Source organism: Paenibacillus sp. J45TS6 (assembly GCF_018403285.1).
Lineage (GTDB): Bacteria > Bacillota > Bacilli > Paenibacillales > Paenibacillaceae > Paenibacillus.
This window is the reverse complement of the sequence record NZ_BOSJ01000018.1, coordinates 1-91,978: the sequence shown is the minus strand read 5'-3', so window position 1 is coordinate 91,978 and position 91,978 is coordinate 1. Positions and strand designations below refer to the sequence as shown.

The 91,978-nt window shown below is 42.6% G+C and carries 86 protein-coding genes and 1 rRNA gene; 20 read left to right on the top strand and 67 right to left on the bottom strand.

Going from position 1 to position 91,978, the window contains the following annotated elements; all coding sequences use genetic code 11:
- The 9 genes from KJS58_RS20685 to KJS58_RS20645 form a co-directional block, all read right to left on the bottom strand.
- A 16S ribosomal RNA gene (locus tag KJS58_RS20685) occupies positions 1 to 63 on the bottom strand; the annotation flags it as partial.
- 821 nt (positions 64 to 884) lie between these two features.
- Positions 885 to 1,091, bottom strand: coding sequence for a hypothetical protein (locus tag KJS58_RS20680; RefSeq protein WP_213535359.1), 207 nt, complete (start codon positions 1,089 to 1,091; stop codon positions 885 to 887).
- A 529-nt stretch (positions 1,092 to 1,620) separates the two neighbouring features.
- Positions 1,621 to 1,785 (bottom strand): hypothetical protein, encoded by a 165-nt coding sequence (locus KJS58_RS20675; RefSeq protein ID WP_213535358.1) that lies wholly within the window; start codon positions 1,783 to 1,785, stop codon positions 1,621 to 1,623.
- Between the two features lie 401 nt (positions 1,786 to 2,186).
- Complete coding sequence (locus tag KJS58_RS20670) at positions 2,187 to 4,028, bottom strand: ABC transporter ATP-binding protein (protein ID WP_213535357.1); 1,842 nt, start codon at positions 4,026 to 4,028, stop codon at positions 2,187 to 2,189.
- Positions 4,021 to 5,757 carry an ABC transporter ATP-binding protein gene (locus KJS58_RS20665; protein ID WP_213535356.1) on the bottom strand — a complete coding sequence of 579 codons (1,737 nt, stop codon included), beginning with the start codon at positions 5,755 to 5,757 and terminating at the stop codon, positions 4,021 to 4,023. Before KJS58_RS20665 ends, KJS58_RS20670 begins: the two co-directional genes overlap by 8 nt.
- Positions 5,758 to 6,097: 340 nt before the next feature.
- Positions 6,098 to 7,651 carry an acetate--CoA ligase gene (locus tag KJS58_RS20660; protein ID WP_249717720.1) on the bottom strand — a complete coding sequence of 518 codons (1,554 nt, stop codon included), beginning with the start codon at positions 7,649 to 7,651 and terminating at the stop codon, positions 6,098 to 6,100.
- Between the two features lie 191 nt (positions 7,652 to 7,842).
- Positions 7,843 to 9,057, bottom strand: coding sequence for an MFS transporter (locus tag KJS58_RS20655; RefSeq protein WP_213535352.1), 1,215 nt, complete (start codon positions 9,055 to 9,057; stop codon positions 7,843 to 7,845).
- A gap of 96 nt (positions 9,058 to 9,153) precedes the next feature.
- Positions 9,154 to 9,696 carry a TetR/AcrR family transcriptional regulator gene (locus KJS58_RS20650; RefSeq protein ID WP_283771314.1) on the bottom strand — a complete coding sequence of 181 codons (543 nt, stop codon included), beginning with the start codon at positions 9,694 to 9,696 and terminating at the stop codon, positions 9,154 to 9,156.
- 239 nt (positions 9,697 to 9,935) lie between these two features.
- Complete coding sequence (locus tag KJS58_RS20645) at positions 9,936 to 10,406, bottom strand: GNAT family N-acetyltransferase (RefSeq protein WP_213535350.1); 471 nt, start codon at positions 10,404 to 10,406, stop codon at positions 9,936 to 9,938.
- Between the two features lie 409 nt (positions 10,407 to 10,815).
- On the opposite strand from KJS58_RS20645, the gene KJS58_RS20640 reads away from it, so the two are divergent.
- Complete coding sequence (locus KJS58_RS20640; protein WP_213535349.1) at positions 10,816 to 11,658, top strand: hypothetical protein; 843 nt, start codon at positions 10,816 to 10,818, stop codon at positions 11,656 to 11,658.
- A 123-nt stretch (positions 11,659 to 11,781) separates the two neighbouring features.
- Here KJS58_RS20640 and KJS58_RS20635 read toward each other — a convergent pair whose 3' ends face one another.
- Positions 11,782 to 12,174, bottom strand: coding sequence for a hypothetical protein (locus KJS58_RS20635; protein ID WP_213535348.1), 393 nt, complete (start codon positions 12,172 to 12,174; stop codon positions 11,782 to 11,784).
- 154 nt (positions 12,175 to 12,328) lie between these two features.
- On the opposite strand from KJS58_RS20635, the gene KJS58_RS20630 reads away from it, so the two are divergent.
- Positions 12,329 to 12,493, top strand: a complete 165-nt coding sequence (locus KJS58_RS20630) for a hypothetical protein (protein WP_213535347.1) — start codon at positions 12,329 to 12,331, stop codon at positions 12,491 to 12,493.
- Positions 12,494 to 12,646: 153 nt separating this feature from the next.
- Here KJS58_RS20630 and KJS58_RS20625 read toward each other — a convergent pair whose 3' ends face one another.
- On the bottom strand, positions 12,647 to 13,066 hold the full coding sequence (locus KJS58_RS20625) for an organic hydroperoxide resistance protein (protein ID WP_191803041.1): 420 nt from the start codon (positions 13,064 to 13,066) through the stop codon (positions 12,647 to 12,649).
- A 414-nt stretch (positions 13,067 to 13,480) separates the two neighbouring features.
- Here KJS58_RS20625 and KJS58_RS20620 point away from each other — a divergent pair, with 414 nt between their 5' ends.
- From KJS58_RS20620 to KJS58_RS20605, 4 genes are all read left to right on the top strand, one after another.
- Positions 13,481 to 15,616, top strand: a complete 2,136-nt coding sequence (locus tag KJS58_RS20620) for a BglG family transcription antiterminator (RefSeq protein ID WP_213535346.1) — start codon at positions 13,481 to 13,483, stop codon at positions 15,614 to 15,616.
- Complete coding sequence (locus KJS58_RS20615) at positions 15,613 to 17,580, top strand: PTS mannitol transporter subunit IICBA (RefSeq protein WP_213535344.1); 1,968 nt, start codon at positions 15,613 to 15,615, stop codon at positions 17,578 to 17,580. The genes KJS58_RS20620 and KJS58_RS20615 overlap by 4 nt, the downstream gene beginning before the upstream one ends.
- 38 nt (positions 17,581 to 17,618) lie before the next feature.
- Entirely contained in the window at positions 17,619 to 18,767 is a 1,149-nt protein-coding gene (locus KJS58_RS20610; protein WP_213535343.1) for a mannitol-1-phosphate 5-dehydrogenase, read from the top strand.
- A 437-nt stretch (positions 18,768 to 19,204) separates the two neighbouring features.
- A complete protein-coding gene (locus KJS58_RS20605; RefSeq protein WP_213535342.1) occupies positions 19,205 to 19,402 on the top strand; it encodes a hypothetical protein in 198 nt (65 codons plus the stop codon).
- A 106-nt stretch (positions 19,403 to 19,508) separates the two neighbouring features.
- Here the strand turns inward: KJS58_RS20605 and KJS58_RS20600 are convergent, their stop codons facing one another.
- From KJS58_RS20600 to KJS58_RS20565, 8 genes are all read right to left on the bottom strand, one after another.
- Positions 19,509 to 19,775 carry an excalibur calcium-binding domain-containing protein gene (locus KJS58_RS20600; protein ID WP_213535341.1) on the bottom strand — a complete coding sequence of 89 codons (267 nt, stop codon included), beginning with the start codon at positions 19,773 to 19,775 and terminating at the stop codon, positions 19,509 to 19,511.
- A gap of 57 nt (positions 19,776 to 19,832) precedes the next feature.
- Positions 19,833 to 19,997, bottom strand: a complete 165-nt coding sequence (locus KJS58_RS20595; protein ID WP_213535339.1) for a hypothetical protein — start codon at positions 19,995 to 19,997, stop codon at positions 19,833 to 19,835.
- A gap of 252 nt (positions 19,998 to 20,249) precedes the next feature.
- The gene (locus tag KJS58_RS20590) at positions 20,250 to 21,077 is read right to left on the bottom strand and encodes a carbohydrate ABC transporter permease (protein ID WP_213535374.1); all 828 of its coding nucleotides are present in this window, start codon (positions 21,075 to 21,077) and stop codon (positions 20,250 to 20,252) included.
- Between the two features lie 91 nt (positions 21,078 to 21,168).
- A complete protein-coding gene (locus tag KJS58_RS20585; protein WP_249717714.1) occupies positions 21,169 to 22,056 on the bottom strand; it encodes a carbohydrate ABC transporter permease in 888 nt (295 codons plus the stop codon).
- Positions 22,057 to 22,060: 4 nt separating this feature from the next.
- Positions 22,061 to 23,176 (bottom strand): ABC transporter ATP-binding protein, encoded by a 1,116-nt coding sequence (locus KJS58_RS20580; protein WP_213535338.1) that lies wholly within the window; start codon positions 23,174 to 23,176, stop codon positions 22,061 to 22,063.
- Positions 23,177 to 23,190: 14 nt separating this feature from the next.
- A complete protein-coding gene (locus tag KJS58_RS20575; protein WP_213535336.1) occupies positions 23,191 to 24,519 on the bottom strand; it encodes an ABC transporter substrate-binding protein in 1,329 nt (442 codons plus the stop codon).
- A gap of 275 nt (positions 24,520 to 24,794) precedes the next feature.
- Positions 24,795 to 25,451, bottom strand: coding sequence for a glycerol-3-phosphate responsive antiterminator (locus tag KJS58_RS20570; protein WP_213535335.1), 657 nt, complete (start codon positions 25,449 to 25,451; stop codon positions 24,795 to 24,797).
- The gene (locus KJS58_RS20565; protein WP_213535334.1) at positions 25,444 to 26,379 is read right to left on the bottom strand and encodes a metallophosphoesterase family protein; all 936 of its coding nucleotides are present in this window, start codon (positions 26,377 to 26,379) and stop codon (positions 25,444 to 25,446) included. Before KJS58_RS20565 ends, KJS58_RS20570 begins: the two co-directional genes overlap by 8 nt.
- Positions 26,380 to 26,909: 530 nt before the next feature.
- On the opposite strand from KJS58_RS20565, the gene KJS58_RS20560 reads away from it, so the two are divergent.
- Positions 26,910 to 27,707 carry a formate/nitrite transporter family protein gene (locus KJS58_RS20560; RefSeq protein WP_213535333.1) on the top strand — a complete coding sequence of 266 codons (798 nt, stop codon included), beginning with the start codon at positions 26,910 to 26,912 and terminating at the stop codon, positions 27,705 to 27,707.
- A 109-nt stretch (positions 27,708 to 27,816) separates the two neighbouring features.
- Here the strand turns inward: KJS58_RS20560 and KJS58_RS20555 are convergent, their stop codons facing one another.
- The 14 genes from KJS58_RS20555 to desA form a co-directional block, all read right to left on the bottom strand.
- Positions 27,817 to 28,245, bottom strand: a complete 429-nt coding sequence (locus tag KJS58_RS20555; protein WP_213535331.1) for a helix-turn-helix domain-containing protein — start codon at positions 28,243 to 28,245, stop codon at positions 27,817 to 27,819.
- A gap of 228 nt (positions 28,246 to 28,473) precedes the next feature.
- Entirely contained in the window at positions 28,474 to 28,626 is a 153-nt protein-coding gene (locus tag KJS58_RS20550) for a hypothetical protein (protein ID WP_213535330.1), read from the bottom strand.
- 210 nt (positions 28,627 to 28,836) lie between these two features.
- A complete protein-coding gene (gene melA, locus KJS58_RS20545; RefSeq protein ID WP_213535329.1) occupies positions 28,837 to 30,342 on the bottom strand; it encodes an alpha-glucosidase/alpha-galactosidase in 1,506 nt (501 codons plus the stop codon).
- Between the two features lie 178 nt (positions 30,343 to 30,520).
- A complete protein-coding gene (locus KJS58_RS20540; RefSeq protein WP_213535371.1) occupies positions 30,521 to 31,315 on the bottom strand; it encodes an energy-coupling factor transporter transmembrane component T family protein in 795 nt (264 codons plus the stop codon).
- The gene (locus tag KJS58_RS20535; RefSeq protein WP_213535328.1) at positions 31,306 to 32,799 is read right to left on the bottom strand and encodes an ABC transporter ATP-binding protein; all 1,494 of its coding nucleotides are present in this window, start codon (positions 32,797 to 32,799) and stop codon (positions 31,306 to 31,308) included. Before KJS58_RS20535 ends, KJS58_RS20540 begins: the two co-directional genes overlap by 10 nt.
- Complete coding sequence (locus KJS58_RS20530; RefSeq protein ID WP_213535327.1) at positions 32,799 to 33,410, bottom strand: ECF transporter S component; 612 nt, start codon at positions 33,408 to 33,410, stop codon at positions 32,799 to 32,801. The genes KJS58_RS20535 and KJS58_RS20530 overlap by 1 nt, the downstream gene beginning before the upstream one ends.
- Positions 33,411 to 33,766: 356 nt before the next feature.
- The gene (locus tag KJS58_RS20525; protein ID WP_213535326.1) at positions 33,767 to 34,660 is read right to left on the bottom strand and encodes an AraC family transcriptional regulator; all 894 of its coding nucleotides are present in this window, start codon (positions 34,658 to 34,660) and stop codon (positions 33,767 to 33,769) included.
- A gap of 63 nt (positions 34,661 to 34,723) precedes the next feature.
- A complete protein-coding gene (locus KJS58_RS20520) occupies positions 34,724 to 36,628 on the bottom strand; it encodes a PAS domain S-box protein (protein ID WP_213535324.1) in 1,905 nt (634 codons plus the stop codon).
- Between the two features lie 237 nt (positions 36,629 to 36,865).
- Positions 36,866 to 37,702 (bottom strand): MetQ/NlpA family ABC transporter substrate-binding protein, encoded by an 837-nt coding sequence (locus tag KJS58_RS20515; RefSeq protein ID WP_213535370.1) that lies wholly within the window; start codon positions 37,700 to 37,702, stop codon positions 36,866 to 36,868.
- A gap of 71 nt (positions 37,703 to 37,773) precedes the next feature.
- Positions 37,774 to 38,445, bottom strand: coding sequence for a methionine ABC transporter permease (locus KJS58_RS20510; protein ID WP_213535323.1), 672 nt, complete (start codon positions 38,443 to 38,445; stop codon positions 37,774 to 37,776).
- Positions 38,442 to 39,194, bottom strand: a complete 753-nt coding sequence (locus KJS58_RS20505) for a methionine ABC transporter ATP-binding protein (RefSeq protein WP_249717708.1) — start codon at positions 39,192 to 39,194, stop codon at positions 38,442 to 38,444. Before KJS58_RS20505 ends, KJS58_RS20510 begins: the two co-directional genes overlap by 4 nt.
- 222 nt (positions 39,195 to 39,416) lie before the next feature.
- Complete coding sequence (locus KJS58_RS20500) at positions 39,417 to 40,016, bottom strand: response regulator transcription factor (RefSeq protein ID WP_213535322.1); 600 nt, start codon at positions 40,014 to 40,016, stop codon at positions 39,417 to 39,419.
- A 16-nt stretch (positions 40,017 to 40,032) separates the two neighbouring features.
- On the bottom strand, positions 40,033 to 41,154 hold the full coding sequence (locus tag KJS58_RS20495; protein ID WP_213535367.1) for a sensor histidine kinase: 1,122 nt from the start codon (positions 41,152 to 41,154) through the stop codon (positions 40,033 to 40,035).
- Positions 41,155 to 41,277: 123 nt separating this feature from the next.
- Positions 41,278 to 42,345: a Delta(5) desaturase DesA gene (gene desA / locus KJS58_RS20490; RefSeq protein WP_213535321.1), complete on the bottom strand. Its 1,068-nt coding sequence runs from the start codon at positions 42,343 to 42,345 to the stop codon at positions 41,278 to 41,280.
- 222 nt (positions 42,346 to 42,567) lie between these two features.
- Here desA and KJS58_RS20485 point away from each other — a divergent pair, with 222 nt between their 5' ends.
- Positions 42,568 to 42,804, top strand: a complete 237-nt coding sequence (locus KJS58_RS20485) for a DUF896 domain-containing protein (protein WP_213535319.1) — start codon at positions 42,568 to 42,570, stop codon at positions 42,802 to 42,804.
- A 91-nt stretch (positions 42,805 to 42,895) separates the two neighbouring features.
- On the opposite strand, the gene KJS58_RS20480 is transcribed toward KJS58_RS20485, so the two are convergent.
- The 4 genes from KJS58_RS20480 to KJS58_RS20465 all read right to left on the bottom strand — a co-directional run bounded on the left by KJS58_RS20480 (position 42,896) and on the right by KJS58_RS20465 (position 48,942).
- The gene (locus KJS58_RS20480; RefSeq protein ID WP_213535318.1) at positions 42,896 to 46,213 is read right to left on the bottom strand and encodes a DEAD/DEAH box helicase; all 3,318 of its coding nucleotides are present in this window, start codon (positions 46,211 to 46,213) and stop codon (positions 42,896 to 42,898) included.
- Between the two features lie 92 nt (positions 46,214 to 46,305).
- On the bottom strand, positions 46,306 to 47,187 hold the full coding sequence (locus KJS58_RS20475) for a radical SAM/SPASM domain-containing protein (protein WP_213535317.1): 882 nt from the start codon (positions 47,185 to 47,187) through the stop codon (positions 46,306 to 46,308).
- A 171-nt stretch (positions 47,188 to 47,358) separates the two neighbouring features.
- Positions 47,359 to 48,036, bottom strand: a complete 678-nt coding sequence (locus KJS58_RS20470) for a YkyA family protein (protein ID WP_213535316.1) — start codon at positions 48,034 to 48,036, stop codon at positions 47,359 to 47,361.
- Between the two features lie 24 nt (positions 48,037 to 48,060).
- On the bottom strand, positions 48,061 to 48,942 hold the full coding sequence (locus tag KJS58_RS20465) for a polysaccharide deacetylase family protein (protein ID WP_249717705.1): 882 nt from the start codon (positions 48,940 to 48,942) through the stop codon (positions 48,061 to 48,063).
- 222 nt (positions 48,943 to 49,164) lie between these two features.
- Between KJS58_RS20465 and KJS58_RS20460 the strand changes: the two genes are divergently transcribed.
- Positions 49,165 to 50,229 (top strand): serine hydrolase domain-containing protein, encoded by a 1,065-nt coding sequence (locus KJS58_RS20460; protein WP_213535314.1) that lies wholly within the window; start codon positions 49,165 to 49,167, stop codon positions 50,227 to 50,229.
- 54 nt (positions 50,230 to 50,283) lie between these two features.
- Here the strand turns inward: KJS58_RS20460 and KJS58_RS20455 are convergent, their stop codons facing one another.
- From KJS58_RS20455 to KJS58_RS20425, 7 genes are all read right to left on the bottom strand, one after another.
- Positions 50,284 to 50,919, bottom strand: a complete 636-nt coding sequence (locus KJS58_RS20455; RefSeq protein ID WP_213535313.1) for a DUF975 family protein — start codon at positions 50,917 to 50,919, stop codon at positions 50,284 to 50,286.
- 71 nt (positions 50,920 to 50,990) lie between these two features.
- On the bottom strand, positions 50,991 to 51,539 hold the full coding sequence (locus tag KJS58_RS20450; RefSeq protein WP_249717702.1) for a hypothetical protein: 549 nt from the start codon (positions 51,537 to 51,539) through the stop codon (positions 50,991 to 50,993).
- A gap of 9 nt (positions 51,540 to 51,548) precedes the next feature.
- The gene (locus KJS58_RS20445; protein WP_213535312.1) at positions 51,549 to 52,577 is read right to left on the bottom strand and encodes a hypothetical protein; all 1,029 of its coding nucleotides are present in this window, start codon (positions 52,575 to 52,577) and stop codon (positions 51,549 to 51,551) included.
- 190 nt (positions 52,578 to 52,767) lie between these two features.
- Positions 52,768 to 54,120, bottom strand: coding sequence for a sodium-dependent transporter (locus tag KJS58_RS20440; protein ID WP_213535311.1), 1,353 nt, complete (start codon positions 54,118 to 54,120; stop codon positions 52,768 to 52,770).
- A gap of 296 nt (positions 54,121 to 54,416) precedes the next feature.
- Positions 54,417 to 55,913, bottom strand: a complete 1,497-nt coding sequence (locus KJS58_RS20435; RefSeq protein WP_213535310.1) for an extracellular solute-binding protein — start codon at positions 55,911 to 55,913, stop codon at positions 54,417 to 54,419.
- Between the two features lie 28 nt (positions 55,914 to 55,941).
- Positions 55,942 to 56,814, bottom strand: a complete 873-nt coding sequence (locus KJS58_RS20430; protein WP_213535309.1) for a carbohydrate ABC transporter permease — start codon at positions 56,812 to 56,814, stop codon at positions 55,942 to 55,944.
- Between the two features lie 18 nt (positions 56,815 to 56,832).
- Positions 56,833 to 57,741 (bottom strand): ABC transporter permease, encoded by a 909-nt coding sequence (locus tag KJS58_RS20425; protein ID WP_249717717.1) that lies wholly within the window; start codon positions 57,739 to 57,741, stop codon positions 56,833 to 56,835.
- 153 nt (positions 57,742 to 57,894) lie between these two features.
- On the opposite strand from KJS58_RS20425, the gene KJS58_RS20420 reads away from it, so the two are divergent.
- Positions 57,895 to 58,053, top strand: coding sequence for a hypothetical protein (locus KJS58_RS20420; protein ID WP_213535305.1), 159 nt, complete (start codon positions 57,895 to 57,897; stop codon positions 58,051 to 58,053).
- A 12-nt stretch (positions 58,054 to 58,065) separates the two neighbouring features.
- Here the strand turns inward: KJS58_RS20420 and KJS58_RS20415 are convergent, their stop codons facing one another.
- From KJS58_RS20415 to KJS58_RS20340, 16 genes are all read right to left on the bottom strand, one after another.
- Positions 58,066 to 60,423, bottom strand: a complete 2,358-nt coding sequence (locus KJS58_RS20415) for a helix-turn-helix domain-containing protein (protein WP_213535303.1) — start codon at positions 60,421 to 60,423, stop codon at positions 58,066 to 58,068.
- 234 nt (positions 60,424 to 60,657) lie between these two features.
- Positions 60,658 to 66,366, bottom strand: coding sequence for a pectinesterase family protein (locus KJS58_RS20410; protein ID WP_249717700.1), 5,709 nt, complete (start codon positions 66,364 to 66,366; stop codon positions 60,658 to 60,660).
- Positions 66,367 to 66,648: 282 nt separating this feature from the next.
- Positions 66,649 to 67,302, bottom strand: coding sequence for a deoxynucleoside kinase (locus KJS58_RS20405; protein ID WP_213535302.1), 654 nt, complete (start codon positions 67,300 to 67,302; stop codon positions 66,649 to 66,651).
- Complete coding sequence (locus KJS58_RS20400) at positions 67,299 to 67,922, bottom strand: deoxynucleoside kinase (RefSeq protein WP_213535301.1); 624 nt, start codon at positions 67,920 to 67,922, stop codon at positions 67,299 to 67,301. The genes KJS58_RS20405 and KJS58_RS20400 overlap by 4 nt, the downstream gene beginning before the upstream one ends.
- A gap of 196 nt (positions 67,923 to 68,118) precedes the next feature.
- A complete protein-coding gene (locus tag KJS58_RS20395) occupies positions 68,119 to 68,640 on the bottom strand; it encodes a GNAT family N-acetyltransferase (RefSeq protein WP_213535300.1) in 522 nt (173 codons plus the stop codon).
- 156 nt (positions 68,641 to 68,796) lie between these two features.
- Positions 68,797 to 68,964: a hypothetical protein gene (locus KJS58_RS20390; RefSeq protein WP_213535376.1), complete on the bottom strand. Its 168-nt coding sequence runs from the start codon at positions 68,962 to 68,964 to the stop codon at positions 68,797 to 68,799.
- A 109-nt stretch (positions 68,965 to 69,073) separates the two neighbouring features.
- Positions 69,074 to 69,613 (bottom strand): hypothetical protein, encoded by a 540-nt coding sequence (locus tag KJS58_RS20385; protein WP_213535298.1) that lies wholly within the window; start codon positions 69,611 to 69,613, stop codon positions 69,074 to 69,076.
- A gap of 69 nt (positions 69,614 to 69,682) precedes the next feature.
- Entirely contained in the window at positions 69,683 to 69,901 is a 219-nt protein-coding gene (locus KJS58_RS20380) for a hypothetical protein (RefSeq protein ID WP_213535297.1), read from the bottom strand.
- A gap of 108 nt (positions 69,902 to 70,009) precedes the next feature.
- Positions 70,010 to 70,177 carry a DUF3934 family protein gene (locus tag KJS58_RS20375; RefSeq protein ID WP_213535296.1) on the bottom strand — a complete coding sequence of 56 codons (168 nt, stop codon included), beginning with the start codon at positions 70,175 to 70,177 and terminating at the stop codon, positions 70,010 to 70,012.
- A 125-nt stretch (positions 70,178 to 70,302) separates the two neighbouring features.
- Entirely contained in the window at positions 70,303 to 71,697 is a 1,395-nt protein-coding gene (gene hemG, locus KJS58_RS20370; protein ID WP_213535294.1) for a protoporphyrinogen oxidase, read from the bottom strand.
- Between the two features lie 308 nt (positions 71,698 to 72,005).
- Positions 72,006 to 72,350, bottom strand: a complete 345-nt coding sequence (locus KJS58_RS20365) for an EamA family transporter (RefSeq protein ID WP_213535293.1) — start codon at positions 72,348 to 72,350, stop codon at positions 72,006 to 72,008.
- Position 72,351: 1 nt separating this feature from the next.
- Positions 72,352 to 72,885 (bottom strand): DUF2304 domain-containing protein, encoded by a 534-nt coding sequence (locus KJS58_RS20360; RefSeq protein WP_213535292.1) that lies wholly within the window; start codon positions 72,883 to 72,885, stop codon positions 72,352 to 72,354.
- Positions 72,875 to 73,627 carry a glycosyltransferase family 2 protein gene (locus KJS58_RS20355; RefSeq protein WP_213535291.1) on the bottom strand — a complete coding sequence of 251 codons (753 nt, stop codon included), beginning with the start codon at positions 73,625 to 73,627 and terminating at the stop codon, positions 72,875 to 72,877. Before KJS58_RS20355 ends, KJS58_RS20360 begins: the two co-directional genes overlap by 11 nt.
- On the bottom strand, positions 73,602 to 74,876 hold the full coding sequence (locus KJS58_RS20350) for an ArnT family glycosyltransferase (protein ID WP_249717697.1): 1,275 nt from the start codon (positions 74,874 to 74,876) through the stop codon (positions 73,602 to 73,604). Before KJS58_RS20350 ends, KJS58_RS20355 begins: the two co-directional genes overlap by 26 nt.
- A 170-nt stretch (positions 74,877 to 75,046) precedes the next feature.
- Positions 75,047 to 76,267 (bottom strand): sensor histidine kinase, encoded by a 1,221-nt coding sequence (locus tag KJS58_RS20345; protein WP_213535290.1) that lies wholly within the window; start codon positions 76,265 to 76,267, stop codon positions 75,047 to 75,049.
- A gap of 5 nt (positions 76,268 to 76,272) precedes the next feature.
- Complete coding sequence (locus KJS58_RS20340; RefSeq protein WP_213535288.1) at positions 76,273 to 76,980, bottom strand: response regulator transcription factor; 708 nt, start codon at positions 76,978 to 76,980, stop codon at positions 76,273 to 76,275.
- Positions 76,981 to 77,277: 297 nt separating this feature from the next.
- Between KJS58_RS20340 and KJS58_RS20335 the strand changes: the two genes are divergently transcribed.
- From KJS58_RS20335 to KJS58_RS20315, 5 genes are all read left to right on the top strand, one after another.
- The gene (locus KJS58_RS20335) at positions 77,278 to 78,252 is read left to right on the top strand and encodes an NAD(P)H-binding protein (RefSeq protein ID WP_213535287.1); all 975 of its coding nucleotides are present in this window, start codon (positions 77,278 to 77,280) and stop codon (positions 78,250 to 78,252) included.
- Between the two features lie 101 nt (positions 78,253 to 78,353).
- On the top strand, positions 78,354 to 78,509 hold the full coding sequence (locus KJS58_RS20330; RefSeq protein ID WP_213535286.1) for a hypothetical protein: 156 nt from the start codon (positions 78,354 to 78,356) through the stop codon (positions 78,507 to 78,509).
- A gap of 196 nt (positions 78,510 to 78,705) precedes the next feature.
- On the top strand, positions 78,706 to 79,347 hold the full coding sequence (locus tag KJS58_RS20325; RefSeq protein ID WP_213535285.1) for a hypothetical protein: 642 nt from the start codon (positions 78,706 to 78,708) through the stop codon (positions 79,345 to 79,347).
- Positions 79,348 to 79,480: 133 nt separating this feature from the next.
- Entirely contained in the window at positions 79,481 to 79,747 is a 267-nt protein-coding gene (locus KJS58_RS20320; RefSeq protein WP_213535283.1) for a hypothetical protein, read from the top strand.
- Positions 79,748 to 79,859: 112 nt separating this feature from the next.
- On the top strand, positions 79,860 to 80,126 hold the full coding sequence (locus KJS58_RS20315; RefSeq protein WP_249717695.1) for a hypothetical protein: 267 nt from the start codon (positions 79,860 to 79,862) through the stop codon (positions 80,124 to 80,126).
- Between the two features lie 75 nt (positions 80,127 to 80,201).
- On the opposite strand, the gene htpG is transcribed toward KJS58_RS20315, so the two are convergent.
- Positions 80,202 to 82,088: a molecular chaperone HtpG gene (gene htpG / locus KJS58_RS20310; RefSeq protein WP_213535282.1), complete on the bottom strand. Its 1,887-nt coding sequence runs from the start codon at positions 82,086 to 82,088 to the stop codon at positions 80,202 to 80,204.
- A 101-nt stretch (positions 82,089 to 82,189) separates the two neighbouring features.
- Positions 82,190 to 83,506, bottom strand: a complete 1,317-nt coding sequence (locus tag KJS58_RS20305) for an Imm26 family immunity protein (RefSeq protein ID WP_213535280.1) — start codon at positions 83,504 to 83,506, stop codon at positions 82,190 to 82,192.
- Between the two features lie 256 nt (positions 83,507 to 83,762).
- On the opposite strand from KJS58_RS20305, the gene KJS58_RS20300 reads away from it, so the two are divergent.
- A complete protein-coding gene (locus tag KJS58_RS20300) occupies positions 83,763 to 84,098 on the top strand; it encodes a nuclear transport factor 2 family protein (protein WP_213535279.1) in 336 nt (111 codons plus the stop codon).
- Positions 84,099 to 84,224: 126 nt separating this feature from the next.
- Here KJS58_RS20300 and KJS58_RS20295 read toward each other — a convergent pair whose 3' ends face one another.
- Positions 84,225 to 84,416 carry a hypothetical protein gene (locus tag KJS58_RS20295; protein ID WP_213535278.1) on the bottom strand — a complete coding sequence of 64 codons (192 nt, stop codon included), beginning with the start codon at positions 84,414 to 84,416 and terminating at the stop codon, positions 84,225 to 84,227.
- 225 nt (positions 84,417 to 84,641) lie between these two features.
- Here KJS58_RS20295 and KJS58_RS20290 point away from each other — a divergent pair, with 225 nt between their 5' ends.
- Positions 84,642 to 85,613: an aldo/keto reductase gene (locus KJS58_RS20290; protein ID WP_213535276.1), complete on the top strand. Its 972-nt coding sequence runs from the start codon at positions 84,642 to 84,644 to the stop codon at positions 85,611 to 85,613.
- A gap of 179 nt (positions 85,614 to 85,792) precedes the next feature.
- Here KJS58_RS20290 and KJS58_RS20285 read toward each other — a convergent pair whose 3' ends face one another.
- A complete protein-coding gene (locus tag KJS58_RS20285) occupies positions 85,793 to 86,359 on the bottom strand; it encodes a hypothetical protein (protein ID WP_213535275.1) in 567 nt (188 codons plus the stop codon).
- Positions 86,360 to 86,399: 40 nt separating this feature from the next.
- Here KJS58_RS20285 and KJS58_RS20280 point away from each other — a divergent pair, with 40 nt between their 5' ends.
- Positions 86,400 to 86,984, top strand: coding sequence for a GNAT family N-acetyltransferase (locus KJS58_RS20280; RefSeq protein WP_213535274.1), 585 nt, complete (start codon positions 86,400 to 86,402; stop codon positions 86,982 to 86,984).
- Positions 86,985 to 87,202: 218 nt separating this feature from the next.
- Here KJS58_RS20280 and KJS58_RS20275 read toward each other — a convergent pair whose 3' ends face one another.
- Positions 87,203 to 87,607, bottom strand: a complete 405-nt coding sequence (locus KJS58_RS20275) for a GNAT family N-acetyltransferase (RefSeq protein ID WP_249717692.1) — start codon at positions 87,605 to 87,607, stop codon at positions 87,203 to 87,205.
- Positions 87,608 to 87,652: 45 nt separating this feature from the next.
- Positions 87,653 to 88,519 (bottom strand): hypothetical protein, encoded by an 867-nt coding sequence (locus KJS58_RS20270; RefSeq protein WP_213535272.1) that lies wholly within the window; start codon positions 88,517 to 88,519, stop codon positions 87,653 to 87,655.
- A 227-nt stretch (positions 88,520 to 88,746) separates the two neighbouring features.
- On the opposite strand from KJS58_RS20270, the gene KJS58_RS20265 reads away from it, so the two are divergent.
- Complete coding sequence (locus tag KJS58_RS20265) at positions 88,747 to 89,565, top strand: DUF4097 family beta strand repeat-containing protein (protein WP_213535270.1); 819 nt, start codon at positions 88,747 to 88,749, stop codon at positions 89,563 to 89,565.
- Positions 89,566 to 89,875: 310 nt separating this feature from the next.
- A complete protein-coding gene (locus KJS58_RS20260; RefSeq protein ID WP_213535269.1) occupies positions 89,876 to 91,321 on the top strand; it encodes a methyl-accepting chemotaxis protein in 1,446 nt (481 codons plus the stop codon).
- A gap of 124 nt (positions 91,322 to 91,445) precedes the next feature.
- Here the strand turns inward: KJS58_RS20260 and KJS58_RS20255 are convergent, their stop codons facing one another.
- On the bottom strand, positions 91,446 to 91,793 hold the full coding sequence (locus KJS58_RS20255) for a hypothetical protein (protein WP_213535268.1): 348 nt from the start codon (positions 91,791 to 91,793) through the stop codon (positions 91,446 to 91,448).
- Positions 91,794 to 91,978 lie beyond the last annotated feature (185 nt).

Sequence of the window (91,978 nt, the reverse complement as noted above, 5' to 3'; positions counted from 1 at the left end):
GACTTGCATGTATTAGGCACGCCGCCAGCGTTCGTCCTGAGCCAGGATCAAACTCTCCAATAAAGTTATTGAAAAGAGCGATAAGCTCATTTAGAAAATGCTGACGAGAACTTAAAAGTTCTCTATTCAATTTGTTATGACCAACAAATTGAATTTGTATTGATTCACTCACGAGTTTCACTTACGTAAAACTCCTCGTTGTTCAGTTTTCAAAGATCAATCTCGCTAACAACTTTCGTCGTCAGCAACTTTTATATAATATCATGTCCGGTTCAGAAATGCAAGCTTTTTTTCGAAGTTTTTTAACTTCATTTATGAGGCTTGTTATTCAGTGTGTTGCTTACTGGCTAACTTCTTGGCCGGAATTAGAATATACCATGCTGATATTAATTATGCAAGTACTTTTTTCGAAAAAATTAACTCCATTTTTGAGATGCTGATAATGCAGTATACAAGTCAATCATCACAATCTATTTCTTCTATATATAAGTAATCTTGCGCTCATCGAGGTGCCGTACAACACGCGGAATTATTTTGTCATCGATCGCGTTATTAAAGTTCATAGGAGCAAATTTCTCTGCACCAATGAAAGCTATCGAATTTAGGGAGCGTGATGTCCATGATAACAAGATGAGGTTGCTGATCAAGAAACGAATGCTTGACCTCTTCAAAATCCTCGGTCTCGTCACATGAAACCCCCAAGATTCCAGCCCTGTTTTGAGCACTTCAAATAACGCATTATCATCTTCAACTACGAATATAGTAAACTCCCTATAGTGAACCTCCTTCTATTTTGAAAAATGAAAAAGCAGTCGATGATTGTATCGGCTGCCTCATTGTTTTATTCAACACGTTTAATGTAATACTAAACCGCCTGGAAAAACTCAGAAAGATCCTGCTGCTTGTTGACTACGTGGTATTACACGAATGACGGGATCATTTACATCTACTCCTTGAACTTCCCACTGTGTGGATTCATTCAACCCGTAATGAAGTGTAATTGTTTTTTTCATATCTGAAACCCACAGTTCATCGCCTACAATGGCTGTGATCTCGGCCTTCAGTTCTTCTTTTCCCTCTGTAAACTTCACTTCCCAATCATCAAAAACTAGAGGGGTTAAAGCGGTTTTTTCATCTTTCTCCGTTGTATCCCCTAATAAAATATTGGAGGCTGATATCTCAGCATCTCGTATTACCTGATCGGGTGTAGGTAACTCGGGGCTTCGTTCACTCCCACAGGCTACTAATGCAAGAAATAAAAAGAGTACTAGGCTAATAGTAGTACAGGCTTTTATTACGATGACCCCCTCGCTCTAACTTATCTATTCGTTGAATAGAAGTACACTTCTCTCCTATCTCCTTCGCTGAACACCAGAACTCCTTAACAAAGTTTACCTTTCCACCTTCGCTCAACACGGACTTATTCATGATCCTTGCACCAGTAATCACCTTTAAATAGACAATGTTGCCTCTATAAGAGAAGCAACATTCTCCACTTGCCCACTCCCCGTATCAGGGGAAGCTGTTTTTCATTACTCTACTTTGCTGATTCCAAAAGCGTGACTCCAGGGAATTAGGTGATCTCGAAATCTGAGCGACTTTTGGCTTTGGCTGGACCTCCTACTTCGAAGCAATACTTCGTCCAGTCAAAACAAGCGGAGCACAGAGCTCGTGAACATCGTTTCTCCTTCTACTTACGCTAATCACGGAGCTCATGAACACCGCCGTTCCTCCTCCACTTTCGCTGAGACAGATCTCATGAACACCGTACTTCCTTCCGCGCACCAGTAATCATCCTTCATTGGACACGTTGCTCACCTTAAAGAAGCAACGTTGTCCCCTGCCCACCCCCGTATCAGGGGGAGCTGTATTTCCTTCTCTACTTTGCTGATTCCAAAGGGCGTAACTCAGGAAATAAGGTGGTCTCGAGGTCTGAGTGACTTTTGGCTTTGGCTGGACCTCCTACTTCGAAGCAATACTTCGTCCAGACAAAACAAGTGGAGCACAGAGCTCGTGAACACCGTTTCCCCTTCTACTTACGCTAATCACGGAGCTCATGAACACCGCCGTTCCTCCTCCACTTCCGCAGAGACAGAGCTCGTGAACACCGTTCCCCCTTCTACTTACGCTAATCACAGAGCACCGTTCCCCTTCCACCTTCATAAGCAACAGTAATCTCTACTCCTTTACACCACGTTCTTTTTCAGCTGCCCATGATACAACTCACTATAAAATCCGTTCGCCCCCAGCAACTCCTCATGCGACCCTTGCTCAATCAGTTTCCCATGTTGCATCACAAGGATCTTGTCAGCTTGGCGAATAGTATTCAGCCGGTGAGCAATAACAAAGCTCGTTCGGCCCTGCATCAGGCGCTGCAATCCTTCTTGAATCTTAATCTCCGTTACCGTATCAATACTGCTGGTCGCTTCATCGAGAACAAGCATAGCAGGATTCGCGAGCATTGCCCGGGCAATAGCGAGCAGCTGCTTTTGACCCTGACTGATCCCGCTCCCATCCGCATGAAGTACTTGGTCATAACCCTTCTTCAGTCTAGTGATAAAAGAATGAGCATTAGCCATTTTTGCCGCTTGCTCTACTTCTTCATCGCTAGCATTTAGGCGACCGTAGCGGATATTTTCACGAATGGTCCCCTCAAAAAGGAATGAATCTTGCAGTACAAATGCCATATGAGAGCGCAGACTCTTCCGCTGTATGGTCGTTACATCCTGACCATCTACGGTGATCGTTCCTTGATCTGGACTATAAAACCTCGAAATCAACTGAATCAGCGTGGTTTTACCTGCCCCCGTAGGCCCAACAAGCGCAATCATTTCCCCTGGTTTAGCTTCAAAAGAAATATCCTGAAGAGTAGCTCCCTTTTCTTCATAGCCAAAGGAGACATGTTCAAACTTCACTGCACCTTCTACATGATCGAGTTTCTTAGCTCCAGCTTCATCTATTACCTCAGGGTCTTCGTCCATAATTTCAAAGACTCGCTCCGCCCCTGCAATCGCTGATAAGATCGTATTCCACTGGTTTGCCAGATCATTCAGCGGTCTTGTAAACTGCCGCGCGTACTCAGCAAAAATAATAATGACGCCGACACTAATTGAACCCGAGATCGCCATAATCCCGCCAATTCCTGCAATAATGGCAAAACTAAGATTGTTCAGCCCATTCATCAGCTTGGGGATAAATCCCGAGATCGTCTGTGCCCAAAAACCAGATAGACGAATTCGATCATTTCGCTCTTTAAATGCAGTAAGAACTCGTTCCTCCTGAGAAAAAGCTTTAATAATTCGCTGTCCGGACAAGGTTTCCTCAATATATCCGTTCAGTTCTCCCAAATTACGCTGACGCTCCTTAAACAAAGGACCGGTTCGTTTCGTAATCCAGCGCATACCAAGGGCCATCAAAGGAACGACGGTAAAAGTAAGCAACGTGAGCAGCGGACTCAGTGTCAGCATGACAATAACGACCCCTGCGAGTGTCAAAATGCTGGATGTAATCTGAATAATGGACCCATTCAAGGTTGCACTGACATTTTCAATATCGTTCGTAAGTCTGCTCATAATCTCGCCTTGCTGACGTTTACCGAAGAAAGGAATAGGCAGTCTATGAAGATGTTCAAATAAATCATGACGCATCCGGTATACTGTTTCCTGCGCAACTTCAATCATCCAAATGTTCTGCAAGAAAGCAAAGAGTGGATGAAGAAGATAGACACCGCCGAGCGCCACTAAAAAATACACCCATGTACTATCTCCCTCTCCTTCGAGATACGTATCTACCGCAGTACCAATGAGGTACGGTCCAAGTAATGCTAAGGCAGAAGTAAGAACGACCATAATGAGCACCAAAATCAGCTTGAGCCTTCTTTTTGCGAGGTAATCCCATATTCGGCGCAGCGTCCAAGACCAATTTTTCGCTTTGACTGCTTTTTTTCGGGTTCCCTGTCCAAGCTGATTCGTATCCTTCAGTGCCTCGGAACGTTCCTGGCGAAATGGTTCGGCTAGTTGTTTAAGCATGCTGCGCCTCCTGTCCGTATTGGGATTCATAGATCCGGCGATATAGAGATGATTCTATAAGCAGCTGTTCATGTGTACCGCTCGCGATCAGTCTTCCTTCATCGAGCAGTAAAATGAGATCTGCAGATAAAGTAGATGATATTTTTTGCGTAATAATAAACGTCGTACAGGATAATTCATTAAGCTCATGTAAAAGGGCAGCTTCCGTCTTCACATCAAGCGCACTTGTACTATCATCGAGAATCAAAATTTGCGGATGACGAACGAGTGCTCTAGCAATAGATAGACGCTGTTTTTGTCCACCTGACAGGTTGACACCCCGCTGTCCAAGCATGGTGTCGTAGCCATTTGGCAAGGAGAGGATCGTATCATGGATTTGTGCTTTGCGAGCGGCCTCTTCCATTTCCTCAAGACTTGCACTCTGATTGCCCCAAGCGATATTGTCACGTACGGAACCGGTAAATAGGACCGCTTCTTGCGGTACGTAACCAATCGCGTCTCGAAGTTGTTCCACCGGTATCTCTTGAATATTCTGACCCTGAATCGTAATTGTCCCCTCATTTGGCTCATATAACCTGAGAAGCAGCTGAACCAGCGAAGTTTTTCCCGATCCCGTTGCACCCATAATAGCAATCCGTTCACCAGGCTTTGCCTGAAATGTAATATCACTTAGGACATTCATCTCCCCTTCTGGATAATGGAAATGAACGCCTCTATACTCAATGGTTCCTTGTAATGTTGCCTTACTAGAAGAAATTGAACTCTCCTTGGTATCGTACACATCCGAATCCATCAGCAGCACTTCCTGAATCCGGTTTACGGAAGCATTTGCCCGGGAGAAGGTTGCTACGATCCATGACAGCATCGATAATGCCCCCATTGTACGAACGGCATAGTTGATCACGGCAACGACTTCCCCAAGGGAAGCACTGCCCGTTGCTACAATCTCTTTGCGTCCAAACCATAAGATAAACAGAACACTTGCGTTCATGAGAAGCATAATAAAAGGCATGGTTGTCTCTGCGAGACGCTGAGCTGACATCGTTGAAGTCATTAACTTATGTATCGAACGGCCAAATCGTTCTACCTCATGACCCATACGCACAAACACACGAATAAGCCGTATACCAATGAGGTTTTCCTGCGCTACTCCGTTCACTTCATCCAGCCGATTCTGTACATTCCTAAAGAGAACAGATACCTTTTTCATAATGAAGAAAATAAAAATGAGCAGGATAGGCACCGTGACAGCTAGAAACAATCCCAATCTCACATTGACGATCAGTGCCATAATGACACTGCCGATGACAACCAGCGGTAACCTTGTTGCGAAACGCAAGCTCATAAATACCGTGTCCTGAATTTGTGTAATGTCTCCAGTGAGCCGAATAATAAGTGAAGACGTAGCAAAACGGTTAAAAACCGCGTAAGAAAACGCCTGTACTTTTTCATACAAAGCTTCCCTAAGATCTGACCCAAACCCCTGACTGGCATGCGCTGCATAAAAAGAACTCGAAATCCCTGCTACAAAGGCGATTACCGCACTACCTAGCAAGAATCCGCCCCATGTCCATACAACGGTTAGGTTCTCCTGCTGAATTCCATCATCAATAATCTTCTGAATGAGATAAGGTTGAATCAGTTCTACCATAAGCTCGAGCAGCAGCATAAAGAGTGCAGCGATTGCGGCTACCCGGTATTTCCGTAAATAAGTAAACACTAGGGCCATATTCATTCCTCCGACGTTTGAAGCATATATTATTGATCTCTGTATGTCTCTACTCCGGTTTTACCCCAAATCATACACTAATATCCATATTATAGCGTATACATCCACCTCATTCTTCACTCCAGGAAAATTAAACTATATAAAATCAGGAAATTCAGATACGTTCAATTCATTTCGGTCTTTTCGGTCTTACCAAAATAAAAAAAACCGTAGGCAAAACTAGATTAAGCTAGTTTGCCTACGGTCTAAACTGCCGGGATTATCTAAGCAGCCTTTAAGCTATAATAAAGGTCATTCCGTTCCATTATAATTCGGAATCGAAATCCCTCTTTTTTATATATCATGCCTGATTTGCTCTTTGTTTCTCTAACATACGAAGTTCAATCCGGCGAATCTTGCCTGAATTTGTTTTAGGTAGCTCACTAATAAATTCAATCTTACGCGGATATTTATAAGGTGCTGTCATTTGTTTTACATGGTGCTGAAGCTCTTTGACCAGAGAATCCGATTCTTCTACTCCTTCTTGCAGCACAATAAAAGCCTTCACGATATGTCCGCGTGTCTCGTCCGGACTTGCTACGGCAGCACACTCTTTTACCGCAGGATGCTTCATCAGCGCTTCTTCCACTTCAAACGGTCCAATCGTATAACCAGAGCTGATGATAATATCATCGCCGCGGCCTTCAAACCAGAAGTACCCTTCTTCATCGATGCTTGCGCGGTCTCCTGTCAGGAAATACTCCCCTTTTATACTCTGTTGCTTCCGATTCTCATCTAAATAATAGGCACTAAAGAGGGCTGGCATTTCTCTATGAACGGCAATGTTCCCTACTTCTCCAGGAGGAACCAGCTGTCCTTCATCATCGACTACCTGAACAAGTCCTGGAGACATGGACATGCCCATCGAACCTTTACGGAAAGGCATATCTTTCAGGTTACCGATCAAGAGCGTACTTTCCGTCTGTCCATAGCCATCCCGAATCGTAATATCAAAATGGCGCTGGAAGCTGCTAATCACTTCGAGGTTCAGCGGCTCACCGGCTGACACTGCGCTGCGCAAGCTGGATAAATCATACTGACCGAGTCCATCAAGTTTTGCCATCAGTCGATATTCGGTAGGTGTACAGCAAAGCACATTTATTTTGTAATCTTGCAAGAACCGTAAATAACGTTTCGGTTCAAACGAACCACTGTATACAAATCCCGTTGCTCCATTTCCGAGTACAGAAAGGAACGGACTCCAAATCCATTTTTGCCATCCAGGGGCTGCCGTAGCCCACACCATATCTTGGGATTTGATATCAAGCCAAGACGAAGTAATGCGAAGATGAGCGTAACCCCAGCCGTGAGTATGAACAACTCCCTTAGGATTGCCCGTTGTACCTGAGGTGTACGTCAGAATTGCGATATCATCCCGGTGTGTATCCACCGCTTCGCGTACCTCTGGCTGGCCTTCCATCAGTTGATTCAGCATACGGTATCCCGCTTTTTCTTCTCCTGGTTCAGCAGATACAGCAATTCGGTATGCCAAAGAAGGGATCGTTTCTTCCATCTTATCAACTTCATCCGTCACACTGGACCATACAATGACAGCGCGAGCTTTCGAATGTACAAGCCGATAAGAAAGGTCTTTGGCTCTCAGCATCTCAGAAGAAGGAATAATAACAAGGCCAAGTTTCAAACAAGCGATATATATTGCGTATGCAATTACATTTCTAGGTACCATAACAAGTACCTTGTCACCTTTTGTTAGACCAAGATCTGCAAGGCCGCCTGCAATTTGGTTTGCTTTTTTAAGCAAATCCCCATAAGTTACTTCCTCTTCATGTTCATGCTCATCCAAGCACTTGAGTGCAACGTTTTCAGCCGGATGATGTTCCATTTCTGATGTCATATTATATTGTTCCGGTGCAATCCATTGCTCGTAATTCACGCTCATCGTCTCCTTAGGGTCAAGTAGGTATTAGGACCATTATAACATTTGTTAGTACCAGGTGCTAACAATTAGATTTCTTGGCTTACTTTTTTGCCCAGGAAAATAACTTTATCGGTCCCACTCTTACCATACCTCCAGCAGATCTAGCTTTATGGGGACTCTAATTCCTCGTCTCTAACCGCTGGGTTCTTAAATCGAATCAACAAACCTGGGAGCACACTTACGCAAATGATAGCTGCTGAAATCAGGTATACCGTAAGTAAAGATGTTGCATTCATGAGAAGACCTGTAACCGAAGATCCAATCAGAATGGCTCCCATAAATAACGGCATAATGGTTCCACCTACTCGGCCAATCATGTTTTCTTCAACCTGTGCAACCATAAACGTCGAGATGACGACATTGATAAAAGCTAAACTGATAGCACCAAAAAAGCTGATCGTAAGAGTCAAAGCAAACGCAGTAGATAAAGCTTCACCTATGGTTGTAAGTGCCATCACACATATTCCTGCAACAAGAAGAAACGTTTGATTTATTTTTTGACCTATAAAGGCGGCCATTCCGCTTCCTATAAGCAGTCCGAGACCTGATATTCCCGAAAGATAGGAAACATAAGTCGCATCGAGTTCTAATCTATCCGTAACGATAAAGATCTGTAAGGGACTGACCAATCCTTCTGCGAGACCTACAATGGCGAACACTACGGCAAGCCATTTTAGAGAAGGCGTTCTTAATATGAAGCGCCACCCTTCCAGCAGATCTTCGTATAAAGAGTTCTGTTTTTCTCTTTCCACAGTAGTTGACGGCAAAAAAGTAAGCAATACAGCGGACGAGATAAATAAGAAGAGTAAGATATAGAGGGAGGCTTGCAGTCCAAGAGTGGTATAGATGAATGTCCCAAGCAGAGGACCCACAATAATAAACAGTGAATGAAGGCTTTGTGTGAGTGCAATCGCGGTCTGAACGTGCTCTTCAGGAACGTTCCGTTTAAAGATTTTAGCGGAGGATGGCTGGGAGAACTGGCTCACGATGGCAGATACAAAAGTTGCTGCATACAGCACCTGCCAGTACCCGGCCCAGAACAAGGCAAGAATCAGAACGATGGAAAGTGTGCTTAATACATCACCCCATATCATCGTTTTTTTAGGATTCCAGCGATCTGCAAATCCCCCGCCAATGAAAGAAAAAACGAAAATGGGGACATATTCTAAAACCGTAATGAGCGAAACAGCGAAGGGGTCTCCCCCTGTACGTTCTACAATAAAATACAAGATCGCCATATTCCGTATCCAAATTGCGAGATTTTGCAATAAATCAGAACCCGTTACGATTAAAAATGACTTGTTGCGCAGCAGTTGATTCATTTTCCCTCTCCTTTTGCACACGTTTTTAGACCGACTGTTCGGTCCATTAATGTAGAAAAGAAAAACTGATCTTTCCCATCAGTTCTCTTTTGTCACCTATTCGGTAGGTGCTTCTATTCCGGTCAATAATATTTCTATTCCTTTTTTGTATAGACGCCGTATCTCTTCTAAGTCTTTCTCGAAATAAAGCGTACTCATTCCGTTTATTAGTCCATTAAGGACATACATGATGTCACTCGAACTGTCTTTCTTCAGTTCCCCGCGCTCCATACCTCGTATAATCAACTGTTCATATGCCTTATAAGGAAGCCGTGTCACCTCCAACATATCATTTAGCATATCCTCTGTAACAACTTGGCTGGACATGAATTCATTAACCGCATGAGTCAGAGGATTGTTCATATCATCTACATAGTGATCTGCGAGAGCAAAAAGTTTTTCCCGGGTGGTCACATATGCCGCTTCCTTCGCCATCCAGGCTTCCATCCATTCCTCATTATTCAGCTTGATGAGATACATAAACATCTCTTCTTTGCTCTTAAAATGATAATAGATGCTGCCCTTACTTCGGCCTGTAACTCGACAAACCTCTTCCATTGACGCAGCATTGTATCCCTTTTGTGAAAATAGATCCTTGATCTGATGAGCGATATCTTTTTTAATTTGAGTTGCATCTTTTCTGCGCTTGACCTCGATGAAAACCGTCTCCTTTCCCTAAACCGACTGTTCGGTATAATTATAATATATGGAAAAAATGGATGTCAATACGAAAAACCCTTATCTTCGCTAAGATCATATCATCTCAGCAATAATAAGGGATCATGATATTCTTAACTATACTTTAACCATACAATAAATGGTTGTATTTCAATTCACTCTTACGAGAGCATCCCTTTATACATTCCAGGAACAGAACCTTCAATCACGGTAGCACCCGTTTTTTTTTCATAAAATTGGGTCGGCCCTGCTCCTCCAATAATCGCATATCCGTAGCCTTCCTGCTTCATATAATCCAGCGCATACAGCAGCAGCATTTTTCCAATTCCGCGTCCACGCTCTTTCTCATCCACTCCGGTAGGACCAAAAAAACCTTTAACCGTAGCGTCATAACAAGCAAATCCAAGCATCTTACCGTTCTCTACCGCGACAAGACAGGTAATAGGCGACCTGGCAAAAGCAACTTCCGCTTCACTTACCCATCCCTTTCCAAAATGCTTTCCCACCCAGTCAGCAACAACGTGCTTCTCTGGTGCGATCGCACGGCGGATCGTAACCCCTGTACGCTGTTCATAACTTCTTAGTGGTTCTACTTCAGGCAAGTCATATAGTTTCACAAGCATATCGGGCATAAGGAGTACCTCCGCTGATTTTTTGCATCGATGTTGAACAAGAATAATCTTATACAGCAATCTGTTCGACATAGAGCAGGTATATTTGGGATTTATTCTATAAGTATACTCGGATGATGGTCTTAATGGCATGTTCTAATACGCTGTCTATTTGCAAAAACTTGCGATTTTATGTCTGAAACCTATACATCTATTTATATAAATTTGAATCAATTTCATAACCATTTTGATCTATATATACTTCTGATTAAAGCAACGAAAGGTATTATAAAATTGATTCAAATTAATAAAATATTATATATTTTACCTTTCTATCCGATATAACCTCTGTCCGAGGTAGTCGATCGCTCTAGTTCGGTAGACTGATAGAAGGATACTCGGGCGTAACCATTTTATAGGAGGTTATTGAATGAGATGTGAGAATTGTGGTTATGAAAACGGACAAGGTGCCTACTGCGCAGAATGCGGTGCCGCCAGTAGAAGAAGGATTACGAATCCGTCACACATAGACAGCAATGAAGAAGCAAGGTTCTCCACTCAGGATGGATACAGAGATTCCGTAATAAAAGGAGGTCAAGTTGCAGCTGAAGGAAGAGCCAAAGCCAATCCCCTGCAATCACTTGGGCAAAACGAACGGGTTCAGCAAGCTGCAGAAGTAAGCAGACAGTATCTTTCCTTTTTTGTAAAAGCACTGCTAAGACCTTACCAGACGATGCGAAATGTACAACCGGCACATGCACTACACAGCTATATTACAATGAGCTTGATTTCGATTCTTACTGCCCTCTTCTCCATGCTTGTGCTGAACAGAGTCAGCTTTGGATATGGCACCAGCTTTATGAGCGGGTTTATGAAGCCCTTACTGTTTACAGGAATTACACTGCTTGTTGGCTTAGCCATTGTTTACGGTATGACAAAGCTATACCGAACAAAAGCGGACTTTAAGCAGGTCGCAGCGGGATATGGAACCCTGCTTATTCCTTCTGTAGCATCAATTCTGCTAGCGAATCTCCTGTTTATGGTGCATCTTACAAACCTATCCCTGGTTTTAATGGGGATTGCGTTTCTCATTGCTTTTGTAGCCGTAAATATAAGTGTTTTTACATATCCAGTTTTGCAGACGAACCACCAGACAGTAGATGTCACCTATGCGCTAATCATTGCTAACCTTATCTTGTTCTATCTAATCTACAAAATTGTTAGTTCTATTGTACTGTCTGTGCTTGGCGGCATGATGGCCAGCTTTTTATAGTGTAATCGGTACCCTAAGTTAGAAAACAAAGAATCTTTAGTGACATAGAAAAAATCCCCCTGATCATCTAACAAAGTAATAACCTTGATGGAATGACAGAGGAATTTTACATTGTAATCCTAGTTATAGATTAGCGATCGTTATTATGTACGTAAATAGCTTAGCCAGATCTCTTGAGGCATTCGGTCCCAGCTGAAGAGCAGGTTTGCCAGAACTCATCATAATATCACCATAGATTATGCCCCAGTCACTTGTAAATTTCGGCTTTACTGGCTCTGGCGGTTCAAGACCGTAATCTCTTCTTAATCGCTCTTCTATTTCCTTTGATAATGGCAATCCCTTTCCCTCATCAGGGTTGTTTACCCGCTCCACCTTAGCAGATAACGTACTAAGAGTTGCCATTTGTACCTTGGTATTCGTCACTTCTTGTGCTTCTGCGGTTTCAAGTTGAAACAATAAGAGAATCGCACAAAAGAAGGCAAAAATCATTCCTTTATTCTTTTCTTTTCTCCCCATTTTAAAACATATCCCTTCGTAAACAACATAAAAATGGTATGATTAAGGTCAACTATCAAAAATTACCACATATTTGCCTTAAAAATAAAACGCTACTATAACACAGAATTATCGTTCACTCAATGGATAGAACATATATGAAGGAGGCGCAAACATGGTATTTTTGATACTTTTACTCTTAATCATTATTATTTTCTTGCTGCTTAACATTAATTCTAAAATTCCGCCGCGGGATTATGTGAAAGAGGCTCTCGATCGAGACGAGAAATGGCGTCAGGACATGGAAAAGAAAAAAGAACAGGAAAAATGGAATACGTAAGGATCACGATTCTAATTTCAATTAAAAAAATGGATACCGCTTTGGTATCCAAATCAGACTGTAGACACACTAGCTTAAACTAGTTTGCCTGCAGTCTTTTTTATTGAAATCACGTATTACTTCTAACCAGTTTCTTCTATTTAAATAGTCGGCTTATTCCAGACCTACTGTAACATTTACATTTCCTTTAATGGCTTTAGAATAAGGGCAGTAATCATGAGCTAGTTTCACATACTTCTGTGCTGTTTCCTCATCCAGTCCATCGATACGAACGTTCAGTTCGACTTCTAGTTTAACTCCGTTATCCTCAGGATCTGCTTTTAACATCACCGTCGCTGTTACTGTACTCTTCTCAATCTTTACTTGATTCTTCTTCAATTGAAACTCCAACGCAGAGTTAAAGCAAGCACTATATCCCGCAGCAAACAATTGTTCCGGGTTGGTCGCTGTCGTTTCTTTTCCTCCAAGTTCAGGCGGGGCTGCAACTTCCAGCAGGAATGTATTATCTGGAGATTGTACAAACCCTTGGCGTCCACCTGTGTTGATCACGGTTGTTTCATATAATGTTTTCATCGTTTTATTCTCCTTTGGATTACTCATGTATTCTTGTTTCGATTCATCTCTTGTTTCAATTCATCTTAATTAATTTCAACTCAATAAAATCACTAACAATTCAATTGTACACAATATATTATTGAAAGTAAATCCTTTTTTAATAATCAATGGTTTTTACTCTCTTTACTCTTTTCAGAAATTCTGAATAACGTTTTCTCCATTAACGAACACTACCTTTGTCCTTTTTAAATATGTCCCTATGTTGTAGGGGTCAAACCCCAGTATCTTTCCTTTGAATTTGTCAAGGGCTTTGATTACAATTTTTATTGACTCCAGTAAAAAACCTTATAAATTTCAAGCTGCAAGTTGATATCGTTTTCTTAATTCTGGCCAGTTTGTTTTTCGTATACTTTTTACAAGGAGCGTGGATTCATGAAGAAACCCAGTGAAAGAACAGTTCAAATGACCCGGTTTCTTCTTGCAACGCCAGGCCGCTTTGTAACCGTACGTGAGCTGTCAGATGAATTGGATGTTAGTGAAAAAACGATTAAACGCGAGCTGTCCGCTATGGAAAAATGGCTCAGCGATTACGCTCTTACGCTAAACCGTAAACCCGGGGCTGGTCTTATGCTTGAAGGAGAACCTTCTGCTTTTGAGTCCGTTCGTGACGCGATCGAAACCTTTAAAGCACCCGCCAGTTATTCCCGAGATGAACGCCGCTATTTTATTATTAGTGAGCTTTTACTGAGTTCTGAACCGATCAAACTTTTCACCTTCGCTTCAAAATTTAAAGTAACGGAAGGTACACTCAGCCACGATCTGGATCTCATCGAAGGCTGGCTGGAAGCCTTTCATATTAAGTTAATGCGTAAACCGGGATATGGTATTTACGTGGAAGGCACAGAAAAGGATTATCGGGCTGCACTCATTCATCTGCTTCATGAGAGTGTGGATGAATATGAACTCATTCGTCTGGTTCGTGACCCGCTCAATGAAAGCGGCCAAACGTTAGGACGAATTCAATATCATATTCGAAGTCGGCTTCTGAATCTTGTAGAAGATAGCACGATTGTGATTATTGAGAAGTATTTGACAGAACTCGAAGAAAGAACCGGGATGAAGCTGACAGACAGCGCCTTTATTGGGCTTGCCGTCCACCTTGCTCTTGCGATCGAGAGAATCAAAAAGGGACAGCGTATTATTATTCCCCCAAGCGTGCTTAGCGAACTGCGATTGCATCCTGATTTCAATGCAGCTCAGATGCTTGTAAAACGCTTAGAGGAAGTCCTCGGTCTAACGATTCCCGAAGATGAAGTTGGCTATATTACTATGCACCTAAAGGGTGCTGAGACAAGAATTCAAACCGAAGCCGAATCAGAAGCAGCCTATGAGAATGTCAGTTTTGAGCTCGTTCGCCTGGCTCGAAAAATTCTTAAAGAAGCGGAAGCGGAAACAGGTTTTGAATTAAAAAGTAACAGCAAGCTTTTCTATGGTTTTATTAGTCATCTTGGTCCTGCTATTGAGCGATTACGGCTTGGCCTCGATATTCGTAACCCTTTGCTCTCTCAGATTAAGGAGCAATACGCTACCACTTATAAGGTAGCCAAAAAGTGCGCCAAAGTCCTAGAAGATTATCTAGAAAAGCCTGTCCCAGAAGCAGAAATCGGTTACATCGCCCTACACATCGGAGCGATGTCAGAATATGCAGGAGTGAAGTACAGAGAACGACCTGTTCGTGTCTTAATCGTATGTGCAAGCGGAATGGGCACCTCAAGTCTTCTCCAAACCAGAGTTAGAAAAGAATTCCCTTCTCTTCAAGTTGTCGATGCCATCTCTGCTGCAGAGATCAGTGAGCTTGATGAACAAGTCGATCTTGTCATCTCCACCGTAGATCTTACAAGCAAGAGACAAGTAGTCAGAGTATCACCTCTCCTTGGAGAAGCGGATATGAAAAACGTAAGAACTGCTCTTGAACATCTTGAACCTTTACCAGAACTTCAGCCTGCTTCAAATGAAGCACCCGCTTATTTACCAGATACGCTGGAAAAGCAGAAGAATCTGATTCAAGGTATTCAAGATCTTATGAATAATCTGGTCATTGAAGATCTAGTGGAATCTAGAACGGTTAATGAGCTGATCGATAAGATTGCTAGGCAATTTACGACCGAGGAGGAAGAAGCTTCAACGCTCAGCCGCGAACTTCATGATAGGGAACGACTTGGGGAAACGATTCTTTCTACGGAGGGAATCTTTCTACTACACTGCAGATCGACCGTTATTCATCGTTTAGCTCTTGGTATTATTCGCTTTAAGGAACCACTGACCTATGGCACAGAAAATGATGCAAATCTCTATTCTGCCATCATTTTATTAGCTCCAAAACAAAGCGAACGTACGTATCTGGAAGCGGCAAGCGAAGTCAGCAAATCCCTGATAGACCGTCCTGGCTTTGCTATTCGTCTAAGTGTAGCTCGCCAAGCTGCCTTAACGAAAGAAATTCAAGGTATTTTGAAAGATCTATATTTACGAAAGATGGAACAATACACAATGGAGGTAGAACAAATATGAGTACGCTGGAAGCTACTAGCGAATCTGTCCCTAAAAAAACGGGCAACATCAAACAAGCAACTCAGAAATTTGGCCGCTTTCTAAGTGCAATGGTTATGCCGAATATCGGTGCCTTTATTGCCTGGGGGCTTCTGACTGCTCTCTTTATTGAGGCAGGTTATTTCCCGAATGCTACACTGGCATCCCTTGTGGATCCAATGATTAAATACCTTCTTCCACTGCTGATTGCATATAGCGGCGGTAAAGCCGTTCACGATCATCGAGGCGGGGTACTAGGTGCCATTGCCGCAATGGGGGTTATTGTCGGAGCAGATATTCCGATGTTTATCGGTGCCATGATCATGGGTCCGCTCGGCGGATGGGTAATCAAGCAGTTTGATAAATATGTTGGAAGCAAAACACCTTCTGGTTTTGAAATGCTTGTTAACAACTTCTCTGCCGGTATTATCGGTATGCTTCTCGCTATTGCAGGACTTTACGGTATTGGACCTGTTGTAGCCACATTCACTAACCTGTTGGCTTCTGGTGTAGATGCGATGCTGACTTGGGGAATTCTCCCGCTTGTATCCATCTTTATCGAGCCAGCAAAAATCTTGTTCTTGAACAATGCAATTAACCATGGAATTCTAAGTCCAATTGGTATTCAACAAGCAGAAACCACGGGTCAATCCATCATGTTCTTGCTTGAAGCAAACCCAGGGCCAGGTCTTGGTGTACTGCTTGCTTACTGCTTCTTCGGAAAAGGTTCCATTAAAGGATCCGCACCGGGCGCAGCAATCATTCATTTCTTTGGTGGTATTCATGAGGTTTACTTCCCATATGTCTTGATGAAACCAATTATGTTTGTATCTGTCATCGTGTCTGGTATGGCTGGTGTATTCACATTTAACATGCTTGATGCAGGTCTCATTGCTGCATCTTCTCCAGGAAGTATCATTGCGATCTTGGCGATGTCAGCAAAAGGTTCTTATCTTCCTATTCTTGCTGGTGTTCTCGTATCTGTTGTTGTATCTTTCTTGCTCTCTTCTTTATTCTTGCGCAGATCTTCTGCAGATGAACAAGACCTAGAAAAAGCAAAAGAAGCAGTAGCAGGTATGAAAAAGAGCAGCAAAGGGATCACTGATGCTCCTGCAGCAAACTTGAATGACAAAGCAGAAATCAAGAAAATCATCTTTGCATGTGATGCTGGTATGGGTTCAAGTGCGATGGGCGCTACTTCTTTCCGTAAAAAAGTAAAAGCAGCTGGCCTGCCGATTGACGTAACAAACACAGCAATTGAGAATATTCCAGGTGATGCAGATCTTGTTGTTACACAGCAGAATCTGACTCCACGAGCAAAAGGAAAAGCTCCGAATGCAATTCACGTCTCGATTGATAACTTTGTAAATAATCCGATTTATGACAAGTTAATTGCCGACTTAAAAGCAAAACATGAACAAAGTGCATCTCCTGTACCTGAAAACGCAAAAGAAGATGTATCGGGTGCAGTAGAAAAAGCCGTTCCTGAAGAAGTGAAAGAAACTTCGGAAGAAACAAAAGGCGGCGACGTACTACGTAAAGAAAACATTGTACTCCAGCTTCCATCCGTAAGTAAGGAAGATGCGATCCGCCGTGCAGGTGAATCCCTTGTTGCAGCAGGATATGTAAAACCACATTATGTGGATGCCATGATTGAACGCGAAGGGGTAGCAACGACTTACATCGGTAACGGTGTAGCGATTCCTCACGGAGTTGGCGATGCGAAAAAAGAAATTAAAACAAGCGGTATCGTTGTTCATCAATATCCAGAAGGTGTTGAATTCGAAGGCGGCCGTGCATATCTCGTAATCGGGATCGCCGGAGCTGGCAGAGAACACTTACAGATTCTTACGAAAATTGCAGAAGCCATTGAAGATGAATCTACTGTAACCAGACTGGCACAATCCAAAGATCCTAATGAAATCTACAGCATTTTCGGAGAATAAAGAATACCAAATCTTTAAAACGAAAGCGGGTTTTTCATATGAAAAAAGCAATTCAATTTGGAGCAGGAAATATCGGGCGCGGCTTTATCGGCGCCCTTCTCTCCCAAGCTTCTTACCATGTCGTATTTGCAGATATTAATGAAGAAATGATTAATGAACTGAACGAGAAAAAAAGCTACCAAATCCATATTCTTGATCTGGAGCAAAGACAAGAAACCATCACGAATGTTTCTGGTGTACTCTCAAATGGTCCAGATATCGTAAACGAAGTGGCTGAGGCTGACATCGTAACGACTGCAGTAGGTCCGAATGTTCTGAAAATTATTGCTTCTACGATTGCTAAAGGTATTGAAGCTCGCAGAGAAGCAGGCAGAGGTGTTCTGAATATCATCGCTTGTGAGAACATGGTCGGCGGAAGCAAACACCTAGAAGAACAGGTGTACACTCACTTGTCCGAGGCAGGTAAAGCATATGCTGAGAAGAATGTAGGTTTTGCTAACTGTTCAGTAGACCGGATCGTTCCTCCTTACCAAGGTGAGAACATGCTTGATGTCGGTGTTGAGTCTTTCTACGAATGGATCGTAGAAGAGCCTTCCCTCAAAGGAGAAGTACCTCAAATTCCAGGCATGAAACTGACAGATAACCTGCTTGCTTATGTTCAGCGTAAACTGTTCACATTGAACACAGGTCATGCGATTACTGCTTACCTTGGTTACCTGGCTGGTATGGAAACCATTGAAGAAGCAATCAATAATGATGAGATTCGCGCAGTGGTACGTCAGGCAATGGAAGAAAGCGGCGATGCACTGATCAAGAAACATGGTTTTGATAAAGAAGAACACTATAAATACATTGATAAGATCGAAAAACGCTTTAAAAACCCATATATTCGCGATGAAGTTATTCGTGTAGGTCGTGAACCGCTTCGTAAGCTCGGTCCTGCTGATCGTCTAGTAGGTCCTGCTAATATGGCGATTCAATATGGACTTGGACATGATGCTCTTCTGAAAGGTATTGCAGCTGCATTCCATTATGATAACCCGCAAGATCCGCAATCCAAAGAGTTACAAGAGCAAATTGCCAAAAATGGCATCGAAGCTGCTGTATCCTCTGTTACTGGATTTACGGAAGGCAGTGAAGATCACCGCATCATCTGTGAAGAATATGCGAAGACTTCCAAAGCTTAATAAATCTGATGTGAAGCTGAATATGCTCAACCGTCATCCTCTAAGGATGACGGTTTTTTTGTATTTTTAGTGCAGTTTTCTCCGCTAAAATGGTTCTTTTTTAAATCAATTTCATAATACCTTCAGTTGCTTTAATCAAGATTATATATAGATCAAAATGGTTCTATTTGTCTATATATAGTTACAAATTTATCGTTTTAATGAATTATGAAATTGATTTTTGTATATAAGGTTTTTCACAAATATGTTAATTCTTTTGTCCAAATGGGTATTCTATAAGTATATAAAATAATAAACAGGACTATTTACACCTTGTTTTCGCTCAGGAAATTCATTTATATTTAAAGAAAGCGATTACAAAAATATGTCTTCACTTTTTTCTTCCTGCTACCGACATAGTTATTATGAACTAATCAAAAGCGAACGGAGGAATTTCTATGATGAAAGAACTACAAATTGCTGAGCAAAAAGGTTATTCTGTACATCTTTCTTTAATCGATGGATCTGTCTATTCTGGGGTCGTAAGCCTTCAGCTTCCTTATAAGAAGCTTCGTCTAAAACATACACAAGGTATTGTCAGTATTCCTTTTCAGGAAATTAGACATTGCTCTACCCTCATTCCTGTCCCATTTTGAATTCTAGCCCCCTATCCTATATTATTTTTTACTTGATCAGCCGATGTCCACTCTTTTGATAAGGAGCGAATATCGGCTTTTGTTATGGATTCTACCCCCTATTCTCCTATTTCTCGCAAGCAATCCCATCCTTATCCCGATCTTTTGATTTATTAGCTTCATACAGCGATGCAGAAACATGCGGTTTATATTTCGTTTTGCCTCCCTTATTTTTAATGGAAGAAGACTTGGCGACTCCGCCTTTATACACTTTGTTCAGCTCAGTACAGTTCTTATACTTCTTTGCGCCTTCCGCATGGATCTCACCCATTACCCCAAATGATATGGAAACAAAAACCATAGTTACCAACAACACTTTTAGGAATTTTCTCATTTACACGCTACCTCCGATACGATATGTATACAAGATCATTATTTATTTTAAACTAACCTAAAAGGAAATTAAATGAAATAAATAAAAAAAGCCCTTTAAAAGGGCTTTTTCGTCTCTTTTTTCTGTCTCTTTTTTTCTTCTTTGTTGCTCACTTATTGTCCCAACATAAACAAACTTACGGCACCTAATGCCAAAATCACGATGGAAAGCACCTGAATCCACGATCGAAGCTCCCAATACCGAATGGCATAGACCACAGACATACTGAGGAAAAACCAACCTAGAGAGATACCCGAATTCACTAGCGAAATAATCAATAAAATTAGGGCGAGGGCGGTAACAACTGCCTCCGCTATAACAAACTTAGGATTGCGTTTTTTCTTACCCGGGTTCAGGATAAAAATCACCTCCGGATACCATTTAACCATAGGTTCTAGTCACTTGAAAACAGCTTGTCTTCATATACATATGTCCTTATTTCACACCATTATATACGAATGCTTTAATAATGGAGCGCTGTGCAAAGAAGAAAATAATTAGAATTGGGACAACAAGTATCAAATTGCCTGCCATAAGAACATTCCAGGTGGTCAATCCTTCTGTTTCTCGAATCTTGGCTATCCCGAGCGGAAGGGTCCGCGCCGTTTCGTTCGTAGTCATCACCAGCGGCCAGAAATAATCATTCCAGTGACTAATAAAACTGAACAATCCGAAGGTAATAAGTGCAGGACGAGCCATAGGAATCATGAGCTTCAGCATAATCTTCCACTCTTTTGCTTTATCTAAGCGAGCTGCCTCGATCAGTTCATTCGGTACTTGCTTGAACGATTGGCGCAAAAGAAAGATACCAAATGCACTGGATGCAAAGGGTAGAATCAGCCCAAGATGCGTGTTAAGCAGATTCCAGGAACTAAGTTCAAGATACACGGGCAAGAAGATTAACTGAGAAGGAATCATCAGTGTTACCATGACAAGTCCAAACAGAATACCCGATCCCTTAAACTCAAACCTCGCAAATGCATAGGCAGCGGGAATAATTGTAAGCATCTGCAGCAGCAGAATGCCTGCGGAGATCATCACGCTGTTCATAAAATAGTGAAGAAACGGTCCCGAGTTCCAGGCTTGAATAAAGTTTTGCCACTGCGGGGTTTCTGGAATCCACTCGGGCGGAAAGATCATCGTTTCCGGCAGTGTTTTAAGTGATGTGGACACCATCCAAACAAAGGGTAAAGCAAAGATAAGAACAAGCACCCCCATTAACATTACGTTAACAACTTTCAGGAGACGGTTTATCACCTTCATGCTGCTTACTTCCTCTTTCACTTTGCCTCGGGATGCGCGTTCTGCTCTTGCTGCTGGTTCAAGTACATTCATAAGTAGCCTCCTCTCCCTTTTACCGATAATGCACCTTTTTGGATAATAGACGGAAATAGATAAGGGTTAGGATCCCGACAATCACAAGCAAGATTACCCCAGCCGCTGAAGCATAGCCAATCTTAAAGAAACGGAAACCATATTGATAGATGTAATAGACCAAGGTGTTTGTGGAATTCACCGGCCCGCCCTGCGTCATAATGGCAATCGTCTCAAACACCTGAAAGGAACCAATCATACTCATAATCGCTAGGAAAAACAGCGTTGGAGATAACATGGGCAGCGTTAAACGCATAAACGTACGCCATGGTTTGGAACGATCCAGTGCAGCCGCTTCATATATACTTTGCGGAATGCTTTGCAATCCGGCAATAAAGACAAGGGTGTTAAATCCGATCCCTTTCCACACAGCAACCAGAATGAGTGACATGAGGGAAGTATCCGGATGAGATAACCACTCTAATGGTCCAAATCCCAAAAGGCCGATAACCCAGTTCAATAGCCCATACTCTGGGTCCATCAGCCAGCTCCATAGCAGTGAAATGGATACCAAAGAAATAATATGCGGACTGAATATGGCCCCTTGGACAAATCCATAGAACGCTCCGGAACGATTTAACCAAAGAGCCAGCAGTAAAGAAATACTAAGGGTGAGAAGCACGGTAGAAACGGTGTATATTGTCGTATTTAGTATGACCTGACGAAACTCAGCATCCGACAATAATGCCGAAAAATTTTGCAAACCGACATAATCCTTTGTAGGGCTGACAAAATTCCAGTCAAATACACTGAGATACATCATATAAAAAATAGGATAAATGAAGAATACACCAAAAACGGCTAGTGCCGGCGTTACCATTCCATAGGGTCTAAGCTTATGCCATATGCTTGATGTCGAACTCATCATGCCTCTAGCCTCCTCCGCTCACCGAAATGAGTTCAAGAGATTTCGTCGTTCCATTTTCACTTCCAGCGGCTCTATATTCTGCTTGTCTTACCCTAAGTCCCCTAGAGTCAAAATAGTACAACTGCTCATATGGAACGGTAACGGTAACCATGTTATTCATAATAAGAGGAGCAAGGAAAGTCTTAACGGAAAACATACCGAAGCTCGACTGGATCTGGTATATACTCTCTGCCCCGAGGCTTTCCCTGGTCATGATTTCTCCACTGATTCTAAGGCCCTCTCCTTTTAACTCATGCCCGGTATGCAGCTGCGCGTGCTCAGGACGAAATCCGAAATGGCGAATCTCTTCCTTGCTTTTTGCCGATAAAGAGGGAAAATGGATCCCTTTATAGGGAAGAATGTTCATCGCAGGTGTTCCAATAAACTGAGCAGCAAACATGTTTGCTGGATTGTGATACAGTTCAATTGGGGAAGCCGCTTGCTGAATGACTCCTTTATTCATAATGACAATCTCATCGCCCATAGACATGGCCTCTACCTGATCATGGGTTACATACACAAATGTCGTCCCCAGCCTTTTATGCAGCTGAATAAGCTCTGCCCGCATCTGATGGCGGAGCTTCGCATCCAGGTTACTGAGCGGCTCATCGAGAATAAAGACCTCGGGTTTCTTAACCATAGCGCGAGCAAGAGCTACACGCTGGCGCTGTCCGCCGGAGAGCATCTCCGGCTTCTTTTTCATATAATCGCTGAGGCCTACAATTTCGGAGATATCAGCAATCAGCGTATCGCGTTCCTTCTTCGGTATCTTCCGGTTAATCAGTCCAAATTCAATATTGTCATGGACATTCATCGTCGGATAGAGTGCGTAGTTTTGGAAAACCATCGCCACATCACGCATTCCCGGGGGAACTCCATTCACTCGCTTGCCATCAATAAAAATATCTCCGCTGGACTGGTCATCAAGCCCCGCAATCATGCGGAGCGTTGTTGATTTACCACAGCCAGATGGACCGACAAGCACCGTAAATGAACCATCTTTTATCGTAAGGTCAAGGTCCTTGATTACCTCTTCCTGCTTAAAAAACTTGCTGATTCCTTTTAGCTCAATTTGGCCCATCTTCTCCACTCCTTTTATTTACTTAACAGTGTATTTGCTTTCTCATTGGCTTCGTTCATCGCATCCTGGGCAGAGACTTTGGGATCAAGTAATGTTTTCTCAATGGCATTCTTTACGATTTTCGCAACTTCAGGATATGCCGTCTCCATCGGACGAGGTCTGGCATAAGCCAGCTGATCTACAGCTACTTTATATTGCGGGTATTCCTTATAGAGCGACTGTAACTCTTCACTTTCAAGTGCTGAGATTCGCGTAGGTAAATATCCCGTGTGTTTGCTTTGATACGTTGTACTCTCAGCCGTTGTCATGAAGGTAAGGAATTCCCAAGCTGCCGCTGTTTCTTCTTCACTAAGTTTTGATGTAATCACGAGCTGACAACCGCCTGTAGGAACTCCATATGATTTATTCGCCGGCATAAAGGCCGTGTTAAATTCAAAGTTATTTCCTTGTGAGATTTCAATAGCACCGGCAACTCCTGCGGTTGAACCAAATCGAAACGCAGATGTCTGGTTAGCCCAGTCTTTTTCCGCCGTTGCTCCGGCTTCATCTCCCACTGGAATTTTAATGATTCCTTCGCCGGCTAATTTCTTCCAGAACTCTACAGGAGCAACACCTTCAGGAGAGTTAAATAAAGCAGACTTCCCATCATCCGCTAATACCTGACCACCAGACTGTGCTACAAGTCCCTCGTAGAACCAGATATCTGTAGGCATTGTCATTGCTGTTTTCCCTTTTGCTTTCAGCACTTTGCCGTACTCTTCGAATTCGTCCCATGTCTTCGGTCCAGCGGGATCAAGCCCGGCCTCTTCTAGAATGCTGACATTCATGTACATAATCGGTGTACTGCGCATAAACGGCAACCCGTATAGCTTGCCATCCACATAGGCATTCCCCATCAGTCCTGGGTTGAAATCGTCAATTTGCAGTTTTTCTTTATCCTGCTCTGCTAAAGCAGTAAGGTCAGTGATCATTCCGTACCTGGCAAAGGTCCCTGTTGAGGAAATCTCTAGATCTGATACGGCAGGCGCATTGTTTGCAGCAAATGCAGCTTGTACTTTGGCATGTAAATCATCATAGTTGCCTTGATACTCAGCAACGACTTCGATTCTGTCCTGAGATTCATTAAAACGTTTTACTAATTCTTGTTTTGCCTCTTCAATCTTTTCTCCATAGGCATACCAGTATTTAATCTGTATCTTCTCTTCCGTATTTCCGCTGTTCCCAGAGGCAGCACCTGCAGCACTTGTTGCATTGCTTCCTCCTGAATCCGTACCGCAAGCAGCAAGTAAAACGCTCATTCCTAGTACCAGTGTTAATAAATTCCGTCTCTTTCCTCTTCTCATCCTTTGTATCCTCCTTAGAATGAACATCATGAACCTAAGCCCAGCTACCTGATATAACAAAAAGAAACCTCGATCAGACCAAGAACAGCCAGTTACAGGCTCTCTCTTGATCCGATTAGGTTTCTCCATCACTCCAACCCGGGTACTTATTTACTTGTCAGGAAATACGTTAGTTCTCTTATCTCTTCTCATCTTAAGACGTTACTGTTAACCGAATTGAAGATTCGTGTTAAGTAAGGATAAACTTTATAGATTAGATTTTGAAGGAATCGCTCCTAGAATGATTTTTCCCACATCTGCTGACTAGATGAAGAAATGGCCGTTGCCCCCTCCAATATACATGCTTCCGCATGCTCTCGTTTTCGTAGAAGTCCTCCGGAGATGACGGGAATGTCTGTCATTTCTCTCACCTTGTGAAGCACCTCAGGAATGCGTGCCGGCATGATCTCGATAACATCGGGTTCTACCTGAGCGAGACTTTGCGTAATATTGGCCAGTCCTTCCGAATCAACAAGAAAGAATCGCTGGATGGTAGTAAGACCTAATTTCTGTGCTTTCTTGACGACTTGAATCTTGGTTGTAATAATCCCGTCCGGCCGTATTGCATTCGCTACATATTCAAGCCCTTGCTGGTCATAAGAAAGCCCCCCGATCTTCTCTACATGCACGAATACCGGAATATGATGTTTTTGAAATAATTCCACATAACTTTTAATCACACCAATACTTCCGGTAAGAAGGAACACCGCACTGAGCTGATCTCGGTAAGAAAGGGCGGTTTCAAGGTAACGTACATCCCGAATGGAAGCTACATTACGATACTCGGATAGACGTTTTAGCAGATCATCCACAGCATGCTGCTGTTTTGTTTTTCTAGTGGATAGTTTGGTGTTTTCCGCTCCTAGAGCCAGCTGAGATACACGGTTAGACATGCGCTTTATCTCCTCCGTGTCTGGTGTCTGCACTGATTTGCAGGTCCTCTTCATTCAGCTCCGCTTCTAATGCTTCGAATAAATCTGCTTCGTTCAACCGCTCGCCCAGCAGCTGCACACAGCACTCTCGCTCTTGCTGTTTTCCACGAGCATGCGGAGTCGCCCTAAAATGATTCATATAAGTAAAAATTTCAGGTAACTGGTCAGTGAGCGTGGAATCTATAATATCTACAGCCTGAACTCGGACTTCTTCCCCCGTAATTTCGGCGATACGATAGGCATGCTGATCCAGGCAGGCAGACAGCTGAATAAAGGTCCATCCATCCTGTTCCATAATTGAATCCACGTGCGTATGTCCGTTAAAATAAATCCCTGTTCCTTTTTTCTGGCGGAGAATACGCCACATATCAATGGAAGGATCGATTGATCCTTTTTCACGATCTGAACCTGTCGTTGTTACATGGACCGGGTGATGTGCAAAGACCAGCATCGGCTTTGTTCCTGACATTTGGACCACTTCCTCAAACCAGTTCAACTGCTCTTCGCCAAGCCAGCCTCCCCAGTTTTTTACATCCATCTCTCTTGTCGTATCTAGAAATACAAGAATGAAATCTTCCATAGTTATAGAGTAATAACAGGCTTGTCCTGTTTGTTTTTGAATTTCTTTTTTAGGCTGAGTATACGTATCGTGATTACCCAGAACATGATGAAACCTGCGTTCATAGGAATGTATGATCTCGTAAACTTCTTGCAATTCGCGCTTTGTTCCGAGATTGGTCAGATCCCCAAGGGATATATACAAGTCGGCTTCAGAACTTAAAAAATGATGCAGCATATTTTTATAAAACGCATCTCTTGCTTCTACCCAGTTACCTAGTGTTTGATCTGCCTCATGATAATGTAAGTCACCTATCAATGCGATCCTCATGGTCTTGTACACTCTCCTTTGAGTTGATCTGTAATGAAGTATAGAGGGAGAATGTTATCTGAGATCTTTATCCAGTCGCGTTTTTTGTAAATGTGTATCTTTAGCAAACCTGTATTTACATTTAAATCAAATTGTGTTAAAAATAATAAATTAAAGTTTCTGCTTAGAAATCTTATGAACAGGATAAATTCTCACGTAATCTATTGGAAGAACTTTGCATAAATACGCAATATAGTGTGTCATCTGCTATTATGGTGGTATATATAAGGAAGAAGGGCTCGAATACTCACTCGCGCCCTTTTGTTATTTACATCTTTGAATCAATTTCATAACTCAAATGTGAAATAACTTATAGGATTACATTTTACGATCGCTTATTTTAATTTAGGTTGAGGTCGGATATTACTTCTTTTCTTACCTTAGTATTACTGGAAATACATACACTGACTTGAACCTGGACATAATCTTGTAAAGACTCTGGAAATCATAATCGATTTATTATTTGTTTCGCAGAATACGGAGGGATCCATTTGGAAGCAGAAGGTTTACGACAAGTTGAGAAATATGCACTAAGAAAGCAAAGAGTCTACCAAAAAGATTGGAAAATGTACATTCTGCGAGCGATGCTTGCCAGTATGTTCATTGGATTCGGGGTTATTGTTGCTTTTAAGACAGGTAACTATTTTTACATAGCGGATTCACCGGCAGCTTATCCCATGGCCGCACTTACATTTGGAGCAGCGATCATCCTGATTGCTTATGGGGGAGCGGACCTGTTTACTGGAAACACCTTTTACTTTACTTATGCAGCCCTTAAGAAAAAAATGGAATGGAAAACCGTCTACAAGCTATGGGGACTCACGTATGCCGGCAACCTGCTTGGTGCACTGGTATTCGCGTTTCTCATTGATGTAACGAATCTCTATGCTTCTCCTAGTGTTAACTCGTTCCTGATTAATGTAGTGGAGCATAAGCTGGATGCTACCGTAGTGGAGTTGTTTTTCCGTGCTATACTATGTAACTGGCTCGTATGTCTCGCTTTTTTTGTACCGATGTTTATGAAGGAAAATGGCGCGAAGCTGTTTGCAATGGTCCTCTTTGTCTTCTGCTTTTTTATATCAGGTTATGAACATAGTATTGCTAACATGTGTACCTTTGCGATCGCACTAGTGCTGGATCATTCGGAAACGATTACGATTGGTGCCATACTCCACAACTTAATTCCAGTTACCATTGGTAATATGGTCGGCGGCGTATTTATGATGGGGTATTTTTATTACTATATCAATAAGCCGTTTGAGGATGATGAAGAAGAAATAAAACACTAACCTACGCTTAACGAGAAACAGGGTGCGGGAACGACTAATGTTCCTACACCCTGTTTTTGCATTCATTCTATACAAGGGGCAGTCCGTACTCAGTCCCCTATTCCCTTAGTTACACTGCAGCCGTTTCGATATGAATCGTTGTTTTTAAACCAAGCGCATTCATCACACTTTGTATCTTCTCTGTCGTTGCCCCTTCATATTCATTCCGTTCATCTCTTGATACCTGAGCTTCAGATACCCCCAGTCTTTTCGCAAGCTCGGCTTGAGATAAGTTCATATAGATCCGATGAGCAATTAAATTTTTACCGACTTCCATAATTGTCTCAATCGGGAGGAAGACTCCTTGTTTAATCATCTCATAATGTTGAATATCTTGTTCAAGCTCCCCTTTAAAAGCAAGCAGCGGCTGAACAGCGTGCGAAATTTGGTCTTTACTAAGACCCATACTTTCTAAACGAAGTTTCTCATTTGCGATATAGGCTTTGTGGTCTTTCAGCTTTTCTTTTGCTCTGCGGTAAGCGGTTTCAGTCTTAATCATTTCGAATTACCCTTCCTTTACTCTTTAGCATAATATTGAATGTTCATGTTGTTCTTATTTCCTTATGTAATGCAATCTATACCTAAAATATTCCTTAAAAATGAATCTATTCGTAAACTTAACAGCTATGTTAATATTATAGACCTGAATCATCTAGTGGTCAATTCATTCCTTAGTTTACAAAAAAAGACTGATTTCATGAATAGAAATACAGTCTCTTCTGTCATTCTATGTATCACTCTTATGGTTATTACTACTTCTTCCCTTTGATGCTGTATCCGTCTTCGTTCCAAATTGAGTTGGAATTTCTTTTACTAGTACACCGAACAGGAGGATACACAAGTAACCAAACATAATAACCATATCTATACGTCGACTCATCTTATTTCCTCCTATAACTTCTTTTTTATTAATTTAACAGCACACCAACCATTTGTATATATTTTCCTCTATTTCCTTTGAGTAAATCAATTTCACCCTCTTCCTTTTTTATCGAACAAAGAAGCTCATTTCTGTAGAGAATGCTCATCAAAAATAAAAAGCACCTGCCATGGTAATGACAGATGCCTATGAAAAGCATACTTTGTTTTTTTAGTTTCCTACCTTTTCCCGATCCTTCCCTTTATCCGACTCACCTGCATTTCTAGACGCCGCTTCGCGATCCTGCTGCATTTCCTCAACCGTCTTCACTTTCATCCGTGCCGCACCTTCATAATCTTTAACCGGAATCCAGCTTTCGGAAGCCATTCTTTGTTTTGCCTCGGCGATCGCATGACTGTACTGCGGAAGCCACCTTTCCTGTGCAACGAGCATCTCATCAACCATCTGCCAGATCTCATTCGGGTTACATACAGCACCTACGAGCGGGTCCATCATAAAAGCCTGACGAAGCAGCTGATCGTCTCCCTGAATGGCCGCCTCTACGGCAAGGCGCTGTACGGAAATACTCACATTACATACGGCAGCCGGTCCAAGGGGAAGCGGACCCACATGCGGCATAGAGATGCCGTTACGATCTACATACCCTGGAGCTTCGATGACGGCATCATCCGGCAGATTCGAGATAACTCCGTTATTTACTACGTTAAAATGTCCACGGTAGACTCTTCCAGTCTCAAGACTCTCGATAATATAAGATCCGTGTTCCTGCCCTCGCTGATCTGCTGTGAAACGATTGGGCTCATCCTTCATCCAGTTTGGAAAATCCGTCTCAAACCAGTTACGACCTTCTGTACACACACGCAGATATCCGCCTGTTTCGCCGTTAATCCAGCTGCCGAGGTCAATCCATTCCTTAATCTCCTCAGGACGTTTCCGGTACCATGGAACATATTCACTCAGATGTCCATTGGATTCGGTACTGTAGTATCCGAATCTGCGAAGCATATCAATCCTTACTTTTTCGGTACGGCTATACTCTGGATGTTTCAGGAAGGCTTCAAGCAGCCCCGCGGTCAGATCTTTACCTTCATGACTTGCTTTAATATACCAAGTCTGATGATTAATTCCTGCACATACGATGTCCACTTCTTTCATCTCAAGTCCATACACTTCGGCAATTTGATGATGTCCATGCTGTACACCATGACACAAACCGATGGTGCGGACACCGCCATATTGATTACATGCCCAGGTAAGCATCGCCATTGGGTTAGAGTAGTTCAGCAGCAGTACATCTTCCGCACACACCTCACGAATGTCTTTACAAATCTCCATCATTTCCGCAATGCCACGCTGACCATACATGATTCCGCCCGCACAAAGCGTGTCCCCTACACACTGATCGACACCATATTTTAGTGGAATATCGACATCGCTCGCAAAAGCTTCCAGACCGCCGACACGAATCGTACAAATGACATATTTTGCGTCTTTCAAAGCCTCGCGTCGATCGGTTGTCGAATGAATCTGTATGCCAAGCCCATTTTCCATAATATCTCTTTGACACAACTCTGTTACCATATCGAGATTATGTTTACTAATATCATGAAATGAAATCTCGAGGTTACTGAACTCGGGTACGGTTAATAAGTCACGCAGTAATCCGCGTGTAAATCCAATACTTCCAGCGCCAATAAAAGCGATTTTACATGACATATAAGATGCTCCACCTTCCATTATTGAAATCTTCCCCCTCAAAAAAAGGGTTCGATTTGTATACGATTATTGTAGCAATCGCAAGATAGGAAGCGTTACCAATATCATGACTTCTTTTCGCTAACTTCGTATAAAATCCTCACTTTTATTCTTGTATGAATCTATATCACTGCTCTGCCTATCTCACATCCACAGCATGCTCTACAAGAGGAACAGAGAGGCCAAGTCCGTAAGCTGATGCAACTGCCCCTATAAAATAAACAATGAACCAAATGTCACTGTTTGAGTATCCAATACGATAGTAGTAAGTCCGTTTGTTCTCACTTTGAAACCCCTTTGCCTCCATCGCCACGGCAATCCGCTGCGCTCTTCGAATACTTTGTGCCAGCAGCGGAATCGCATATGATTTTATTAGCGCATATATATTCCACTTAGGTGTTTGGTTCCCTCCTCCTCGGATCATTAAAGCATGCCGAAGGGTCTGAAATTCATAGACTAGAATCGGGATCAGATTCATCGCAGCCAGGAAACTATACGCATATTTCGGCGGAAGTCTCCACTGTTGCATCAGAGAGTAGAACAAGCGCACAGGTCTCGTTGTCAGCCCAAATAATAAGCCAATTGCAGCCATCGATAACGCCCTGCAGCCTAGATGTACGCCGCGTAAAAAACTCTCTTCTGTTATATGTATAATGCCGTATTTCCACCAAGTCGTTTCTCCTTTCCCGAAAAATATCATTCCCGTCGATGTCGATATAAACACCAGAATAAATGGGGAAGCATACAGGAGTAAACGAAGCGGAGGATGACCGGAACCGATTAAGAGAAGGAGCATAGCGATTGATAAATAGATCATCATATTGAGATTATGAATTAGGATGACCACAAGAAACATCAAAGCAAACGTAATCAGCTTAAACCCGGGGTTAACCCGGTGCAGCCAAGTTTCATGGTATGGGATATTTAGTGGCAAGTGGTGATTCTCCCCTCTGCTGCCTGCCATACAGAAGTACAGTACCGGGCCACAATTTCTTCATCATGAGTCACCATGATCATGGCTGTTCCTTCACTTCGCAGACGTTCTAGTTCATCCAGCATCGCAAAGGTATTTCTTGCATCCTGCCCGAATGTAGGCTCATCAAGCAGCAATACACGGGGATTACGAACGACTGCGGAAGCTACACTCAGTCTCCTCTTTTGCCCAAGGGACAGCTCGTAGGGATGCCTGTTCTCTAGTCCACTTAGATGGAACCTTCGCAGCAGTTCTTCCACCCGCACTCGGCGTTCTTCCATCGATATGGGCTCAAACAGCAGTGAATATTCAACTTCATTCCATACGGAATGCGTAACAAACTGCAATTCTGGATTCTGAAATACATAGGCGATATGCTGTGCTGCCTGTTTGGTATTTTTCAGCTCTATACCGTTCACTAAATACGTTCCGGTGATAGGGAGAAGCTTCATTAATCCAAGCAAAAATGAACTCTTCCCTGCACCATTGGGTCCTGTAATTCCAATAAAATCACCAGGCAGCACCTGCAGCTCCCCTGCTCGAATAACAGGCTTGCTGCTGCGATGAATTACACATTCTCGTAGTTGTAGAAGCGGTTCTGCTCCCTTCTCATTAGCTGTGACATTTTCCTGTCTAAGAGGTCTAGGACGATTCTTCCAAATCCCCGGATGCCAGATTCCATAATCCGTTATCGTCTGCTGATGCTGACTGAAGATCTCTTCGGCCCCGCCATCTGCCATGATCTCTCCTTCGGAAGACAAGACAATAATACGATCTACATAATCAAGGATATAATCAATTTTATGTTCTACTATAATCACAGTGCGATCTTCAGCAATGCCTCGTATCGTCTCCCATACTTCAAGCGTCCCTTCTTTATCGAGCAGTGCTGTCGGTTCATCTAGAAAAAGGACACTCGGTTCTACTCCAAGTACCGAAGCAATGGCCAGACGCTGCTTCATACCTTGGGAGAGAGCTTGCACCGGTGTATGTACATCAGGTAATTCCAGTCCAACAAGACTTAGAAGTTCTCTTATCTTCGCTTGCATTTCATCCCGGGGAACCTCACGATTCTCCAGCACAAAAGCTAGTTCCTCATCTACATAAGGCATACAAAACTGAGTATCTGGATCTTGAAAAACAATCCCTGGATGATCAGGAATACGTATATGATCTACCTTCATCGGCACATCAACCGAATGAGGAATAAGTCCGCTCAGTACTTGAAGCAGTGTTGACTTCCCGCTGCCACTGGCACCAAGCAGTAATACTTTCTCCCCTTGATTTATGGTTAAAGATAATTTATTGAACCAAATTTGAGATTCTCCGGGAAACTTCAGACGCAGACCGTCAATAGCTACTGCTACTGGCGGCTGAGTAACGTGTGCTTTCTCCTCTGTCTGCAGAACTTTGTCCTCCACGGGGCCTGTTATAGAAGGGCGCATTAATGCAGAGCCTCCATATCTTCTTTCGTCGTCTTTCTCAGGGATTTCGTTACCCCTGTTATTTCCAAAGCCTTATACAGTGAGTAAGCAACCATTCCAGCTAGCGCAATACTTCCAGCTAATCGTAGTCCAATGAGCAGCGCATAACTCCACGTTTGCAGCGAATCGATATAACCATACCCAAAATCGAGGATCAGGGAGCCGGCCGCTGAGCCGATGGCAGCAAGGCACATAATCCATACATTCACTTTCCGGTATAGAAATAGAGCGAAGATAAGTTCAGCTCCGAGTCCCTGTACCGCGCCATAGATCAGTGTAGATATCCCCCACTCACTTCCTAGAAATGCACTTACGGTCGAAGCCGCAATCTCTGCTAGAAGAGCCACACCTGGTTTACGAATGACGAGAAAAGCAAAGGTGCCTGCCATAAACCACATACCGTAAATCAACTGTTCCGCATGGAGTCCGAACGGTTTGACTAGATCATAAGTAGGTCCCCATATTTTATAGATGATTCCAAATACAACTGCAAGCACAATGGTAACTAGAATATCGGTTAATGTAAGCCCTTTGCGCCTTGACTTTGAACTATCGCCTTTTGTCTGCAACATGTACAAATTCCTCCTTAGAATATAAAAAAAGCCTCCCCAATTCGGGCAGGCCAGGTAAGGACGCATCTGTATTCGCATCTAAAAGACAAAGGATACACTTGCATCGGCAGCGATTAGCTTGGAGGGTTACCTCACATCATATCGTTCAGCTGGCTGCTTCTACATTCATGCATCACATTTGTTCCTACATACGATTCGCGATATTCGTTCTCTACGCTGGCATTACCCAGATCAGATCTACGGTCAGCGGCATAAGGCCACTCTCTCAGCCTGACTTGATCAAGCTCCCGTTCATGCTTTTTAAGTTAGTTACAATGTACATGAAATATGCTGTATTGGCAATTATTTCTATAAATTTACCAGGATCTGCGCTCCATCTGTTCTCGATAGGTGCTAGGGGTTAGCCCCGTATGTTTTTTAAATAAAGTATGAAAATACTGACTGCTGCTGATCCCTACATAATCACATAGTTCGTAAATAGGTATGTCCGTCTGATGGAGCAGCATTTTAGCTTTTTCCATTCGAATTCCGGTTAGGTACTCTGTCATCGTTTGGGATGTGCTTGTTTTAAATATTCGCTGTAAGTAACCTGGATGAAGACGGACTTCCGCAGCTAAATCTTTAATTTGAATGTTGCGGTCGTAATTTTGATGCATATAAAGGATACAGCGTTTGACATACCCTTCTGCACTCGGCTCTCTTGTCATTACCACGTCTTCGCGGAGCCTTGCAATACGTACAAACAATTGTAGAAACAACAGATCCGTCATGGTGTTTTTCTGTCCTACTGGCTGCCGGTCAAGCTCCAGCACGAGACTTTTGAGAACATAATATACCTCTTCCGGATCGGAGAGAACCAGGTACTCAAAGGGAGAGCTCACAAAGTCGGATAATGCTTTTTCTTCCGCCAATAACGATTTCATTGATGAATCAAATAAAGTTTCTCCTTCTTCAAAACCAAACTCCACATTAAGCATCCGGCAGGCAACCTCGGGCCCAACAATGAGTCTATGCGAAACATCGGCGTCCAGAATAATAAACTCGCTTTTACGCAGTGTGATCAATTCACGATGTCCATTCTTGCACTTCACATCAATGGTACATCCCCCTTGAATCACATACATAATTTCAGTCCAGCGATGTTCATGGTAGGCCATTTCATAGTCTTTCCATTGCTTATAATAGTAGGCATAGAAGTACGGGTTCCACGAGCCTTCTGACGGATGCATGCAGAAGAAACTGCCTGACATGTTAAAGTCCCCCCTGTATTTCGAATCAGCAAACGATTCAGAAGATGAAGTACCTAGGGGGCCTTACGTCAGTCGCTGGGCTTGAAACTTCTCGATGACTTCAGATAATGAATTCATACTTAACGGCTTGCTTATATATTCATCCATGCCCAGTGACATGTATTTTTCCCGATCGCCCTTTATCGCATGTGCCGTTACAGCCACAATATAAGGGCTATCATCCGCTAGTTGTTCATGAATAAGCCGCGTAGATTCCACTCCATCCATAATCGGCATTTGGATATCCATAAACACAATATCATAGGAATCTTCCAAGCAAGCTTTCAGTGCTTCTTTTCCATTCGGAACAACAACAGCCTTATAGCCTAACTTATTCATCATTTTAACAAGAACGATCTGATTGACTTCGTTATCTTCTACGACAAGAATACGCAGCCCATTATCTATTTCATCACCGTATTTTTGAGCATGTCTATCCTCTATCAATTCAAGGTTTGTTTGCAGGGAGAAATAAGCAGTAAATACAAAACGTGAACCAGTTTGGTCCCTTCTAGGCTCATAGCTTATTTCCCCGCCCATCAGTTCTACCATCTTCTTGCTGATCGCAAGACCAAGTCCCGTTCCTTCGATTTGTCTTGTCATATAATGATCCACTTGGTAAAAAGGTTCAAACAGTCTGTCTGCCTTATCCTCCGGGATCCCAATACCCGTATCCAAAACTTCGAACTCAAGACACACTTCATCATCGTCTTGGTCGATTTTCTTCGCGGATAAAGAAATGGTTCCCTTCTGCGTAAACTTAATCGCATTACTAAGCAGATTAATCAGAACCTGCCTAAGCTTATTACCATCGCCCATCAGCTTATCGGGAATACTCTCATCGACCGATATTTCTACATGTAAATCTTTATTGTTAGCTCTTGGCAAATTGAGATAATAGACATCCGAAAGTAATGAATTTAATTCCATCGGTTCAATAGATAACTCCATTCTTCCAGATTCAACCTTAGAGAAATCAAGAATATCGTTAATGATGGTAAGGAGTGCTTCCCCGCTCTGCTTAATGATGGATGCATACTGCATTTGTTCATCACATAGCTCCGTATCCAAAAGCAAGTCGGTCATCCCAATCACACCATTCATCGGAGTACGAATTTCATGGCTCATCATGGCTAAAAATTCACTTTTCGCTTTGTTCGTTCTTTCTGCTGCTTCTTTCTCAATAATAAGCCGTTTCTGTTCTGTCATATCCTTGGCAATAAGATAAAAACCGACTTTGTGATCATGAATAATAATAGGAGCGAGCGTGGCGAGTATTTCCACCACATTTCCATCTTTATGGCGAACCACGTTAATATCCCGCTCAATTGCCGTATATTCCTGATCTACAAAAGCCAGATTGGCAATGGCTTCTTCACCAACAATACGCGAAATCCGTGTACCAATTAACTCAGAAATTGTGTATCCCGTAAGATGTTCTGCCATTTGGTTCCCATTAATGATAATTCCGTCCAGCCCAAAAGAAATAATCGCATCATGATTATACTTTTTGAGCGATGTATACCTTTCCACGCTCTCTAATAGTTTCAGTTCTGCCACCTTGCTGCTTGTGATATCTATCATATGAACAATGTAATAGGCAGGTTCTCCCGTTTGTTGATCACAATATAAAGATATATAGACACAAGCCCAGACCACATTACCGTTTCTATGTAGATATTGTTTTTCATTCTCGAAACCAGAAGATATCTTCGATGCAAGCTCAGTTGGCGGTATAGCTTCTGTTAGTATATAGTCAAGTGCAGGAAGCGTAATAAGCTCTTCTCTGCTAAACCCTATGATTTGGCATGCTGCAGGATTCACATCGATCCATTTACCGTCTAGTGATACTAATGCAACCCCAACAGGCGCTTGAGTAAAAATGTGCTCTACTAAATTTATATTTTCTAATCGTTCCAGGTCACTCATCTCAGCACCTCCTCACATGGACTATTATACAACTAGGAAGAGGTCTTGTGGACGGGTTGTTTTATGAAAAACTGCCATATTGATCAATATTTTTGTAAAAAACGGTTAAAATACTCATTTTATAAAAAGTAAAGCTGAATTCTGCCTTTTTCCTCTCCTTTTCCCCATCAATCCTCACAAAAAAAAGAGATAACATATGTGCCATACAAGGCATGTCATCTCTCTCTTTATCATGATTTAAAATGCAGGAATCATCGTATCCTTATGATTTTCTTCAATAAATTTTCTAGCTTCGTCACTTGTCAGTGCAGCTGCCAGTTTTTGAATGGCTTCGGAGTCTTTGTTGTCTTCACGTGCAACCAGCGATATGGCAAATTCCTCATCCAGCGTTTCGGTGACGATCGCATCCTCAGGTGTTAAACCCAGCGGTGAAGCATAGGCAGGATAGAGAGTAACCATATCCACGTCATCATAAGCACGGCCAAGCATGAGAAGATCTACTTCTTTGAACTTATAGTTCTTAGGATTGTCGATAATATCCGACTGAAGGGCGTTAATACCCACACCATCCTTCAGTGTAATCATTCCGTTCTCAGCAAACATCGCAAGGGAACGTCCAATATTGGCTGGGTCATTCGGAATTCCAATCGTTGCACCCTCTGGTAACTCCTCAATGCTGTTGTATTTCTTAGAGTAACCACCGTAGATAATGTGATAAATAGGAGTAACCATGACGAGGTTTCCATCATTATTTTCGTTATATTGCTCCATGAACACTTTATGCTGGAAGAAGTTCGCATCCACTTCTTTATTGTTCAAAGCTTCATTAGGCTGAATATTATCGGATACACTCACAATTTCAAGCTGAATTCCGTCTTTTTCAAGCACCGGTTTTATCGCTTCCATCATATCGACCATTGCAGACAGACTGCTGGCTACTTTTATCTGCTGCATCTCACCTTCTTGAGAAGCAGTTGAGTCCCCTTGAACGCCCCCGTCACTGCTCTCTGAACTACAAGCTGCTAGAGCTAACATAAGTACCGCCAACATAGCAAGTCCAAGCCATTGTTTCATGCCATTCTTTTTTGTCTTCATCATCTGATATTCCTCTCTTCCTCATATTCAAAAGCAAAACATTACACTTATTAACGCTTATCCAGAATACGTGCCAAAAGATTCCCCAAATACTGAATAAGCTGCACGAATACAATCATAATGACGATCGTGAATACCATAAGTTCTGTTTCATACCGCTGATATCCGTACCTAATAGCAAAATCGCCGATTCCTCCGCCGCCCACGACACCGACAACCGTGGAGTAGGAAATAAAGCTGACCGTGGACAAGGTTAAACCTCGTACCAGGCCAGATCTTGCCTCAACATACAAAAATTTATAAATAAACTGAAACAGATTCGCTCCCATCGAGGACGCAGCCTCAACCACACCTTTCGGCACTTCAAGCAGCGACTGCTCAGCGAGCCTGGAGTAACTTGCGATGGCTACAACAGCAAGCGGAATAGATGCAGCGGTTGTACCAAGAGCGGTTCCTACAATCATTCGTGTCAATGGAATCATAAAAACAACGAGCAACAAGAATGGAAAAGAACGAATGATATTTACGATAACGTCAAGTATGGTGAATAATACAATATTCTCATATTTCTGGCCTTTTCGCGTTAAGTAGAGCAGTGTTCCCAGCGGAAGTCCGATTAGGATCGCAGCCGCCAGCGAGACGCCAACCATGAAAAAGGTTTGTCCGATGGCTTCCCACATCTCACTCTCATACTTCGCTATATATGTCTCATAAAAATTCATCTCTCGATATCACCTGCTTCCTGCTCCTCATACCAGGCGAGCATATCAGGTGGTAATGCCCCTTCCTTAATTGGCAGTGTCCGTACAATCTTTCCTGCATCCATAAAGGATACCGCCGTACACAGCCGTTCAACAACCGGAACTTCATGCGTCACAATGACGATCGTAATCTTCAATGCTTCATTAACATGTCTAAGTACCTCGAGCACACCCGAAGTAGTCTTCGGATCAAGCGCAGAGGTGGGCTCATCACAAAGCAGCACCTGAGGTTCGTTGGCAAGTGCTCTAGCAATGGCCACACGCTGTTTTTGTCCCCCGCTAAGCTGCGCAGGATACTGCTTCGCCTTGTCCTCAAGCCCCACAAACCGTAAATATTCGTGTACCCGGGCTATACGTTCCGCCTTTTTCACACCTGCAAGCTCAAGAGGAATGGCTACATTCCCCTCTACGGTCCGATTTTCAATCAGGTTAAAGTGCTGAAAAATCATTCCGATCTTTCTTCTTGCTTCTCTCAGCTCCCTTTCCCTCATCTGCGTAAGCTCTTGTCCACCTATATAAACCTGACCCTCTTCTGGTCTCTCCAACAAATTCATGGTGCGAAGCAGTGTTGATTTCCCGGCGCCGCTTGCCCCGATAATGCCATGAATACTGCCCTGTTCGATATGTAGCGAAACATTATCTACTACCGTCAGTCGCTCTCCATGCTTCTTAGGACCAAAACTCTTGCTGACATGGTCTAGCGATATCAAGCTTATTCCTCCTTCAATATTGACATAAAGAAAACTCGCGCAAGACATCCGTCTCGTGCGAGCAGGTATTTTGATCATCGTACTTCTCAAAAATGCTAAAATCCAGTTTGTCAATTTCATTTCGCACTTTCAAATCATACCATATCGATAGGGATTTGACTCTAATTTTTCTTAACAAATTCTGAGAAATACGGCTTCCAATTTAATGAAAGATCTATTTTCTTATTTAAACCAGCCTTTTTCTTTAAAATGCTTAATGGCTTCAATCCGGTTGCCCACCCCGAGCTTGTCTAAAATGACGGACACATAATTTCTTACCGTTCCTGTGGTGATGTATAGTTCATTTGAAATTTCTCTCGTGTTTTTGCCATCTGCGATTAGTTCCAGTACAGCTTTCTCTCGTTCCGTAAGCGGGTTCTTCTCCCCGTATCCTTCGTCAACAAGTTCCGCTGCATAGATTCTTCTTCCCGACATAACGCTTCGAATCGTCTGTGCTAGTTCTTCAATTGGACTGTCTTTTAGCAAATATCCACTGACGCCCGCCTTTAGTGCCCGTTCAAAATAGCCGCTGCGAGCAAACGTGGTCAGGATAATGATTTTTACATCTTGGTCCTTCATTTCTTCCGCTGCATCAAGTCCGCTTTTGATTGGCATTTCAATATCCATAATACAGATGTCCGGCCCATGTTCTTTGACAAGGTTAACCACATCTTCTCCATTATTTGCCCGGCCAATGACTTCCATATCTTCTTCTAAATCAAGTAAGGAGGCGAGAGCTCCAAGCAGCATCCGCTGATCCTCAGCAATTACAATACGAATCATATCACTCAAACTCCTCTCACATTTGACGCTGAACGGCCCGAGGCACTGCAATCCGCACCTTGGTCCCTTCTACCGAAGTAATCGCAAGACTGCCGTTAACAAACTCCAAACGTTCTCTCATTCCCCGAAGTCCATTACCTCGAATTCGTTCAGGCGCGTCTTTCATCCCTTTTCCATTATCTCTTACGGTAATAACAAGTTCGGTATGATCCGGTTCAATCATAATCTCACATATACTCGCTTCACTATGTTTAATGACATTCGTAACGGCCTCTTTCAGGCACATACCCAGCACATTCTCTGCCATAAGGGAGACGCCTGTCAGATTATCTTCTCCTTCGATCAGCAGCTCGATGTCCGCAACCTTCAGTATCTGTCTGATACGGAACAATTCATCTTCAAACCTTGTGCCTCTCATCTGGGTGACCATCTCCCGTACTTCCTTAAGTGCCGTTCTTGCTGTTAGTGTCACATCTTTCATCTCTTCCTGAGCTCGAGCTGGATTACGTGTTATCATCTTACTGGCAAGTTCACTCTTCAGACCGATAAGCGAAAGCTTTTGTCCCAGTGTATCATGTAAATCTCTTGCAATCCGCTGTCTTTCTTCCTGTTTGACCAGTTCCGATATCCGTTTATTCGCATCTTCGAGCTGTCCCTGAAGCGCGTCTTGTTTATTCTTGTTATATGTACTGACGGGCAATAGAATAACAGCGATCATACTAATCAGTACAAAAGGCAGCTGTTTGATCACGACAAGATTAGCGGACGCCAGCAAATAATTGATAGTGGCAAAGGTGCTGACTAAATGAATTGTATATAACGTAATAAAGCCGGCTTTATTTTGAATCGTACCAATAAAAAAAGCGAGAAATAAAGAGAAATAAACAAATCCAAAAATAACTGCCATTAAAATGGAGATGGCGATCTGCAGCCCATACCAGATATATACCGGCCACCCCTTCATCACAAGACCCAGCAAATTAGATGCAAAAAACAACATAATCGCCAGGATACCAAATACGACATATCCTTTGGAGGAGGAGCCGATGATAAAGTAGAACGGGAGGATGAAACATACTAACCATACATACGGATTTAGACCTGTATTTTTGCGAAAAACGTCCTGCCAACGATGCATCATACTCACGAACTCACACCTGCTTCTATTCAGAAATATCAAGAAAAAATGACTATAGATTCCAAGCATCTATAGTCATTTCTCTCATTTTAGCTTATTAAATATTGTATCATATCCTGTGCTTTAACTGACAGGCGCTGAAGTAGATACCTTATCTTTGCGAATCTCATTATGGGCTAGCTCCAGCTTCTGCTCGTGAAGTACTTTCTTATATTCTCTAAATGTTACAAAACGTTTGCTTTTCTCATCCCAAAGCCGGAAGCGCATGGCCTTTAGACTGGTTGCCACGGTGATTGTCGTCGCTTTATGCAGAGGAGGCGTTGCATTATGTGCTTCCTCCAAATGATAATTCGGCACTCGTGGACTTAGGTGATGCACATGGTGGAAACCAATGTTCCCCGTAATCCACTGCAATACTTTAGGAAGTTTATAGTATGAGCTGCCTTCTACGGCTGCCTGAACATAAGACCAATCTTCTTCATTTTCGAAATAGGAATCTTCAAATGTATGTTGTACATAAAAGAGCCATATGCCCAGCATACTTGCAAAATAGAAAATAGGGATTTGAATCAGTAAGAAGGCTTCCCAGCCTACTGTAAGGCACAGAGCAGCGTAAACCGCTACAATCAGCAGATTGGTCAAATACGTATTCATACGCTCCTTACGCTTTGCATTTTTCCGATTAAAACGATATTGAAGCAAAAATACAGCGATCGGGCCAACCCCGAACAAAACAATGGGATTACGATACAGTCGGTAATACAATTTCGTCATCCATTTAGATGACTGATATTCTTCGGTTGTCATCATCCAGATGTCGCCTGTTCCTCGCTTATCCAGATTACCGCTGGTTGCATGGTGCATCGAATGACTATACTTCCACTGCATATAAGGAGTAAGGGAAATGACACCAAGAAGTGTTCCTACGATATCGTTTGCCTTGCGGCTCTTAAAGAAAGACCCATGACAGCAATCATGAAAAATAATAAACGCTCGAATGACAAATCCGGCAGCAATCAGACATAGAGGCAATGTTATGAAATAGGAAACACTCAGACTTTCAAAGGCCAGATACCAGAGTAAAAAAAGAGGTACCAATGTATTAATCATTTGTATGATACTGGATTTCAGTTCTGTTTTCTCATAAGGGGCTACTTCTTTTTTCAATTGAGTTTTAAAGGATGCAGACATGGCATGTTCTCCTTCACGCGTAAGCTCTACGCATATAATATCTTAATTATATTGGGAGACTGTCATGTGGGTAAGTCATAAACGTCAGTGATAAAGTATGATATATGTCATACTCCATTGACAAAAGGAACACGCCCATTTTATAATCTTCAGGTTGCATATTACTTATACTTAAAGTAAACTGTCATATACAACTGTTACATGAAAGGAAGGTAGATAAGAATGATCATCCCTTCAATTAATAGAATTAACGAACTGAGCCGCAAGCAAAAAACAGAAGGCTTAACTGAGGAAGAGCTTGCTGAACAGCAAGTCCTGCGTAAAGAATATCTGCAAGCCATTCGCGGACAAGTAATGTCCACCATTTCTGGGCTTACCATTGTTGATCCCAATGGTGAAGATGTTACACCGGAAAAGCTTAAAATTGAGCAACAACAAAATAAATCGAAGCTTAACTAAAGCTTAAGACGGATATATTTCGGTTATAGATCAAAAAGGATAGGAACAAGGCAATTATGCCCTGTCCCTATCCTTTTTTTTTGATTAAATACTATATCGAAAGAATCTCACGAATTTCATGCTCACTGAGCGGTGAAACTGCTTCTTGCCCAGGCTGAATAATTTCTTCGATCAGATTCTTTTTGCGTTGCTGAAGTTCATACATTTTATCTTCTACCGTTCCTTGGGTCACTAAGCGTATTACCTGAACTACATTTTTCTGCCCCATACGGTGTGCTCTGCTTGCTGCTTGATCTTCAACCGCGGGATTCCACCATAAATCATACAAAATTACGGTATCGGCCCCCGTCAGATTAAGCCCTGTCCCGCCTGCTTTTAGTGAGATCAGGAAAAGATCGCTTTCCCCTTGATTAAAACGCTCGCAGAGTTCAACTCTTTCTTGGCCTGGTGTTTGGCCATCCAGATAGAAGAATGGAATTCCTTGAAGTCCAAGTTCTCTGCCAATGATTCCGAGCATCTCCGTAAACTGAGAGAATAACAAGATTCGTTTTCCTGCACTGCGGCTCTCTTCAATCAATTCCATCAGCTGCTCAAACTTCGCAGAACTTCCTTTATATCCTTCCACAAACAAGGCGGGATGACAGCAAAGCTGTCTCAGTCTTGTTAACCCCGCTAAAATTCGAATACGGTTCTTCTGAAATCCTTCTTCATTTAAATGCTTTACCGTCTCCTGCCGCAGCTTGGCTAGATAAGCGATGTACAGTTTTTTCTGCTCTGGCAAAAGCTCGGAAGCTTGCAGGGATTCGATTTTATCAGGCAGTTCCTGCAGTACATCCGATTTTACCCGGCGCAGCAGAAATGGACGAATTCGTTTTGCAATCGATTCTCTAGGCAACTCCTGAAAAGCTTTTCTTCCGGAGAATAATTCGGGAAAAACAGCGTCATAAATGGACCAAAGTTCTTCTTGGCTGTTCTCGATCGGAGTACCGGTGAGTGCAAATCGATGTTTTGCCGAGAGCTGTTTGACCGATTGTGCCGTCTGTGTCGAATGATTCTTGAAAGCCTGCGCTTCGTCCAGAATAAGGATATGGAACTGCTGCTTCGCATAAAGATCTCCGTCTCTTCGAAGCAGTGGATACGAGGTAATGACCACATCCACCTCACCCATCTGACGGATGGCTTCTCCCCGTTCTCCTTTGCTTCCATCTGCAATAACTGTTCGAAGATCAGGAGCAAATTTTCTAAGTTCATTATGCCAGTTATATACAAGCGAAGCGGGACACACGATCAGTGCCGGCATGTTGTGTTCACGCATGGCGTCTATCTCCGACAGAATAAACGTGATGCTTTGCAGGGTTTTTCCAAGTCCCATGTCATCAGCCAAAATTCCGCCGAAACTATAGGAAGCCAGCATTTTCATCCATCTGTAGCCTGTCTTCTGATAATCACGAAGTTCCGCGTTCAGAGAGGAAGGTACCGGATCATTCATTTTCTCAGGATGGGCGAGATTCACAAGGAACTGCTGAAGGGTTTCACTCATTTCAATCTGCTCCGATTGCTTATCCATCAGTGATAAACCATGGTACGCAGGAAGTCTGGCTTCTCCTCTGCTTAGATCTCCCTTACGGAACCCCATCTCATTCATGAGCCTCACCATCTCCTGAAACTCAGGAGTTGTCAGCGGCTGCAAAGCTCCATTTCTGAGCCGGTGGTATTTGCGTTTTGCCTCCACACTCGTTAATACTTCTTTGATCTCGTCATCCGGTATTCCCTTGATATCAAATTTGAATTCAAGCCAGTCCGTTCTTTCATCCAAATGAGCACGAATGAGAGGAACCACCGGTGAGGTGACAACTCGAACTTTTACCGCCGAGGTGGCAAGCACCTCAACAAGCTGCTCAAGCTGAGGCATGGTGTAATACAGAAAATCAAACTCTGCATCTTCATCTTCCAAATAATATCCTGCTTCCGTTCTTGCAAAACTGCTGGTTTCCATGAGCCGCAGGATTTGTTCCTCCTGCACTTTGTCACGAATCAGGATACGGCCTGCCGGGGTACGCTCTTTCTCCTCCAGCGGATTAATCACGACATCTCCATACTGGAATTCAAGCCCTGCCAGCAGTTTCTCTCTCACTCGGTCTAAATACAGCCGGGCTTTAAGCGGGACTTTCACCATCTGACTCGAAATTTCTTCCCCTACATGTACACGCCCAAGGCGCATGAGTCCAGGTACAACTTTCTCCATATATGGCCCCATCTGCTGCTCGGGAATACGGAGTACAGGAGATTTTTTAGATGCTAATTTATCCCTAAGTCCTGCTAAATGATGAGCGGATTGCTCTGGAATCTTATAAAAAACACCGCGATGCAGTACCATAGAATAATCTCTTAGAATGATCATCTGAAGAAGTCCCGGTATTTCCAACTGAAATCCGCTGTGATCTAAAGCTTTTGAAAATTCAAAATCAAGAGGCAGCGTCTGGTCAGGCAGCGAAAAACTGCTAAACAGTTCCTCTCCCTGCTGTACATAAACATCCCCGGCTTTCGATAGTAACGGAGCGATTTTCTCCCAAGCCAGTGGCGGGATCAGCAACATTCGATCTTGGCTTCTCGCTTTACCTATTCCCGGATATCCGCCTAGTGACTCCAGATACATTTCTTCTTGACGCTCCAGATGAATGAGTTCAGCCAGGACCGCGTAATCTTGAGGCAAAAAGCAATGAACTCCAGGATCATACGTGAAATGTTTCGAAAACACATGAGATTCCTTGCGCGCTAGACGACTTAAAAATTGTTTCACCTGCTGCACGATATATAATCGTTTAGGACCAAGTTTCATCTCAAGACCAAGCATTTGCTTATGAAATCCATAAGGAACTGTTTTAATTATAAACTGAACCGACAGTCGCTCTCTTGTATCCAAAATCGTATTTGCAGCCGCGACCGAAATGTGTGAACCGCTGCTAAACAAAGAAAGGATATCTTCTGCTCGCTGATTTTCTGCCTGTTCAGAGGTATCTGCACGCTGAATCCTTGGCGTTAAGTAACCCTCCGGCAGTTCAAGATCAGGTTTATGCAGCAAAGATGGATAAGCGCTGACTTTGGCAGTACCTTCCTCCTGTAAATAACTAATCTGAATGAGTACAGCCGCAATATGGTTGCAGTAGTAATCGTGTACAGGAAATGTTGGACATGAACAACTGGCCAGTACATCTCCATTCCGATCTAAGTTCACTTCAACATCGTATCTATTCTTGGTCCCGTCTTTGACTACAGCTCGGAACTGTCCTTTGTCTGCATCAGATAAGGTAATTCCTACACTGCCTGAATCATACGTGTATTCTCCTTGCTCATAGAAGCGGGGACCGCAAAGCAGTTTTATTTTTCGTCGATTCAGCATGATATTCATTCGATATACTTTCCTTTCCGTATCCTCAGTCTATGAGAAAAAGCGCCCCTAAGGACGCCTTTCTTAACATGATGACCAGGCTATCATAAGTTTTATGCACCGGCACCAAAACGTTTGCGATAACCGCATTTACGGCATAATTCTTCCACTGCCTCCCGGCGGGAAAAACCATAAAATAAATCATTCGCACGTTTACTCTCCACGATTTCAGAGAATGGCGTTGCATTGATATTCCCCAGGTTAATTACCCCTTCTCCATCGAGACAACATGGAATAACCGTTCCATCTACGAGCACACCTGCCTGCGAACGCAGTCCGTGGCAGAAGCCTTTTCCATCATCTTCTTCCGCAGCAAGGCTCGGCCACTCAAATTCATGGTCTTGATTTAAATAAATATTCTTGGCAATTTTCACACCACTACCTGGTGTTACTTTCTCTTCAATCTTAAAATCAAGTCCAAATTCCTGTTCCAATATATCTAATGTTTCCCGGTTCCGTTGTTTTTGCAGGTTTGTCATATTGTCCTCGGTTAGATTCCAAAGCCGGAACGAAACGATAATATCTTGATTGACCGCTTCTCGTACAAAGTCAATGATACGGTAGAGATATCCTTCGCGATCCTCACTTCCCTCATGACCATCAAAACTATGGAGAGAAAAGTTCATTTGTCTCACTGCAGGTTTCCCAAGAATACGATGTCTCGCCTTTTCAATTAACGTTCCATTCGTCGTCATATTAACTTTGAAGCCTTTCGCATCAGCTGCATCAAGGAGCTGATCAAGCTTCGGATGAAGCAAAGGTTCACCTTTAACATGCAAATAAATATGTTGGGTATGTGGTTTAATTTGATCAAGTATGTTATTAAATGTATTCAAATCCATGAACTTTGCTTGTCGCTTCGTCTGTGGGCAGAAGCTGCAAGCTAAATTGCAGATACTTGTAATCTCAACATAAACTTTCTTGAATGTTTTCAAGCCCATGTACTCCAATCTGTTATCTATTATATCTTACATTATAAAGAAGCCCGCTCCATACGACCAGTAGAAGTTCCATTTCGAGCCGTTTCACGAAGGACGCCAGCATGTAAATGAAGACCGCCCATAAAAAAGACAGCCACAACGATGTGCGGACTGCCCTTGACCTGTCTATTTTTTATTTTTGGATAAGTGTTGCTGCATTTCTGCTACAAAACTTTCATGCTCTTTATTAAAAACAGACGTTTCCTGATTGAATTGCTGTTTCAATTTATTCGCCTTCGCAAAAGCTTTATTACGTTCGCTCACTTTGCTTTTCAGCTTGGATAATGAAATGGCTTCATCTTGTTCTTCCAGCAGGACGTACAACTCTTTATCTTTTGCCAGGCTCTTATTGTACTGCTCATAAAACTCACCGAATGTCGCCTGACGAGCTTCATAATCATTCCATAGCTGGTCTGCCTTTTGGTACATTTCCTGCTCTTTCGCATCATTATTATAGATATCCAAAGCCGATCTCCATGATTTACTTTTCACTTTAGCCGCATCCATAATCTGTTTGGCTGATTCCAGGTGCTCCTTGCGATCATCTACATGCTTCAGGGCATCTTCTAGCAAATCATCCAGCTTCGCATCCGCCTCTTTACCTTGTTCCATAATCAGATCATATAATTCTAGATCTTGTCCTTCTAAATTCGCAATCTGCTGTAAATGCTCCTGCATCTGATTCTCAGTGTTCACCGTATCTTCCATGGTTTTCATCGTATTAAGCGCATCCTCTTTACTGCAGGCTGCAAGGAGTACCATGCATACCATCAGCAGAGCACCCAGCTTCCCTTTTGACCACATATAATAAAATCCTCCTGTATCTATTTATAAACGTAAATCATTTTTGAAATTCATAACAAGATGATTCTCCGGGTTATAGACTTCAATCTTATACCCCTTCTTTTTCAGATGCTTGATAATCTCAGGAAGTGCCTCCACCGTCTGCTCTTTTTCGTGGAATAAAATAACTTCTACATCCTTGCGCACATCTCGTTTTACATTAGCAATGACTTGTTTCGGTTTACCCGGCAAATCCCAATCCAGAGAATCTGTGGTCCAATCCCACAGCTTAAACTGTGCTTTCGCAATATCGCCTCGGAACTTTTCGCCGATCTGCGGAGCACTGCCAAAGGGTGCACGAACCAAAAACGGTTTATATCCTGTCAAATCTTGAATGATCTTTTGTTCCTGCTTCACTTCTTTTATAAAATTGGCTGAACTTCCGCTCTTGTAAAGAGTCTGATATTCATGAGTCATGGTATGCATACCCGGATAGCTGCCCTCTTCTACCATTCGTTTCACTGCATCTGGGTACTTATGTATTTCCGTACCTACCATAAAAAAGGTGCCTTGTACTTTATTTTCTTTAAGTACATCAAGAATATCATTCGTATATTTACTTGGACCATCATCAAAAGTGAGGTATGCAACTTTTTGAACTTTACCCTTAAACCGAACAGGCTCTTTTTTCGCCATCGGTACAACGGTAAATCCCCCTAGCATACTAGGTTGTTGTACTACCACCGAAGATTCTGCTACTTGCGGGAATCGATCTAGAGCAAAACTTCCAATCTTCCATATAAGAAAAACCGAGAGTGCCAAAATAAACGCGGCGATCAATACTCGATCATAACGAATTCTTCTTCTTGCTTGTCTTCCCCGAAATACGGGGCGTTTTTGTTTCCGTTGTCTTCTCAAGGTTGTCACTTCTTTCTATAATGTAATAGATTCTTTTACGCCATGATCCTCTAAATCTGCTGTCGATTCCACTTGACGTAAAAGGGGAATTGTCATAATTTGTGGTTATTTCTTAGCCCCAGATATAAGATTAAAGGAATTCCCTATCTGTTGAATGACAACGAGGTTACAATTCAGATAAAATAAACGTAATAACTACATACAACTTTTTTCCAAAGGAGCAAAACGATCGTGAGTCCGTATTTGTCACAAATCATCCAAAGTATGGTTAATCGGAATCTCGAAACCTATTATAACAAACATAAAGAGTCCGTACTTGTCATTGGAACCGTGTACGGAAATGAAAGACGAGTCTATGGAATAGGTGATATCCATCCTTATACTACGACGAACTACAGTGAACTTATCTATGAAATCGGGTCTATTACAAAACTATTTACGACCACATTACTAGCACATTTACATCATGACCGTTTCCTCGATATCAATGATTCATTAGGTCAATATATCCCGCTTCTCCCTCCGGACTCACCGGTTACATTTCGTCATCTGGCGACGCATACCTCCGGTCTTCCGGAAAAGCAAATCTGGAGAAAAGTCCGTAACTTATTTGATTCCGAGAAAAGCCGTGACTCCTGTTCCACTTTCAGTTTGTCTGAAGCGGCTTTCTACTTACGGCGCGCTTCCGCTGAAAGTGTAGGAAAGACCTACCGTTACTCCAATGCCGGGATCGGTCTGCTTGGGCATATTCTTGCTACAGAGATGCAGACTTCTTATGAACATGCTGTACAAGACATGATTACCATTCCCTTGGAAATGCCAGACACTTCAATTCATCTCACAAACGAAGGGATGACAAGACTCGTTCCTGGATACAGAGGACACCGGGCAGCTCCACCAATAGAGTTGAATGATTTTCCAGGTACGGGTGCACTCCGTTCAACTGCTAGTGATTTGCTTACTTTTCTTGCCGCCCATATGGGTGTACATCCAAATAGGGAAATTTTTGATATTTATTCTATTACCCAAAAAAACTATTTCCAAAAAAACAATCAGTTCAGAATCGGGTTAGGCTGGCATCAGAATGCACAAGAAGGAATCCTCTATCACAGCGCTGGCACTCATGGATATCAAAGTTTCATTGGTTTTCGTCCTGATCTGCCGTTTGGTGTGGTGATCTTATCAAATATTCGCGATCACAGCCATCCAAACCCAACTACCATGGGGATGGAACTTCTGCTTGCCGCAAAGCAAGGGACTAAAAAAGCTGATGCTTTAGGAACTTCAGTTTCCTAAGGCGTCAGCTTTTTCATTTCTAAAAAGTCTTAGGGTGAGATGTACGCAAGTTATCTATTGCTCTTTAAGTTCATCATAGAATACAGCTTGTGCTGCTGAGAAATAAGGCCCTACAAAGAACCAAGCAAGTCCAAAGGTTACGGCTGTTAACAAAAACCATCCAATAAAGCTAAGAAGGAACAGAACATATTTCCACTTGTATCCGTCCATAAGTCTTCTGCTCTCCGTGATCGCTTGGGTTGCTGAATATTCAGGATGATCCCTTAATATGTACAACGTCTGCGAATAAGAAATACTTTTAATAATTCCTGGAACAATGAGCAGCAGAGTCCATAACAGTATAAAGAAGATCATTACAATATACGTCCATATTAACTTTAAGGTTAATCTACCGTCTTGGTATATTTTAAAAATATTGCGAATTTGCGCTTTTTCTTTCCTAACAAGACTGATGTAGAACCATGATACGCCGACATAAAACGGCATCAATACGATCTCATATACAAAACTAAAAAGAGAACCAGGTGCCTCCTCGTTAACCCAGGGTTCAACCCCTCCACTTCTTTGTATATCCATCGCTGTTGGGATAAGCACGGTGATTATGGAGATAAGGACCGTCAGTAAGATGGCTTTTCCCCAGTTTCCTTTCAGCGCATCGAGTGAGCGGCGTTTCATTTTCATAATGCCCATTATTTATTCATTCCTCCTGTCAAAACTCGATTATAGCACGGTTATTCAGCTCAGGGAACCTTGCTTAAAGATTACTTTATTTGGTCTCTCAGCTCCTGAACTGTTTGCACTGCATACAGTGCTAGTTCTGGAATATCATTCATTTGTTCTTCGTTAATTTTTCGAGGAAATAATATTTCGGTTGTACTGAGCATCGGCGATATCTTCCTTGGATCGTATACGTAACTGATCGTCTGCGTCAGCGTCTGATCCGGCCAAATCCTCTCTATCACCTGCTGAATCTGCGGACAGTTTTTATCGGGGTTTGAAATTGGCATTCTGTATCTGATGGTCAGTACACAGCCTGGCTCCGCGCCTTTCTGTTCCAAAATTTCGGAGGCCAGCTCTTGCAGTGATGCCGCAAGTTCGATTTCACCCGTAATCAGGTTATCATCCGTTAATTGAAACTGTATCCGAAATAATCGTGACATCACAGCAAGTTCCATCCGGTCTACTCTGCCAGTTATGCGTACACGCTGATCTAAATTGTCCATATCATACAGCTCATTCTCGAGTGCTACTTTTAAGTTATCAAAAACAGTTGGGTCAAACATAATAGCTCCTTTCCACATATCGATCATGATTCCAGCCTATAGAAATGAAAGTGACATGTACTGAACCTTCTTCTCTTTCATATACAGATGTAGATAATGCTCTTCATCCACCTGGTAGCTCCATTTGCTCCTGGTCATTTTACTCGGCTCTCCGAGCCGGCTTACCACATCATACGTACTGCTACCAATGGATATTTCGTCAGCAGTCTCTACCTCGTTCTTTGTAAAAAAAACACTTAAACCTGTAAATAAAACACCATTTTGTTCATCTACAAGAATTGTCTTTATTTTATCATCCCGAATCGAATAAAAACGCATCTGCTGTTTGTAATTAGGATCTCCCTTGATGTGATCATACCATTCAGCAAAGTTCTGATTTTGCACCTTGAGTGCACTCGTCTTGTACTGATCGCTTTGATTAACAACATATTTTGAGACATCTTCCGTCTCCATGTCAGTCATCCTCATTTCACCGAGCGTAGCTAAGATTGTGCCCGGCCGGCAAAATAAATTCATATATCCTATCGTATTATATGTAGCATAATACCTTTGTCCACCTAGAAGATACGTATTGCTATTCAAATCATATGCAACCGAGTACACTACATCTTCTGCATGAAAACGAATGTAAACAATCCCATCATCCGATGGTTCTGGAATGTCGGCTTTTGCGCTGGATAGATTAATGCCGCCGAATGCTTCAAGTATCATACTGTTATTTTGAGGTGGTGTGCTAAACGTTCTTTCACCCTCATTCGTGTGGATCAAAATGCTAGTTTTTCGAATCGAATGTATCGCAAAAGAATGCTGATCCTTAATTCTGCCTTGATCAGACGTCAGCGGCACAGCAAGATCATTAGGAAAATAGGGATTAACCGGTTCTCCACTTTCTTCTAGGGAGGTATTCTGCTTGGTCTCATAGGATTCGGTGATTATCTCCGGACTACTGTGATCTATTGGGGTACGCTCTTTACCCTGGATATAAAACAAAATTATTATAATCAAAGTCAATACGATCATAAGCAGACTTATGATCAATAACTCCATTCTTCTCAAACTTTTCATTGTAGAAACTCCCCTCTAAGGAACAGTTTCACCCTATCTTTCAAAGATGTATTTTCAATATAGCAGATGCACGCAGAGATAATTGTCGAAATTTGTTGTTTGTTGCTATCCATCTTCATAAGAAAATAAAAAGAGGCTCCCCTGTAAAAAAGGGAAGCCTTAGATTTCATTATATTTTTTTGTTCCTGCTTTATTCTAATTTTAGAATTCCAGTTGAATGTAAAAATACGAATATCATCAGAATCGGCGCTACATAACGAAGCATGAACAGCCAGATGCGGAACCATTTTGTCGTAAGGCCTGCTTCTTTTGCAGCGGTCTTCCAAAAGTATCCCGCAAATAGAGTAACAATGAGTCCGCCAATGGGAAGCAGCCAGTTTGAAGCAAAGAAATCTACATAATCAAAGAAATTACGTTCCCCAATATTAATCTTCATCAGACCCATGGAAAGAGCTGACGGAATACTCACCAAGAAGATCAGCAGGGAAATAATCCACACTGCATTGTTACGACTCCAGTTCCATTTTTCCATCGCATGCGTAACCGGTACTTGAAGCAAGGATACAAGAGAGGTCAGCGCGGCAATTGCCAGCAAGATAAAGAACAGACCTCCGAACAACCAGCCAAGCGGCATTGCTGAGAAAGCAGCCGGCAAAGCTACAAATACAAGCCCTGGACCGGAACTCGGATCAATCCCAAAAGCAAATGTCGTCGGGAAGATAATTAGACCGGCTATGAAAGCATAGATCAAATCACCTACACCTACAGCAAGAGTAGCTGATCCTAGCGATTGTTTCCGATCCACGAATGCTCCGTACGTTATCATCGTTCCCATTCCTAAAGATAAGGAGAAAAAAGCGTGTCCGAGTGCAACAAGTCCGGCCTCTGGAGAAAGCTTCGAGAAATCAGGAGCTAAGAAGAAATTTACACCTTCCATCGCACCTGGCAGTGTGATAGAACGAATCATAAGAATAACAAGCAGAACAAGCATTCCAGGAATGAGAACTTTATTAAACTTCTCAATTCCGCCAGATATTCCTTTTATAACAACCAAAGCAACAATCGCCATCGCAACAAATGCCCAGATTAAAGGCAAGTAACTTCCCGTAAACTTATCAAACTGAGCATCAAAATCTACACCCGTCGTCATCTGCCCGCTAAAGGACAGGACAGCATAATGAAGAGTCCAGCCGGCTACTAAGATATAGAACGTCATGATAAGGAAAGGCGCAATAACGGAGATAAACCCTAGTTTTCCCCATATTCTCCCTCCTCCTGCTTTTACGAAGGATGAAGCTGCACTTCCCCGGCCCGCCCGGCCGATTGCAAGTTCAGCAAGCAGAACAGGAAGTCCTACTGCAACCAGACATGCAATGAATAATAGGAAGAAGGCTGCGCCTCCATTTTCCCCTGTGATGTAAGGGAATTTCCACATATTACCTAGTCCTACTGCACTGCCAATTGCGGCTAGTATAAATCCTTTTGAAGAAGAGAACCGTTCGCTGGTTCCTGTGCCTTTTTCGTTTGTCTTATTTGGTCCCATGAAGCCCTCCATCTCGGTTAAATCCGTACCTGATATTTATTGCTAACTACTAAATAAATAATAATGTATTATACAAGATAGAACTTTAAACGTATATATGTAATGTTATGTTAAATAATGAATAATTCTTTTTACCTAAATTAGAGTTTAAGAAATGCATTAACACGAAAATATTTATTCTTATTTTTTCATTATCGCAGATATATCTAATTCTTCGACTTTGTTACCTCTCATCAAAAAAAATAAAATAGAGGCGGTGTTTAACCGCCTCTATTTTATTACTGCTCGCCTGTCTCTTATTTATTTGTTTTCAAGTAAGCTTCCTTATATTCAGCCATCAATTGGTCGCCGCCTTGTTTCTTCCATTGATCTATGGCCGCCTGCCAGCCTGCTTCATCAATTTGACCCATAATGTACTTCGTCTGTGCATCAGTGACCATCAGCTCAAGTTCCTTACCTCGTTCCGCATAGATAGCCGAATCCAGGGTAAGTGCAGGGTTAGGCACGATAAATTCGTCATTTTCTTTTACAAACTTTTGGCTCTTACGGAACAAGTCCGGCTGTTTGGCTAGCTTTTCAATATTGTAGTTCTCGTTACGGTTCGGCATTGTATCACGGTATGGCTTCACTTCCTTAAGATCCGCATCACGGTCTAGTACCTCCGTTACATCGCCTGCATCCTTCCAATGTTTGTTCTCCACCCCTTTGACTAAGAGAGTCGCCATTTCTGGATCCATCAGCTGGTCAACAAATTTCAGGATGTGCTTCATTTCCTCTTCTGTTTTTACCGTCTTCTTAGGAATAGCCAGGAAACCTGCGTTACCCGTCTCTCCAGGAAGTCTGCGTCCTTCTGGTCCAGTTACCGGTACTACATCAATCACTGCTTCTGGAACGTTCTTGATAACTTTGTCCTGCCAAGACTGGGCATTCCCTCCGGAGAAGCGGATACCCGCACGTCCCGATTCATATAATTTATCAATTTCGCTCGTATCCACTACGGCAAAATCCTGATTGATCAATCTTTCATCATATAGACGCTTTACCAGCTTCATCGTATTAAAATAAGGCTCGGTCATAAATTCCGGTGTGAAATTTCCTTCTGCATCGACTTCCCATTTGTTAGGTGCACCTTGTGAAACGGCGAGACGAGTCATTGTCGAAGCAGCTTCCTGATTGTATTTTTTATCGAATACAAGACCGTACGTATCATCTTTACCATTCTTATCCGGATCATCTTTAGCAATCGCTTTCATTACGTTATACCAGTCATCTAGGGTAACAGGAGCCTGAAGTCCTAGCGTATCGAGCCAGTCTTTCCGGTAGTGTAACGTCGCACGTCCGAGGTCACGGAACAAAGGTACGCCGTATATTTTACCGTTCACGTTGATGTTATTATAGAAATCTTCGCTTTGTGCTGCGAGGTTAGGGTAATCCTTGATATAGGGTCCCACTTCCCAAAACTGTCCATTTTTGAGTGCTCCGATCGTTGTTGGATTATATCCGAGCTTGATCAACTGAGGAAGCTCTTCCGAAGCGATCATTACATTCACTTTTTCATCATAAGCAGAGGCTGGAATCCACTGGATATTAAGATCGGTGTTCGTGTACTCCATAATTGCTTTCTCGATCTCATTCCCTTTTGTCGGAATCTCTCCCACCTGATTTACAACATATTTCAGTGAATAAGGCTTACTTCCATCAATCACGGCGGCCTCTTTTGCCCCCCCACATGCGGATAATACCAGTGCAGCAGTCATAACGGAAGCGGACAATAAATGAACTTTCTTTTTCATCTTTTTTCCCCCTATATCAAATGATAAGTTAACCCTTTACTGAGCCTAGCATTGCTCCTTTAGCAAAATGTTTTTGCAGGAACGGATATACGACCAAAATAGGAATCGTTGCAAACACGATGACCGCCATTCGAATCGTCAGCGGCTGTATTTCCGCGTCATCAATATTGGTGTCGCCGATACGGCCCGATGCAAGAATAACGATCTCACGGAGTAATACTTGAATAGGCCATTTCGTATTGTCATTGATATAAAGAATCGCGTTAAAGAACTGGTTCCAGTGCCCAACCGCGTAGAACAGACCAAAGGTCGCCATCGCCGGTAAGGATAAAGGCAAGACAATCCGAATGAGAACACCTAGATCATTACATCCATCGATTTTCGCTGAATCTTCCAGTCCATCAGGGATTTGCTGAAAGAAGTTTTTTAGCACGATGAGGTTAAAAGCACTGATTGCCGTAGGAATCATTAAGGACCATAAGGTATCCGTTAAATGGAGCGCTTTTACGACAAAGTAAGTGGGGATCAGTCCGCCGCCGAACAGCATGGTGAACAGAACTCCCATCATAATCGTCCTGCGTCCGCGAAGATGTCTTTTCGCCAGTGGATAGGCCATAAGCGAAGTGAACACCAGATTAATGAACGTACCGACTACCGTAATGTAAATCGAAACCATCATACTTCGCATCAGTGTATCGGTAGAAAAAATGTAACGATACGCCGAGAGTGACCATTCCTTCGGAAATAGAATGATCCCGCCTTGGGCCACTTGAGCTGGACTCGTGAAAGAGACGGCAACCACATAAATAAATGGCAGTGAACATGCTAAGGCCACAAAAAGCAGCAGCGAGTTGTTGATGATATCAAATAACCGGTTTCCGATGGTTTTATCTTGTTTCATTGCATTTGACCCCTTCCTTTAATAAACGCCTTCTTCGCCAAACCGTTTAGCCAGCCAGTTTGCCGAGACGACAAGGACCAGTCCCACAACCGATTTGAATAATCCAACAGCTGCAGAGTAGCTATACTGCGCCTGGGTCAACCCTTTCACATAGACGTACGTATCAAATACTTCACCTACATCCCGAGTGGTTGGGTTCAGCATCAGGAAGATTTGCTCGAAACCGGAATCGAGGAAATTACCGAGCCGAAGAATGAGCAAAATAACAATGGTACTCTTAATCGCAGGCAAAGTAATATGCCACAGCTGACGCCATCTCCCCGCGCCATCCATTCTCGCTGCTTCATACAGCTGAAGGTCCACGCCAGCAAGGGCAGCAAGGAAGATAATAGTCCCCCAGCCGACTTCTTTCCATATGGATTGAGATACGATCATCGTTCGGAACCATTCCGGATCCTGAAGAAAAGCGATTTTCTTACCTGTTAATTGGAATAAAAACTCATTAATCAGTCCATTCTCCGTCGTAAAGAGCATATAGAAAATACCTACTACAACAACCCATGATACAAAATGCGGAATATACACTAAGGTTTGGACAAATCTTTTATAAAAAGAAGACCTAACCTCATTCAGCATCAATGCCAGCATAATCGGCAATGGGAAAAAGAAAATCAAGTTATACAATGCTAGGATTGCTGTATTACGGAACAACATCCAAAACTGCGGTTCACCAAAAAATCTTTCGAAATGCTTGAAACCCACCCATGGGCTGTCAAAAAAACCGAGGTAAGGTTGGTAATCCTGAAAAGACATCGTAATACCGTACATGGGAACATACTTGAAAATAATAAAGTAAGCTATGCCCGGCGCTAACATGAAATACAACCATCTATCCCGGATCAGATCACGCATGACCGCACCCTTCATCTTAGACTTAGGTACGAATGCATCTGCCTGGTCCAGATTATGTAACGTCGATTCGCTCTTCATTTGCGGTGTTTACCTCCTTTGTCGCTTGGTGACCTGATTATGACAGTCAGGAATCAGTGCAAGCTATACCTACGGGGCAACCTCCATAGCATGTTGAATCTAAGACCGCTGATTACACCTGTCATTACCGTACTTATGCGCAGCAGGCAACCAGCGATGTGCAGGGTACAACTTTATCATTTTTACTACTTATATAAAAAAGCAGCACCCCGAAAATTCCGGTATGCTGCTTCTAAAAAAAGAAAGTGAATCCATCCTTTTTCAGGCATGATCTACAGACTTTCCTTCTGTAGCCATTCGCGAACTGCTTCGCTCTTCTCTATATTGGCCAGGTGTTGATCCATACATTTTACGAAATGCCCGGATAAAGGCACTGATGTTTTTATATCTTAATTTCTCACCAATCTCCGAAATTTTCATGTTTGTCGTCTCCAGCATGTGTTTAGCCATCTTCATCCGGAACTCACTTACGTAATCGCTAAAGGTACGTCCTACCTCTTTCTTAAATACACGCCCTAGATACACCGGATGAAAATGAAGCTCTGCTGCAATCGCTTCGAGTGTGAGTTCCTGGTCATAACGTTCGTGTATAATGGACACAATTTTTTCAGCCGCGCTGACAAACTGACTCTCCTGCCGTTCTTGCAGTATACTTGCAATCGGTGTAAGCAGCCGATGCTCGAACCACGACCTAATCTCCTCGTGAGTCTGTAGTTTTAGGAACCGCTCAATTGTTTTTTCTCCTTCAATGATCTTATGGACCGGAATTCCTTGTTCTTGAACAATCTGCAGAATTCGCATCATCAGCTGCAAAAGTAGAATTCGTCTTTCTTTGACGTAGCTGTTTTTGTGCAATACAGCAGACAAATACTGATCCAGCATTCCGATAGTTTTCTCAAGATCAGCTTCCCGCAGGGAGTGTACCATCTGCTCTTCAAGCGGTTTGAGATGCCCATATACCGCCGTTTCGCCTGACGCGCGTTTGTCGATTTCTTCAACACGGACAATCATGCCGGAACCAAGGCTGGTTCTGCAGCGCAGCGCTTCCAGACTTTCCCCATAAGCGATGACCGCATCTGCTATATTTTGAAAAGGTCTGCTCACCCCGATACTGATCTGCAACTGCAGATATTCCATTGCTTTGGCTTGTATCATTTCAGCTTGCTCTGCCGCATAATTTAAAATTTCTTCTTTGCTTCCTTCCGGATTCGCAATCAATGTGATCTGAGTTCCACCAAGCAAAACGGGACTAAATCTGCGATCAGGTGGCAGCAATTCCTCTACAATATTATTTAGCGCGAATAATAAAAGTTCACGGTCCTCATCTGCGTACCTCGTATAGGAAAGGTCATCAATTTGAATGGCAAAGACGAGCAGATGCTCCCATTCTCTTGGGAAGCCATACATATCGGTGCGCTGAATCAGCTCTTCCTCCGACATTTGCCCCGTGAAGAGTTTGATCACAAAAAATTCGCGTAAATGCCGAATTTGCCCTTGCATTACGTGTTTAAGTTTACTTTTGGTAGAAGCCAATGCCTGGATGCCTTCCTGAATCAACACTAAATCGTCCTTCTGCTCCATCATGCCTGATTCTTCGTTGGCTTCTCTAGTGAGCTGTGTCAGATAACGAATCGGCTTATACATGCGCTGGCTGCCAAAGTATGAAATTGCCGCCACGAGAAGCAATATAGAAACACAAACAGCGATCGTCATTAGACCGATGGACTGGGATTCCTTGGTTACAGCAGCGATTGAGGAAACAGATACGTACACCCAGTCATTGTAACTGGAAACACGGTAGCTCACTCCAAGTTTCTGGCCGCCTGACTTCGTGCTAAAAAAGCCACTGGAAGATGATGTATCACTTATTTGTTCCCTAATAGCATGGTTAATCTCTACATACTCTCTTTTCTCCGAAGCGGGAGAGAGAAACATCTGACCCGAGGCATCCAAAATATAACTGTTTCCGAGTTCTTTACTTTTCGTCAGCACTCTTCTTATCTCATCTGACATCACGCGGACAACAATCATGCCTTCCGGTTTATCCGTTCCCGTGAGCAAAGGCAGTTTATAGATCAAACTGATTGTTTCCTCTGGAACCTCCAGCGCATCCATTGAGTTATCACTGCCTGGCTCCGTTTGAGCTGCGGGCTGAGTTTTTGCTCTTGTATTCCACATCAGTCCCTTAGATTCACTTGCATAGGCTTCAAATTCATCTAAATTCGGTAATTCCTGAAGCTTTCGGAGTGCAGCAAAATGAATGGCCCATTCTTTTTCAAATTGAATAATATACGTATCTTTAATATCAGCCGAAGACCGCAGATTCGCCATCTCATTCGTAAGCTTTCGAACAGTAATGAAGTCTTCGTTGGTAAGGGATTGATGAAAGGCTTCCTGAACCAAAGCCGTGTTTGCAAACTGCGTGACTGAATCTTCTAACGTATGCAGCATTTGCTCTACTTGCATTTCGGTCTGTTGTAACACAAGCATATTGGCTGCCTGAACTTTGTCCTTAACATCTTGAGAAGCTGTGATGTAAGAAAACAGGCCGATAAATAGGGTAGGTACCGCACCGAGTAAAAGACAGAATACCAAAAGCTTGATCCAATAGTTGCGCATGACTCACCCTCCACCTCTAACCCAAGCTTAACTATTATGGCAGCGTTTACAACATTATTTGAAATAATTATTCATTATTGGCAAATTATCCTATATATTTCATTCGACATGACTTAAATGACTCCTTTTTACTTGCATCAATTTGTTGTATACAAAAAATAGAGGCACCCTGTCTGCATGTAAGCAAACGGGGTACCTCTATCCTCATCATTTTCCTAACTTAGTGAACAAAATTTAATTTTCTTTTCCTTTTTCTTTTATCACTGTAACGGTAGTCTCGGCAAGTGTCCGGTTCCCTGCATGATCAATCGCTTCATATACGATTGTATATATACGCTCTTTCAAACCGCCTTTTACTTCAGCACGAAGCATAAATTCAAAATCAGGAGTACCAAACTCTGCTTCTTGAATATCTGCTCTTTGGTGTCCTTCATGTTTATCTTCATCACTGCTTGTAATTGACACCAGATTAATCACCGCTACTCCGGAAAGGTCATCTTCCGCAGAAGCCGTTACTTTAATCGCTTCCAGCTTGTTGCCTCTTGGGTACAATACCGGCTTATCAACGGAAAGAGTTAACTGCGGCGGTGTCTGATCGATTTGTTCCTGTGTATTAAACTGGATTGTATATTTACGTTCACTTCCATCTTGTGCAGTAACCGTAATAAGAGCCTGCCTTGAATCCGCATCCGCCTGTATAATGTCCACTTTCGCATATGCAGAACGAACCGCAGCTTCTAGTAGAGGTACATCCTCACCAGCTCCCACTGTAACTTCATAAGATAACCGGTTTACATCAAATTCTGGCAGCGGCTGGCCGCCGATGATGATCGAAGATAAAGCTGTATCACCGTCTGGAACGGCAATCATAGAGGCTGGGTTCCATCCATCATCTCCAGAAAGAATATGTTCAGGAGTGAGCAAAGATGCTTCCTCATATGTTAGCTGTGTTGACCAAGCGTATCTTGCCGATGGATTCGCGCCTGGGCCGTAACTCGCAAATTCCCCATAGCGGGCGGTGAGTTCATTCGTAGGATTTCTCCAGTTATCCCATCCCGTTGGTTCAATGTGATCACCGAGTTCACTGTTAATGACATATACATTAGAATAAGGTCTCCACGGACGTCCCAAAGGAACTGTACCTGTAAGTCCTGGTTCTGCAGTGAATCGGCTATTCAAGAATACATAACCTAGTTTGTCTTCCGGGGTTGATGCCGCTGTGACGTAACCATCATTCAGACTGTGAATAACACTGTTCTCAAAAACAACAGTTGCTCCGCCAAAGATAAAATCAACATCCCCTTCAATATAACTGTCTACAAAATACTGACGACCATCATTGGCATAGAAGGTATCTTGATAACCCTTCAGATTTACTTCCCGGAATGTCATACGATCTCCTTTAGTATATAAGGCAACCGCCTGACCGGCGTCATCTCCCGCATCATTCATAATGGTTAATCGCTCTGCTGAATAGTCGTTTGCCAGTACCTTGAATCCAGAACTATTGGAAGTTCCCATTGGCAAGCCGTCGGCTCCCGGGGTATTCGCACTGTCGCCATACACGAGAACGGTACCTTCCCTGCTCTCCCCGATCATTCGAATGTTCGGTTTCGTGGCTGGAAGGACCAATTTCTCGCGATAGGTGCCGTTCTTAATATAAATAATCATCTGGGATGTATTTTGATCTGGTACTGCATTAATTGCCTCTTGTACGGTCTGATAATCTCCGCTTCCGTCTAGTGCCACGGTAATACTGCGGGCTGGAATATCACTGACGGGAAGTGAAGCTGCGCTTTCAACTCCCCCGATGACGGCAGATACAATATAGTAATAAGACTCTCCGTTCGTAAGGCCTGTGTCAGTAAAGGAAGTCTCTGTCAAACCATCCGCGATGGTTAGATAAGAGCCGTCTTCAGACGAGCTTCTTTTCACCGAATACGTATCGGCTCCCGCTAGAGGCTCCCATTTCAGAGTAAGCCGTTCATTGCTCGGCACAATCATAACCCCCTGAGGTCCTGCCGGTGGCGATCCCTCGCTTTCTTGAGGCTTCACAACAACCACTTTCGATCCCAAACTACGCGAATCCTGATTCTTGGCAATTACCTGATAATAATATGGCTTTCCGCTAATTACATTCGTATCCGTATAGGATGTGGATTCGGCAATCCCTAGTTCCTCAAATGGTCCATCCGCGTATACAGCCCGCTGTACGGAATAGTTCTCAGCTGCATCCACAGCAGACCAAGAAATAAGGGCACCCTGAGAGATACTTTCGCCTGTTATCTCCGGTGTTCTCAGCTGTAGAACAGGTTTCACTTGAACGGGTTCACTATCGGGTCCCTCACCTGCAACACTTGAAGCAGATACCGTATAGTAATATACCTGTCCATTTACAAGACCGGAATCTCGATAGGAGGAACCGCTAATTTTACTGGCAACCATCTCGAAAGGTCCTGTCATGGTCTGACTGCGTTTCACCGTATAAGTCACCGCCTGTGTAAGCGGCTCCCAATTCAGATCTATCTGACCACTCCGGGCAGCAGCGGTAAGTCCGCTTGGAGCATCTGGTTTCACTGCACTTGCGCTTGGCAGTGCTGTGGCCTGATTGGATAGGCCGCTCTCTCCAGCGGGTCCTGTTGCTGTCACTACGTAATAATAATTGACTTCGTTCTTAACGGTTTCATCGACATAGCTAAATTCGGTCAGTCCTTTTGCTAGTATCTCATAAGGACCGCCATCTTTTTGACTGCGTTTCACCGTATAAGAAGCAGCTCCAGCAGCCGGCTGCCACTCGAGTTGAACTTTTCCATTGCCAGGCAAAGCTTTCAGTCCTTTTGGAGACGCTACAGGTTCGTTATACACTTTTAAATTGTCATAATAGATGGTACCCTTGCCGCTTCCCGGCATCTTGCCCATGATGCGGCTGATCCCACTAGCCCGTACATCCGCTTGAAGAGGTACATCATCTGCACTAAGCACATGATCAATATAGATATCCGCAGTCTGTGCAGTGATGTCCACTGCTACCTTCACATTATACCAGCGGTTATTTTCTGGACGGTCTGCAAGCTTATAGTCCGCTCCACTGCGTTTATATACGAAAGTGTCCGTTCCTTCTGCCGCTGGCTGGGTTGGTTTCCGGATTTCAATGGACAGCGGAATCTTGGTACCTGTCTCATCCTGAAGCTGAAGCAGGACGGAAGTACCCGGCCATGATTCGGACATCACGTCAGCTTCTACAACAAATGCACCTGTCTGTTTTGTAAACTGCCGAGTGAATTGGGTATTCACAGGCGCGTTATCATAAACTTTTAGACTCTTCGCCGATGAATTTCCTGTTGAACTTGCTGGAGTATTTACCACAGTTACTGTATGGTCGGCATCCTGTGGATCGGGAAGAACGACATAACCTGCAGGGGTGGCGCCGAGTTCAACCTCTTCAAAGTTATCATCTACCACATGGATCGTTCCAACCGATCCTGTCGGTATCGCGCTTACTTCGGAAGAACGGAAGCTTTCGCCGCTTGCGTTCACTGTTGTCAAAACATAATAATAAGCAAGCCCTGAAGTCAGACCCGTGTGAAGGTACGAAGAACCTGTAACAGCGGATGCGACCTGTTCATAAGGTCCGCCAGGTATCGTACTAGAATAAATATGATAACTCTCTGCCTGAGGAACTTCATTCCAAGACAGTTTCACTTGCTGATCTCCAGCCTCAGTCTTTATTCCGGTTGGTGCTACAGGGTAATCAGCTTTCAGGTCTTTGACCTCTGCTCCTGTGAACCTTGAAGTATTATATTTCAGCACCTCATCATTTGCTTTGGAGGCATCTGCTGCAAGACCGTAATATACCTTTTCATTCATCGGAAGAGTGATCGTATCAAACTGTGTCCATTCGATCCCATCCTTTGAAGTCAGTGCTGTGATTTTGTCATCCAGGCGCATAAGTTTGACCCAGTACGGTGTATTTACAAAAGCTTCTGGCTCTTTCGTAACTGCATTTTTTCCGCTGGCCGTTCTCGAAATGAGGACCGTTTTCTTTCCTTCCTTAACGTATGGAATCATCAGAGCTGCCATCTTAGAACCCGGCTCAAGGCTTTCACGAATCATCACACCTGCTTCAGCCTCATTATCTGTTCCTGTGATGTGCTCTATTTTTGCTATAATTTCACCGTTACCGACAAGTTCTTGGTAGGCAAAATGAAACGCATCGGCAGGACCACCAATATCTCCGGCACTTTTCAGTGTAACTTCTGAACTGTCCGCACCGATTTGAAGATGACCAGCAATTCCCGGATTTCCAATATCCTTTGAAACCCATGGCTCTGTATTTCCTTCTGTGTTGGCATGAATCGTCACTTTGTCTGACTGTGCAGCGGTTCCTGTATTATCGATTGCTCTGGCCGTCATATAAAACGTACCATCAGGAATGTCCTTCCATTCAAAAGAATAAGGCTCTGCTTTATCTTCCCCAAGCAGCTGATCCCCTTGATAAAATTCCACTCGGTCAATGGATCCATCTGGATCTATTGCTTCTGCCGCAATGGTAACGGAGTCTCCTGCTGTAATTATCGTATGATGTGTTGGTGAATTGATGGTAACTACAGGACTCACGGAGCCACTGCTGACAATTCCGTTTAGATATACCTCTAGGTTCGTATATCCAGACTGCTGCGTCCCATTTCGATCAGAAGGATCGTTAGGATTCAGCCCCTGCTGAGTCTCCCACACATTCGGCATTCCGTCCCTGTCATCATCCGCTAGATCAGACTTCACAGACGCAAATTCCGGGTACCCTCCAACCTCTTTCTGAGAATTAATATGTTCCCCGGTCCGTTCCGCTGTATCTCTGATGATCCTTGCGTCAACCGAGTCTCTTCGCGGAAGCACAGCACCCGCTCCTTCGAGCACGCTCTCATAAGCATCCGTCGCGGTTTCCGGTGCCGATGGGTTTGGCATTACGATCGGTGTATTCAGCTTGGAAGCTGGGTTACGAACAATCGGTACCCCTTTCCAGTTATCACTTGTCACTTCTTCTGATCCATCTACATAGTTGCCGCCAATATATATTTTCGAGCCTTCATGAACTTCCTGAAAAATATTGTCGCGGACCGTACGATAAGTATTTGGCCCATATTTATAGTAATTGTCTCGAATGTTGTACTGCCCGACTTCCCCTCCATAAGTGGAGAAAAATCCCCAGTTATAGATGACATTATTATAAAAATCTACGTTATCTTCTGGAGATTTACCTGGAAGCCGAGGATTTCTGCTGGCATTATGGGCAATCAGGTTATGATGGAAGCTTGCATTCTTTCCTCCCCATATCCCGCCATATCCATGTCTGCCTTTAAAATGTGTGGTCATCAGCATACTTTCAGAAACGATGGACCACTGAATCGTTGTATTTTCGTTATCATAGACGCTGAGCACCTCATCAACTGACCAGCTGAATGAACAGTGATCAATGATAATGTTCTTGTGGTAACGACCACCAAAAGCATCATCTTCATTTACATAACGATCTCCCAGACGAAATCTTAAATAACGGATGATCAGATTATCACCTGCAAAAGAAGTGGTGTAATCCGATATCGTTATGCCTTCTCCCGGTGCGGTTTGTCCTGCAATCGTCAAGTTAGAGCCTGTAATTTTGAGCGGGGATTCAAGATGGATCGTCCCTCCCACTTCAAAAACGATGGTTGCATTACTTTTAGCTACTGCCTCTCTTAGTGAACCCGGTCCGCTGTCTTTTAATGTAGTGACATATACCGTCTCACCGCCACGTCCGCCAGTCGTATACATGCCCCCGCCCTCTGCTCCAGGAAATGCCGGCAGAGCGGGTGCTTCTGACGAAACATCAGACGTTGCCGCAGCAGCTGGCTGCATAGATGCAATAAGCGATAGAACAAGCAGCAGCACACCGAGTTTTTTCATCATTAAACAATCCCTCCTCAAATGAATAGCTTCCTTGCTTTACATCCTCCTTACCTCCCTGATCTGAACTTTCCATGATTTTTGTCTCAGAGATTATCCTCATTATCAGTCAGGGCAACACTTACAAGCTATATATCTGAAGCAACCTCCCGATTAGATTAAGAATTCTTATGTAAGCGTTATCAATAAAGTTGTTTACTGCATACTTCTTGCTCATTTCTGCACATCACTATAATAGGACAAAAAAAGACCCCTCTCATATGCCAAGAGGAGCCTTTTCCTTATTTACTTATTATTTCGATGCTTAGTGATCGTCTTTCCAACTTCCGTGAGTATGCTGTCCAAGGAAGCTGGATCATGCACATCATACTCATCAATGTTTAATTTGAGCACAGGGCAAGCGTTGAATTCTCCGATCCATTTCGCATAACGTCCATGCATCTCTTCCCAATAGGCCGGATCGGTCTGGATTTCCATCTCGCGGCCGCGTTCTTTGATCCGGTTCAAGATCGATGGAAGGCTTCCTTCGAGATAGATAAGTACATCTGGATGAGGGAAATAAGGAGTCATTACCATTGCTTCAAATAAGCTTGTGTAAGTCTCAAAATCCGTTACACTCATCGTGCCTTTGTCTGCATGCATTTGAGCAAAAATCCCGGTATCTTCATAGATCGAGCGATCTTGAACATACCCTCCCCCTGCTTCAAAAATATTTTTTTGCTCTTTAAAACGTTCAGCCAAAAAATAAATTTGAAGATGGAAGCTCCATCTCTCAAAATCATGATAAAACTTCTCCAAATAAGGGTTATGATCCACCTTCTCTAAAGAGGTTTTGAAATGAAGTCGATCCGCAAGTGCAGCGGTTAAGGTAGATTTTCCTACACCTACAGTACCCGCCACCGTAATCAAAGCATTTTGCGGAATGTTGTAATCGTTCATTGAATGTACTCCTTTATCTCAGACACAATCAGGTCAAATTGCTCAGGACTTGCGACAAAATCGATCTGATTACCGTCAATTGTAATAATTTTTGTATCTGGCTCTCGCTCAGCAAGAGACGTCATTGCTTCATCGTAATCTATAATAAGCTGTTCTAAATAAGCGGGGTCCATATTCTGTTCAAAAGAGCGTCCGCGTTTGGCAATTCGCTTAAGCAGTGTATCTAGGTCTGCTCTGATATATATAATAAGGTCCGGCTTCGGAAGATCATCGGTAAGGATATGATAGATCTTGCGATACTTTTCTCTTTTGACACCCTTCAGCGTGCGCTGTGCAAAAATCAAGTTTTTATAGATATGATAATCGGAAATAACTCTTTTCTGATGCTGGATATAGTTCGTCGTCGTGTCTTCCAACTGCTTATACCGATTACACAAAAAGAACATTTCGAGCTGAAAGCTCCATTCATCTATATTTTCATAGAATTTTCCGAGAAACGGATTCTCTTCTACGATTTCTTTTAATAAAGGGATATCTAGTTCCTTGGAAAGCATGGACGAAAGCGTCGTTTTTCCAGCTCCTATTGGACCCTCAACCGCAATAAACATGCCTTTTGTCATGTGAATCCTCCTGTTATATTCGTAACCGATATTACCGTCATAGAGAGTTTATTGTATCACAGAATACCTCTTTTCGGACCGATTAAAAAAAGGAAGAAAGCATTACAATTCCCAATCCACAAAAATGATATAAACAGCAAAAAAACCACTCCCCATGCAGTTGCACTGGAAAATGGTCTAAATGATTGGTCGCTCTCTACTTCGATGCGACTTGATATACCTCTGCATACAAGGTATCCCGGTAAGACTGAAACTGCTCCTCTGTAAGCAGACTTGGATAACTCATTACCATTAGAGGGAAATCAGGTTGTCCCTCTCGAAGCGGCGGCTGTACATAGGGATAGGAATTCAGATGAAAACCAAGCCGCTCATAAAAACCAATTCTTCTCTGACTCATTTCTTCCTCCGGCGGCTCGACTTCAAGCACGACCGGCTTATTCATTTGCGCTATAAAGTCCTTCATCAGCTGCTTACCCAGCCCCCCACCGCGAATGGATGGTTTCACAGCGATATGCTCTACAAAACAGAATTCATCAAATTCCCATCCGCCCAGAAAGGCGATGACCTCACCCAGGTCATTCTCTTTGGTGAGCAGTCGATAGCTTGCATTCGCAAGCAAAGCTTGCTGTCCTTCAAAAGTGCGATATTCAATCAAAGGAAACGATTCCTCCATAATGCTATACACCTGTTCAAATACATGGGACTGAATCTTGCTCATAAAGTCACTTCCTTCTTGTTGTTACCTTCATTCTTCCTCGCGTAAGTTAGCACCAGTCTACCATTTGACGTGAAGCTTATCCAGTTCTGCCGAGTACGGAAGCAAAAAAAATAACCCGTACCACGAGCGTGGCCGAGTTATCTTCTATCGATCTTCCTAGTTCAAATCAACACGCGGTGATTTTCGTCCACCGTGGGAAGAACGCGAACTTCTCATCATACCGGATACCGTGTTAAAAACTTTATCACGTGCCGTTTTATTTTTCATCAAGTATGTCACCCCAGCACCGACGGCTGTTAAAAGCAAACCCTTTTTTTTCAACATTTCAATTTCCTCCTTCGTAAGTGGTATGGTTACCTTCTTGTTTGAAAATTACCCTTCTTACAGAATTCGAAACGCAAAAGAAATGCTTACTTTTTGTTACAATATGGAATTATCTAAAAAGCTCGGCTGTCTCTATCGAACTTTCAAACCTCGTGATCGTATGCGTTGTATCGCCTATAAGCTGTTTCCATTTGAGCTCATAAAAAACTTCTGTATTCAATTTATCTTTAAAGAAATCTTCATTTGCCGAAAATGATACTTCATATACGGTTGTTTTTAATTTTCTTTCAAGCACGGAGATCCTTGGCTCTGAGAATGCCTGCTTTGCTTCCTGCGGCAGTCTCATTTCAAAAGTAATCGGCTGATTCGGCTCATTCGAAAACTCGGCTATTTCTACAAATTCCTTACCTTCCTGTTTCAGATGTGAATACACAAGGGTGCTTACTTTATTTATCTGCTCATTTTCGTCATCCCATTCAGCAAGATCAGCTTCCTTCTCTTCTTCCAGCTTATAAATGATTTTATCCTGCTGCGCAGGGGGAGCTTGAACATCTAATTCAACCACTTCCTTGTCACATGCGGACAGGAACGACAGACACAAAATCAGTCCTGCTGCCACTAGACTTATTTGTAGGAATTGTTTTCTCATTTTGTTTTGTATCAACCTTTCGGGATGAAGTACGTATATCAAACTCCCAGTATAACAGAACGAGTCTCATCACTCTTCCTTTTTCCGTTCAGACGCTGCATGTGTTGCCTTCGCTTCAGCATCGAGTTCTCTGATACTCCGGTTAAGTCTCAGTAAAGAACTATCTAGTTTATCAAGACGTGACCCGATGGTTTGCAGTACATAGCGAAGTAAAATAACACACACTGCCATTGGGAATCCGATATTCGTAATGAGATAGACCATTTCTTCCAAGTTTAGATTTTCCATTGCTCATTCCTCCTTTATTAAGAAAGGAAATAAGAATGGCTATTTTACAACCTAAAGCAGATAAAAAAGCCGACTCTGTTGTTATCAGAACCGGCTTCCTCTATTCAATTAGCGAGTATCAGCTGAGCTGCCTTCACTATTGTCTGTTTTCTTTGTACCTTTACTCTTGTATGGTTTAGGAGAATTACTAGCACGGCGTTCGCCTGCTTGCCAGCGATTCCATCCTTTTTTCCCTGTACCTCTTCCTGTTCCGCCCTTACCTTTTGCCTTACTCATCCAATCACTCCAGCTCTATTCCTATGTTATGCCTGAACTATACAGGAAAAATAGCGATAAGTACAGTAAAGACATGAAAAGCAAAGATCCTGCTTCCCCTGCCAAACCATGAGATTGATATCCTTCTATAGCTGTTCTATCACCTTAGAGGCAGTCTTCTCCCCATTCGCAATACAGTCTGGAATACCAACGCCGTAATAAGAGCAACCCGCAAGCCTAATACCTGGGTAATACAGAGACATCTTCTCTTCAAGTGACGTAACCAGCTCATGATGCTTACGGTGATAATTCGGCATTTCTTCATGCCATACTCTCACATGATGAGTAATGGGTGCTTCCGACATACCGAGACTTTTCCGTACATCTTCTGCTGCTACTTGCAGCAGTTCTTCTTGTGTCATATCCTTCATCTGTTCGTAGGCTGGATTCACGCTTTTATAAAAGAGTCTGACTAACAGCTGACTCTTGTTCGAAGTATGTTTCCATTTACGGCTCGTCCAAGTGCAGGCATTGCAAGTGAGATCGCTGCTCCCGGAAGTGATAAATCCGGTCCCATTCGCAGGAAGCCGCTCGTCCGGTACATCATACCCGAGATAGATACTGATCATCGATGAACTGCGCAGCCGCTCAAAATCCTGATTCAGTTCTTCATGCTGAAGCATCTCTTGTACTGCCTTATGAGGCGCAGCAAGAATAATCTGATCTACGGTAATATCTTCTCCATCGGAAACGGAAACCGTATAGGTTCCCTCCTGCGGTCCATGAACGATTTTGGTAACAGCCGTATTCTTGCAGATGGTTACACCCGTCAGTTCTCGCTCATAGGCATCAATAAGTTCAGCCATCCCGCCTTCGAAAGATAAAAATTTCTTACCCTCTTTGGGGCCTTTCAGCTCGCTTCGATGAGCATCAAGTCCACGGATGAGACTCCCATACTCATTTTTATAATCCAATAAATAAGGCATCGTCGATGCAAGGGTCAGTTCATGAATATTTCCTGAATATACGCCGGAAATTACCGGTGCAATCTGCTTTTCTACAAACTCCGCACCAAGAAATGCCTCAAGAAAATCGCCAAGCGAGTCCTGTTTCGTAAACGTTTCGTTAGGGGTGTAGAAATCTTTCAGGGCCGCTACTTTTCCTTCTGGAGATACCAGCGTGGTCTCGGCAAGAGACTCAATGCTCATCGGGATCCCAAACATCGCATCTTCCGGAATCTGCTTGAGCTCGCCATCCGTGTGAATGAAAGAAGTTCCTGTCTCGTTATAGACCACTTTTTCCTTGAGCTTCAACTCTTCAATGACATCGAAAATATGTTTTTTACGAGTGACAATGGAATCTGCACCTGTCTCCATCGTGAAGCTGTCATCGTGAGCAGTACAGATCTTCCCGCCCAGCTGACGGTTCGATTCGAATAAAATAACACGAGCATCAAGGTCCTTTTTTTCAATTTCTTTTTGCAAGGCATAGGCTGCGGATAATCCGGTAATGCCGCCTCCAATTACAGCTATCGTCTTCACAAACGCTCACCTACTATATCTAAAGTTTATGGTTATTTAACTTATAAATGATGCAATAAAGTATACCATATCCTGCCTGACGGTTCTTAAGACAAACATTACTGAACAAAAAAACATCTGCCAATCCTATAATGTTGATTGCTTCATCAACCTAAGGATTTAACAGATGCAGATTCACTTTATGAATAAATGCTCTGCGTGAGCACTAAAAACACAGTGTATAGGATTCCACCTCTCCACATGGAATTACCGGTGGACCGGACCAGGCTTACGATAGTGATGAACTATATAGTCAAGCAGCGGAACTGTCATTTTGCAGCAATAATAGCCGCACCGATAACAATGACTGCCACTCCGATCCAGCGGTTCAGAGGGACACTTTCCCCAAAGAAATACCAGGCTGCCACGATCCCAATCGCATAAGCAAGGCTTTGCAGCGGATAGGCTACACTCAGCGGCAGCTTGGATAGAACTATAAACCATAGACCCGTAGCCAAGCCATAAAACAAGATACCAAGCAGGATGAGAGGTGAAAATAGAACCGACACGAAATTGCTGAGCTGAATGCCTCCCTGCTGTTCAAGACCCATTTTCCAGACGATCTGGCCAGAGACGAGTAGTAATATATTGAGGAACAACACGACATAGGCCATATTATCGGATCTCCTCCCTGCTTGAATCATGAGGGGGAACAATATCACGGTCTAGAGATGAGGGGCAAACTTGGTCATTCGAGTGTTTCAGAGACAGCCCGGGGGATTGTGAGAAGTCCGGTATGGCTATCCCTTGCTCCTCATCTTCAGCTATAGTTAACCCCTGTGCCTCTGCTGCTTTTTCGACCTGCTTCTCCAGCTTTTGAATACGTTCCTCCGTAAGCCCCAGTGTTTGCGTCAATATGACGACCCGGTTCGTAAGGGAGGATACAGTGATCGTCAGGTGCAACAGAATGAATAGTATAGCAACTACACTCAGCAGATAAAGCAGCGACGGAGCATAGAAAATACCAATTCGTACCGCCAGCCCATCCAAAATGGACGGAAATAAAGATAAAATCATCATGATCGCGCTCATCAAAAGCCAAAGCAGTGCATACTGCTCCTTTAATTTTCGCTTGCGAATTAAATATAGAATCGTAGTGGCAAATGCTAAGCTTATACAAAAGCTAACGAAGTAAACATTAAGATTCATAGCTATGTTCCCACGCTCTCTTTTTCATGGTTTTCATGAGTAAGACAGATAGGATCACCTTGGACATATAGTACACGGATCTCATCGCCGATATGCTTGATACGCCGCCTTGACGTTCCTTCATGATGACAGGAATCTCAGTAAAGGTGAGTTCTCGGTTATACAAAAGCATCAGTGCCTCTACTTCTGGGTAGTCGGTCGGATACTCGCGAGCGAACAGAGAAATGGCTCGTTTTCCGCAGAAGCGATAACCTGAAGTTGGGTCGGTAACGGACTGCCCAGTGAGCCGAGTCAAAAGGGCGGATAGCAGACCGATGCCCATTTTGCGGGCAAAGGTCGACTGAAACCCTTCTTTTGTAATAAAGCGAGAACCAATGACCATGTCAGCTCCCGTCTCGAGTATCGCATCCAGAAGCCGATTGAGATCACTCGGATTATGTTGTCCATCGCCATCAATCTGCACCGCATAATCGTAATGATGTTCAGCAGCATAGCGGTAACCCGTTTGCACAGCTCCGCCGATGCCAAGATTACAGGTCAAATCGATAACGCTCGCGCCTGCTGCTTTGGCAATCCGGCTGGTGTCGTCACTTGATCCGTCATTGATGACCAGCACGTCCACATAAGGGATATCTTGACGAATCTGGTGGATCACTTGCCCAATGCCTTCCGCCTCGTTATAAGCAGGAACAATGACAAGCACTTTGAGCGAAGAATTATGAATGGTTGGTCGATTCGTCATAGATAACAGCTCCTTTCTGTGAATGTGAGGGTCTTACGTATTTATTCCAAAACCAGCGTATGATAGCGACGCCGACCACCGTATTCAGCATAATAATAAGCGGCATTGAGGTGTAGTTATACCGATATTCCGGTACAAATGCTAAACGTGTCACCGTCATGACCACGAGGATCAGCGTTAACAGCGTGAACGGCTTTCTCCACTTTCGAACAGCAGCAATCAAAGCGACCGGACAAAAATAGACAAGTGCTAAATGAAGCATACTGCCGAGCGGACTTGGAAGCACACTGTATATCGGGGTATGACCGCTGCCAAAATACATATTCGAGTAGATGTATTTTAGTTTTCCAACGGTATACCATTTTACAAATGTCCATGTGTGTTCAGTAAAGCCGACCTTCAGCCGCTCTTTTGCGACCTCCATTTGGGTCTTACCGTGACGGTCAACTAGTCCATCATCATAGTTTTTATCTGGATAAGTACCCGCCGCAAAGGGATTGACCTGTGTAGAGGCAATAACGACCTCGTTCAGAGTCACGATGTTGCGGATCACCCAAGGCGAGAGAACAACCCCCGTACCAATGCAGGTGAACAGCAGTAATTTCAGCGTGAACTTAAAGTTCTTTTTCCAAAAGTAATAAAACACATAAACCGCTGGGATTAGAATTAAAAATTCCGGACGCGTAAGCACAAGCAGTCCCATTGCAGCACCGCTAAGCAGAGCGAGGGTTCGTGTTTTCTTCTCAAACGTAGAAAGCTGCAGACGGATATACAGCATTAAGAAAAAGCATGCCAGCACCTCCGTGAGCACCGCGCCATTACTCCAAATGAACGGAGGATATACAGCGCTTATAAGCAGCACAATGATCGAAACCGTTTGGCCCGCCAGTTTTCGGGCAATGGAATAAATCAGCCCCAGGGTAACAAGGCTAATACCAACCTGGATATATCGAATGTACGGAAAAGGATCATTATTCTGATAATCAACCATCTTATAAACTGCCGCCATAAAAAGCGGATAACCCGGCGTAACCTGGGCGTTTGGCTCCGTATCCTTATAAGCATAAATTCCATCTTCCAGCAGCTGCCGAACCATAATGTCGTAATTCACTGTATCATGCGATACTTTATGATTGACCGAGACGAGAAAGTCGAGTCTTAAAAAAGCAGCCAGTGCGAAGATCAATACGATCATCGTGATAAGCAGTGTTTTTTTATGTGTAAGCATCTTCGACGCCATCGTGTCCATTCGTCAGTCTTGCTCCTTCCTGAAGTAAATATGTCAGAGGCAGCAGCTTTCGCCATTGCTTGTTTTCCTCTTGTTAAAGTCAAGACTACAAGACACTTCTTAACGGTTCTTATCTAAATGCTTAACAAACTCTTAAGTTTTTCATTGATTTATTTAAAACAGACCTTAGGCTATTCCAAAATGGGCAGTCGAGTCTCAAACACCGTTTGTCTAGGCGAGCTTTCTACGGAGATTTCGCCCCCATGCACATCGAAGATACTCTTTGTGATCGCAAGTCCCAGGCCAGTTCCACCCGTTTCTTTCGAACGAGACTGTTCGACGCGGTAAAAACGTTCAAAGATATAAGGAAGGTCCCTCTTCGGAATAGGTTCTCCATAGTTACAGATGCGTACAACAACCTGTCCATCTTCTTTTTCAATATAAATGTCTATATATTTACCGCTGCTTGCGTACTTAATCGCGTTAGAAATGAGGTTTTCGTATGCTCGCACAAGTTGGTCGCCGTCTGCCTTGATCATCACCCGATGATCCGGTACATGTGTTCGAATGGTCATATTCGCCTGCTCCAGACTCGGAACGAATTCCTCAGCCAGCTGCTCAATGAGTCCTGTTACATCCAGTTCACGTAAATGAAGAGGCATGCCGTTGTTAATACGGGTATATTCAAATAGATCATCGATGAGTTTTTTGAGGCTAAGTGATTTTTCATAGGCGATATTCATGTAATAGCGAAGTTCCACCTCATTGGTATAACGATCTTTATCAATAATTTCTAAGAATCCGAGTATGGAAGTAAGCGGGGTTCGAAGGTCGTGGGAAACACCAGTAATTAAATCGTTCTTCGTTTTCTCCGCGTTTCGCTCTTCTTGAATGGAACGGTTCAGCTGTTCGCTCATCGCGTTGATACTCTGTGCAATCAGGCCAAGCTCATGTTTTTCTCTAACCGGAATCTCGTGGTCAAAATTCCCCTTAGCGATTTTCGCAAGCCCTTGATTAATCTCCTCCAGATACGTATGAATCTGTTCAGACACGCTGTTGATGTTTCCTGCGATTGTACCCAGTTCATCAGAAGCCTTCACCTTTACAGTCGTATGAAGCCGTCCGTCCGCCATCTCCTCAAGAACGCTTGCAAGCTCCTTCGCACGTAAGACAAGCGGACGGGTCGCAAAAATATATAAAGTGATGAAAAAAGCTGTTCCAAAAATAAGGATGGTATTTTGAGATCCAACATGGTTGATGATCCACGCTAGGGGCACGTTATAGGGGCTCAGTTTGATAACATAGGAAGCGAGCAACCCTCCAAGCAGCACGAACAGCAGTGTGAGTCCCATGCATCCAAGAAATATGGCAAGGAATTTCCAACGAATACTGATGTATACTTTGGTATTCATATCCCTTACATCTCCTTTGCAGATCTCATTTTGTAGCCGATGCCCCAAACCGTTTTAATATAAGCGGGATGCTGCGTATCCTTTTCGATTTTTTCGCGGAGCTTACGGATATGTACCATGACCGTATTTTTTGAGTCCATGAACGGCTCGTTCCAGACTTCCTCGTATATTTTGTCCATGCTTAGAACAATTCCCTGATTAACGGCCAGAAGCTTTAAAATATCAAATTCGCGGGGCGTCAGCTTCACTTCCTGATCCCCCACCGTCACGGTATGCGTAGCCGTATTAATCACAAGATCGTCAATCACGATCTCATCCTCGCCCGAATCACTGCGGTTATTGAGCATCTTGTACCGACGGAGCTGTGATTTAACCCGGGCAACCAGTTCGAGCGGGTTAAAAGGCTTGGTAACATAATCATCCGCACCGATGCTCAGGCCTGAAATTTTATCCATATCCTGACTTTTTGCAGATAACATGATAATGGGAGTATTGTTTTTTTCTCGTATTTTCATGCATGCTTGAATTCCGTCCATCTGTGGCATCATGACATCAAGAATAATTAAATCAACTGGGTTATTGCGCAGGATTTCGAGGGCCTCCACCCCATTGAATGCCTTAAATATTATGTATCCTTCATTCTTTAAATAAATTTCAATAAGTTCAATAATTTCCTTTTCATCATCAACAAGTAAGATTGCTTCTCTGGACATGCTGCATTCACACCTCTTTAAATATTCTAAAATCTAAGATTAAATAGCATTATAAACCAGAAACCTTAATATTACGGTCGCAAATATCTTAATATTAGCTTAAATTCCTGTTGATGAATTCTCTTTAGAATAAGCAATCTCACGCTTTTTATACAGTTAATAGGAAGTTAGATGAAAACAGAGGGATCGCTGAAATCAACAGTTAGGCAAGAATTTTTTCTCACTAAGACTTGGCCCTCACAGGTTATAATCAAGCACCTGAGATCTATATGAGAATAACAAAGGAGAAAGAATCCAATGGATCAAGAAGAGAATTATCGTCCCATCATTGCCCTTACCGGCGCATCGGGAAATATCGTCCAGTATCTAATGACCGAACTTCAAAAGAATTACGACATCATCGCCTTATCCCGGCGAGCTGACCAACACAAAGATACAGAGCATGTCACTTGGCGTGCTTGTGACTTTTTCTCCTATGACGATGTTGAAGAAGCACTACGAGGAGCAGACTATGCTATCTATCTCAGTCAATCCATGTACTCTTCTGCCAAACTGACTCAGGGCAGCTCTGAGGATATGGATGCGATCTTGGCAGGGCATTTTGCCAGAGCAGCCCAGCGGAACAACGTGAAAAAAATCGTATATGTCAGCGGAATGGACCCGGCGGAGGTAGAAAACAAAGACGTACCCCGTCACTTGCGAAGCAGACTTGAAGTAGAGCAAATCTTAGGCTCATCGGGTGTACCTGTTACTGCCTTTTGGGTAGAGCAGTTCGATGGTCCGTCCATTTCTCCTTATCCAATTACGGGTTTAGCGAAAAAATCAATGAAATCAGATGTGAGATCCGTACAGCGGCTCTGTTTACCGGAAGGGAAAAATGCACAGTGGGTTCTGCACTATTACATAGAGTGGCTGTCACGTATTACAAAACCGTTCATTCGGATTACAAGAAGTGAAGATCAGATTGTCCGCATTTTTCTTAGGGCTGCAAAAGTTCCAATCCTCGAACTAACCTATGATAAAACGAAAAGCAGTCCATCTCATGCTTCGTACCGAATTTCAGGCGGAATCTTGGTTAATAAGCGGGAAATTCATAAGGGGAGACTTGAATTTTTACAGTTGCCAAACTCGAGAGAATGTATCGTAGCGATTCACGATTATGTACCTTCATTACCTTGGTTTATCTATAAATACTCTCAGGCCACACTTCATCTTTGGGTTATGAAAGCTTTTGACCTTCACCTTAAGCAGCTTAGCAAACATAACAAATGATGCCCTTCTAAGTAAGCTGCCATTAATGTTTGAGTACTGTCTAATCGGGTATCTATTATTATACCGAAGTCAACGTTACTCATTCTAAGGAGGTAATTCAGATGCAACAACAAACAGGAGATAAAGTACGTAATCAAGAGGATAACAAAAACAATTCCCCTGAGCAGCAGGAGAAAGTGAAAAAACATGAGGATATTGAGCCTCAAGCGGAGAACTGGAACCCTCGTGACCTTCCTGATCCGAACAAAAAGGATTAATTTATATTTTAAGTAGTCATTCAAATACAAAAGACCGCACTAATCTGTGCGGTCTTTTTGTCGTTGTTTTACGCGGCACTCTCATATTCATGCTCTAAACAGATGAAACAGCTATGTAATTTTGGTGTAACCATTTTATGTTATTTATTGTTTATATCTTAAGATCATGTTATTACAGCGAAGGGTGCTGGGTTTTATGAACGAACGAGATCATCTGGAGTATAAAGCAGCAAAAATGAATCATCAGAACGATCACATGCAAGATATAGAGCAAGACCATAAGACGGAGGGCACATCCTCTCCTTTGACTCGTAAGATGACTTGTACAATAATTTCAATACTTATTGGTATAGATGTGCTGCTTATTGTACTACATAGCCTGGGCTATTATCTCCGCCTATTTCCACCGGATAGTCTGGTATTATCCATGTTTATTTTCAACAGTATTATGCTGTTGTCCATGGGAATCATAGCTAAAATTTATACCATTGTTGCTGCATTTGTGCCTGGAGTTATTATTGTTTTTCTCATTCTGTACTTCAGCCATGCAATCGATGACGCACATTATAAAACCATCCGCTCGCCGATCGGAAATGAAGCTGTAGTAATTAAATACTCCGCAACTAGTCTAGGAGAAACCATGTATTCTTATGACTTTTATCAGTCCATGCTGGGGGGACTCCTATTGAAAGAACTCAACAACCGTTACAGTTATATGGATTTTAGACGTTACGACTCCGCTGAAGATGTGCTTGGAATGAATGACCCTACGTGGAAAGATAGAAAACATCTTATTTTTCATACTGCATCAGGAGAACATACCCTGAGGTTAAAATAAAATCAGTGAAAAGTATTTCCAAATTTTGCAAGTAAGTGGTATTTTATATAACGGATTGATTTCATTGTAACTTTTAAAAAGTATGAAATTAATTCATACACAGTAAACTACATAAGTTAGGAGATGAAGAAAAATGTTAGATAATGATCCTTATGTTACACCGAAAAAGTTTGATTCTCCAGAGGCCCCTGTTATAAGTGTGAAAAGTTGGATGCTTGTTACTTTTCTGATGGCTATCCCTCTCGTGAACCTCATATTTTTATTTATTTGGGCTTTTAGCAGCAGTACCAACCCAAACAAGTCCAATTATGCGAAAGCATCCTTACTATGGATGGCTATCGGGATTGTTATTTATATTTTAATCTTCGTTATCGCATTTTTTGCGGTTGGGAGTAATTAGTTTTAACTAAATGAGAAACCCCAGTCCTATAAAGGACTGGGGTTTGTTGTAATATGCTATACTTTGAACTGATTCATATACAGATAAATTACATAAGTTAGGAGATTTAAAGATGCTGAATAATGATTCATACGTTACACCAGAAAAGGTGGGTGCTCCAAAGGGCCCTGCTATAAGTGTAAAAAGTTGGATGCTAACGATATTCCTTTTAGCTATACCTATTGTCAATATTGTGCTGTTATTTGTTTGGGCTTTTGGAAGGGTTACAAATCCAAGCAAAGCCAATTATGCAAAAGCGTCCTTACTATGGATGGCTATTATACTTGTTATTTATATTGCTATCTTCCTGATCTATTTTTTTGCTACTACGAGTAATTAGTTTTCATCAAAAGAAAAAAGCCCAGTCCTATCGGACTGGGCTTTTTTAATATGCTCCACTACATCGTTAAGTCTTTTACGCCATAATTTTGCAAATATCATTAGTGAAAGCAACAGGGTCTTCAACCTGCAAGCCTTCAATTAGAAGTGCTTGATTGTACAGTACGCTTGTGTACACAGCAAACTTCTCTTTATCATTCTCAAATGCTTGTTTGAGTGAGTTGAACACTTCATGATTTGCGTTGATTTCCAGCACTTTATCAGCTTTCACTTGCTGTCCATCTGCATTTGGCATTGCATTCAGCACTTTTTCCATCTCAATCGTGATTTCCCCGTCAGCTGACAAGCAAACCGGATGAGATTTCAGACGTTTGGAAGCTTTGACTTTCTTCACTTTACCGCCAAGCAGTTCTTGCATTTGTTCGAACAATTCTTTGTTCTCATTTTCCTTCGCTTCCGCTTCCTGCTCATTCGCATCCGCTTCAAATCCAAGATCACCGCTCGATACAGAACGGAACTCTTTCTCCTGGTAGTTCTGAAGCATCTTGATTGCGAACTCATCCACATCATCTGTGAAGTACAGAATCTCGTATCCTTTATCGGCTACAAGCTCCGTTTGCGGCAAGCGGTCAATACGTTCTACAGACTCACCTGTTGCGTAGTAGATATACTTCTGATCTTCCGGCATACGGGATACGTATTCAGCCAGGCTCACAAGCTTCTTCTCTTTAGAAGAGTAGAACAGGAGCAGATCTTGAATATCGCCCTTATTCATACCGTAGTCGTTATATACACCGAATTTCAGCTGTCTGCCGAAGGACTCATAGAACTTCACGTAATTATCGCGCTCATCCTTCATCATGGATTGAAGTGCGGATTTGATTTTGTTCTTAATGTTCTTCGCGATCAATTTCAGCTGACGATCATGCTGCAGAAGTTCACGGGAAATGTTGAGTGATAGATCCTCGGAGTCTACCATCCCTTTCACGAAGCTGAAGTAATCCGGCAGCAAGTCACCGCATTTGTCCATAATAAGAACACCGTTAGAGTATAGTTCAAGACCTTTTTCATACTCTTTTGTATAGTAATCAAACGGTGTTTTTTCCGGAATAAACAGGATGGCATTATATACAACTGCACCGTCTGCACTGATATGAACGTGTTTCAGCGGCTTATCGAAACCATAGCGTTTTTCAAAATAAAAGTTCTCATAATCTTCATTTGTGAGCTCATTTTTATTTTTGCGCCAGATCGGTACCATGCTGTTCACGGTTTGTTCTTCGATAACTTCCTCGAACTCGTTCTCTGCATCTTCTTTCGGCTTCTGAGTCTTCACATCCATCTTAATTGGATAGCGGATGAAATCAGAATACTTCTTGATGATGGTTCTAAGACGATACTCTTCAAGGTATTCATCGTAAGAATCTTCTTCTGTATTCTCACGAATGTGAAGAATAATATCAGTTCCTACGCTGTCTTTCTCTGCTAATTCAATGGTATATCCATCTGCACCTTCGGACTCCCATTTGTAAGCCTGCTCGCTTCCCCATGCTTTCGTAATCACGGTAATCTTGTCAGCCACCATGAATGCAGAGTAAAAACCAACCCCGAACTGACCAATGATATTGTGTCCGTCCTTCAGTTCGTTCTCGTTCTTGAACGCAAAAGAACCGCTGTTTGCAATAATCCCGAGGTTATTCTCTAGGTCTTCTTGTGTCATCCCGATTCCTGTATCGGAAATCGTTAAAGTGCGGTTTTCTTTGTCCGCCGTAATTTTAATAAAGTAGTCTTCGGACTGGAAAGTCAGTTGATCTTCCACCAAAGCTTTATAGTACATTTTATCAATCGCATCACTTGCGTTAGAAATCAGTTCCCGTAAAAAAATCTCTTTCTGGGTGTAAATGGAGTTAATCATCATTTCAAGTAAACGCTTGGATTCCGCTTGGAATTGTTTCGTTGCCATGAATAGTCTCCCTTCGACTCATTAACCTATTTTAGCACTCTAGTAAAGAGAGTGCTAAGTCTTCCTTTTATATACCATATTCCATTTTTTAATGTCAAGTTTCAGGACTGATTATAGTAACCTGGTACCATCACACTGACCGTCTCAAAGTACATAAATCGCAGCTCGTCCTGCTGATTTTCAGCACACATTTCCTTATACCATGCTTCCTCCATCTGTTCTTCTTCAAATACATTTCCTCGCCACAATGCCAGTCCTAACTCTTTAAAATAATAAGCAAACCCATTATCCTCTTCGGACCGATCATAAGGCGATACTTTATCAATCATCGGAATCAGTATCTTTGCTTTCGTGTGAAAAGCATCCACCTTCTGTTCCGGCAAATGGATACGGACTTGAAGAAGTTCCGGTTCGTAACCCGTCACCATCTCTATGAAGGAGATCTTTCCCTCCTGATCATAGTCGATACGAAAAACATCATTAAGCGAATAATTCCAAAGACCTTTTAGATGCTCTTTCCTATAAGATTCCAATACCTCACTGCATTCTTTCTCACTCATCCCAAGATAGAGCTTTCCAATACGCTCCCCGGGAATGACATCAATAACCGTATTCGGCACCGGTCTTAGGCTCTGATCACATGGCCCCTCGATCCCTGGTAATAGCAACGTATTATAGTCATGTATAGAATTATCCCAATCCGTAAGTCTATAATAAGCATTTGCTAATTCGGTAAAATAAGAATCGGAGAAACGTTTGATTTTTCCTCCTTGATATTCGGATACGGCTCCTTCTCCGGTAACAAGTACGGGAGCATTTCCAATCACTCGAAAGGTATAATTATGTATTTTGTCGCCTACTAACGGTAGGATTGCAATGGGATGCTGAGTTACGATATAAGAAGGGTCCAGTACCTCTTCCGAACAACATTCATAAAGGGCACATAACGGATTCTTCTCCGCAGTCTCCCCTATTACTTGTCCGTATGCATAGTCTTCATTCATTAAAGGGATCGTAAATACGTCACCAGTCTTCCATGTTTGCAGGGTTGGTCTAGCCCAATTTCTGCAGTACTCGATTGCACTATTTTTTTCTTCATCAGTTAGGTTCATCTGATAAGGCGGAACCATGAGGTCATGCGTCAAGAAAATCACACGAAGGATCGCCTCGGCTTGGTCCTCGCTAGAATGAACAATAATTCCCCCTTCGTCATACGCAAAGGTAATTTGATTCAGTAACCCTTCTTCCTCTTCCCGAATCTTCTCTAACAATAGAAGACCCGCTTGTGTATTCGTCTGTACTCCAAATTGGTTCGCAAGTGTTGTTATGAATAAGTAGCGCTCCAGATCATAATCAGGAATAAATAACGTCATGTGTCCAATCGTAATATGCTTATGGGTATCTTTTGATAAGATCAAGTAAATCCAGCTCCTTATTATTGTCCTTATGTCTGCGAAGTATTTTCATAAAGCTGAATGTCATTAATACACTACACCTCTAATGTCCATATTAGCATGAGACTACGAAGAAGAATGAAAAGATTAGGAAGTTTTTCGCCACTAACTTTACTGCTTTAAAATAGTAGTTGATTGATGTGGTAAAAATTGTTATATTCTGAACAAATGAACTCATCTTTTCCCCACCCATCTTCCCATACGTAAAGGAGACTTACCTATGTCTATCACCCAAGTTATTGATGCTCAGCTTGAAGCTTACAATGCACGTGATATTGAAGCATTGCTCCGTACTTATCATCCTGATTGTGTTATTGAAGATGCTGCAGGCAACGTACAACAAACGAACAGAGAAGAGATTCGCGCTAGATATACGAAGACATTTGAAGTAAGTCCTGAGCTACATGCGAAGATTCTGACTCGGATTGTAAACGGTCCTTATGTCATTGATCATGAAGAAGTCAGCGGACATAGCGGAAGAACAGATCTGCTGTATGCTGTTCCTGTCTATCGTGTTGAAGATGGTCTGATCACACATGTACGTTTTATCGGTTAATTCATCAAGCTAGATATAAAATAAATAGGTAAGTCCCCAGTCATAAATGATCGGGGGCTTACCTTATTTGTAAGAATTTCTTCATTTCAAAATATTGATTACTCCACTTAAAGATGCTGGTAGCTGCTAATGTCCTATATGATCATCCGGAGCAATGAATTGATAGGAAGAAAGCAGAACAAAAAAGATGACCATTACAATTAAAGAAATTCCTATCCATTCATAGAAGCCTTTATTTGAAGAATCCTTTTTCGACTTCACAAGGAAATTGATGCCCATAGTTAAAAATAAAATAAGTAAGGGAATTACGATTATCATACATACACCCTCCTATTTTTCCATTACCATACTAAAAACCAATAATCTACTGAATCAATTCATAAGTGGACTCTATTAAAGAGCTTCTTCCTCCTATAAATGAGGGTTTATTTCCCTCTATTCTTCTTACCTCTTTTGCTCTCGTTCTCTGGAAATAATATACTTAATGTCTATAGATCATTTCTGACTAATCCTACCGAAGATCTTGAAAGGGGCATTTTTCTAATGAAATATAACTATCTAGGTCAAAGTGGACTTCAAGTCTCTCAGCTTGGACTTGGCACGAATTCTTTTGGTAAGAGAGCGGATGAGCAAACCTCTGCCCGTATTCTCCATCACGCCATCGATCATGGTATCAACTTTATTGATACAGCCAATATTTATGCAGGAACCGAATCAGAACGAATCATTGGACATGCCCTGCAAGGGAAGCGAGATCAAGTCGTACTCGCTACAAAAGCAGGTCTTGTCAAAGACGATAAACCTAACGGGCGTGGATCTTCCCGCTATCACCTGCAGCTTGAACTGGAGAACAGCCTGAGACGACTCCAAACCGATTATGTGGATCTCTATCAGATTCATACCTTTGATCCTAATACACCTTTAGAAGAAACCCTCCGGGCACTCGACGACATGGTACGTTCCGGTAAAGTACGCTACATCGGCGCTTCTAACTATGCTGCTTGGGAGATCATGAAGGCACTCGGCATTAGCGAAATGCGAAATTATGTGCGCTATGTATCTACTCAGACGAGTTATTCCCTGGCAGATCGTACACCCGAACTTGAACTCGTACCGATGTGTCTTGACCAAGGTGTCGGTATTATCCCTTACTTCCCGCTTGCAGGGGGAATTCTAACAGGGAAATATACAAGCAAAAACAATGCTCCAGCTGGTTCCCGTGCCGAGACGGATCCGAACTTCAACCGGTTCTTAGAAGAGCATAATTTGGAGCTTGGACGTAAGGTAAGTGATCTTGCCGCTTCCCACGGCTATTCCCCAAGTGCTCTATCCGTTGCGTGGCTCATGAACCGCCCAGCAGTATCGACGGTTATCGTAGGTGCGACAAAGACAGAGCAGCTAGACGATAATATCAAGAGCCTTGAGATTGATATGAATTCAGATCTCGGTGCTGAGCTGGATCAGATCAGTGAGCCGTTTATTCATGCTAAACCTTTTGCGACGTATCGTATTTAGGTAGATCTGCACAAAGTGCGTTTGAATTAGCATTGTATTCAGAAAAAAAGTAACCTACTCCAGTGAAAACTAGCGAGTGGGTTACTTTGCTTTGGTTATGTAATACACCGGGTGAATCTAACGAATGAAGTGATTTGATTTGATACATGGTTTTGCCTGCCCTCAAGTTATTAAAAAGGTTAGTGTTCTTCAACAAACAATCCCAGTTGCTCGATTAACGGAATTATAGTCTCAATCGACTTTGAGGTATGAACTCCCATCAGATAGTCATACCCGATAAAAACCTTCATTCTTCTAGGATAATATACTTTAGCCCACATATCTTCACGCAAAACTAATCTACAAAAAGAACCCACCTGCTCTTTATCAAGCTCATCTAAGTCTTTTATATGGGTATAAGTTTCTAGTAATTCCTTAGAATAGAGTTCACGATATCGTTCATTCATTTCCATAAAAGTATCGTAAGAAAAACTTCTCTCGACTTGATTAACCAACAAAAATGGTATTTTCATATATTCCATAACCATCTGTATGGCTTGAATATAACTGTCTTCTATTTTCATATAATGGTCAGCTGTCAGCATCTCACCATCAAACAACTTACCTATGTCACTAATAGCAATCCAATCTTCCTTTAGATATCTTCCCTCTTCATCGCGGAAATGAGGATTATATTTTGTAATTGCGTACTTATACAACTTATCAACTCTCCTAAATAATTTAATTGCCAGTAAAATACATTTCATGTTATGTTTATGAGAAATTTTTCCACTGGAGGCTAGTAATATGACCCATGAAACTACAGAAAAGATCATGCTTACGATTCCAGAATCCTTTGAAAGTAAAAGGCTGATCATCCGAGCGCCTAAATATGGGGATGGCGCTGCCTCCTATGAAGCCGTTCAGGAGAGCATGGAAGAACTGCGTCCATGGATGCCTTTTGCGAATGACTCGCTTACTCCCGAGAACTCGGAAATTAATATCAGGCAGGCACATCTGAAATTTCTGAAGCGATCCGATTTACGACTTATGCTATTCTCCAAAGAAAATGGACAATTGGTCGGAAGCAGCGGACTGCACCGGATTGACTGGGATGTTCGCAAATTTGAAATTGGTTACTGGCTTAGAAGCTCCTATGCAGGTCAAGGCTATATGAGTGAAGCTGTAGAAGCCATAACAAACTACGCAATTCGTGAACTCTCGGCTAACCGGATCGAAATTCGCTGTGATGCAAGGAATGGGAAAAGCGCGAGAGTAGCCGAGCGGAACGGTTTTGTCCTTGAAGGAATTCTACGCGGAGACAGTCTGGATGTCTATGGGGAGCTGTCGGACACCATGGTTTTCTCAAAAATACGAGGGAAAGAATTTTAAAGATTTCCCCCGCTAAAAAGAACTAGAACTCAATTATGGGAAAGCCGTATTTAGTGAACCCGTCACCAATGACTTGAACTGCACCCCTATGTTAGACGCTCCTAATAAAGCGGTGCAGTTTTTTATTTTTTATAATTATCGTTGGTTCATCACTATGAATTCCCTGTCCCTGCTAAGGAAGGTTTGTCCCTCTCGAAATCCAGCTCGCTCATATACTTTCATAGCCCGTTCATTGCCCGTTCATTGAATGTGGCAACAACGAGCTGTAATGACGAATGATTCGAGAGATTACGGATAAATGAAAGGCTCTCTTTTAAAAACAATCCACCCTGCCCGTTTCCTGTCAGATCAGGTCTCATCCCTAAACCTATATCGATTTGCTGTTCATTATTGTAAATTCCTGCTTCATATCCTCCCGGAACCCTTGCCGCTTCTCCTATACAAATAAACCCGATAAGTTGCTCTTCTTCATCAAGTGCGGCATAGTAACTCCCCTCCGTTAGTTCCTCTATAGTCTCTTCATCGTCATCCATGTTGTATAGCGAATAAGGTTCAGGGTATGTCCATGTGGCGATGGTTTTTGCGTGCTTTTGGCTCATCGGTATAAATTTCAAATGGTTCATAGGTAGGCCATCCTTTACATCTACGCAGAGCGTATTTAATAGTAGTCACTTGTACTTGCTGTCCCACTGTTGTCTCCATGTTCCAAAGTCCATCCCCGAGAACTCCTCCAGTGTCCGTCCATCTAGTGAATACACCCAGCCATCTGTAGGATCATCAAGGTCAGGTAGGCTGTACCCACCAATCACCTCATTCTCCGTCTGCATTACATATACGATTGTCTGGCCCTTAAGGTTAGAGGGAGCTTGATCTAACGGATGATTCTTAACATAAAACGTAGTGGTGTAAATGATTTTTCCTATATACGAAGCAGCATCGACAGATTGAACACTCCAGTACATTTGATGCGGCAGTTGCGTCAGGTCTTTTTTTTCAAGCCTATGTTCATAAACTATGTCTTCTTGCTGAATGATTTCATAACCTTGTTCTATTAGAAATTCACCAGCTGGGGAGTCTACCTTTGGTAATGTGTGATTACTGCATGCCGTGGTCAAAAATACCAAAATGATTAGTAAACTAAGACCTCTCATTTTCAAATTCGATCCTACATATTTCTGAAGAGACTTGAATATAAGGAGCAGCAGTTCACAACATACTTTCCATAGGACGAACAGAACACCAAAACCAATTGCACCTGCAACAAAACCAAGAAGAACATGATCTCCCCCTGTAGTCGTAGTTTCATAGAAATCACTTGAAAGTGTATTCATGAGGGAGAAGGTCACTGAGATATATTTTCCGAATACAAAAGCATTGTATAAAACCCCAATCATTCCAGTCCAAAACAAGAGATATACCAAATCTTCTGCTGGTTTTCGCCCCAAGGTAAATAGTTCACTGACCGTTACCGGTTCAACCTTTTTCGGTATGGTTTTACCAGGCTGCTCAGGCCTCTCTTCATTCTGCTGTACCATACGATCCCTCTCCTTTCCTGATCTCAGTCTCATATTCCATTATTATACATTTATATTGTTGGTTTGGAATTTAAACCCACAAAAAAACACCCTTGCAAAACGGGGCGTTTATCTTTAGTAGCTGCATATAGGTAGGTACAGCCAATCAAATCGGTCGTTTATGGGTATAGATTGATAGATATAAACAATGAGTCCCAACTAATTACATACGAAATGAGTGAAGTGATATGAAAAAACTATTTTTTATCCTATTCGCCACAATACTGCTCCTTAGTGCCTGCGGTAAAGAGAATAATGATGACAATTCTCCTATTCAGAACGACTCTTCCGTTCAAAATGATACAACTGTTCATCCAAGCCAAGATTCAAATCAGGATAACACTGTGAATCCTCCCTCCACTTCAGCTGCTGGACGAAGTACGTATACCAAAGAATTAAATGCTGCAGATATTCATTCAATTGAAGTAAGTCAGCATTACACAGGTAATATTTTCATCAAAACGGAGCAGAATACGGACCATATTACAGCTACACTAAATAATGAAGAGATAAATGCAGAGACTGCCCCCGAACTAGTTCTGTCAACGAACAGCCAAACGCTGATTGCAGAGGTACGAGTACCGGGTGACATCGATGCCAATACCAATCATACAGGTGCGAATCCAAATAATGTAAAACTCAATCTCACGCTTATTATTCCTGAAAAAACATATGAACATATTTCACTCATTACACAAAGCGGTAATATTACTGTGGAACGGTTAAACACCAAAACGATGGAGATCAAAACGGATGCAGGTAACCTTGATATGAAACAAGTGAGTACAAGTCAGCTGAACGCCGAATCGGGTGCAGGCGATATCTTTTTCCAAACAGATACCCCAGAAGCATTTACCTTCCTTGCCGGAACGGGTTCTGGCAAACTTGAACTACTTGGAGAAGTGATCGAACAAACAGAGTCATCTGAACCGGACCATACCTTCGGCAGCGGAGCTAATGAGGCAAGACTCGTAACAGGAGCAGGAATTGTCCGAGTATATCAGTAAAATATATAATTCGTTATACACCTAACCCTTTAGAATTAATGGGCTGGGTGTTTTTTTGCATACATACATAGAAGGATTTTAATTACTCATTCCTCTATATAAAATCTCATTGCAGAGTTAAATTTTAACACTAAGATGTGAGGGTGAATTAGACGATATAGTAATATAGGCCTTTATTATAGAGTTCGTTTTACCTACGAATATGGCGAACCTTTCACAAGAGCGAAACTAACGCGTAAACGTTGCAGGAACATTTCTATAACAAGTGGTCCCTAATATAAATCATCACCTAACGCGGGAGGAAAAAGAAATGACGCAAGAATTAAGTGAATTGCATAAAAGAAATGGACTTATGGTTAGGTTGTTATGGATTTGCACTGCTCTTGGGCTCGCCGCAAGTTACCGAAGTTTGGATATCATTCTCGCGATCCTGTGCACAGCCATTCCCGTAGCAGCCGTATGCACCCTGTTCTATCTAAAGAAGTGGTATATAAATCAGACGATGTATTTTGTCGCTGTTGGATTTAATGTGATTTGTTTTACCTTCATGTATGCAAGTAAATCTCCCGGAGATTATGTCATTCTGTTGCTCGGACTAGTTCTCACCTCTCTTTATATGGATATGAAGCCACTGCTTCTCAACGGAATCATTGGACTCGCTGTACTCATCTATTTCTGCTTTGCCATCTATGTTGGCGAAAATACACTAGGTATCAACGCTTATTATTTAGTCACTTGGCTTACCCTTCTCGGACAAAGCACCATTGGAAAACGATTGCTGAAAAATATGAGATATAGCATGCAAGAATCGGAACAGGCAAGACAAAAGATGGAACTGCTCATGACCGAAGTACGGCAAGTATCTAACGTAATCACTACGTCGGGAACAGAGCTTAATGGAAATGCGAATATGGCAGGAAAGATTAATAATGAGGTGCTGCTTGCTTTTCAAGAAATATCAACGGGAATGGAATCTCAAGCAGGTAGTGTATCTGACATTAGTACTGCAATGCATGAATTAAATGAATCCGTGCAAAGAACATCTGATGCTTCAAACACCACAAGTGACCGGGCTCATAAAGCCGTGGAGTTAACGAGGGATGGAAAGATTCAGGTTGCTGAACTTAGTTCTTTAATTCACCTCGTGTCTGAAATCGTCGAAGATACAACGCAAATAATTGAAAAAGTAAATAATGAAAACAAGAAAATTGGCGGGATTCTCACCGCTATTCAGGAGATCAGTACACAAACGAACCTGCTCTCTCTAAACGCATCTATTGAAGCTGCACGTGCAGGTGAACATGGACAGGGCTTTGCCGTTGTTGCTACTGAAATTCGTAAGTTAGCCCAGTCTACCCAGCAGTCATCAGCCGATATTGCCGAAATTTTGTCCTCCATTCAGAAAGATGTAAGCAGTGCAGCCATACGTATTTCTGAAGGCAAAGAAGCATCGATGGCAGGAGCGACTTCTACTGATATTATTGAAGCACTTTTCACGAATATTGACCTCAACACTACCGAAGTGATGGAGCAAGCAGTTCACCTGCAAAATCTCAATAGTCAGCTGCAAGAGGCTTCTGCTCGAATTAATGACGAACTAAATTCAGTATCCTCTGTGACGGAGCAATCCGCTGCTTCTGTAGAAGAAGTACTTGCCAGCGCTGAATTGCAGCAGGAACGAGTTACTAATATGGTGGAGAGTATTGTAAAGCTCAATGAAACGACTCAAAGTTTGAATAAGGTTTTGCACGGATAAGTGTGTTGATGAATAAGAAAAACTCTTTCCACGTTATTTGCTTGGAAAGAGTTTTTTCATGTAGTCTTAGGCTAGAATCTCATTGGTTTCGCTATCTTTCGGTCATTCTATATAAATTCCCTCTTTATTTTTCAATCTCTAGAATTAATTTTTCCATTTTCAAAATTTCTTTATTACTTTCATTATTTAATACTTTTAACTCTTCCACATATAGCTTAGTTTTATCTATTACTTCTTTTTTCAAGTCCTCATAAATAACTCTTTTTTCTTTCCAATACGGATATGTTAAATTTGGCACTTTTTTCGTTTCTATTGCTCCACTTCCTTCAGGTTTATCAGCAGATACCTTACTTATCTCCACTATATCTTTTTCCATTTTTAGTTCAATCCATATATTAGATTTTTCGATATCACTTATTAAAACATATCTCTCCGTTTTCAGAAGTCTTACGGCTTCTAAAAAATAGTACAACCACCAATAAACTGAAACTGTAAAATCATCAATCTCTTCAGTTATAAAAATACCGTAAGTGGATCGTCTACACTTAGTTGGACAGAAAAATTAAGGGCTAGTAGAATGAAGAGAATACGATTAGGAGCGGATCTACTATGCCAAAGCAAAGACGCACATTCACAGCAGATTTCAAAAGACAAATG

Coding starts and splice junctions, on each gene's coding strand:
- KJS58_RS20350 (WP_249717697.1), bottom strand. CDS start 74,876: ATGGACACGATGGCGTCGAAGATGCTTACACATAAAAAAACACTGCTT.
- KJS58_RS20570 (WP_213535335.1), bottom strand. CDS start 25,451: ATGTCTAACCGTGTATCTCAGCTGGCTCTAGGAGCGGAAAACACCAAA.
- KJS58_RS20515 (WP_213535370.1), bottom strand. CDS start 37,702: ATGAAACAATGGCTTGGACTTGCTATGTTGGCGGTACTTATGTTAGCT.
- KJS58_RS20635 (WP_213535348.1), bottom strand. CDS start 12,174: ATGGGGAGAAAAGAAAAGAATAAAGGAATGATTTTTGCCTTCTTTTGT.
- desA (WP_213535321.1), bottom strand. CDS start 42,345: ATGTCTGCATCCTTTAAAACTCAATTGAAAAAAGAAGTAGCCCCTTAT.
- KJS58_RS20430 (WP_213535309.1), bottom strand. CDS start 56,814: ATGAAACAAGATAAAACCATCGGAAACCGGTTATTTGATATCATCAAC.
- htpG (WP_213535282.1), bottom strand. CDS start 82,088: ATGGCAACGAAACAATTCCAAGCGGAATCCAAGCGTTTACTTGAAATG.
- KJS58_RS20340 (WP_213535288.1), bottom strand. CDS start 76,980: ATGTCCAGAGAAGCAATCTTACTTGTTGATGATGAAAAGGAAATTATT.
- KJS58_RS20625 (WP_191803041.1), bottom strand. CDS start 13,066: ATGAAAACATTATATGAAACAACCGTGATCAACACAGGTGGACGCCAA.
- KJS58_RS20320 (WP_213535283.1), top strand. CDS start 79,481: ATGTTAGATAATGATCCTTATGTTACACCGAAAAAGTTTGATTCTCCA.
- KJS58_RS20380 (WP_213535297.1), bottom strand. CDS start 69,901: ATGGAAAATCTAAACTTGGAAGAAATGGTCTATCTCATTACGAATATC.
- KJS58_RS20665 (WP_213535356.1), bottom strand. CDS start 5,757: ATGGCCCTAGTGTTTACTTATTTACGGAAATACCGGGTAGCCGCAATC.
- KJS58_RS20275 (WP_249717692.1), bottom strand. CDS start 87,607: ATGAACCATTTGAAATTTATACCGATGAGCCAAAAGCACGCAAAAACC.
- KJS58_RS20575 (WP_213535336.1), bottom strand. CDS start 24,519: ATGAGAAGAGGAAAGAGACGGAATTTATTAACACTGGTACTAGGAATG.
- KJS58_RS20290 (WP_213535276.1), top strand. CDS start 84,642: ATGAAATATAACTATCTAGGTCAAAGTGGACTTCAAGTCTCTCAGCTT.
- KJS58_RS20300 (WP_213535279.1), top strand. CDS start 83,763: ATGTCTATCACCCAAGTTATTGATGCTCAGCTTGAAGCTTACAATGCA.
- KJS58_RS20365 (WP_213535293.1), bottom strand. CDS start 72,350: ATGGCCTATGTCGTGTTGTTCCTCAATATATTACTACTCGTCTCTGGC.
- KJS58_RS20555 (WP_213535331.1), bottom strand. CDS start 28,245: ATGATTAAGACTGAAACCGCTTACCGCAGAGCAAAAGAAAAGCTGAAA.
- KJS58_RS20660 (WP_249717720.1), bottom strand. CDS start 7,651: ATGACATCAGAAATGGAACATCATCCGGCTGAAAACGTTGCACTCAAG.
- KJS58_RS20335 (WP_213535287.1), top strand. CDS start 77,278: ATGGATCAAGAAGAGAATTATCGTCCCATCATTGCCCTTACCGGCGCA.
- KJS58_RS20435 (WP_213535310.1), bottom strand. CDS start 55,913: ATGAAAAAGAAAGTTCATTTATTGTCCGCTTCCGTTATGACTGCTGCA.
- KJS58_RS20480 (WP_213535318.1), bottom strand. CDS start 46,213: ATGAATATCATGCTGAATCGACGAAAAATAAAACTGCTTTGCGGTCCC.
- KJS58_RS20640 (WP_213535349.1), top strand. CDS start 10,816: ATGAGATGTGAGAATTGTGGTTATGAAAACGGACAAGGTGCCTACTGC.
- KJS58_RS20405 (WP_213535302.1), bottom strand. CDS start 67,302: ATGAACGATTACAACATTCCGCAAAATGCTTTGATTACGGTGGCGGGT.
- KJS58_RS20585 (WP_249717714.1), bottom strand. CDS start 22,056: ATGATGAGTTCGACATCAAGCATATGGCATAAGCTTAGACCCTATGGA.
- KJS58_RS20550 (WP_213535330.1), bottom strand. CDS start 28,626: ATGAGTCGACGTATAGATATGGTTATTATGTTTGGTTACTTGTGTATC.
- KJS58_RS20630 (WP_213535347.1), top strand. CDS start 12,329: ATGGTATTTTTGATACTTTTACTCTTAATCATTATTATTTTCTTGCTG.
- KJS58_RS20590 (WP_213535374.1), bottom strand. CDS start 21,077: ATGAAGGTGATAAACCGTCTCCTGAAAGTTGTTAACGTAATGTTAATG.
- KJS58_RS20440 (WP_213535311.1), bottom strand. CDS start 54,120: ATGGGACCAAATAAGACAAACGAAAAAGGCACAGGAACCAGCGAACGG.
- KJS58_RS20520 (WP_213535324.1), bottom strand. CDS start 36,628: ATGAGTGACCTGGAACGATTAGAAAATATAAATTTAGTAGAGCACATT.
- KJS58_RS20285 (WP_213535275.1), bottom strand. CDS start 86,359: ATGAAATGTATTTTACTGGCAATTAAATTATTTAGGAGAGTTGATAAG.
- KJS58_RS20385 (WP_213535298.1), bottom strand. CDS start 69,613: ATGAGAAAACAATTCCTACAAATAAGTCTAGTGGCAGCAGGACTGATT.
- KJS58_RS20610 (WP_213535343.1), top strand. CDS start 17,619: ATGAAAAAAGCAATTCAATTTGGAGCAGGAAATATCGGGCGCGGCTTT.
- KJS58_RS20485 (WP_213535319.1), top strand. CDS start 42,568: ATGATCATCCCTTCAATTAATAGAATTAACGAACTGAGCCGCAAGCAA.
- KJS58_RS20535 (WP_213535328.1), bottom strand. CDS start 32,799: ATGCGCCCTTCTATAACAGGCCCCGTGGAGGACAAAGTTCTGCAGACA.
- KJS58_RS20415 (WP_213535303.1), bottom strand. CDS start 60,423: ATGCGCAACTATTGGATCAAGCTTTTGGTATTCTGTCTTTTACTCGGT.
- KJS58_RS20580 (WP_213535338.1), bottom strand. CDS start 23,176: ATGGGCCAAATTGAGCTAAAAGGAATCAGCAAGTTTTTTAAGCAGGAA.
- KJS58_RS20375 (WP_213535296.1), bottom strand. CDS start 70,177: ATGAGTAAGGCAAAAGGTAAGGGCGGAACAGGAAGAGGTACAGGGAAA.
- KJS58_RS20565 (WP_213535334.1), bottom strand. CDS start 26,379: ATGAGGATCGCATTGATAGGTGACTTACATTATCATGAGGCAGATCAA.
- KJS58_RS20315 (WP_249717695.1), top strand. CDS start 79,860: ATGCTGAATAATGATTCATACGTTACACCAGAAAAGGTGGGTGCTCCA.
- KJS58_RS20390 (WP_213535376.1), bottom strand. CDS start 68,964: ATGTTGAAAAAAAAGGGTTTGCTTTTAACAGCCGTCGGTGCTGGGGTG.
- KJS58_RS20445 (WP_213535312.1), bottom strand. CDS start 52,577: ATGAAAAGTTTGAGAAGAATGGAGTTATTGATCATAAGTCTGCTTATG.
- KJS58_RS20280 (WP_213535274.1), top strand. CDS start 86,400: ATGACCCATGAAACTACAGAAAAGATCATGCTTACGATTCCAGAATCC.
- KJS58_RS20345 (WP_213535290.1), bottom strand. CDS start 76,267: ATGAATACCAAAGTATACATCAGTATTCGTTGGAAATTCCTTGCCATA.
- KJS58_RS20395 (WP_213535300.1), bottom strand. CDS start 68,640: ATGAGCAAGATTCAGTCCCATGTATTTGAACAGGTGTATAGCATTATG.
- KJS58_RS20425 (WP_249717717.1), bottom strand. CDS start 57,741: ATGAAGGGTGCGGTCATGCGTGATCTGATCCGGGATAGATGGTTGTAT.
- KJS58_RS20470 (WP_213535316.1), bottom strand. CDS start 48,036: ATGTGGTCAAAAGGGAAGCTGGGTGCTCTGCTGATGGTATGCATGGTA.
- KJS58_RS20420 (WP_213535305.1), top strand. CDS start 57,895: ATGTTGAATCTAAGACCGCTGATTACACCTGTCATTACCGTACTTATG.
- KJS58_RS20295 (WP_213535278.1), bottom strand. CDS start 84,416: ATGATAATCGTAATTCCCTTACTTATTTTATTTTTAACTATGGGCATC.
- KJS58_RS20605 (WP_213535342.1), top strand. CDS start 19,205: ATGATGAAAGAACTACAAATTGCTGAGCAAAAAGGTTATTCTGTACAT.
- KJS58_RS20645 (WP_213535350.1), bottom strand. CDS start 10,406: ATGCCCGATATGCTTGTGAAACTATATGACTTGCCTGAAGTAGAACCA.
- KJS58_RS20525 (WP_213535326.1), bottom strand. CDS start 34,660: ATGTCAGGCAGTTTCTTCTGCATGCATCCGTCAGAAGGCTCGTGGAAC.
- KJS58_RS20410 (WP_249717700.1), bottom strand. CDS start 66,366: ATGATGAAAAAACTCGGTGTGCTGCTGCTTGTTCTATCGCTTATTGCA.
- KJS58_RS20260 (WP_213535269.1), top strand. CDS start 89,876: ATGACGCAAGAATTAAGTGAATTGCATAAAAGAAATGGACTTATGGTT.
- KJS58_RS20530 (WP_213535327.1), bottom strand. CDS start 33,410: ATGTTGCAGACAAAAGGCGATAGTTCAAAGTCAAGGCGCAAAGGGCTT.
- melA (WP_213535329.1), bottom strand. CDS start 30,342: ATGTCATGTAAAATCGCTTTTATTGGCGCTGGAAGTATTGGATTTACA.
- KJS58_RS20655 (WP_213535352.1), bottom strand. CDS start 9,057: ATGAATCAACTGCTGCGCAACAAGTCATTTTTAATCGTAACGGGTTCT.
- KJS58_RS20620 (WP_213535346.1), top strand. CDS start 13,481: ATGAAGAAACCCAGTGAAAGAACAGTTCAAATGACCCGGTTTCTTCTT.
- KJS58_RS20615 (WP_213535344.1), top strand. CDS start 15,613: ATGAGTACGCTGGAAGCTACTAGCGAATCTGTCCCTAAAAAAACGGGC.
- KJS58_RS20455 (WP_213535313.1), bottom strand. CDS start 50,919: ATGGGCATTATGAAAATGAAACGCCGCTCACTCGATGCGCTGAAAGGA.
- KJS58_RS20325 (WP_213535285.1), top strand. CDS start 78,706: ATGAACGAACGAGATCATCTGGAGTATAAAGCAGCAAAAATGAATCAT.
- KJS58_RS20450 (WP_249717702.1), bottom strand. CDS start 51,539: ATGATCGATATGTGGAAAGGAGCTATTATGTTTGACCCAACTGTTTTT.
- KJS58_RS20355 (WP_213535291.1), bottom strand. CDS start 73,627: ATGACGAATCGACCAACCATTCATAATTCTTCGCTCAAAGTGCTTGTC.
- KJS58_RS20265 (WP_213535270.1), top strand. CDS start 88,747: ATGAAAAAACTATTTTTTATCCTATTCGCCACAATACTGCTCCTTAGT.
- KJS58_RS20330 (WP_213535286.1), top strand. CDS start 78,354: ATGCAACAACAAACAGGAGATAAAGTACGTAATCAAGAGGATAACAAA.
- KJS58_RS20600 (WP_213535341.1), bottom strand. CDS start 19,775: ATGAGAAAATTCCTAAAAGTGTTGTTGGTAACTATGGTTTTTGTTTCC.
- KJS58_RS20400 (WP_213535301.1), bottom strand. CDS start 67,922: ATGACAAAAGGCATGTTTATTGCGGTTGAGGGTCCAATAGGAGCTGGA.
- KJS58_RS20500 (WP_213535322.1), bottom strand. CDS start 40,016: ATGATTCGTATTGTAATTGCTGAGGATCAGCGGATGCTGCTTGGAGCT.
- KJS58_RS20495 (WP_213535367.1), bottom strand. CDS start 41,154: ATGCATCGTTGGCAGGACGTTTTTCGCAAAAATACAGGTCTAAATCCG.
- KJS58_RS20510 (WP_213535323.1), bottom strand. CDS start 38,445: ATGAATTTTTATGAGACATATATAGCGAAGTATGAGAGTGAGATGTGG.
- KJS58_RS20670 (WP_213535357.1), bottom strand. CDS start 4,028: ATGCTTAAACAACTAGCCGAACCATTTCGCCAGGAACGTTCCGAGGCA.
- KJS58_RS20270 (WP_213535272.1), bottom strand. CDS start 88,519: ATGGTACAGCAGAATGAAGAGAGGCCTGAGCAGCCTGGTAAAACCATA.
- KJS58_RS20360 (WP_213535292.1), bottom strand. CDS start 72,885: ATGAATCTTAATGTTTACTTCGTTAGCTTTTGTATAAGCTTAGCATTT.